This is a genomic window from Cellulomonas sp. ES6 (assembly GCF_030053835.1).
Classification (GTDB): Bacteria; Actinomycetota; Actinomycetes; order Actinomycetales; family Cellulomonadaceae; genus Cellulomonas.
This window is the reverse complement of the sequence record NZ_CP125655.1, coordinates 2,161,257-2,274,015: the sequence shown is the minus strand read 5'-3', so window position 1 is coordinate 2,274,015 and position 112,759 is coordinate 2,161,257. Positions and strand designations below refer to the sequence as shown.

The 112,759-nt window shown below is 76.4% G+C and carries 104 protein-coding genes and 2 riboswitches (2 of these 106 only partly in view); of the genes, 55 read left to right on the top strand and 49 right to left on the bottom strand.

The annotated features are described in order from the left end of the window. Positions 1-194: the 3' end of an endo alpha-1,4 polygalactosaminidase gene (locus P9841_RS10745; protein WP_283318687.1), read on the top strand. Its footprint begins 754 nt before the window's first position; 194 of the gene's 948 nt are visible here — the last part of the coding sequence; its start codon lies off the left edge, out of view; its stop codon occupies positions 192-194. 69 nt (positions 195-263) lie between these two features. Here P9841_RS10745 and P9841_RS10740 read toward each other — a convergent pair whose 3' ends face one another. Further along, the gene (locus tag P9841_RS10740) at positions 264-2,531 is read right to left on the bottom strand and encodes an Ig-like domain repeat protein (protein ID WP_283318686.1); all 2,268 of its coding nucleotides are present in this window, start codon (positions 2,529-2,531) and stop codon (positions 264-266) included. A gap of 177 nt (positions 2,532-2,708) precedes the next feature. On the opposite strand from P9841_RS10740, the gene P9841_RS10735 reads away from it, so the two are divergent. After that, a complete protein-coding gene (locus P9841_RS10735; protein WP_283318685.1) occupies positions 2,709-3,104 on the top strand; it encodes a winged helix-turn-helix domain-containing protein in 396 nt (131 codons plus the stop codon). A gap of 40 nt (positions 3,105-3,144) precedes the next feature. On the opposite strand, the gene P9841_RS10730 is transcribed toward P9841_RS10735, so the two are convergent. Further along, positions 3,145-3,780: an NADPH-dependent F420 reductase gene (locus tag P9841_RS10730; RefSeq protein ID WP_283318684.1), complete on the bottom strand. Its 636-nt coding sequence runs from the start codon at positions 3,778-3,780 to the stop codon at positions 3,145-3,147. A 341-nt stretch (positions 3,781-4,121) separates the two neighbouring features. Continuing rightward, the gene (locus P9841_RS10725; protein WP_283318683.1) at positions 4,122-4,703 is read right to left on the bottom strand and encodes a GNAT family N-acetyltransferase; all 582 of its coding nucleotides are present in this window, start codon (positions 4,701-4,703) and stop codon (positions 4,122-4,124) included. Positions 4,704-4,764: 61 nt separating this feature from the next. Here P9841_RS10725 and P9841_RS10720 point away from each other — a divergent pair, with 61 nt between their 5' ends. From P9841_RS10720 to map, 3 genes are read left to right on the top strand one after another with little or no spacing between them, the layout of a single operon-like run. Continuing rightward, the gene (locus P9841_RS10720; protein WP_283318682.1) at positions 4,765-5,634 is read left to right on the top strand and encodes an alpha/beta fold hydrolase; all 870 of its coding nucleotides are present in this window, start codon (positions 4,765-4,767) and stop codon (positions 5,632-5,634) included. Next, a complete protein-coding gene (locus tag P9841_RS10715) occupies positions 5,627-6,214 on the top strand; it encodes a WHG domain-containing protein (RefSeq protein ID WP_283318681.1) in 588 nt (195 codons plus the stop codon). The genes P9841_RS10720 and P9841_RS10715 overlap by 8 nt, the downstream gene beginning before the upstream one ends. A gap of 9 nt (positions 6,215-6,223) precedes the next feature. Then, positions 6,224-6,997 carry a type I methionyl aminopeptidase gene (gene map, locus P9841_RS10710; protein ID WP_283318680.1) on the top strand — a complete coding sequence of 258 codons (774 nt, stop codon included), beginning with the start codon at positions 6,224-6,226 and terminating at the stop codon, positions 6,995-6,997. A 378-nt stretch (positions 6,998-7,375) separates the two neighbouring features. Here map and P9841_RS10705 read toward each other — a convergent pair whose 3' ends face one another. The 3 genes from P9841_RS10705 to P9841_RS10695 form a co-directional block, all read right to left on the bottom strand. Then, a complete protein-coding gene (locus P9841_RS10705; protein WP_283318679.1) occupies positions 7,376-8,260 on the bottom strand; it encodes an SDR family oxidoreductase in 885 nt (294 codons plus the stop codon). A gap of 124 nt (positions 8,261-8,384) precedes the next feature. Beyond that, entirely contained in the window at positions 8,385-9,149 is a 765-nt protein-coding gene (locus P9841_RS10700) for a cation efflux transmembrane domain-containing protein (RefSeq protein WP_283318678.1), read from the bottom strand. Then, a complete protein-coding gene (locus tag P9841_RS10695; RefSeq protein ID WP_222170932.1) occupies positions 9,146-9,475 on the bottom strand; it encodes an ArsR/SmtB family transcription factor in 330 nt (109 codons plus the stop codon). Before P9841_RS10695 ends, P9841_RS10700 begins: the two co-directional genes overlap by 4 nt. Positions 9,476-9,533: 58 nt before the next feature. On the opposite strand from P9841_RS10695, the gene P9841_RS10690 reads away from it, so the two are divergent. Together P9841_RS10690 and P9841_RS10685 are read left to right on the top strand one after the other, a co-directional pair. Further along, entirely contained in the window at positions 9,534-10,052 is a 519-nt protein-coding gene (locus P9841_RS10690; RefSeq protein WP_283318677.1) for a GNAT family N-acetyltransferase, read from the top strand. Between the two features lie 23 nt (positions 10,053-10,075). Continuing rightward, positions 10,076-10,588 carry a low molecular weight protein-tyrosine-phosphatase gene (locus P9841_RS10685; protein ID WP_283321920.1) on the top strand — a complete coding sequence of 171 codons (513 nt, stop codon included), beginning with the start codon at positions 10,076-10,078 and terminating at the stop codon, positions 10,586-10,588. Positions 10,589-10,670: 82 nt separating this feature from the next. On the opposite strand, the gene P9841_RS10680 is transcribed toward P9841_RS10685, so the two are convergent. Then, entirely contained in the window at positions 10,671-11,483 is an 813-nt protein-coding gene (locus P9841_RS10680) for an alpha/beta fold hydrolase (protein ID WP_283318676.1), read from the bottom strand. A 51-nt stretch (positions 11,484-11,534) separates the two neighbouring features. Between P9841_RS10680 and P9841_RS10675 the strand changes: the two genes are divergently transcribed. The 7 genes from P9841_RS10675 (at position 11,535) to P9841_RS10645 (ending at position 20,232) form a co-directional block, all read left to right on the top strand. Continuing rightward, a complete protein-coding gene (locus P9841_RS10675) occupies positions 11,535-12,719 on the top strand; it encodes a pyridoxal phosphate-dependent aminotransferase (protein WP_283318675.1) in 1,185 nt (394 codons plus the stop codon). Between the two features lie 84 nt (positions 12,720-12,803). Then, on the top strand, positions 12,804-13,205 hold the full coding sequence (locus P9841_RS10670; RefSeq protein WP_283318674.1) for a TFIIB-type zinc ribbon-containing protein: 402 nt from the start codon (positions 12,804-12,806) through the stop codon (positions 13,203-13,205). 56 nt (positions 13,206-13,261) lie between these two features. Further along, positions 13,262-14,701, top strand: a complete 1,440-nt coding sequence (locus P9841_RS10665) for a lactate/malate family dehydrogenase (RefSeq protein WP_283318673.1) — start codon at positions 13,262-13,264, stop codon at positions 14,699-14,701. Between the two features lie 75 nt (positions 14,702-14,776). Then, positions 14,777-14,892: riboswitch (glycine riboswitch) on the top strand. A 211-nt stretch (positions 14,893-15,103) separates the two neighbouring features. Beyond that, positions 15,104-18,097, top strand: coding sequence for an aminomethyl-transferring glycine dehydrogenase (gene gcvP / locus P9841_RS10660; protein ID WP_283318672.1), 2,994 nt, complete (start codon positions 15,104-15,106; stop codon positions 18,095-18,097). Then, positions 18,094-19,296, top strand: coding sequence for a glycine cleavage system aminomethyltransferase GcvT (gcvT, locus tag P9841_RS10655; RefSeq protein ID WP_502847477.1), 1,203 nt, complete (start codon positions 18,094-18,096; stop codon positions 19,294-19,296). The genes gcvP and gcvT overlap by 4 nt, the downstream gene beginning before the upstream one ends. Positions 19,297-19,374: 78 nt before the next feature. Then, positions 19,375-19,746 carry a glycine cleavage system protein GcvH gene (gene gcvH, locus P9841_RS10650; protein WP_283318671.1) on the top strand — a complete coding sequence of 124 codons (372 nt, stop codon included), beginning with the start codon at positions 19,375-19,377 and terminating at the stop codon, positions 19,744-19,746. A gap of 246 nt (positions 19,747-19,992) precedes the next feature. Further along, a complete protein-coding gene (locus P9841_RS10645; RefSeq protein ID WP_283318670.1) occupies positions 19,993-20,232 on the top strand; it encodes a helix-turn-helix domain-containing protein in 240 nt (79 codons plus the stop codon). 96 nt (positions 20,233-20,328) lie between these two features. Here P9841_RS10645 and P9841_RS10640 read toward each other — a convergent pair whose 3' ends face one another. Continuing rightward, positions 20,329-21,258, bottom strand: coding sequence for a LysR family transcriptional regulator (locus tag P9841_RS10640; protein ID WP_283318669.1), 930 nt, complete (start codon positions 21,256-21,258; stop codon positions 20,329-20,331). A 69-nt stretch (positions 21,259-21,327) separates the two neighbouring features. On the opposite strand from P9841_RS10640, the gene P9841_RS10635 reads away from it, so the two are divergent. Continuing rightward, positions 21,328-22,431, top strand: a complete 1,104-nt coding sequence (locus tag P9841_RS10635) for a YeiH family protein (RefSeq protein ID WP_283318668.1) — start codon at positions 21,328-21,330, stop codon at positions 22,429-22,431. Here P9841_RS10635 and P9841_RS10630 read toward each other — a convergent pair. After that, positions 22,400-23,110, bottom strand: a complete 711-nt coding sequence (locus tag P9841_RS10630) for a nucleotidyl transferase AbiEii/AbiGii toxin family protein (RefSeq protein WP_283318667.1) — start codon at positions 23,108-23,110, stop codon at positions 22,400-22,402. The two genes, P9841_RS10635 and P9841_RS10630, sit on opposite strands and share 32 nt — an antisense overlap. Continuing rightward, positions 23,107-23,442: a hypothetical protein gene (locus tag P9841_RS10625; protein WP_283318666.1), complete on the bottom strand. Its 336-nt coding sequence runs from the start codon at positions 23,440-23,442 to the stop codon at positions 23,107-23,109. Before P9841_RS10625 ends, P9841_RS10630 begins: the two co-directional genes overlap by 4 nt. Before the next feature lie 67 nt (positions 23,443-23,509). Between P9841_RS10625 and P9841_RS10620 the strand changes: the two genes are divergently transcribed. Both P9841_RS10620 and P9841_RS10615 read left to right on the top strand, forming a co-directional pair. Further along, positions 23,510-23,953 (top strand): (deoxy)nucleoside triphosphate pyrophosphohydrolase, encoded by a 444-nt coding sequence (locus P9841_RS10620; RefSeq protein ID WP_283318665.1) that lies wholly within the window; start codon positions 23,510-23,512, stop codon positions 23,951-23,953. A gap of 166 nt (positions 23,954-24,119) precedes the next feature. Continuing rightward, a complete protein-coding gene (locus tag P9841_RS10615) occupies positions 24,120-24,569 on the top strand; it encodes an Hsp20/alpha crystallin family protein (protein ID WP_283318664.1) in 450 nt (149 codons plus the stop codon). Between the two features lie 79 nt (positions 24,570-24,648). Here the strand turns inward: P9841_RS10615 and metE are convergent, their stop codons facing one another. Beyond that, positions 24,649-27,000 carry a 5-methyltetrahydropteroyltriglutamate--homocysteine S-methyltransferase gene (gene metE, locus P9841_RS10610; RefSeq protein ID WP_283318663.1) on the bottom strand — a complete coding sequence of 784 codons (2,352 nt, stop codon included), beginning with the start codon at positions 26,998-27,000 and terminating at the stop codon, positions 24,649-24,651. Positions 27,001-27,008: 8 nt separating this feature from the next. Beyond that, a complete protein-coding gene (locus P9841_RS10605; RefSeq protein ID WP_283318662.1) occupies positions 27,009-28,064 on the bottom strand; it encodes a methylenetetrahydrofolate reductase in 1,056 nt (351 codons plus the stop codon). A 5-nt stretch (positions 28,065-28,069) separates the two neighbouring features. Beyond that, positions 28,070-28,166, bottom strand: a riboswitch (SAM riboswitch). Positions 28,167-28,405: 239 nt separating this feature from the next. On the opposite strand from P9841_RS10605, the gene P9841_RS10600 reads away from it, so the two are divergent. After that, complete coding sequence (locus P9841_RS10600) at positions 28,406-30,640, top strand: putative phage tail protein (protein WP_283318661.1); 2,235 nt, start codon at positions 28,406-28,408, stop codon at positions 30,638-30,640. Between the two features lie 247 nt (positions 30,641-30,887). Here the strand turns inward: P9841_RS10600 and P9841_RS10595 are convergent, their stop codons facing one another. Continuing rightward, entirely contained in the window at positions 30,888-31,778 is an 891-nt protein-coding gene (locus tag P9841_RS10595) for a Gfo/Idh/MocA family oxidoreductase (RefSeq protein WP_283318660.1), read from the bottom strand. 179 nt (positions 31,779-31,957) lie between these two features. On the opposite strand from P9841_RS10595, the gene P9841_RS10590 reads away from it, so the two are divergent. From P9841_RS10590 to P9841_RS10525, 14 genes are all read left to right on the top strand, one after another. Further along, the gene (locus P9841_RS10590) at positions 31,958-32,824 is read left to right on the top strand and encodes an IclR family transcriptional regulator (protein ID WP_283318659.1); all 867 of its coding nucleotides are present in this window, start codon (positions 31,958-31,960) and stop codon (positions 32,822-32,824) included. Positions 32,825-32,981: 157 nt separating this feature from the next. Beyond that, positions 32,982-34,409, top strand: coding sequence for a Gfo/Idh/MocA family protein (locus P9841_RS10585; RefSeq protein WP_283318658.1), 1,428 nt, complete (start codon positions 32,982-32,984; stop codon positions 34,407-34,409). A gap of 91 nt (positions 34,410-34,500) precedes the next feature. Next, positions 34,501-35,763 (top strand): ABC transporter substrate-binding protein, encoded by a 1,263-nt coding sequence (locus P9841_RS10580; protein ID WP_283318657.1) that lies wholly within the window; start codon positions 34,501-34,503, stop codon positions 35,761-35,763. 8 nt (positions 35,764-35,771) lie between these two features. Continuing rightward, positions 35,772-36,707 carry a carbohydrate ABC transporter permease gene (locus P9841_RS10575; RefSeq protein ID WP_283318656.1) on the top strand — a complete coding sequence of 312 codons (936 nt, stop codon included), beginning with the start codon at positions 35,772-35,774 and terminating at the stop codon, positions 36,705-36,707. Then, the gene (locus P9841_RS10570; RefSeq protein WP_283318655.1) at positions 36,704-37,603 is read left to right on the top strand and encodes a carbohydrate ABC transporter permease; all 900 of its coding nucleotides are present in this window, start codon (positions 36,704-36,706) and stop codon (positions 37,601-37,603) included. The genes P9841_RS10575 and P9841_RS10570 overlap by 4 nt, the downstream gene beginning before the upstream one ends. 47 nt (positions 37,604-37,650) lie before the next feature. Continuing rightward, positions 37,651-38,673, top strand: coding sequence for an NAD-dependent epimerase/dehydratase family protein (locus P9841_RS10565; protein ID WP_283318654.1), 1,023 nt, complete (start codon positions 37,651-37,653; stop codon positions 38,671-38,673). Beyond that, positions 38,673-39,794: a dihydrodipicolinate synthase family protein gene (locus P9841_RS10560; protein WP_283318653.1), complete on the top strand. Its 1,122-nt coding sequence runs from the start codon at positions 38,673-38,675 to the stop codon at positions 39,792-39,794. The genes P9841_RS10565 and P9841_RS10560 overlap by 1 nt, the downstream gene beginning before the upstream one ends. Beyond that, positions 39,791-40,801, top strand: coding sequence for a hydroxyacid dehydrogenase (locus P9841_RS10555; protein ID WP_283318652.1), 1,011 nt, complete (start codon positions 39,791-39,793; stop codon positions 40,799-40,801). Before P9841_RS10560 ends, P9841_RS10555 begins: the two co-directional genes overlap by 4 nt. Beyond that, a complete protein-coding gene (locus P9841_RS10550; RefSeq protein ID WP_283318651.1) occupies positions 40,798-41,583 on the top strand; it encodes an HpcH/HpaI aldolase family protein in 786 nt (261 codons plus the stop codon). The genes P9841_RS10555 and P9841_RS10550 overlap by 4 nt, the downstream gene beginning before the upstream one ends. Next, entirely contained in the window at positions 41,580-43,004 is a 1,425-nt protein-coding gene (locus P9841_RS10545; protein ID WP_283318650.1) for a hypothetical protein, read from the top strand. Before P9841_RS10550 ends, P9841_RS10545 begins: the two co-directional genes overlap by 4 nt. Beyond that, positions 43,001-43,867, top strand: coding sequence for an SDR family NAD(P)-dependent oxidoreductase (locus tag P9841_RS10540; RefSeq protein ID WP_283318649.1), 867 nt, complete (start codon positions 43,001-43,003; stop codon positions 43,865-43,867). The genes P9841_RS10545 and P9841_RS10540 overlap by 4 nt, the downstream gene beginning before the upstream one ends. After that, the gene (locus P9841_RS10535; protein WP_283318648.1) at positions 43,864-45,603 is read left to right on the top strand and encodes a dihydroxy-acid dehydratase; all 1,740 of its coding nucleotides are present in this window, start codon (positions 43,864-43,866) and stop codon (positions 45,601-45,603) included. Before P9841_RS10540 ends, P9841_RS10535 begins: the two co-directional genes overlap by 4 nt. 53 nt (positions 45,604-45,656) lie before the next feature. After that, positions 45,657-46,580, top strand: a complete 924-nt coding sequence (locus tag P9841_RS10530) for a dihydrodipicolinate synthase family protein (protein ID WP_283318647.1) — start codon at positions 45,657-45,659, stop codon at positions 46,578-46,580. A gap of 67 nt (positions 46,581-46,647) precedes the next feature. Continuing rightward, entirely contained in the window at positions 46,648-47,577 is a 930-nt protein-coding gene (locus P9841_RS10525; RefSeq protein WP_283318646.1) for an SMP-30/gluconolactonase/LRE family protein, read from the top strand. 26 nt (positions 47,578-47,603) lie between these two features. Here P9841_RS10525 and P9841_RS10520 read toward each other — a convergent pair whose 3' ends face one another. The 3 genes from P9841_RS10520 to P9841_RS10510 form a co-directional block, all read right to left on the bottom strand. Then, the gene (locus tag P9841_RS10520; protein WP_283318645.1) at positions 47,604-47,981 is read right to left on the bottom strand and encodes a hypothetical protein; all 378 of its coding nucleotides are present in this window, start codon (positions 47,979-47,981) and stop codon (positions 47,604-47,606) included. After that, positions 47,978-48,187, bottom strand: a complete 210-nt coding sequence (locus P9841_RS10515; protein ID WP_283318644.1) for a ribonuclease PH — start codon at positions 48,185-48,187, stop codon at positions 47,978-47,980. The genes P9841_RS10520 and P9841_RS10515 overlap by 4 nt, the downstream gene beginning before the upstream one ends. A 98-nt stretch (positions 48,188-48,285) precedes the next feature. Continuing rightward, positions 48,286-48,903 carry a DNA-3-methyladenine glycosylase I gene (locus tag P9841_RS10510; RefSeq protein ID WP_283318643.1) on the bottom strand — a complete coding sequence of 206 codons (618 nt, stop codon included), beginning with the start codon at positions 48,901-48,903 and terminating at the stop codon, positions 48,286-48,288. Between the two features lie 241 nt (positions 48,904-49,144). On the opposite strand from P9841_RS10510, the gene P9841_RS10505 reads away from it, so the two are divergent. Then, entirely contained in the window at positions 49,145-50,533 is a 1,389-nt protein-coding gene (locus P9841_RS10505) for an MFS transporter (RefSeq protein ID WP_283318642.1), read from the top strand. Between the two features lie 153 nt (positions 50,534-50,686). Here P9841_RS10505 and P9841_RS10500 read toward each other — a convergent pair whose 3' ends face one another. Together P9841_RS10500 and hrpA are read right to left on the bottom strand one after the other, a co-directional pair. Continuing rightward, on the bottom strand, positions 50,687-51,424 hold the full coding sequence (locus tag P9841_RS10500) for an NYN domain-containing protein (RefSeq protein WP_283318641.1): 738 nt from the start codon (positions 51,422-51,424) through the stop codon (positions 50,687-50,689). A gap of 68 nt (positions 51,425-51,492) precedes the next feature. Beyond that, positions 51,493-55,944, bottom strand: a complete 4,452-nt coding sequence (hrpA, locus tag P9841_RS10495) for an ATP-dependent RNA helicase HrpA (protein ID WP_283318640.1) — start codon at positions 55,942-55,944, stop codon at positions 51,493-51,495. Between the two features lie 209 nt (positions 55,945-56,153). Here hrpA and P9841_RS10490 point away from each other — a divergent pair, with 209 nt between their 5' ends. From P9841_RS10490 to P9841_RS10470, 5 genes are all read left to right on the top strand, one after another. Beyond that, complete coding sequence (locus tag P9841_RS10490; RefSeq protein WP_283318639.1) at positions 56,154-57,830, top strand: ABC-F family ATP-binding cassette domain-containing protein; 1,677 nt, start codon at positions 56,154-56,156, stop codon at positions 57,828-57,830. 10 nt (positions 57,831-57,840) lie between these two features. Further along, complete coding sequence (locus P9841_RS10485) at positions 57,841-58,374, top strand: aminoacyl-tRNA deacylase (protein WP_283318638.1); 534 nt, start codon at positions 57,841-57,843, stop codon at positions 58,372-58,374. A gap of 195 nt (positions 58,375-58,569) precedes the next feature. After that, the gene (locus P9841_RS10480; RefSeq protein ID WP_283318637.1) at positions 58,570-58,920 is read left to right on the top strand and encodes an STAS domain-containing protein; all 351 of its coding nucleotides are present in this window, start codon (positions 58,570-58,572) and stop codon (positions 58,918-58,920) included. A 102-nt stretch (positions 58,921-59,022) separates the two neighbouring features. Next, positions 59,023-60,210: an exonuclease SbcCD subunit D gene (locus P9841_RS10475; protein WP_283318636.1), complete on the top strand. Its 1,188-nt coding sequence runs from the start codon at positions 59,023-59,025 to the stop codon at positions 60,208-60,210. Next, positions 60,210-63,359: an AAA family ATPase gene (locus P9841_RS10470; protein ID WP_283318635.1), complete on the top strand. Its 3,150-nt coding sequence runs from the start codon at positions 60,210-60,212 to the stop codon at positions 63,357-63,359. The genes P9841_RS10475 and P9841_RS10470 overlap by 1 nt, the downstream gene beginning before the upstream one ends. Before the next feature lie 98 nt (positions 63,360-63,457). Here P9841_RS10470 and P9841_RS10465 read toward each other — a convergent pair whose 3' ends face one another. Then, positions 63,458-63,895: a hypothetical protein gene (locus P9841_RS10465; protein WP_283318634.1), complete on the bottom strand. Its 438-nt coding sequence runs from the start codon at positions 63,893-63,895 to the stop codon at positions 63,458-63,460. 271 nt (positions 63,896-64,166) lie between these two features. Between P9841_RS10465 and P9841_RS10460 the strand changes: the two genes are divergently transcribed. Both P9841_RS10460 and P9841_RS10455 read left to right on the top strand, forming a co-directional pair. Continuing rightward, a complete protein-coding gene (locus P9841_RS10460; RefSeq protein ID WP_283318633.1) occupies positions 64,167-64,943 on the top strand; it encodes an ABC transporter ATP-binding protein in 777 nt (258 codons plus the stop codon). Continuing rightward, positions 64,943-67,489: an ABC transporter permease gene (locus P9841_RS10455; protein WP_283318632.1), complete on the top strand. Its 2,547-nt coding sequence runs from the start codon at positions 64,943-64,945 to the stop codon at positions 67,487-67,489. Before P9841_RS10460 ends, P9841_RS10455 begins: the two co-directional genes overlap by 1 nt. Here P9841_RS10455 and P9841_RS10450 read toward each other — a convergent pair. Then, positions 67,476-68,873 carry a glucose-6-phosphate dehydrogenase gene (locus P9841_RS10450; RefSeq protein WP_283318631.1) on the bottom strand — a complete coding sequence of 466 codons (1,398 nt, stop codon included), beginning with the start codon at positions 68,871-68,873 and terminating at the stop codon, positions 67,476-67,478. The two genes, P9841_RS10455 and P9841_RS10450, sit on opposite strands and share 14 nt — an antisense overlap. A 10-nt stretch (positions 68,874-68,883) precedes the next feature. Further along, positions 68,884-69,123, bottom strand: coding sequence for an antitoxin (locus tag P9841_RS10445; protein ID WP_283318630.1), 240 nt, complete (start codon positions 69,121-69,123; stop codon positions 68,884-68,886). Positions 69,124-69,242: 119 nt separating this feature from the next. Between P9841_RS10445 and P9841_RS10440 the strand changes: the two genes are divergently transcribed. After that, positions 69,243-69,953, top strand: coding sequence for an LmeA family phospholipid-binding protein (locus P9841_RS10440; protein WP_283318629.1), 711 nt, complete (start codon positions 69,243-69,245; stop codon positions 69,951-69,953). Further along, on the top strand, positions 69,950-70,693 hold the full coding sequence (locus P9841_RS10435; RefSeq protein WP_283318628.1) for a M50 family metallopeptidase: 744 nt from the start codon (positions 69,950-69,952) through the stop codon (positions 70,691-70,693). The genes P9841_RS10440 and P9841_RS10435 overlap by 4 nt, the downstream gene beginning before the upstream one ends. Positions 70,694-70,700: 7 nt before the next feature. Here P9841_RS10435 and P9841_RS10430 read toward each other — a convergent pair whose 3' ends face one another. Beyond that, positions 70,701-71,363, bottom strand: a complete 663-nt coding sequence (locus P9841_RS10430; RefSeq protein WP_283318627.1) for an HNH endonuclease family protein — start codon at positions 71,361-71,363, stop codon at positions 70,701-70,703. A 474-nt stretch (positions 71,364-71,837) separates the two neighbouring features. Here P9841_RS10430 and P9841_RS10425 point away from each other — a divergent pair, with 474 nt between their 5' ends. Next, the gene (locus P9841_RS10425) at positions 71,838-72,188 is read left to right on the top strand and encodes a DUF2809 domain-containing protein (protein ID WP_283318626.1); all 351 of its coding nucleotides are present in this window, start codon (positions 71,838-71,840) and stop codon (positions 72,186-72,188) included. A gap of 126 nt (positions 72,189-72,314) precedes the next feature. On the opposite strand, the gene P9841_RS10420 is transcribed toward P9841_RS10425, so the two are convergent. Further along, the gene (locus P9841_RS10420) at positions 72,315-72,908 is read right to left on the bottom strand and encodes a GNAT family N-acetyltransferase (RefSeq protein ID WP_283318625.1); all 594 of its coding nucleotides are present in this window, start codon (positions 72,906-72,908) and stop codon (positions 72,315-72,317) included. 43 nt (positions 72,909-72,951) lie between these two features. Then, positions 72,952-74,007, bottom strand: a complete 1,056-nt coding sequence (locus tag P9841_RS10415; protein WP_283318624.1) for a phosphotransferase enzyme family protein — start codon at positions 74,005-74,007, stop codon at positions 72,952-72,954. Positions 74,008-74,209: 202 nt separating this feature from the next. Between P9841_RS10415 and P9841_RS10410 the strand changes: the two genes are divergently transcribed. Then, a complete protein-coding gene (locus P9841_RS10410; protein ID WP_283318623.1) occupies positions 74,210-75,553 on the top strand; it encodes an alpha/beta fold hydrolase in 1,344 nt (447 codons plus the stop codon). Between the two features lie 16 nt (positions 75,554-75,569). Here the strand turns inward: P9841_RS10410 and P9841_RS10405 are convergent, their stop codons facing one another. The 5 genes from P9841_RS10405 to P9841_RS10385 all read right to left on the bottom strand — a co-directional run bounded on the left by P9841_RS10405 (position 75,570) and on the right by P9841_RS10385 (position 80,879). Then, positions 75,570-77,330, bottom strand: a complete 1,761-nt coding sequence (locus P9841_RS10405; RefSeq protein WP_283318622.1) for an alpha-amylase family protein — start codon at positions 77,328-77,330, stop codon at positions 75,570-75,572. Continuing rightward, positions 77,327-78,379, bottom strand: a complete 1,053-nt coding sequence (locus tag P9841_RS10400; protein WP_283318621.1) for a TIGR03885 family FMN-dependent LLM class oxidoreductase — start codon at positions 78,377-78,379, stop codon at positions 77,327-77,329. Before P9841_RS10400 ends, P9841_RS10405 begins: the two co-directional genes overlap by 4 nt. A 69-nt stretch (positions 78,380-78,448) precedes the next feature. Next, positions 78,449-79,138, bottom strand: a complete 690-nt coding sequence (locus P9841_RS10395; protein WP_283318620.1) for an Lrp/AsnC family transcriptional regulator — start codon at positions 79,136-79,138, stop codon at positions 78,449-78,451. Beyond that, entirely contained in the window at positions 79,135-79,908 is a 774-nt protein-coding gene (locus P9841_RS10390) for an LLM class flavin-dependent oxidoreductase (protein WP_283318619.1), read from the bottom strand. Before P9841_RS10390 ends, P9841_RS10395 begins: the two co-directional genes overlap by 4 nt. Continuing rightward, a complete protein-coding gene (locus P9841_RS10385; RefSeq protein ID WP_283318618.1) occupies positions 79,905-80,879 on the bottom strand; it encodes an LLM class flavin-dependent oxidoreductase in 975 nt (324 codons plus the stop codon). Before P9841_RS10385 ends, P9841_RS10390 begins: the two co-directional genes overlap by 4 nt. A gap of 116 nt (positions 80,880-80,995) precedes the next feature. On the opposite strand from P9841_RS10385, the gene P9841_RS10380 reads away from it, so the two are divergent. From P9841_RS10380 to P9841_RS10370, 3 genes are read left to right on the top strand one after another with little or no spacing between them, the layout of a single operon-like run. Further along, entirely contained in the window at positions 80,996-81,751 is a 756-nt protein-coding gene (locus P9841_RS10380) for an SDR family NAD(P)-dependent oxidoreductase (RefSeq protein ID WP_283318617.1), read from the top strand. Further along, a complete protein-coding gene (locus P9841_RS10375; RefSeq protein WP_283318616.1) occupies positions 81,739-82,479 on the top strand; it encodes an SDR family NAD(P)-dependent oxidoreductase in 741 nt (246 codons plus the stop codon). The genes P9841_RS10380 and P9841_RS10375 overlap by 13 nt, the downstream gene beginning before the upstream one ends. After that, entirely contained in the window at positions 82,476-83,432 is a 957-nt protein-coding gene (locus P9841_RS10370) for a TIGR03619 family F420-dependent LLM class oxidoreductase (RefSeq protein WP_283318615.1), read from the top strand. The genes P9841_RS10375 and P9841_RS10370 overlap by 4 nt, the downstream gene beginning before the upstream one ends. 67 nt (positions 83,433-83,499) lie before the next feature. Here P9841_RS10370 and P9841_RS10365 read toward each other — a convergent pair whose 3' ends face one another. Then, complete coding sequence (locus P9841_RS10365) at positions 83,500-84,267, bottom strand: HpcH/HpaI aldolase family protein (RefSeq protein ID WP_283318614.1); 768 nt, start codon at positions 84,265-84,267, stop codon at positions 83,500-83,502. Positions 84,268-84,460: 193 nt separating this feature from the next. Here P9841_RS10365 and P9841_RS10360 point away from each other — a divergent pair, with 193 nt between their 5' ends. Genes P9841_RS10360 through P9841_RS10345 form a run of 4 tightly spaced genes read left to right on the top strand, consistent with a single transcriptional unit; the run spans position 84,461 to position 88,135 of the window. Then, positions 84,461-85,657 carry a pyridoxal phosphate-dependent aminotransferase gene (locus tag P9841_RS10360; protein ID WP_283318613.1) on the top strand — a complete coding sequence of 399 codons (1,197 nt, stop codon included), beginning with the start codon at positions 84,461-84,463 and terminating at the stop codon, positions 85,655-85,657. Between the two features lie 14 nt (positions 85,658-85,671). Next, positions 85,672-86,469 (top strand): amino acid ABC transporter ATP-binding protein, encoded by a 798-nt coding sequence (locus P9841_RS10355; RefSeq protein ID WP_283318612.1) that lies wholly within the window; start codon positions 85,672-85,674, stop codon positions 86,467-86,469. Beyond that, positions 86,469-87,215, top strand: a complete 747-nt coding sequence (locus tag P9841_RS10350) for an amino acid ABC transporter permease (RefSeq protein WP_283318611.1) — start codon at positions 86,469-86,471, stop codon at positions 87,213-87,215. Before P9841_RS10355 ends, P9841_RS10350 begins: the two co-directional genes overlap by 1 nt. Before the next feature lie 56 nt (positions 87,216-87,271). Then, positions 87,272-88,135 carry a substrate-binding periplasmic protein gene (locus tag P9841_RS10345; RefSeq protein ID WP_283318610.1) on the top strand — a complete coding sequence of 288 codons (864 nt, stop codon included), beginning with the start codon at positions 87,272-87,274 and terminating at the stop codon, positions 88,133-88,135. A 64-nt stretch (positions 88,136-88,199) separates the two neighbouring features. Here P9841_RS10345 and P9841_RS10340 read toward each other — a convergent pair whose 3' ends face one another. The 13 genes from P9841_RS10340 to P9841_RS10280 form a co-directional block, all read right to left on the bottom strand. Next, positions 88,200-89,528, bottom strand: coding sequence for a glycosyltransferase (locus P9841_RS10340; protein ID WP_283318609.1), 1,329 nt, complete (start codon positions 89,526-89,528; stop codon positions 88,200-88,202). 171 nt (positions 89,529-89,699) lie between these two features. Then, entirely contained in the window at positions 89,700-91,919 is a 2,220-nt protein-coding gene (locus P9841_RS10335; protein WP_283318608.1) for a glycoside hydrolase domain-containing protein, read from the bottom strand. A 169-nt stretch (positions 91,920-92,088) separates the two neighbouring features. After that, positions 92,089-92,640, bottom strand: coding sequence for an LppA family lipoprotein (locus P9841_RS10330; RefSeq protein WP_283318607.1), 552 nt, complete (start codon positions 92,638-92,640; stop codon positions 92,089-92,091). Between the two features lie 56 nt (positions 92,641-92,696). Next, positions 92,697-94,358 (bottom strand): alpha/beta hydrolase, encoded by a 1,662-nt coding sequence (locus P9841_RS10325; protein WP_283318606.1) that lies wholly within the window; start codon positions 94,356-94,358, stop codon positions 92,697-92,699. Further along, positions 94,355-94,675: a hypothetical protein gene (locus P9841_RS10320; protein ID WP_283318605.1), complete on the bottom strand. Its 321-nt coding sequence runs from the start codon at positions 94,673-94,675 to the stop codon at positions 94,355-94,357. Before P9841_RS10320 ends, P9841_RS10325 begins: the two co-directional genes overlap by 4 nt. Before the next feature lie 175 nt (positions 94,676-94,850). Beyond that, complete coding sequence (locus P9841_RS10315) at positions 94,851-95,963, bottom strand: NADH:flavin oxidoreductase/NADH oxidase (RefSeq protein ID WP_283318604.1); 1,113 nt, start codon at positions 95,961-95,963, stop codon at positions 94,851-94,853. Between the two features lie 90 nt (positions 95,964-96,053). Next, on the bottom strand, positions 96,054-97,193 hold the full coding sequence (locus P9841_RS10310) for a nuclease-related domain-containing protein (protein WP_283318603.1): 1,140 nt from the start codon (positions 97,191-97,193) through the stop codon (positions 96,054-96,056). 97 nt (positions 97,194-97,290) lie between these two features. Beyond that, positions 97,291-98,418, bottom strand: a complete 1,128-nt coding sequence (fni, locus tag P9841_RS10305) for a type 2 isopentenyl-diphosphate Delta-isomerase (RefSeq protein ID WP_283318602.1) — start codon at positions 98,416-98,418, stop codon at positions 97,291-97,293. Continuing rightward, complete coding sequence (locus P9841_RS10300) at positions 98,408-99,556, bottom strand: phosphomevalonate kinase (protein WP_283318601.1); 1,149 nt, start codon at positions 99,554-99,556, stop codon at positions 98,408-98,410. Before P9841_RS10300 ends, fni begins: the two co-directional genes overlap by 11 nt. Further along, positions 99,553-100,548, bottom strand: a complete 996-nt coding sequence (mvaD, locus tag P9841_RS10295; protein WP_283318600.1) for a diphosphomevalonate decarboxylase — start codon at positions 100,546-100,548, stop codon at positions 99,553-99,555. The genes P9841_RS10300 and mvaD overlap by 4 nt, the downstream gene beginning before the upstream one ends. Beyond that, a complete protein-coding gene (gene mvk, locus P9841_RS10290; protein ID WP_283318599.1) occupies positions 100,545-101,537 on the bottom strand; it encodes a mevalonate kinase in 993 nt (330 codons plus the stop codon). The genes mvaD and mvk overlap by 4 nt, the downstream gene beginning before the upstream one ends. Then, positions 101,534-102,886, bottom strand: coding sequence for a tripartite tricarboxylate transporter permease (locus P9841_RS10285; RefSeq protein WP_283318598.1), 1,353 nt, complete (start codon positions 102,884-102,886; stop codon positions 101,534-101,536). The genes mvk and P9841_RS10285 overlap by 4 nt, the downstream gene beginning before the upstream one ends. Positions 102,887-102,896: 10 nt before the next feature. After that, positions 102,897-103,193, bottom strand: a complete 297-nt coding sequence (locus tag P9841_RS10280; RefSeq protein ID WP_283318597.1) for a hypothetical protein — start codon at positions 103,191-103,193, stop codon at positions 102,897-102,899. 188 nt (positions 103,194-103,381) lie between these two features. On the opposite strand from P9841_RS10280, the gene P9841_RS10275 reads away from it, so the two are divergent. Continuing rightward, the gene (locus P9841_RS10275; RefSeq protein ID WP_283318596.1) at positions 103,382-104,275 is read left to right on the top strand and encodes an SDR family oxidoreductase; all 894 of its coding nucleotides are present in this window, start codon (positions 103,382-103,384) and stop codon (positions 104,273-104,275) included. 104 nt (positions 104,276-104,379) lie between these two features. Here P9841_RS10275 and P9841_RS10270 read toward each other — a convergent pair whose 3' ends face one another. The 3 genes from P9841_RS10270 to P9841_RS10260 all read right to left on the bottom strand — a co-directional run bounded on the left by P9841_RS10270 (position 104,380) and on the right by P9841_RS10260 (position 106,712). Next, positions 104,380-105,132 (bottom strand): uracil-DNA glycosylase, encoded by a 753-nt coding sequence (locus P9841_RS10270; RefSeq protein ID WP_283318595.1) that lies wholly within the window; start codon positions 105,130-105,132, stop codon positions 104,380-104,382. Positions 105,133-105,271: 139 nt separating this feature from the next. Next, positions 105,272-105,892: an L-threonylcarbamoyladenylate synthase gene (locus P9841_RS10265; protein ID WP_283318594.1), complete on the bottom strand. Its 621-nt coding sequence runs from the start codon at positions 105,890-105,892 to the stop codon at positions 105,272-105,274. 220 nt (positions 105,893-106,112) lie between these two features. Next, the gene (locus P9841_RS10260; RefSeq protein WP_283318593.1) at positions 106,113-106,712 is read right to left on the bottom strand and encodes a class I SAM-dependent methyltransferase; all 600 of its coding nucleotides are present in this window, start codon (positions 106,710-106,712) and stop codon (positions 106,113-106,115) included. 96 nt (positions 106,713-106,808) lie between these two features. Here P9841_RS10260 and P9841_RS10255 point away from each other — a divergent pair, with 96 nt between their 5' ends. Then, positions 106,809-107,237: a MerR family transcriptional regulator gene (locus P9841_RS10255; protein WP_283318592.1), complete on the top strand. Its 429-nt coding sequence runs from the start codon at positions 106,809-106,811 to the stop codon at positions 107,235-107,237. Between the two features lie 42 nt (positions 107,238-107,279). On the opposite strand, the gene P9841_RS10250 is transcribed toward P9841_RS10255, so the two are convergent. The 3 genes from P9841_RS10250 to P9841_RS10240 all read right to left on the bottom strand — a co-directional run bounded on the left by P9841_RS10250 (position 107,280) and on the right by P9841_RS10240 (position 110,958). After that, on the bottom strand, positions 107,280-109,367 hold the full coding sequence (locus P9841_RS10250) for an elongation factor G (RefSeq protein ID WP_283318591.1): 2,088 nt from the start codon (positions 109,365-109,367) through the stop codon (positions 107,280-107,282). Between the two features lie 117 nt (positions 109,368-109,484). Then, positions 109,485-110,420 (bottom strand): FKBP-type peptidyl-prolyl cis-trans isomerase, encoded by a 936-nt coding sequence (locus P9841_RS10245; protein WP_283318590.1) that lies wholly within the window; start codon positions 110,418-110,420, stop codon positions 109,485-109,487. A gap of 121 nt (positions 110,421-110,541) precedes the next feature. Then, positions 110,542-110,958 (bottom strand): winged helix-turn-helix transcriptional regulator, encoded by a 417-nt coding sequence (locus P9841_RS10240; protein WP_283318589.1) that lies wholly within the window; start codon positions 110,956-110,958, stop codon positions 110,542-110,544. 126 nt (positions 110,959-111,084) lie between these two features. Here P9841_RS10240 and P9841_RS10235 point away from each other — a divergent pair, with 126 nt between their 5' ends. Beyond that, positions 111,085-111,948, top strand: a complete 864-nt coding sequence (locus P9841_RS10235; RefSeq protein WP_283318588.1) for an SDR family oxidoreductase — start codon at positions 111,085-111,087, stop codon at positions 111,946-111,948. Between the two features lie 152 nt (positions 111,949-112,100). After that, a protein-coding gene (locus P9841_RS10230) for a TIGR03557 family F420-dependent LLM class oxidoreductase (protein WP_283318587.1) crosses the window boundary here: on the top strand, positions 112,101-112,759 show its 5' portion. The gene runs 352 nt beyond the window's last position; only the first 659 of its 1,011 coding nucleotides appear in the window; it begins with the start codon at positions 112,101-112,103; its stop codon lies off the right edge, out of view.

Below are 112,759 nucleotides of genomic sequence, written 5' to 3'. Positions count from 1 at the left end.
TGCAGTTCGACGAGTGCGCCGCGTACACGGACGTCTACGGCGACGCGGTGGTCGACGTCGAGTACGCGGGGTCCGACCCCGCGGCGGACTGGGACGGGGCGTGCGCCGACCCGCAGCGTCCGGTGAGCACGGTGCTGCGCGACGTCGACCTGCGCACCCCGGACGACGAGGGCTACGTGTTCGCGACCTGCTGACGCCCGCTCCTGCGGACGCGGGACGGCCCCCCGACCCGGTGCGGGTCGGGGGGCCGTCGTGGTGCGGTGTCAGCGCGCGGTGCGCACCCGACGGGCGACGACCACCAGGGCGCCGCCGGCCAGCAGCAGCGTCCAGGCGCCCGCCATGAGCAGGCCGGCCTGGGCGCCGGTGGCGGCCAGGTCCCCGCTCGGGGCGGCGGCAGCCACCGGGGCGGCGGCCGCCGGGACGGCCAGCTCCACCGCGAGGGTGGCCCAGCGGCCCGAGGTGCCGCCGGTGGCGATCACGGTGTGCGCGCCGGCCGGGACGTCCGCGGGGATGTCGGCCAGCAGGCGGGCGACGCCGTTCTCGTCCGCGACGGCGGTGCCGAGGAACACCGGGTCGGAGTGCAGGTAGAACGCGACGGTCTCACCGGGCTCGAAGCCCTCGGCGACCAGCTCCATCTGCTGCCCCGGAGCGGTGGCGGCCTCCGGCGTGTCCAGCACGGCCGTCGGGAGCGCCCCGACGCGGGCCGGCTCGCCGCCGACCGTCACGGTGAACGTGGCGCTGGCGGCGCGGGTGCTCGCGGTCTCCGGGAGCTCCAGGACCACGGTGTGCGTGCCCGGGGCGAGCACGCCCAGCGACGCCGGGATGACCCCGTCCGTCGCGAGCTGGCCCTGGCCGATCACGGTCGCGCCCTCGCGGAACACGAAGGTGCTCGGCAGCACCGCCCCGCCGACGCGCGCCTCGAGCGTCACCTCGGTGGCGACCGGGACGGCGACCGTCGCCGGCACCGTGACGGTCGGGGTGACCTTCGTGACGGTGACCGTGCCGGAGCCGGTCGCGCCGGTGTACGGGTTGGTCTCGACCGCGATCGAGGCGACGGCGAACACCGGCATGGAGCCCGGGGTCGGCACGTACGTCACGGAGACCGTGTAGCTGCCGACGGCGAGGCCGGTCAGCGGCACGGACGCGCGGCCCTTGCCGTCCAGCACCACCGCGTCGAGCGGCTGGCCCGTGGCCGAGCCCTTCGGCGTCAGCGTGACCTCGACCGAGCCCTTCGGCGTCGGCCCGCCCTGCGGACCGGCGACGGTCACGGGGACGACCACGTCGCGGCCGACGGTGACGGTCTGCGAGCCCACGGCGACGGTCGGCGTGGTGACGGCGGGCCAGGCGTACGCCCAGTCGCCGGTCGGCTGCTTGCCGGGGGCGGTGACGGTCATCCGCACCTGGATCAGCTTGCCCAGGTCGGCGGCGGTCGGCGTGTACGTCGGGGCGGTGACGGTGCGCTCGTGGTCCCCGATGACCCACTCGTAGGAGAACTGCGCGTCCTGGCCGTAGCCGACCGGGCGCGGCGTGAGCGTCTGCCCGAGCACCGCGTTGTTGCCGTCCCGGCCGTCGAGCTCGAGGTAGCCGTTCTCGATCGTGCCGAGCTCGACGGTCTTCGGCGCGCTGGTCTGCGGCACGGCGGTCAGCGGGGCGCGGGTGCCGGTGACGACGACGCGCAGCGCCTTGCCCTGGTCCGCGGCGGTCGGCGTGTACGTGGGCTGGGTGCCGACCTGGTGGCCGTCGACGGTCCACGAGTACGACAGCGTGACGCCCTCGGGGGCCCAGGTGCCGACGCTGGCCGACTGCTCGACGCCCACGGCGGGGTTCGTGGCGATGGCGACGGTGCCGGGCGTGATCGCGGAGACCACCTCGACCGACGTCGGGGCGGAGGTCGACGTCGCGGCCGTCTCCGTGCCCTCGAACCGGGCGGTGAACGTCTGCGCCTCGTCGACCTGGTAGGTCAGCGACGCGGTGCCGCCCTGCAGCGCCCGCGTGCCGATGGGCGCGCCGCCGGCGAGGAACGTGACGTCACCGGACTCGGCGCCGTCGACCGTGGCGGTCAGCGTGACCGTGTCGCCGGTGACGACGGTGGTGGCGGACACGCCGAGCGACGTGGAGGTCTCGGCCTGGGTGGACCCGAGGGTGAAGTTCCGCGTCACGCCGTTGTCGGGGAGGCCGCCGCACTGCACCAGCAGGCTGTACGAGCCGGTCGCGTAGTCGTCGTACGCGATCGTGAAGATCCCGGAGGTCGTCGAGCCCTGATGCACGTAGTCGTCGATGACGACGTAGTGGTAGAGGTTGTTCGGGCCCCAGAGCCGGTAGATCGGCGGCAGCGGATCGCCCTGGTTGTCGCAGTCGAAGTCGTAGGTGACGGTCGTGTCGACCGCCTCCTCGACGCCGTCGACCGTGGAGATGCCAGACGCGGCCGCGACGGCCTGGCCGACGGGGACGAGCGTCCCCAGGATGGCGAGGACTGCTGCGGCCGCTGCGGAGCGCCGGACGCGGCCCCGCCTCTCTCGAGCTGTGTGCACGGGTCTCCCCCGGGTGTCGCCGGGGGTGTCCCCGGTCCGATGTGTGAACGGGGGCCTGATCGACGTGGACGCCGGATGTGTCAGGGAAACTGAGCCACGAGATCCAGGATGTAGGTCCTACCACCCCCGTGGGCGCATCCCTGGCAGCCTCCGGACGCCGGACGTACCGTGGTGAAGGTGTCGAGCCCTGACCCGACCCGGCCGGTCGACGACCGGGTCCTGCGCCGTGGGGACCTCGTGGTCGAGGTGCCCTCCCGGTGCGTGCGCGTCGGGGACCGCACGGTCCCGCTGACCCGGAGCGAGTTCGAGATCCTCGTGGCCCTCGCCGAGCGCGCGGGCACCCCGGTGTCGAAGGACGAGCTGGTGCACGCGGTCGCCGTCCACGGCCCGCACGCGGTGCCCGTGCCGACGGACGCGGACCGCCGCAGCATCGAGGTCCACATGGCGAACCTGCGCCGCAAGCTGGCGGAGCGGACCGGCGACCGGTCGGTGATCGGGACGGTCCGCGGGCTCGGCTACCGGCTCGCGCCCGAGGTGCGGGTGCCGGAGCAGCGGGACGGCACCACCGGCTGACCCGGCGGCGCCGTCCCCTCCCGGCGGCGCGACCCGGCGGTCAGCGCTGCGCGGCCGCCAGCGCGGCGCGCAGGCCGTCCGCGTCCAGGTCCGGACCGTAGGCGGGCATGTCGCGCTGGTACCGCCAGCCCTCCGCGAGCGGGCCCGCGTCCACGACGTCGAAGCCCCACCGGTCGACGAGCGACGTGACGAGCGCCTTGGCGTCCGCGTCGTCGCCGGCGATCGCCAGCGCGCGCCGTCCGGGCGTCCCGGAGGGCGTGCCGCGCGACCCGAGGTCGGCCGAGGTGATGTGGTTGAACGCCTTGACGACGCGGGCGCCCCCCAGGTGCCCGGCGAGCAGCTCGGAGCTCGTGGTGGTGCCGTCGTCGAGCTCGGCGACGTGGCCGTCCCGCTCCCAGTAGTAGTTGTTCGTGTCGATGACGACCTTGCCGGCGAGCGCGGCGGCCGGCACGGAGCGGTAGGCGTGGAACGGGACCGACACGACGACGACCTCGCCGTCCGTGGCGGCCTCCTCGGCGGTGCCGGCGCGCGCCCCGTCCCCGAGGTCCGCCACCAGGTCGACGAGCGTGTGCGGTCCGCGGGAGTTGCTGACGACGGCCGCGTGGCCGTGCTCGACGGCGAGGCGTGCGAGCGTGCCGCCGATGTTGCCGGAGCCGATGAATCCGATCGTGGTCATGACCGCCGCAACCCGGCAGGCCCCGGCGATGTTCCGCGCCGCACGCCGTGGGCGAAAAACCCTGGCAGTCGTCGGAGGGCGGACGTACGGTCGAGGCACACGGGAAGGAGGTGGTCCGAGACATGAAGTCTTCCAGGACGCGTGAGGTGGCTGTCCGCTAGTCGCCCGAGCACATCGGACGGATTGCTCGATCCGTTCGCTGCTCCGCCGGCCCGAGCCGGCAGGGCGACGAGCGAATTTCCGGCAGTCACCGCAGCCCGTGGGAGCCGCGACCTCGTCCTTCGCGGCAGGGCCTCGCACCGAGGCCCGGCCCACGGGCTGTTCCCTGCCCGGGGGCGGGTTCAGCGGCCCGCGCCCCCCAGGCGGGCGAGCAGCCCGTCGCGCACCACCGGCCACTCGCCTGCGAGCACCGAGAAGTACGCCGTGTCGCCGCGGCTGCCGTCGGGCGCGAGGCGGTGCGAGCGCAGGACGCCCTCCGGCACGGCGCCGAGGCGCGTGATCGCGCCGACCGACCGGGTGTTGCGGGTGTCGGCGCGCAGCGCGACGCGGACGCACCCCCACTCCTCGAACGCGTGCCGCAGCATGAGGTGCTTGCATGCGGGGTTGGTCGCGCCGCCCCACCAGCGCGGCGCGTAGAACGTGTGCCCGACCTCGACCCGCCCGACGCGCAGGTCGAGGTCGTAGAACGACGTGCTGCCGCGGACCTCGCCGGTGCCCGCGTCGAGCACGGCGAGGGCGATCCGGCCGGGCGCGCGGCGGGCCTGCTCGACCTCCGCCTCCCAGCCGGCGACGCCGACCGGCAGCGGCGAGGACATCCCGGCCCACACCCGGTCGTCGACGAACGCGGCCAGCCCGGGCGCGTGCTCCGGGGCCAGCGGGACGAGGTGGACGCCGTGGCCGGCGAGCGTGAGGTCGTGCTGCACGGGAGGAGCATCCCAGGGACGCGCTTGCCACCGCTAGGCTAATGGCATTAGCCTTCACGCTATGGACAGCACCCGCGAGACCCGGTTCCTCGACCGCCCCGACGGCGCGAGCCGGACGTGCACCGTCGCGTACGACGACACCGGCGCCGGCCCGCTCGTCGTGGCCGTGCCCGGGATGGGCGACCTGCGCCAGACGTACGACGAGCTGCGCACCGCCCTGCTCGCGGCCGGCTACCGCGTGGTCACCACCGACCTGCGCGGCCACGGCGACTCCTCGCCCGACGTCACCGAGCTCGGCGACGAGGCCACGGCCGCCGACGTCGCCGCCCTCGTCGAGCACCTGGGCGCCGGCCCCGCCGTCGTCGTCGGCAGCTCGATGGGTGCGTCCGCCGCCGCGGTGCTCGCCGCGGACCGGCCGGAGCTCGTGCGGGCGCTCGTGCTGCTCGGCCCGTTCCTCCGGGACCCGGCGTCCGGCCGCGCGGCCCGGGCGCTGCTCGGCGTCGTCTACCGGGTCCTGCTCGCCCGTCCCTGGGGCGCGGCCGCGTGGGCCCGGTACTACCGCACGCTGAACCGCGGGCGGCGGTCGGACCGGCTCGCCGCGCACACCGCCGCCATCCGCGCGAGCCTGCGCCGGCCCGGGTACCTCGCGGCGTTCCGGCGCCTCACGCTCGTGCTCACGCACGCCGTCGTCGAGCCCCGACTGCCGCGTGTGCAGGCGCCGGCGCTCGCGGTCGTCGGCGCGCTCGACCCGGACTGGCGGGACCCGGCCGCCGAGCTCGCGTGGATCGGCACCGCGGTGCCCGGCGCCCGCACGCTCCTCGTCCCCGACGCCGGCCACTACCCCCAGCACCAGACGCCCGACGTCGTCGCGGCCGCCGTGCTCGACCTGCTGCGCGACGCCGCACCCGTGCCGGAGGTGCCGGGTGCCTAGGGCCGGGCTCTCCGCGGCCGCGGTCAGCAGGGTCGCCCTCGGGGTCGTCGACGCGGGCGGGCCCGGCGGGTTCGCCGACCTCACGCTCGCCCGGGTGGCCGCCGAGGCCGGCGTCGCGACCCCCAGCCTCTACAAGCACGTCGGCTCGCTGGCCGCGCTGCGCCGGGAGGTGGCCGTGCTCGCGGTGCGCGACCTGACCGAGCAGCTCGTCCGGGCCACGCTCGGCCGCTCCGGGCCGGACGCCGTGCGCGCGCTCTGCCACGCCATGCGGGACTACGCCCACGCGCACCCCGGGCGGTACGCCGCCGTGCAGGTGGCGGCCGACCCCGCGGACCCCGACGACGCCGGGCTCGCCGCCGCCGGGGCCGAGGTCGTCGGCGTGATCACCGCCGTGCTGCGCGGGTTCGAGCTGCCCGAGGAGCGTGCGGTCGACGCGGTGCGCGCCGTCCGCGCCGCGGTGCACGGCTACGTCACGCTCGAGCTCGGCGGCGGGTTCCGGCTGCCGCAGGACCTGGACCGCAGCTTCGCCGTGCTGGTCGACCTCGTGGTCGCGGGGATCGAGGCTCTCGCCGCCGCCTAGGGTGGGGGAGTGGTCCAGCTGAAGACACCCCGGGAGATCGAGGCCATGCGGCCCGCGGGCGCGTTCGTCGCGCGCGTGCTGAGCAGCCTGCAGGACGTGGCCCGCGTCGGCATGACCCTCCGGGAGCTCGACGCGCACGCGCACCGCCTGATCGACGAGGCGGGCGCGCACTCCGTCTACCTCGGGTACCACCCGTCGTTCGGCGCCATGCCCTACCCGGGCGTGCTGTGCACCAGCGTCAACGACGCCGCCCTGCACGGGCTGCCGTCCGACCAGGTGCTCGCCGACGGCGACGTGCTGAGCATCGACTTCGCCGCGCAGGTCCAGGGCTGGGTGGCCGACTCCGCGGTGACGTTCCAGCTCGGCACGCCCGACCCGGACGCGCAGCGGCTCATCGACGTCACCGAGCAGGCGCTCGCGGCCGGCATCGCGCAGGCACGGCCCGGCAACCGGATGGGGGACATCTCCGCCGCCATCGGGGAGATCGGGCGCGCCGCGGGGTTCGGCATCAACGCCGACTTCGGCGGACACGGGGTCGGGCGGACGATGCACGAGGACCCGCACGTGCCGAACCTCGGCCGGCGCCGGTCCGGGCTCAAGCTCCGCGCCGGGCTCGTCATCGCGATCGAGCCCTGGTTCATGGCCGGCGGGGACGGGTACGTCATCGACGACGACGGCTGGACGATCCGCACGGCCGACGGCTCACGGGCCGCGCACGCCGAGCACACGGTCGCGATCACGCCGGACGGGCCGCTCGTGCTGACGGCGCGCCGCCCCGGCTGACGCCCGCCGCCCGCCCCGCGTCGAGGCGCCCGCGCCTCGCATCGACCCGCCCGCGCCTCGCGTCGACTCGGCCGCCCCTCGCGCCGCCCCGCCCGCGCCGACCCGCCCGTGCCGCGCGTCGAGCCGCCCGTGCCGCGCGTCGAGAGGCCAGCACGTGGGGGTCGTGGTGCGTCCGGAGCCCCGGCGAGTGGCCGCTCGCGGCCGGCGCGCCGCGGTCGTGCGCGGCGCCGACGCGCGGCGGACGGGCGCCGTTCATGCACCGGTCGCGCGGACGACACCCGCGGCCCCGATGCTGGGACCCGGCCCCGGCCGGACCGGTGGGGGCGGCGGGCGCTCGGGGGAGGTCGCGCGCCGCCCCCACCCCTCGGGTCGCGGCGGTCAGGCGCGCAGGTGCTCCCAGGCGGCCGGGTTGAGGGTCAGCCACTCGGAGAACGACTGCGCCGGCCGGCCCGCCAGGCGCCTCACGGTGGGGGACGTCGGCTCCAGCTCGCCGGTCGCGATCGCCTCGTAGGACGTCACCCAGCCCTCGACCTCCCACGGCTCAGCCCCGTACCCGGCGCGCGAGGCGTAGGCCTGCTCGACGGTCTCGGGCTCGTACCGGATCGCGCGGCCGGTCGCGGAGCTCAGCGACTGGGCCGCCTCCGCCAGCGGGTACGCCGTGGGGCCGGTCACGTCGTACGCCTGGCCGTCGTGCGCGTGGTCGCGCTCGTCGAGCAGCACGGCCGTCGCGACGTCCGCCACGTCGTCGTGCGCCACGGCGGCCACCCGGCCTTGCCCGGCCGGCCCGCGGATCACGCCGTCCTCGCCGACGAACCGGACGATCGCGTCGTGGTACAGGCAGTCGCGCAGGAACGTGTACCGCAGGCCGGACGCCCGGATGTGCTCCTCGGTCGCCCAGTGGTCGCGGGCGAACGTGAACGTCGCGTCCGGCGCGGCGCCCATGAACGACAGGTAGACCACCCGCTCGACGCCGGCGTCGACCGCGGCGTCCACGGCCGCGCGGTGCTCGGTGACCCGGTCGGCGGACTCGCGGCCCGAGACGAGGAACACGGTGCGGGCGCCGGCGAACGCGGCCCGCATGGACCCGACGTCCAGGTAGCCGGGGCTCAGCGCGATCTCCGTCTCGGTCCCCGGCAGCTGCGGCGCGCGGTCGGGCGACCGGACCACCAGGCGCTGCTGCGCGCCCTCCGCCGCCAGCCGGACGGCGAGCCGCCGGCCGATCCTCCCGGAGGCGCCCGTCACCACGATCAGCCCGTCGTCCATACCCCGCTCCCTGGTGCCGGCCGGTGCGCCGGCGTCCGCCGGCTGGCAGCGACGGTAGCCGTCGCCACCGACGTCGGCAGGGCGACCCGGCGGCACCGGGGAGCCACGGCCGTCCGCGGGGTGGTCAGCGACCGGGGGCGCCGGGTGCCCGCTCCCCGCCGACGAGCTCCGCGAGCGGCGTCCCGCACGCGTCGCCGTGCCAGGCCTCGACCCCCTCCCGGACCGCGAACGCCGCGATGACCAGCGCCGCGACCGGGTCGGCCCACCACCAGCCGAGCGCGGTGTGCAGCAGCAGCCCGGCGAGCAGGGCGGCCGAGAGGTACGAGCAGATGAGCGTCTGGTGGGAGTCGGCGACCGCGGACGCCGAGCCGAGCTCCCGGCCCGTGCGGCGCTCGAACCAGGACAGGCCCGGCATCACGGCGAGGCTGACCGCGGCGAGCGCCAGGCCGACGGCGGAGCGCTCCGGCTCCGCGCCGCCGAGCAGCGTCCGCAGGGCGTCGACCGTCACGAACGCGGCCAGCCCGAGGAACGACAGGGCGATGAGCCGCATCGCGGTCCGTTCGCGCACCTCCGGGTCGGGTGCGGCGAACTGCCAGGCCACCGCGGCGGCCGACAGCACCTCGACGACGGAGTCGAGCCCGAACGCCACGAGGGCGGACGACGACGCGACGCTGCCCGCGGTCAGCGCGACGACCGCCTCGACGACGTTGTAGGCGATCGTCACGGCGACGACGAGGCGGATCCGGCGGCGCAGCACGGCCGCGCGGGCGGGTCCGGGGGCGCGGCCGTGCGCGGCGGGTGCGCCGTTCGCGTCGAGCGCGTCAGGTGCGTCGAGCGCGCCGGGTGCGGCCGGCCGCGCGGCGTCGTCGGGGAGGGGTGCGGTGCTCATGCGCACGCGCAGTCGGGGCCGCAGCAGGCCGGGTCCACGGCGAGCACCAGCGTGAGCAGGTCGCCGAGCGCGGGCCCCAGGCCGGCGTCCGCGAGCCGGTACCAGGTGCGGCGGCCGTCGCGGACGGCGTCGACGAGGCCGCACCCCCGCAGGCAGGCGAGCTGGTTGGACATGACCTGCCGGGAGACGCCGAGGGCCTCCGCGAGGTCCGACGGGCAGGCGGGTGCCTCCCGCAGGGCGAGCAGGACCCGCGTCCGGGTCTCGTCCGACAGGGCGTGCCCCAGCCGGGCGAGCGCAGCGGTGTGCGTGAGGGTGACCGTCTCCACGAGGCCGACAGTACACGGATCCCTGTATCGTCGACGCCGGGGGTGCGACGATGGCGGCGTGCCCCTGTTCGCCGTCGCCGCGCCCGACGCCCACGGCCGCCCGGACCCGGCCGTCGCCGTGCGCGCCGCCCGGGCCGCCGACGCCCGGGGGATCGCCCTCGTGGCCGCCACCCGCGGGCCGCTGCCCGACGGCTTCGCGGCGCGGGTCGTCGGCTGGTCCGCCGACCCGACGCGGCACCTGCTCCTCGCCGAGCGGGAGGGAGCCGTCGTGGGCTGGGCGATGCTGGCACGGTGGGACGGGCACGACGACGTCCCGGACGGCCTCTACGTCTCGGCGCTCACCGTGCACCCGGACCGCCGGCGCACCGGCGCGGGCACCCGGCTGCTCGCGGCGCTGCTCGAGCGCGCCGACGGCGACGTCCGCAGCGTGGTGAACGCGCGCAACACCCCGTCGCTGGCGCTGCACGCCCGGCACGGGTTCACCGAGGCGGGCCGGGCCGCGACGTACGCGGGCATCGAGTTCGAGGGCGGCACGGGCGTGCTGCTGCACCGGCGACGACAGGAGGACGTGACGTGACGGACGGCGGGCGCTACCGCGTGATGACCGTGTGCACCGGCAACATCTGCCGGTCGCCGATGGCCGAGGTGGTGCTGCGCGACCGGCTCGAGTCCGCCGGGCTGGGCGACCGGGTGGTGGTCGACTCCACGGGCGTGAGCGACGAGGAGCACGGCAACCCGATCGACCGCCGAGCGCGCGCCGCGCTCGCGGCCCGGGGGTACCCGGTCCCGGCGCGGCAGGCGCGGCAGGTGCGCGGCTCCGACCTGGCCGAGCGCGACCTGGTGCTCGCCATGACGGCGTCGCACGCGCGGGCGCTGCGGCGGCTCGCCCCGGACGACGAGGTCGCGTCGCGCGTGGTGATGTTCCGGACGTTCGACCCGGCGGCCCCGGCGGTCCGGGACGTGCGCGACGAGCACGTCCTGGACGTCGACGACCCCTGGTACGGCGGGCCGCAGGAGTTCGAGGTCTGCCTCGACGAGATCGAGGCGGCGGCCGACGGCGTGGTGGAGGCGGTCCGGGCGGCGCTGGACGAGCGGGACGCGACCCGGGCCTGACGCGCGGCCGACCCGGCCGGCGTCCCGGTGCCGTCCGGGCGGCCCCCGGGCGCCGGCCCCGCCCCGCGCCCGCCCCGCGGCGTCAGCCCGCCAGGAACCGCGCGATCCGGGCGTCCCACCCCCGGATCGCCTCGGGCGTCTCCGCGACCTCCAGGGTCGCGGCGGGCAGCAGCTCCGCGAGCCGCTCGGCCGTGCTGACCGGGTGCCCGGGGTCGGTCGCCCAGGGGAGCAGCAGCGTGGGGTGCGCCAGGGCGGCCAGCGCGTCCGGGTCGGGCAGGTCGGACAGCACCGCGCCCCGCATCGCGGACGGCAGCAGGTGCTCGGGGACGGCCGGCTCGCCGTCGGAGGGCCAGCCGCCCGCCGCCAGCACGGGCACGGGCGGCTCCGCGGCGACGGCCCGCAGCCAGGGCGCCAGGCCGTGCCGCTCGATCGCCTGCGCCGCGGCCTCGTACCCGGCGGTGTGCGGGGCCCGGGTCTCCCAGGCCGTCGGCGGGATCGTCAGGACGAGCCGCCGGAACCGCTCCGGGCGCCGGGTCGCGGCCCACAGGACGGCCGCGGTGCCCATCGAGGCGCCCACGGCGTCGACGGGCTCGCCGGGCGACACCGCGTCGAGCAGCGCCAGCAGGTCCCCCGCGAGCGCCGGCCAGGTGTACGACGCCGGGTCCGGCTCGCCGGTCGAGGCTCCGTGCCCGCGGGCGTCGTACCGCACGAGGCGGCGGCCGGGCAGCGCGGCGGCGAGCGCCGACCGGTCGAGCGCGCCGTGCGCGGCGTCGGCGGCACGGCTGGCGGTGAGCCCGTGGGCGACGACGACGGCGCGCCCCTCCGTGCCGGTCACGTCGTACGCCAGCCGGGCGCCGGGCAGGTCCAGGTGCAGGTCGGGGTGCTGGTCCGTCACGCCCTCACGCTAGACGGGCGCACCGACACGCGCCCGGGGCAGGATGGCGGGGTGAAGGTCTCGTCCCGCTCCCACGTGCCCCCGTTCGCCGTGATGGACATCGTCGCGGCCGCGAACGCCCGCCGCGCCGCCGGCCAGTCCGTGCTGAACCTCTGCGTGGGCGAGCCGTCGGCGGGCGCCTCGGACGTGGTGCGGGAGCGGGCCGTGCAGCTGCTCGCCGGCGGGGACCTCGGCTACACGGAGGCCCTGGGCTCGCCCGCTCTGCGCGCGGCGATCGCCGGCCACTACCGCTCCTGGTACGACGTCGAGGTCGACCCGGCGCGCGTGGCCGTCACGACCGGGTCGTCCGGCGGGTTCCTGCTGGCCTTCCTCGCCGCGTTCGACGTCGGTGACCGCGTGGCCCTCGCGCGCCCGGGCTACCCGGCGTACAGCAACATCCTCGCCTCGCTGGGCTGCGAGGTGGTCGAGCTGCCGTGCGGGCCGGAGACCCGGTACCAGCCGACGATCGAGCAGCTCGAGGCGCTGCCGCAGCCGGTCGACGGCCTCGTGGTCGCCGGGCCCGCGAACCCCACCGGCACCCTGGTCGACCGGGCGGCGCTCGACGCGCTGGCCGGCTGGTGCGCGGACCACGGCGTCCGGCTGGTGTCCGACGAGATCTACCACGGCATCACCTACCCGGACGCGGCGGCCGCCGAGCCCGGGCCCGCGGGCGCCCCGACGGCGGCCACCGCCCTGGGGTCCGGCGCGGTGGTGGTCAACTCGTTCTCGAAGTTCTGGGCCATGACGGGCTGGCGGCTCGGGTGGCTGCTGCTCCCGGACGACCTGGTGCAGCCGGTCGACGCGCTCGCGGGCAACGTCGCGCTGTGCCCGCCGGCGCTGGCGCAGCACGCGGGCGTCGCCGCGTTCACGCCCGAGGGGTACGCCGCGGCGACCGCGAACGTCGCGCAGTACGCCGCGTCCCGCCGCACCGTCCTGGACCGCCTGCCCGAGCTCGGCTGGGCCCGCGTCGCCCCGGCGGACGGAGCGTTCTACGTGTACGCCGACATCTCCCCGTCGGGGCTCGACTCCCGCGAGTGGTGCCGGCGGCTGCTGGACGAGGCGGGCGTGGCGCTCACGCCCGGCACCGACTTCGACCGCGTCGACGGCCACGACTGGGTGCGGCTGTCGTTCGCGTCCGCGCCCGAGGTCGTCGCGGAGGCGGTGGACCGGGTCGTCGCCTGGCAGGCCCGGCTGTAGGGGGGCCGCCGCCGGAACCGGCCGCGGGCGCCGCTCGTTGCCCCGGCAGGACGTGCGCCCACGGGCGCGGACGAGGAGGTCGGCATGAGGTGTCCCACCGACGGGGCCGAGCTGGTGATGGCGGAGCGGCAGGGGGTCGAGATCGACTACTGCCCGTCGTGCCGCGGCATCTGGCTGGACCGCGGCGAGCTCGACAAGATCCTCGACCGCGCCGCCGGCGTCCCCGCCGGTGCCCCGCCGGCCCCTGCCGTCCCGCTGCCGCCCGAGCCGGGCTACGGCGGGTACCCGCCCGCCCCCGCGGCGCCGGGCCACGGCGACGACCGGCGGTACGACGACCGCGGGGACCGGCGGTACGGCGACCGGTACGGCGACGACCGGCGCGGCGCGCGCGACGACGACCGGCGCGACCCCCGCGACCCCCGCTACCCGTACGGCCGCAAGAAGCGCCGCGAGTCGTGGCTGGGCGACCTGCTCGACTTCGACTGACCGGCCGCCCGGGCCGCGCAACGCGCCGGACACGTGGCTGACCTACCCTCGGCCGCGTGGACGTGGCGGTGCTGGGGGCGACGGGGGACGTGGGGCGGCAGGTCTGCGCCCAGCTCATCGAGCGGCGGGTGCTGCCGACGACCTCGCGGCTGCAGCTCGTGGGCCGTCACGGCGGAGCCTCCGGGCGCGCGACGTACGGGCTGCGCGCCGACCTCGTGGACGCGTACGACGAGCACGCCCCGCTGATCGACGTGGCGCTGGACCCCGAGGACGTGGTCGCGGACGTCGTCGTGCTCACGGCGGGCCGCACCGCGCCGGCGCGCGCGGGGGCGAGCACCGACCGGGCGGCGCTCGCGGCCGGGAACCTCGCGGTCTTCGAGTCGTACGCGCGCGCCATCGCGCGGTACGGGTCCGGTCACGAGGTCGTCGTGGTGGTGTCGAACCCGGTCGAGCTCGCGGTCGCCGTCGTCGCGCGCGAGCTCGGGCGCCACCGCGTCATCGGCATGGGTGCGTGGCTGGACACCCTGCGGTTCCGGCGGGAGACGGCCGTGTCGCTGGGCGTGCGGCGGCACCGCGTCGGCGGGTTCGTGGCCGGGCAGCACGGGGACGACCTGGTGCCGCTGTGGTCGACCGTGCGGATCAGCGGCCTCGACGTCGAGGAGCGCCGCCGGGCGGTGGCGCGGTTGCGGGGCGGGCGCACGCTCGACGGGTTCGGCGCCGAGATCGAGGCGGCGAAGCAGGAGCTCGCGGAGGTCGGCGCGCACGACGCGGGGCGCGCGTTCGCCCTGGTGGACACCTGGCCGGCCGACCTGCGCGTCGTCGCCCGGCCGTGGCTGACGCACCAGAGCGGGGCGAAGACGGCCTCGGCCACCGCGGCGGCGACCGTCGACCTGGTCGACACGATCCTCGACGGCCGCGAGACGGTGGTGGCCGGGCAGGTGGACCTGGCGGGCGAGGTGAGCGTGGCCGGCCGGCCGGTGCACGGCGTGCTGGGCGTGCCGGTGGTGCTCGGTCCGGAGGGCTGGACGCGCGTGCTGCTGGACGAGCTCCCGCCCGACGAGGAGCGGCGGCTCGCGGTCGTCGCCGGGCGGATCGGTGCGGCGGTGGCGGGCTGGCGGGCGGAGGCGGCGCGCGCCGCGACGTCAGCGGGACCGGACGGCGCCGGGCCGGCGGAGACCGGGGCCGCGGACGTCGTCCCCGGCACCACGCCCGCCGGGGTAGCAGCCGGCGCCTCCGACCCGGACGAGACGCCGTGGACCGCCCACGTCGTCGCCGACCACCGCACCGGGACCATCGCCGCCCTGTCGGCGGTGTTCGCGACGCGGGGGGTGAACTTCGACGCGCTCAGCACGACGTACTCGGCCGGGGACGCCGGCACCGTCGTGATCCGGTTCCGGGCGGACGCGCGGCGGTGCCGGGCCCTGGAGCGTGCGATCGCCCGCCTCGCGGTGGTGCGGTCGGTCGGCGTGGCCCCCGCCGGTGACGAGCCGCGCTGACCCCGGTCGTCGGACCAGGGGGGCGACGCCGGCGCGCCACGCGGTTAGGCTGACCCCACAACTCAACACGCTGCTCGAACCGCGGCGGGAGAGCCCTCCCGCAGGCACCGGGTCCGCCCGGGTGCCGCGCGAGGCGCCGAAGGAGCAACCCTCCCCGGGAATCTCTCAGGCCCCCGTACCGCCGTGGCGAGGCAACTCTGGAAAGCGACCGCCCCCGCGCGTCCCCGACGCGCGACCGGTCCACCGACGGTGCAAGTCGGCGCGCCCCGGCCCTCACGGGCACGGCGGACCGGCAAAACTCTCAGGTCGCCCGACCCCGCCGCGCGCGGGACGGCGGATGACAGAGCGGGGAGGCCGCGCCACCCGCACGTCCGTCCCCGCCCGCCGACCCGGAGCAGCCGCGTGACCCCTCTCGAGTCCCTCCCGACCGACGTCCGCACCGCCCCCCGGGACGCGGCGCCCGCCGTCACCGACGCCGCCCGCGGCTTCGCGGACCGGCACGTCGGCCCGCGCCCCACCGACACCGACGCCATGCTCCGGCACGTCGGCGACGGGTGGCCGAGCCTCGACGCGCTGGTCGACGCCGCGGTCCCGGCGAGCATCCGCACCGGGCGGCCGCTCGCGCTGCCGGAGGCCCGCGGCGAGTCCGAGGTGCTGGCCGCCCTGCGGACGATCGCGGACAAGAACACCGTCCTGACGCAGATGATCGGCCTCGGCTACCACGACACGGTGACGCCGCCCGTGATCCGCCGGAACGTGCTGGAGTCCCCCGCCTGGTACACCGCGTACACGCCGTACCAGCCGGAGATCTCCCAGGGCCGGCTGGAGGCGCTGCTGAACTTCCAGACGGTCGTCTCGGACCTCACCGCGCTGCCGGTCGCGAACGCGTCGCTGCTGGACGAGGCGACGGCGGTGGCCGAGGCCGTCGCGCTCATGCACCGCGCGGCGAGGGGCCGCGCGGGCGTCGTCCTCCTGGACGCCGACTGCCTGCCGCAGACCCTCGCCGTGACGCTGGGCCGGGCGCAGGCCGCCGGGCTGGCGGTGCGGGTCGCCGACCTGACCGCGGGCCTGCCGGACCTGGGCGACGAGGCGCTGGTCGGCCTGGTGCTGCAGGCCCCGGGCGCGTCGGGCGCCGTGCGCGACCTCGCCCCGCTGGTCGCCGCCGCCAAGGACGCGGGCGCGCTCGTGACCGTCGCCGCGGACCTGCTGTCCCTGACCCTGCTGACGCCGCCCGGGGAGCTCGGCGCGGACATCGCGGTCGGGTCGGCGCAGCGGTTCGGCGTCCCGCTGTTCTACGGCGGCCCGCACGCGGCGTACATGGCGGTGCGCACCGGCCTGGAGCGGTCGCTGCCGGGCCGCCTGGTGGGGGTGTCGGTCGACGCCGACGGCGCGCCCGCCTACCGGCTCGCGCTCCAGACCCGCGAGCAGCACATCCGCCGCGAGAAGGCGACGAGCAACATCTGCACCGCGCAGGCGCTGCTGGCGATCGTCGCGTCGATGTACGCCGTCCACCACGGCCCGGACGGGCTGCGGGAGATCGCGGAGCGGGTGCACGCCCGCGCCTCGTCGCTGGCCGCGGGCCTGCGCGCGGGCGGCGTCGAGGTGGCGCACGCCGCGTTCTTCGACACGGTGCGCGCCGTCGTCCCGGGCCGCGCCCGCGCCGTCGTCGCGGCCGCCGCCGCGCGCGGCATCAACGTGTGGGCCGCGGACGACGACCACGTGCAGGTGGCCTGCGACGAGGTGACGACCGAGCGGCACGTCGCGGAGGTGCTCGCGGCGTTCGCCGACGCGGGCCTGCTCGCGCCCGGCGCCCCCGCGGCCCCGGACACCGCCCCCGCGATCCCGGCGGCGCTGCGCCGCACCTCCGCCTACCTCACGCACCCGGTCTTCCACCGGTACCGCTCCGAGACGGCGATGCTCCGGTACCTGCGCGCGCTGTCCGACAAGGACCTGGCCCTGGACCGGACGATGATCCCGCTGGGCTCCTGCACGATGAAGCTCAACGCGACGGTCGAGATGGAGGCCATCTCCTGGCCCGGGTTCGCGGGCCTGCACCCGTTCGTCCCGGCCGAGCAGGCCGCCGGCTACGCGGAGCTCATCGGGGACCTGGCCGGCTGGCTCGCGGAGATCACCGGGTACGCGGCGGTGTCCGTGCAGCCGAACGCCGGGTCGCAGGGGGAGTTCGCCGGGCTGCTGGCCATCCGCGGGTACCACGAGGGCCGGCGCGGCGAGGCGCTGGCCGCCGGCGCCGCGCCCGAGGACGTCCCGGTCCGCGACGTCTGCCTCATCCCGGCGTCCGCGCACGGCACGAACGCCGCCTCCGCCGCGCTGGCCGGCATGCGCGTGGTCGTGGTGGCGACCGCCGAGGACGGCTCGGTGCAGCTCGACGACCTGCGGGCGAAGCTCGAGCAGCACGGCCCGCGCGTCGCCGCGATCATGATCACGTACCCCTCGACGCACGGCGTGTACGAGGAGGACGTGCGCGAGGTCTGCGACCTGGTGCACGAGGCCGGCGGCCAGGTCTACATCGACGGGGCGAACCTCAACGCGCTCGTCGGGCTGGCCCGGCCGGGCGAGTTCGGCGGCGACGTGTCGCACCTCAACCTGCACAAGACGTTCTGCATCCCGCACGGCGGCGGCGGCCCGGGTGTCGGCCCGATCGGCGTCGCGGCGCACCTGGTGCCGTACCTCCCGGCCACCGACGTGGTGCTGGGGGAGGGCGCGGCGCTCGCGGGCGGGTCGGCGCCCGCGGTGTCGGCCGCCCCGTTCGGGTCGGCGGGCATCCTGCCGATCTCGTGGGCGTACGTCGCGCTGATGGGCGGCGACGGCCTCCGCCGGGCGACCGAGACCGCGGTGCTGTCCGCGAACTACCTCGCCTCCCGCCTCGACCCGCACTTCCCCGTGCTCTACACCGGTCCCGCGGGCCTGGTCGCGCACGAGTGCATCCTCGACCTGCGCGGCATCACGAAGCAGACCGGCGTGACCGCCGAGGACGTCGCGAAGCGGCTCATGGACTACGGGTTCCACGCCCCGACCCTGTCGTTCCCGGTCGCGGGGACCCTCATGGTCGAGCCCACCGAGAGCGAGGACCTGGCCGAGCTCGACCGGTTCGTCGACGCCCTGGTCGCGATCCGCGGGGAGATCGACGCGGTCGCCGCGGGGCGCTGGCCGGTGGCGGACTCCCCGCTGCGGAACGCGCCGCACACCGCCGCGGCCGTCACCGCCGACGAGTGGGAGCACCCGTACGGCCGCGAGCTCGCCGCCTACCCGGTCGCGAGCCTGCGCGCCGGCAAGTACTGGCCGCCGGTCCGGCGGATCGACGGCGCCCACGGGGACCGCAACCTCGTGTGCTCCTGCCCGCCCGTCGAGGCCTACGCCGAGGGAGAGACCCTGTGACCGACCCGACCACCCCGCCCGTCACGCCCGCCGCGCCCGCCCCGGCCACGGACGCCGCCGGCGACGTCGTGCTGTCGCCGCTGCACGCGGAGCACGAGGCCCTCGGCGCGACCATGACCCCGTTCGCCGGCTGGCTGATGCCGCTGCGCTACGCGGGCGACCTGGCCGAGCACCAGGCGGTGCGCACCGCGGCCGGGCTGTTCGACCTGTCGCACATGGGCGAGCTCCACGTCGACGGCCCGGGGGCGGGCGCCGGGCTGGACCGCGCGCTCGTCGGGAACATCTCCGGGCTCGCGGTCGGTCGGGCGCGCTACACGATGATCGTGGCGGAGGACGGCGGCATCCTCGACGACCTCATCGTCTACCGGCTCGCGGACGCGTCGTTCCTCGTCGTCGCCAACGCCGCCAACGTCGCCGTCGTGCGCGACGCGCTGGCCGAGCGGCTCGCCGGGGCGGACGCCTCGCTGACGGACCGCACCCTCGAGACCGCGCTGGTCGCGGTGCAGGGCCCGCGCGCGGCGGAGGTCGTCACCGGGCTGGTGGCCGACCCGGACGAGGCCGCGGCGGTGCGCGACGTGCGGTACTACGCGGCGGTCCGGGCCACCGTCGCCGGCGTGCCCGCGCTGGTCGCCCGCACGGGCTACACCGGCGAGGACGGGTTCGAGCTGTTCGTCCCCGCGGACGCCGCGCCCGGCCTGTGGCGGGACCTGCTCGAGGCGGGTCGCCCCGTCGGCCTGGTGCCCGCCGGCCTCTCGGCCCGCGACAGCCTGCGGCTCGAGGCCGGCATGCCCCTGTACGGCAACGAGCTGGACCGCACGACCGCCCCGCACGACGCCGGGCTGGGGCGCGTGGTGCGGCTCGACAAGACCACGCCCGACGGCGAGCCGCTGCCGTTCGTCGGGCGCGAGGCGCTCGCCGCCCGCGCGCACGCGACGCCGTCCCGGGTGCTCGTCGGGCTCGTCGGCCTCGGCCGCCGCGCCGCCCGTCACGGCCACGAGGTCCTCACCGGGACCGCCGCCGACGCGGCGACCGTCGGCCGGGTGACGTCCGGCGCGCCGTCGCCGACCCTCGGCACGCCGATCGCGATGGCGTACGTGACCCCGGAGGTCTCGGCGCCCGGCACCGAGCTCGCGGTCGACGTCCGCGGCCGCCGCGAGCCCGTCCGCGTGGTGGAGCTGCCGTTCTACCGTCGGTCCTGACCGGCGGAGCACGCCCGGCCCGCCCGCACGTCCCGACCCGTCCCCGACGCCCGACCCCACGACCCCCGGAGATCACCCATGAGCGACGTCCCCGCCCACCTGCAGTACACCGCCGAGCACGAGTGGATCGACGGTGAGGCGCCGGCCACCGTCGGCATCACGAAGAACGCCGCGGACGCCCTCGGCGACATCGTGTACCTGGAGCTGCCGACGGTCGGCAGCGAGATCGCGGCCGGCGCCGTCGTGGGCGAGGTCGAGTCCACCAAGTCGGTGTCGGAGCTGTTCTCCCCCGTGTCCGGGACCGTGGTGGAGGTGAACCAGTCGGCGGTGGACGAGCCCTCGGTCGTCAACGCCGACCCGTACGGTGAGGGGTGGCTGTTCCGGGTGGACGTCACGGGCACCGGGGCGCTGCTGTCGGCCGAGGAGTACGCCGCCTCGATCACGGACTGAGACGGGCCCGGAGGGGCGCTAGGCCGTTCGGGTGGTTCTGGTCCGACCGGGTGGGAATCGTTTCCCGGCCGAGTGACCTGGGACTTCGGTCCTATCACATGACCCGTTCGTACGTACCTCGCCGACGCGCCGGGCCGTCGGGTGAGAACCGAACTGCGATCGCGACCGCCACACTTGCCGATCAACCGGGAGTCGGCAGCCGGGAACCCCCAGCAGCCGGTACTCGTCCCTCACCCGGAGGTCATCATGGCCACTCTCGAGCTCGCCCCCACCACGGCGACCAGCATCCTCGGCGAGCCGCTCACCACCCGTGAGCGCGTCGTCCTCGCGGAGCTCAGCGAGGACGTGACCCTCGAGGACATCGCGCGGCGGCTCTTCGTCACCCGGAACACCGTGAAGTCCCAGGTGCGGTCGGTCTACCGCAAGATCGGCGTCTCCACGCGCGCCGAGGCGGTCGCCTGGGCGCACGCCGCCGGGATCCGCTGACCTCCGGGCCGGGCCCCGCGGGGCCGGCACCCTCGCGACGCAGGGCCGCGTCCGCCTGAGCCGGCGGCCGGGGCCCTGCGGCGTCGCGCGGGCGGCTCAGGCGCCGGACCGGCGGCGGGCCTCCCGGAGCACGTGCTCGGCGAGGTCCCGGGCCGCGGTCGACGGCCGACGGCTGCGGGCCCACACGACGCGCAGCGTCCGCCGCAGGTCGACCCCCTCGACCGGGACGGCCCGCAGGTCGCCGCGCGCGATCTCGTCGGCGACGGTCAGCCGGGACAGCACCGCCGCGGGTCCGCCGCCGCGGACGACGTTCTTCACGGCCGACGTCGACCCGAGCTGCGCGGGCGCCCCGGCGAGAGGATGACCCGCGGCGGTCAGCGCCCGCTCCAGCACCGCGCGCGTGCCGGAGCCGGACTCCCGCACGGCCAGCGGGGCGGTCGCGAGCTCCGCCGCGGTCAGCGGCCGGCGCCGGCGGGCCCACGAGTGCCCCGGCGCGACGACGACCACCAGCTCGTCCTCGCCCAGCGACCGCGCCTCCAGGCCGTCCTCGACGTCCGGCCCCTCCACGAACCCGAGGTCCGCGCGGCCGTGCAGCACCGCGTCCATGACGTCCCGCGAGTTCGCCACCACGAGGTCCACGACGGGTGAGCCCACGGGCCGCGACGCCAGCCAGCCGGGCACCAGGTACTCCGCGACGCTCAGGCTCGCCGCCACCCGCACGCGACCCTGCTGCGCCGTCCGCAGGGCCACCACCTCGCGCTCGAGGGCGTCCGAGGCGGCGAGCACGTCGCGGGCGCGCGCGAGCAGCGCCACCCCCGCGGGCGTCAGCCGGGTGCCGGAGGCGGAGCGGGTGAGCAGCGTCAGGCCCGTCTGCCGCTCGAGCCGGCGCAGTCCCGTGCTGACGGACGGCTGGGCGAGGCCCAGGGCGCGGGCGGCGGCGGACAGCGAGCCGTGCGCGTCGACCGCGTCGAGCAGCTCGAGCGCGCCCAGCGGCACGCGGCGACCGGCCGGGGAGGTCTCGTCCATAGCCTCAGGCTAGAGGGCGCGAGCGAACCCGGCGTTCCGGCGGCCGACCGCACGGCGCACCGTGGAGGCGTGACCAGGACGCAGCCCCACGACCACCCCGCCCCCGCTGGCGGCCCGGACGCCGCCACGCCCGCGGGGGCTGCCGTGCCCGCGGTGCCCGGCGAGGGCACCGCGCGCGGCTCCCGCCTCGCCGGCGTCCGCCGCGTCGCCCCGGGGACCGCCGCCGCCGTGGCGGTCGCCGCGCTCTGCGTCGGCCTGACCACCGCGGTCCCCGTCCTGCCGGGGCTGCTCGTCGCGATCGCCCTCGGTGCCGCCGCCCGCTCGGTGGGTGCCGTCCCGGCGGTCCTCGAGCCCGGTCTCGCCTGGACGAGCAGGCACCTGCTGCGGGCGGGCGTCGTGCTGCTCGGTCTCCAGCTGTCCCTCGGCGACCTGCTCGGTCTGGGCGCGCGCGAGGTCGCGGTCCTGCTCGTCACCGTCGCGGCGACGTTCTCGGCGACGCTCTGGCTCGGGCCCCGGCTCGGCGTCGGGCGCGCGCTGACCCTGCTCGTGGCCACCGGCTTCTCGATCTGCGGCGCCGCGGCCGTCGCGGGCATGAGCCCCGTCGCGGACGCCGACGAGGAGGACGTCGCGACCGCCGTCGCGCTGGTCACCGTCTACGGGAGCCTGGCGATCGTCGCGCTGCCGCTGGCCGCGGGCGTGCTGGGGCTCACCGACCGCACCGCCGGGCTCTGGGCCGGGATGTCCGTGCACGAGGTCGCCCAGGTCGTCGCCGCCGCGGGCACCGTGTCCGCCGCCGCGCTCACGGTCGCCGTGGTCGCGAAGCTCGCGCGCGTCCTGCTGCTCGCGCCGCTCGTCGCCGGTGTCGGCGTCGTCCGCCGCCGGGCCGGGGGCGCCGTCGCGGGACCCGGCCGCCGCACGCCGCTCGTCCCGCTGTTCGTCGCGGGGTTCGTCGTCGCCGTGCTGGTGCGGTCCGCCGGCCTCGTCCCCGACGCGGTCCTGCCGGCGGTGAAGCCCGTGACGACCCTCGCGCTCGGCGCCGCGATGACCGCCCTCGGCACGCAGATCCACGTCGGGCGCCTGGTCCGCACCGGCGGCCGGCCCCTCGCGCTCGGCGCGGCGTCGACCGTCGTCGCCGCGGCCGTCAGCCTCGGCGGCCTGCTGCTGGTGGGGTGACCGAGGACGACGGTCCGGGACCGGACGTCGTCCGGCCCGTGCTCAGCTCGCTCGCCCAGCGCTCGAACCACGAGCGCAGGGACGCCGACGCATCCTCGGTGAGGTACGCCGCGAGCTCGCGGTCGGGTATCCGCGTGGCCGCAGCCAGCCGCTCCACGAGGACGGCGCGGTCGAGCGGCTCGACCTCCCGCTCGTCGGCGAGGGCGAGCACCTCGTCCCGCCCGTAGTGTCCGGACACGACGGTCTCGTGGATGTCGACGTAGTCGCGGACCTCTCCCCGTCCGTAGAGCGCGCACATCTTCGAGCCGACGGCGTCCGCGACGTCGAGGACCGGCCCGAGGTCGGCGACGGCGACCGGTGGCCTGGCGCGATAGTCCACTGCCAGGTCGAGCTCGTACCGCTCGGCAGGCGAGATCCCGACGACCAGGCGGGCGTAGAGCGGTCCGCGGCGGTGCTCGCTCACGTCCCACCCGGTGCGGACGAACGCGTCCTCCACGGCGTCGACTGCGGCGGCGAACGCCTCCGGGTCGGTGTTCGCGGTGAACAGGTCGATGTCGTCCGACGGTCGCGCCCCGACACCGTGCGCCGCGAGCGCCAGACCGCCCGCGAGCGCGAACCCGTGCTCACCGACGACGGCGAGGGCGGCCGCGGCGAGTCGGCGTTGCCGTGCGTCGATCACGTGGCGGCACGCAGCTGCGGGAATGCAGCCTCCCAGGCCAGCACGTGCGTGGCGGGGAGCCGCAGCTCCGACCACAGGCGCACCACCGTAGGCCCGTCCAGGACGCTCCGCAGATCCTCCTGCGTCGAGGCCTCGCGGATGACCCGGCTGTAGAGCCAGACCACGTCGGTGTCGTCCGACAGGTCGTAGTCACGCCGTCCCGACCACTGCAGGTGCAGGGGGAGCCGTACGTGTCCGGCGACCGGACCGCGGAGCTCGTCGAGGGAGTCGGGGACGACCACGGCGGGTCGGTGGCGCGCCCAGGCGCCGCGCGTGGCGGGTGCGAACACCATCTGGACCACCTCCCTCACCTTCCACGATAGCGAGGACCGCCAGACCCGGGCCTGGCAGGATCGGCGCATGGCCTCGCCCGTCCTCGTCGTCGCCGCGGCGCTCGTCGACGACCTCGACGTCCCGCGCGCGCTGCTGGCCGCCCGGCGCCGGTCGCCCGTGAGCCTGGCGGGGCGCTGGGAGTTCCCGGGCGGCAAGGTGGAGCCGGGCGAGGAGCCCGAGGCGGCGCTGCACCGGGAGCTGCGCGAGGAGCTCGGCGTCGAGGTCGAGCTCGGTGCGGAGCTGGCCGGGCCGGACGACGGGTGCTGGCGGCTGACCGACCGGTACACGATGCGGCTGTGGCTGGCGCGGGTGGCGGCGGGTGAGCCGGAGCCGCTCGTGGAGCACGACGAGCTGCGGTGGCTGCCGCGCGGCGAGTGGCTGACGGTGCCGTGGTTGGACGCAGACGTGCGGATCGTGTCGGCGCTGGCGGCCGCCACCGAGGGCGGCGACCGCCTCCCCACGGCCTTCTGACCTGCGCGTTCATCTCTCGGCGAACAGCCCGCGACAGGGTTAGCACTCTCGGTGCCCGAGTGCTAGAACAGGTCCTGTAGCCCCTTCCGGCGGGGTCCGTCCCGCCGGAGCAGCGCGATGGCCCCGGACAGGCCGGGGCCCGTCGGAGTCGAGGAGGTGACGGGCTGTGGCTACGCGATTCGACCCGTTCCAGGAGATGGACCGGCTCATGAGCCAGGTGCTCGGCTCGCAGCGCGCGGCGGCGTCCATGCCGATGGACCTGTACCGCGCCGGCGACCACTACGTCCTGCACGTCGACCTGCCGGGTGCCGACCCGGGGTCGATCGACGTCAACGTGGACGACCGCACCCTGACCATCCGCGCCCAGCGCACGGCGCGCACGGAGGACGGCGTGCAGTGGCTCGCCAAGGAGCGCCCGGTCGGCACCTACGCCCGCCAGCTGACGGTGGGCCGCGGGCTCGACCTGGACGCCATCCACGCGTCGTACGCCGACGGCGTCCTGACGCTGACGATCCCGGTGGCCGAGGAGGCCAAGCCGCGGCGCATCGAGGTCCGGACCGGTGAGACGCCGGCGACCATCGAGGCCCCGGCCGACGCCCAGCACGCGGACGCCTGACGTCCGCACACCGGCGCCCCGGTCCCGCGACGGGACCGGGGCGCCGTGCTGCGCGGCGGGTGTCGGCCCGCGCCGCGGATCAGACGGTGGTCGCCACCGGCAGCGTGGCGCGCACCGCGCGGGTCGCGGCCAGTACGTGCTCGAGCGACGGCGTGACCTCGGCGTAGCCGCGGGTCTTGAGGCCGCAGTCGGGGTTCACCCAGAGCTGCGCGGGGTCGATCACCCGGACGGCCTCGGTGAGCAGCTCGGTGACCTCGGCCTCGCTCGGCACGCGCGGGGAGTGGATGTCCCAGACGCCCGGGCCGATCCCGCGGGGGTAGCCCGCCGAGGCGATGTCCCCGAGGATCTCCATCTTCGAGCGCGCGGCCTCGATGGACGTCACGTCCGCGTCGAGCCCGTCGATCGCCCCGATGACCTCGCCGAACTCCGAGTAGCACAGGTGGGTGTGGATCTGGGTGTCCGGGCGGACGCCCGACGTGGCGAGGCGGAAGGACCGCACCGACCAGTCGAGGTAGGCCGCGTGGTCCGCCGCCCGCAGCGGGAGCAGCTCGCGCAGCGCGGGCTCGTCGACCTGCACGATCGCGGTGCCGGCGGCCTCCAGGTCGGCGATCTCGTCGCGCAGCGCCAGCGCCACCTGGTTCGCGGTGTCGGCGAGCGGCTGGTCGTCCCGCACGAACGACCACGCGAGGATCGTGACCGGCCCGGTGAGCATGCCCTTGACGGGCTTCGCGGTGAGGGACTGGGTGTACGTCGTCCACGGCACCGTGATGGGCGCCGGGCGCGCGACGTCGCCCCACAGGATCGACGGGCGGGTGCAGCGCGAGCCGTAGGACTGCACCCAGCCGTTCTGCGTGACGGCGAACCCGTCGAGGTTCTCGGCGAAGTACTGCACCATGTCGTTCCGCTCGGCCTCGCCGTGCACGAGGACGTCCAGGCCGATCTGCTCCTGGAGCTCGACGACGCGCCGGATCTCCGCCCGCATCGCGTCCTCGTACTCGGCGGCGGTGAGCTCCCCGCGGGCGGACGCGGCGCGCGCCACCCGGATCTCGGAGGTCTGCGGGAAGGAGCCGATGGTGGTCGTCGGCAGCACGGGCAGGCGCAGGCGCGCGGCCTGGGCGGCCTGCCGCTCCGCGAAGTCGCCCCGGTGGAACGCGTCCTGCGGCAGCGCGGCCAGTCGGTCCCGCACGTCGGGGCGGACCACGCCGGGCGCCTGGGCGCGGCTGCGGCGGGCGTCCGCGGCGGCGAGCAGCTCGGCGTGCACGGCCTCGCGCCCCTCGCGCAGCCCGGTCGCCAGCGTGACGACCTCGCCGACCTTCTGGTCCGCGAACGCCAGCCAGGACCGCAGCGTCGGGTCGAGCGCCGGCTCGTCGTCGACGTCGTGCGGCACGTGGAACAGCGAGGTGGACGTCGCCACGGACACCTGCGCGGCGCCGAGCGTCTCGAGTCCCTCCAGGGTCGCCAGCGCGGCGTCGAGGTCCGCGCGCCAGATGTTGTGGCCGTCCACCACGCCCCCGACCAGCAGCTTCGACGCGAGTCCGGGGACGTCGCCCGCCGGGGCCGCGCCGCGCACCAGGTCCAGCGCGAGGCCGTCGACGTCGGACGCGGCGAGCACGGGCAGCGCGTCGCCGAGGTCGCCGTAGGGCGCCGCCACGAGCAGGGCGGGGCGCTCGGCCACGGGCAGGTCCGTGGCGAGGGCGCGGTACGCCTCCGCCGCGGCGGCGAGCAGCCGGTCCGCCGGCACGCCCGTGGAGTCCGACACCAGTGCCGGCTCGTCGAGCTGCACCCACGTGGCCCCCGCGGCGGCGAGGTCCCGCAGCAGCGCCGCGTAGACGGGCAGCACGTCGGGCAGCCGGTCGATCGGCAGGAAGTCCTCCGGGGAGCCCTCCGCGGGCTTCGACAGCGCGAGGAACGTCACCGGCCCGACGAGGACCGGCCGGGTCAGCACGCCCTCGGCGAGGCCCTCCGCGAGCTCGCGGACCGGACGGTCGCCCGCGTAGCGGAACGGCGTCGTCGGACCGATCTCGGGCACCAGGTAGTGGTAGTTGGAGTCGAACCACTTGGTCATCTCGAGCGGCAGGTCGCCGCCCCGGCCGCGGGCGACGGTGGAGTACCCGGCGAGGTCGAGGCCGCCGTCGGCGGTGAGCAGGTCGGCGAACCGCTCCGGCACCGCGCCGAGCACCGCGGCGGTGTCGAGCACGTGGTCGTAGAACGAGAACGCGCTCGGGATGGCCGGCAGCCGGGTGTCGAGCCCGAGCCCCGCCAGCCGCTCGCGGGTGCGGCGGCGCAGACCGGCGGCGGTCGCCTCCAGCTCGGCGGCGGTGGTGCGGCCGGCCCAGAACGCCTCGATGGCCTTCTTGAGCTCGCGGCGCGGCCCGATCCGGGGGTAGCCCAGGACGGTGCCGGCGGGGAACGGGTGGGTCAGGTGGGTCATCTCTCGCCTCAGGTGGTCGGGACGGGGGTCGGGGTGGTCGCGGGGGCCGCGGGTGCGCGGGGCGGGTCGACCCGCAGGTGCGCGCTCGGGGCGTCGCCGCCCAGGCCGGCGCCCTCCAGCAGGTCGAGCGCCGGTCCGTGCTGGTTGAACGTGTAGAGGTGGACGCCGGGCGCGCCGCCGTCGAGCACCGCGTTCACCAGGTCGACGCCCAGCCGCGTGCCGAGGCGGTGCCGGGCGGCCACGTCCGCGGGGTCGCCGGGGTCGAAGACGTCGAGCCGCTCCAGCAGCGACGCCGGGACGGGCACGCCGGTCAGCTCGGCCACGCGCCGCAGCCGCGCCGGGTCGGTGGTGGGGATGATGCCGGGCAGGATCGGGATGGTGACGCCGGCGTCACGCGCCAGGGCGACGAGCTCGGCGTACGAGCCGGCGTCGTAGAACACCTGGGTGATCGCGAAGTCCGCGCCGGCCCGCTGCTTCGCGAGCAGCGCCGCGACGTCCTGCTCCCGGGTGCTGCCGGCGCCGGCGTTGCCGCGGGGGAACGCGGCGACGGCGACCGAGAGGGGCCGGGTGGCCGCCCGCACCGCCTGCGCCGGGCTGCTCGCGCACCGGCGGCGCTCGACGTCCCGCAGCAGCTCGACGAGGGCGCTCGCCGTCGGCAGCCCCTCGGGGTGCGGCTCCCAGGACCGGTCGGCCGGCGGGTCGCCCCGCAGCGCCAGGAACGACCGCACGCCCTCGTCGAGGAACTCCTCGATGGTCGCCGTGAGGTCCGCGCGCGAGCTCGCGACGCAGGTCAGGTGCGCGATCGGGGTCAGCGACGTCTCGCGCAGCAGCCGCCGGACGAGCTGCCGCGTGGTGGTGCGCGTGCTGCCGGAGGCGCCGTACGTGACGGACACGAAGTCGGGCCGGGCGGCGGCGAGCCGCTGCACGGTGGACCACAGCCGCGGCGCGGCGTCCGGGTTCCGCGGCGGGAACAGCTCGAACGACACGGTCGGGCGGTCCACGGCTCCGAGGCCGTCGGGCACGGCGTGCTCCGTGGGGTGCGCGGGTGCGTCGGGACCGGTCATCGTCAGCTCCATCGGTCCTGGCGGAAGCACCCGCACCCTCGGTCACGAGGGGGGTTGCTGCGACGTCGACGAGCCAGGTCTCTCGGTCGCTCTGGATGGGTGCGGCCACACTAGGCCGCGCCGGGTCAGCCGTCCACTGCCCCTGACACGTCACCGACCGGGGCGGGTCGGGGTCCGGACCGTTGACACCCCCGCGGGACGGTCCTACGTTCGGCACGTCGCGGCGCCCACCGGCGCGAAGCCGCGGCGGCGCCGCACCGGCGCTCCGCCACCGCACCACCCGCACGCCTCCCGGCACCTCCCACGGACGGTCCGCACCGACTCGTCCTGGAGGTCCTCGCATGCGCACCACCCCCGACGACACCGTCGCACCCGACCCGTCCGGCTCCGCCCCCGGCCGCGCGTCCCGTCGCGCGCTGCTGCGCACGGGGGGCGCCGGCCTCCTGGCGTCGGCCGTCGCGCTCGGCGCGGCCCGCACGGCGTCCGCCGCGTCCCCCGCCGTCCCGGCCGCCGCGCCCGCGCCCGCCGGCGGACCCGCCGCCGCCCGGGCCACGGGCGCCGTCGCCACCGTCGCCGAGCTCCGCCGCCTGCAGCCCACCGCCGGCGCCGTCGTGCTGGTCGCGGGGTACGCCGCGGCGGGCGACGGCGGCGGCATGGTGACCCGCTGGGACCCCGCGGCCACCGCGGACCCGAACGGTGGCACGGTGATCGCCTCCGAGCGGCGCTCGCGCGGCCGGTGGCTGCTCGTCCACGACGGCGTGCTCGACTTCCGGCAGTTCGGCGTCCTGGACGCGAGCACGCCGGCGGACGACGCGCTGGACGCGATGGTCGGCGACCCGGCGGTGCACCGCATCGAGGCCCGCACGGACCTCAGCTTCACCCGCCGGCACCGGTTCACGCGGTCGGACCTGGTGCTCGACTTCGGCGGCCGGCTGGTGACCACCGAGGGCATCGAGCCCGCCGCCGCCAACGACCCGTTCGCGGCGGTGCTGTTCTTCCGCGGGACCGTGACCGACCACGTCGTGACGTCGACGCTGCCGGACGCGCTGCCGGAGCTGGTCGACATCGTGCCCGTGCCGGACTCGGCGGCGTTCGCGGTGGGGGACTGGTACGCCGTGCAGACGGATACCCGCCCGGGCGGCGGCAGCGCCGAGCGGGAGCTCATGTACCTGGTGCAGATCACGCAGGTCGTCGACGCCACGCACGTGCGGCTCGGCTACAAGACCGGCTGGCCGCTCGCGGCCGGGCGGGTGCTGACGTTCACCCGGGTCGAGCCGGTCCAGCGGGTGACCGTGCAGCGGATGCGGTTCCGCGGGACCGGGACGGACCAGGTGACGGGCTCGCACCCGGTGGCCTTCGAGTACGCGACGCACTGCGACGTGCACCAGGTGGACGCGGAGCGCACGTTCTGGCCGGTGGTGATGCGGCGGTGGAACACGTCGTACGTGACCTCGCAGTGCTCGCTGGCCAACCCGGTGAGCGTGACGCTGGGCGGCGCGGGCTACCTGACCCAGCAGATCTCCTGCCTGTACGCGCACGTGGTGGACTGCCGGACGTCCAACGCCCGGCACCTCAACGACTTCACCTGCGCGGCGTACTCGACGGTGGAGAGCTGCCACGGCGACGGCGACGTGCAGGGCCCGTTCGTCACGCACGGCCAGTACGAGCACGACCTGACCTACATCGGGAACTCCGGCCTCATGACGTTCGCCAACTCGGGGGCCACCTGGGGCGGGCGGGCCAAGCGGATCACCGTGCGGCAGCAGGTGGCGGCGCTGTTCTTCGCCCGGGTCGGCGTGGTGGACCTGACGCTGGAGGACTGCCAGGTGGTGCGCGACCCGAGCATGCCGGACTACCCGTCGTGGATGTGGGTGAACGCGGACGGCCTCCAGATGCGCGGGTGCCGGGTGGACGGGCGGTTCCAGCTCTCGCAGGCCACGGACCTGTCCGCGCGCCCGACCGTGATCGAGGACTGCGTGATCGGCCTGACGGACCAGCTGGCGTCGATGCCCTTCGTCGCGGCGAACGTGACCACCCCCGTGCACCTGGTGCGGACGACGGTCACCGGCCTCGACGGCGGCACGGCCCTGTTCCCCGGGACCGGCCCGCTGACCCTGACGGGGTGCACGCTCCAGGGCGCGGAGGGCGGCGCGGCGCTCACGGTGGCGTCGTCCCGTCTGGTGCTGGACGGGACGGAGCTGGCCGGCACGGGGGTCCTGCTGGCCGGGACCTCGGACCAGGCGCTCGAGGTGACCGGCGGGACGCGGGCGACGGGGGCCCCGGCGTCGGGCGTGGTGTTCGGGCGGGCCGCGGACGGCGGGACGCTCTCGTGGTCGTTCGACGGGTACACGGGCGTCGCCGGGGACGGCGTCGCGCACGTCGTGCTGACGGGCGGGACCAACCACTACCGCGCGACCGGCTCGACGTTCGAGGGCGGCCGGCTGGAGCTCGCGGACGCGGCGTTCGGCCCGGGCTCGTCGCTGCTGCACACGGCCAACGTGGAGCGCGGCGTGACCCGGACGGCCCTCCCGGCGACGGGGGACCGCGTCCTCTCGGAGGGCAACCTGGTCGCCTGATCCCAAACGTTCGGCTATACCGAACAGCGGCAGGCTTTACAGAACCGTAACGCCCAGCCCTTGCCGCTCGCCCGGACGCGCGCTTCAATGAAGTGTCCGTTCGGTTGTGCCGAATGGCGTTTGGAAAGTGCTCTTGGCGGAGCGCAAGGCAGCACGTGGGGCCGCGGCCGGGCTGGACCGCACCCCTGGAGGGCAGCACCCCGACCGGGTGCTGCCCTCCGCCGCGTCCGGGCCGCCGAGCGGGAGGTCACGCGCACAGCGCGGCGAGCACGCGTACGGCGTCGACCAGGGCGGCGCCCGACGGCGCCACGGTGCCGCCGCGCACGCCCGCGAGGAACCGGGACAGCACCGGCAGCAGGTAGTCGGCGCCCAGCTCGACGCGCACGTCCTCCCGCCCGTCCGCCCCGGTCACGCCCACCTGGTACGGCGTGCCCGTGCCGCCCGTGCCGCCCGTGCCGCCCGTGCCGGCCCCGGGCGTCGCGACCGTCACCACCCCGACGTCCCGCCCGGCGGGGACCAGCGCCGTCCGGGTGCCGGCGCCGGCGACCACCGCGACCGGCCCGGACACCGGGTCGCGCAGCACCCCGAGGGCGGCCTCGACCACGTGCACGGCGGCGAACGCCAGGCCGCCGTGCGGGGACGCGGGGTCGGCCGGGCCGGAGGCCGTGACGGTCAGGCCGGACGGCGACGGGCGCCAGCGCGCGGCGAGGGCGCGGACGTCCGGGTGCAGCCGCAGGGCGGAGGCGCTGGTCAGCGGGACCCCGCGCGCCGCGGCCAGCTCCACCAGCCGCGCCGCGTCCTCCGGGTCGGTGGTGAACGGCTTGTCGACGAGCAGCGGCAGGCCCGCCCGCAGCACCGGCTCGGCGAGCGCGCGGTGCCCGCGGCCGTCGCGGGTGGCGAGCAGCACGGCGTCCACGCCCGAGCGCGCGAGCAGGGCCGCCGTGCGCTCCGGCGTCCCCGACCGGGTGGCTGCGGTGCCCGCGCGGCGGAGCGCGGCGAGCCGGTCGTCCCCTGCCGGCTCGGCGTCCGGGACGGCGACGACCGCGACGGCCACGCCCGGACCGAGCGCGCCCGTCCGGGCCAGCCGCAGCACCTGGTCGACGTGCGTCGACTCCGCCCCGACGATCCCCAGCCGCATCCGGTCCTCCCTGTGTTCGGGACGACCGAACACCCGCGCGACGAGCCGCGGTCGGCGCGGGCCCGAGCCCGACGGGCGCGCGCGGTCGTCCGCCTCGGACACTAGTCGGCAGTACCGAACAGCGGCTAGCCTGGCAGCACGGCGCCGGCGCGGCGCCCCCGGCCTGCAGGGGAGACCAGATGGAGCCGAGCCCGCCCGAGCCCGAGGACTCCCGGTACTGGGTCCGCTCCGTGGCCCGCGCCGTCGACGTGCTGGAGCTGCTCGCGGCCCGGCCGCCCGGCGAGGGCATGTCCGTGACCGAGATCGGCCAGGCGCTCGGCCTGTCCAAGAGCGCGGCCTTCGCGACGCTGTACACGCTCACGCGCCGCGGGCTGGTGGCCGACGACGGCGCGGGCATGTCCCGGCGCTACCGGCTCGGCATGGCGCTCGCGCGGCTGGGCTCGCAGGCCCTCGCGCAGACGTCCCTGCGCGACGTCGCGCGGCCGCACCTCGTGGCCCTGGCCCGCGCCACCGCGGCGACGGCCCGGCTCGCGACGCTGGTCCAGGACCAGGCGGTCGTCATCGACCAGGTCGGCGGCAACGAGCGCGTCCGCCTCGACCTGCGGATGGGCAGCCACGAGCTGCCGCACTCCACCGGCCTGGGCAAGGCGATCCTGTCGTGGCTGCCGCCCGACCAGGTGCGCGAGCTGGTCGGGCGGGTGGGCCTCATGCGCCGCACGTCGCGCACCATCACGGACGTCGACACGCTGGTCGCGCACCTGGCCGAGAGCCGCGCGCAGGGCTACGCGATCGACGACGAGGAGGACGCCGAGGGGGTGTTCTGCATCGGCTCGCCGCTGCTCGGGCACGACGGCGCGTGCGTCGGCGCGATCTCCATCACGGGCCTCAAGCTCGACCAGCCGGCGTGGCACTACCAGGAGCTCGGCCGCACCGTGCGCGACGCCGCCCGGCGCATCTCCCGGGACCTGGGGTTCGACCCGGACGCCCCGGCGGTGACGACGGTCGGCGGCCCCGAGGTGGTTGACGGGGCGGCGACCCCGGGCTAGCGTCCCGTCCCACTGCACGACCCGCCCCCAGCCCGGGAGGGTCGTCGCGACGCAGGCCAGCCCCCTGCGCTCCGCCAGACGGTCGCCCTCGACGGGGAGGACGACCGCCAGCACGGCCCCGACGCCACGACGCGCACCGCGCGGACGAGTCCACGACGTGACGAGTCCCCAGGCGGTCCGCATGGCAACGAGCAGCGAGACGTCCCCGCGCACGACGGGCGCGCCCACCGGCGTCCCGGCGGGTGCGGCGACGCGGTCGCCGACGGCACCGGCCGCCCCCGCCGCGCGGCCGTGGGAGCGTGCGCCGCGCCGCAGCACCGCCGACGCCGTCGCCGGGCTGCCCCCGGTCACCGTCGCCCTGGTCGGCGCGGGCAACCGCGGCCAGACCTACCTGGCGTGGGCGCGGGCGAACCCGGGGCGCGCCCGGCTCGTCGCCGTCGCCGACCCGCAGCCGCACCGGCGCGACCTCGTCGCCGCGGGCGACCCGGGCGTCGCGCACTACGACGACTGGCGGGACCTCGCCGCGCAGGGCCGGGTGGCGGACATGGTCGTGATCTCCACCCAGGACCGCGACCACGCCGAGCCGGCGGAGGCGTTCGCGGCGCTCGGCTACGCGGTGCTCCTGGAGAAGCCGATCGCCCCGACCGAGGCGGAGTGCCGCCGGATCGTCGCGGCCGTCGAGCGGGCGGGCGTGCTGTTCGGCGTCTGCCACGTCCTGCGGTACACGCCGTACACCGACCTGGTGAAGGAGGTCGTCGACTCCGGCGTCCTCGGCCGGGTGGTCGACGTGCAGCACCTGGAGCCGGTCGGCTGGTGGCACATGGCGCACTCCTACGTGCGCGGGCCCTGGCGGCGCGAGGACGAGTCGGCGCCGATGCTGCTGGCCAAGTCCTGCCACGACGTGGACTGGATCCGGTACGTGACCGGCCTGCGGGTCGAGAGCGTGTCGTCGTTCGGCTCGCTCACCGAGTTCCGCCCCGAGCACCGGCCCGCCGGCGCCGCCGACCGGTGCCTCGACTGCGCCCTCGAGCCCGGCTGCCCGTACTCCGCCCCGCGGCTGTACCTCGGCACGCTCCGCGCCGACGGGCCCGTCTGGCCGGTCACCGTCATCACGTCGCGCACCGACGAGCAGGGGGTCGTCGACGCGCTGCGCACCGGCCCGTACGGCCGCTGCGTGTGGGCCTGCGACAACGACGTGGTCGACCACCAGGTCGTCGCGATGCGCCTCGAGGGCGGCGCGGCGGCGACGTTCACCATGACGGCGTTCTCGGAGCAGACCCACCGGCAGACGCGGGTGTTCGGCACCCACGGCTCGCTCGAGGGCGACGGCGAGCGGGTCCGCGTCGTCGACTTCCGGGACAACACCGTGCGCGTCCTCGACACCGGCGCGGCCGGGTCCAACGCCGCGGACGGCCACGGCGGCGGCGACGCCGGCCTCATGGACGCCTTCACCGCCGCGGTCGCCACCGGCGACCGCACCTGGGTCCGGTCCGGAGCGGCCGAGTCCCTCGACAGCCACCTCGTCGTGTTCGCCGCCGAGCAGGCGCGCCGGACCGGCCAGGTCCGGGAGGTGGGCGCCGCATGACGGCCGCCGCCCGGGGCACCACGCACCACCCGCACGTCCCCCAGCAGTCCCTGCCTTCCCCCGACCCCAGGGTCCTGATCAAGGAGATGCGATGAGACTCGCGACGAAGTCGCTGGTGGCGGCCGGAGCCGCCTGCACGGTCCTGCTCGCCGGCTGTTCCTCCTCGTCCGACGGCGCCCCCGCCGGCGACGGCGAGGACGGAGCCCTGTCCGGCGAGGTCACGATGTGGATCTACCCGATCATCGCGGACGAGACCGCGCACCAGGACTTCTGGGACGCGCAGGTCGAGGCGTTCACGGCGGAGAACCCCGACGTCGACGTCACCGTCCAGGTGTACCCGTGGGCGGGCCGCGACGAGTCGCTGACCACGGCCATCGCGTCCGGCACCGGCCCGGACGTCGTGTACCTGATCCCCGACCAGCTCGCGACGTACCAGTCGTCGATCGAGCCGGTGGACGGCTACCTGTCCGAGGAGCACGTCGCCGACATCCTCCCGAACGTCGCGGAGTCGATCACGGTCGACGGGCAGATGCTCGGCGCGCCGCTGCTCACCAGCTCCAACCCGCTGGTGTGCGACAAGGCGGCGTTCGACGCGATCGGCGCCACCGAGTACCCGGAGACCTGGGACGACCTGCTGGACATCGCCCCGGACCTGGCCGAGCAGGGCATCTACGCCACGAACTACTGGGGCTCGCCCGAGGTCACGCTCAACATGACGTTCTACCCGCTGCTGTGGCAGGCGGGCGGCGACGTGTTCAGCGAGGACGGCACGTCGGTGGCGTTCAACTCGGACGCGGGCGTCGAGGCGCTCGAGTTCCTGGTCGAGCTGAACGAGGGCGGCTACCTGGAGCCCGACCTCATCACCACCACGCCGAGCATCGAGCAGACGGCGCTCGCGCAGAACAAGGTCGCGTGCACCTGGCAGTCCGGTCCCGCGGACGTCGAGGCGTACTGGGGCACCGAGAACATCGTCATCCAGCCGCCGCTGACCCAGGAGGAGACGATCGGCTACGGCACCGTCGGCTCGCTGTCGATGCTGAAGGGCTCGGAGAACAAGGACGCCGCCGGCGCGTGGATCGACTTCGTGACCTCGGCGGACCCGGTCACCGAGTTCGTCACCACCGCGAAGATGTTCTCCCCGCTGTCCTCGACCGGTGAGCTCTACGCGGACGACCCGGTGTACGGCGCGATCGAGAAGACGATCCCCGACACCACGGTCGGCCCGGTCAACGAGCACGCCCGCGAGGTGATGGGCGTCCTCGCCCCGGAGATCCAGGCCGCGCTGCTCGGGCAGAAGTCCGCGCAGCAGGCGCTCGACGACGCCGCGGCCTCGGCCGACGCGATGCTGGGCTGACGAAGGCGATGACCTCTGCACTCCGCGAGCCCGCCGCGGCGCCCACGCGCCGCGGCGGGCCCGGCCGGGCCGGTGGCCGGTCGGTGATGGCGCGCTGGGACGCGCGCACCGGCCTGCTGTTCGCCCTGCCGACGTTCCTGCTGTTCCTGGCGTTCCGGTTCGGTCCGGCGATCGCCGGCGTCGGGCTGTCGTTCTTCGACTACGACATCTCCGGCAGCCTCGAGTGGGAGGGCCTGGCGAACTTCGAGCGCATGGTCGGCGACCCGGTGTTCTGGCAGGCCCTGCGCGTGACCGTGCTCTACACGCTGCTGGCCGTGCCGCTGTCGCTCGGGCTGTCCCTGGTGATGGCGCTCGCGGTGCGGCGCCGGTTCCGCGGGGTGGGGTTCTTCCGGTCGGTGTTCTTCCTGCCGGTCATCACCTCGCTGGTGCTGGCGGGCACGGTGTTCGTCTGGGTGTTCTCGACCGACGGCCCGGTGTCGACGGTCTCGCAGTGGCTCGGCGGCAGCGGGCAGTCGTGGCTGTCCTCGTCGCTGCTGGTGGTCCCGGCGCTCGTGCTCGTGGGCGTCTGGTCGCGGTTCGGCTACGGGATGCTCATCCTGCTGGCCGGCCTGCAGGAGGTCCCGCGCGAGCTGGAGGAGGCGGCGCTGACCGACGGCGCCGGCCCCGTCGCGCGGTTCCGGTACATCGTGCTGCCGCACCTGAGGCCGTCGCTGTTCTTCCTCGCGGTCATCGAGACCACGGCCTCGTTCCAGGTGTTCGACCTGATCTTCGTGATGACCCAGGGCGGCCCCGCCCGCGGCAGCTACACCCTCGTCTACATGCTGTACGACCAGGGCTTCAAGTACGTCGACTACGGCTACGCCGCGGCGATCGGCGTCGCGCTGTTCGCCATGACGCTCGTCGTCGCCGTGGTCCAGCGACGCTTCCTCGGGAGGGAATCGTGAGCGCCCCCACCGCACAGGTCGCGGCCCCGCCCGCCGTCCCGCCGCCCGCCGCCGCGCGCCGCCGCCCGTACCGCGCCCTCGAGCCGACCCGGCGGGGCAAGGTCCTGCGCGGGCTGCTGCTGGCCGCCGGCTCGCTGCTGACGATCTTCCCGTTCTACGCGATGGTCGTCATCGCGCTGCGGCCCGAGACGGCCATCGACTTCCCGTCGTCGCTGCTGCCGTGGAACCTCGACACCTCGGCGTTCCGGGAGGTGCTGGCCGGGCAGGACATGCTGCGCTGGACGCTGAACAGCGTCATCTACTCCGTGGTGTCCGTGGTGGCGGTGCTCGTGATGGCCTCGATGGCCGGCTACGCGTTCGCCAAGAAGCGGTTCCCCGGGCGGGAGGCCATGTTCTGGTCGTTCCTCGCGATGGTGATGGTGCCGTACCACGTCACCCTCATCCCGACCTTCATCGTCATGGCGAAGCTCGGCGGCGTCGACACGTACTGGGGCCTGATCCTGCCCTCGCTGGCGAACGCCCAGGCGGTGTTCCTCATGCGGCAGTTCATCAAGGGGCTGCCGGACGAGCTGTTCGAGGCCGCGAAGATCGACGGCGCCGGCGAGTGGCGCACGTTCGCGACGATCGTGCTGCCGCTGTGCAAGCCGGTGCTCGCGACGCTCGGCACGTTCGTGTTCCTGTGGCACTGGAACGACTTCCTGTGGCCGCTCATCATCGGCAAGAGCGCGGACATGTGGACGCTCACCGTCGGCATCGCGTCGCTGCGCCAGCAGCAGGTGCCGCTCTCGGTGGTGCTGGCCGGGTCCGTCGTCGCCCTCGTCCCGATCTTCGCGGCGTACGCCGTCGCGCAGCGCTCGTTCCAGGAGGGCGTCGCGCAGACCGGCATCAAGGGCTGAGCCGCCGCCGCGACCCCCGACCCCGCAGACCCCACGGAAGGACCCGCATGTTCACCTCCGAGCAGGAGCTCGAGGACCGCCTCACCACCCCGTCGCCGGCGCTGGTCGCCGACCTCGCGCGCGGCGCCGGCGACCTGGTGGTCCTCGGCGCCGGCGGCAAGATGGGCCCGACGCTCGCCGTGCTGGCGCGGCGGGCGCTGGACGCCGCGGGCCGCGACGGCGACGCGGTGCACGCCGTGTCCCGGTGGTCCGACGCCGCGCAGGCCGACCGGCTGCGCGCGGCGGGGGTCCGTGTCGTGACGGCCGACCTGCTCGGCGACGACGACCTGGCGGGGCTGCCCGACGGCGCGGACGTACTGTTCATGGTGGGCGCGAAGTTCGGCTCCGCGTCGGCCCCGTCGTGGGCCTGGGCGGTGAACGCCGCGCTGCCGGACCGGGTCGCGCGGCGGTACCGGGACAGCCGGATCACGGCGTTCTCGACCGGCAACGTCTACCCGCTGGTGCCCGTCAGCAGCCAGGGCGCCGCCGAGGACCACCCCCTCGGGCCGGTCGGGGAGTACGCGATGTCCTGCCTCGGCCGGGAGCGGGTGTTCGCGCACGGCGCGCTGACCCGCGGCACGCCGGTGTCGCTGATCCGGCTGAACTACGCCGTCGACCTGCGGTACGGGGTGCTGTACGACATCGCCTCGACGATCCTCGCGGGCGAGCCGGTCGACCTCACCACCGGCCACGTCAACGTGGTGTGGCAGGGGTACGCGAACGAGGTCACGCTCCGCGCCACGGCCCACGCCTCGCCCGACGTCTTCACGCTCAACCTCACCGGGCCCGAGGTGCTGCCCGTCGAGCGGGTCGCCCGGCGCCTGGCCGCGGGTCTCGGCCGCGACGTCGCGTTCACGGGCACGCCGTCGGGCACCGCGCTGCTCAACGACGCGACCCGGTGCCTCGACCTGTTCGGCTACCCCGACGTCACCGCGGGCACGCTCGTGGACTGGCAGGCGGCGTGGCTGGCGGCCGGGCTGCCGACCAGCGGGAAGCCCACCAAGTGGGCCGTCCGGGACGGGCGGTTCTGATGGCCGCCCCCGCCGCGCCCGCCACCCCCGCCCTGCCGCGCGAGGTCGGCGAGCTGCTGCGCGCCGGCACCGTCATCCCCGCGCACCCGCTCGCGCTCACGGAGGACCGCCGCCTCGACGAGCGGCACCAGCGCGCGCTCACCCGGTACTACGCCGCCGCCGGTGCCGGGGGCGTCGCGGTCGGGGTGCACACCACGCAGTTCGAGATCCGGGACGTCGGCCTGTACGAGCCGGTGCTGGCGCTCGCGGCCGACACCCTCGACGACGCGCTGGGGGCCGGGCCCGCCGCCCGCCCGTTCGTGCGGGTCGCCGGGGTGGCCGGGCCGACGGCGCAGGCCGTGGCGGAGGCCGAGGTCGCCGCGGGCCTCGGGTACCACGCGGTGCTGCTCAGCCCGCCGCGCCCGGCGCCCGGGGACCCGCTGCTCGCCGACCCCGCCCGGCTCGAGGACCACGCGATCGAGCGCGCGGCCGCCGTCGGGGAGGTGCTGCCGGTCATCGGGTTCTACCTGCAGGCCGCGATCCGCGGGCCGCGGTTGTCGCTCGACTTCTGGCGGCGGTTCGCGGAGCTCGAGGCGGTCGTGGCGGTCAAGGCCGCGCCGTTCGACCGGTACCGGACCCTCGACGTCGCGCGCGCCGTGGCCGGGTCGTCCCGCGGCGCCGACATCGCGCTGTACACGGGCAACGACGACGCGATCGTGGCGGACCTGCTGTCCGACCTGGTGTTCGACGGCCCGGACGGCGAGCCGGTCACGCGCCGCGTGGTGGGCGGGCTGCTCGGCCACTGGTCGGTCTGGACCCGGCGCGCGGTCGAGCTGCACGCGCAGGTGGGCCGGGCCCGCGCGGGCGACCGGGAGGCGCTGGCCGACCTGGTCGCGCGGTCCGCGGCGGTGACCGACGCCAACGCCGCGCTGTTCGACCCGCAGCACGGGTTCGCCGGCTGCATCGCCGGGGTGCACGAGGTGCTGCGCCGGCAGGGCCTGCTCGCGGGCACGTGGTGCCTCGACCCGGACGAGACGCTGTCGCCCGGCCAGGCCGAGGAGATCGACCGCGTGCTCCGGCTGCACCCGTGGCTGTCCGACGACGACTTCGTCGCGGAGCACCTCGACGGGTGGCTGGCGTGACGGCGGTGCTGGTCGCGGTGCCGGCGGCGCTGCGCGGGGAGTTCTTCGACGCCGCGGCCGAGCGGGCGCTGGGCGACGCCGCCGCGGCGCTGGGCGGCGGGGTGGCGTGGCTCGAGGGCGGTCCCGCGCTGCTCGCGCCGGGTGCCGCCTGGCCCCGTGCGCGCGTGCTGGTCACCACCTGGGGACAGCCGCCGCTCGACGCCGGCCTGCTCGACCGGCTGCCCGCGCTCGGGCTGGTGGCGCACACCGGCGCGACCGTGCGGCCGTTCCTCACGCCCGAGGTCGCGGCGCGCGGCGTCGCCGTCACCCAGGCCGGTCAGGGCATGGCCCGGTCGGTCGCCGAGGTGGCGCTCGCGTTCACGCTGGCGCTGCTGCACCGGGTGCCGCGGTTCGACCACGCGCTGCACGCCGGCGCGCCCTGGGCCGAGGCGGAGGCGGCCCCCGCGCGGCACGAGGTGCTCGGCGCGACGATCGGCGTGGTCGGCGCCTCCCGGACCGGCCGGGCGAACATCGCGCTGCTCCGGGCGCTCGGCGCGCACGTGCTGGTCAGCGACCCGTACCTCACCGCCGAGGACGCCGGGGCGCTCGGGGTGGAGCGGGCCGAGCTGGACGACCTGCTGCGGCGCTCGCGGGTCGTCGTGCTGCACGCGCCGTCGCTGCCGGAGACCCGGCACCTGGTCGACGCGCGGCGGCTGGCGCTGCTGCCGGACGGCGCCGGGCTCGTGAACACCGCGCGGTCCTGGCTCGTCGACGAGGCGGCGCTGGTCGCCGAGCTCCGGACCGGGCGCATCGACGCGGCGCTGGACGTGTTCGACGAGGAGCCGCTGCCCGCCGGCCACCCGCTGCGGTCGCTGCCGAACGTGCTGCTGACACCGCACCACGCGGCGGGCACGGTGGAGGGGCGGCTCCGGCAGGGCGGCATCGTGGTGGACGAGGTGGCGCGGTACGCGCGCGGGGACGCGCTGCGGCACGCGGTGACGGCGGAGGACCTGGAGCGGATGGCATGAGCGGGGACGGCGACGGGGTGCGGTCGGCGCGGATTCGCGGGCGGTGGGCCGCGGGGGAGCCGGTGCGCGGGGTGTGGAGCACCCTGCCGGACCCGGTGGTGGCGGAGCTGCTCGGCGGCGCGGGCTACGACTACGTGTGCGTCGACCTGCAGCACGGCATGACGGGCCCCGGCACGGTGCTGCCCGTCCTGCAGGCGCTGCGGCACACTCCGGCGGCCACGCTGGTCCGGGTGCCGGGGCCGGACCCCGAGCTCATGATGCGCGCGCTCGACCTGGGCGCCGACGGCGTCGTCGTCCCGATGGTCGACACGCCCGCGCAGGCGGCGGCCGCCGTGGCGGCGTGCACCTACCCGCCCGGCGGCGTCCGGTCGTGGGGGCCGGTGTGGGGCGACGTGGACGGCGCGGCGCCCGCCCCCGCGGAGGCCGACGCGGCGCGGCTGGTCGTCGTCATGGTGGAGACCGCCGCGGGCCTGCGGAACGCCGCGGCGATCGCGGCGGTGCCGGGCGTCGACGCCGTGTACGTCGGGCCGAACGACCTCGCGCTCTCCCTCGGGCACGGGCGGGCCACGTACGCGACGTCCCCCGAGGTGCACGCCGCCCTGGACGGGCTGGTCGCCGCCACGTCCGGCGCCGGCACCGTGATGGGCCTGCACTGCGGGACGCCGGAGATGGCGGCGTACTGGCAGGCCCGCGGGGTGCGGATGCTGACGGTCGCGACCGACACCACGCTGCTGCGCACCGGGTCGGCCGACGCGCTCGCACGGGCAGGGGGTGCGTCGTGAGCGAGGCCCCCGTGCTGCGCGACGCCGCGCCGGCCGTCACCACCTGGACCCCCCGGGAGTCGTGGGTGCGCGCCGGCGTCGGCCGGGCGGACATCACGCCGCCCGTCGGCGTCCGCGCCCACAACTGGGGCGCGTCCCGCACCGAGGTCGCCACCGGCGTGCACCGGCCGCTGACGGCGACGGCGCTCGCGTTCCACGACGCCGGCGCCGGCCGGTGGCGGTACCTGCTCACGCTCGACCTCGGCTGGTGGCGGGACGCGGCGTCGTTCGCCCGGCTCCGGGACCCGCTGCTGAGCGCCCTGGGCGCCGGGCCGGACGACCTGCTGCTGCACCTCGTGCACACCCACGCGGGCCCGTCGGTCTCGGACCTGGGCCTCGACCTACCCGGGGCGGACCTGCTCGACGACTACCACCGCACGCTCGAGGCCGGGGCGCGGGCCGCGTGCGAGAAGGCGCGCGACGCGGCGGTCGACGCCGTCGTCACCTGGGGGACCGGTTGGTCCGACCTGGCCGTCACCCGGAACCTGCCGTGCGGGGACCGGGACGTCGTGGCGTTCGACCCGGGCACGCCCGCCGACGGCACGCTCCTGGTCGGGCGGGTGTCGCCGGCGGGGGGAGGCGCACCGCTGGGCGTGCTGCTCAACTACGCGTGCCACCCGACGACGCTCGCGCACCACAACAGCCTGCTGTCGCCCGACCTCGTCGGGGCCGCCCGCGAGGTGGTCGAGGCCGCCGCGGGCGCGCCGTGCCTGTTCCTGCAGGGCGCGTCCGGCGAGCTGTCGCCGCGCGAGCAGTACGGGCCCGGCACCGAGCAGGCCGACCGCAACGGGCGCGCCCTCGGTCACGCGGCGGTGGCGGTGCTGGAGCAGCTCGGGGAGCCGGGGACGCGCCTGCGGTTCGACGGCGTCGTCGAGTCCGGCGCACCGCTGGGCCTCTGGGTCCGGGAGCCCGCGCCCGCCCCCGCCGGCGTGCGGTGCACGGCGCAGACCGTCCCGCTCGCCGCCCGACCGGTGCCGACCGCCGAGCAGGTCGCGGAGCAGTGGGCCGGGATCGACCCCGTGGCCGCCGCCGAGCGCCTGCGCCGGGCGACCCGGCTCGCGGACGGCTACGTCACCGACGGCGTCGCCGGGCACCCGCTGTGGGTGTGGGGCCTCGGTGACGCCGTGCTCGTCGCGCACCCCGGCGAGGCGTTCTCGGCCCTGCAGACCGAGCTGCGCCGCCGGCACCCCGACCGCGCGGTGCTCGTGCTCAACCTCACCAACGGCCCGGGCTTCGTCTACCTGCCGGACCGCGCCTCCTACGACCGCGACCGGTACCAGGTGTGGCAGACGCTCCTGGCCCCGGGTGGCCTGGAGGACCTGACCGCCGCGGCGGACGCCGCGGTCGCCGCCCTGCCCCGACCCCGCGAGGTGACCGCATGACCGCCCCCGCCGACCCGTCCGACGTGCCCGCCCCGACGGCCCCGACGGCACCGCCCCGCCCCGGACGCTCCGTGGTCGTCACGGGCTCGTCCTCCGGCATCGGCCGGTCCATCGCGCTCCGGCTGGCCGCGGACGGCTGGGCCGTCGTGGTCGTCGGCCGGGACGCCGGGCGGGTGGACGCGGTCGTGGCCGAGGTCCGCGCGGCCGGAGGGACCGCCGCCGGCTGCGTGGGCGACGTGGCCGACCGCGACCTGCACGCGCGGCTGCTCGCGGCGGCGCTCGACCTGGCGCCGCTCGCGGGCTGGGTGAACTGCGCGGGCACCACGGTCCGCAACGGCCTGACCGAGCTGTCCGAGCAGGTGACGCTCGACATGGTCCGCGGGAACCAGCTCGGCTCGCTGTGGGGCTGCGAGACCGCCGTCGCGCACTGGGTCGGTGCCGGCGCCGGCGGCGCCGTGGTGAACATGTCCTCCGTGCACGGCCGTGCCGCGTACCCGGAGCACACGGTCTACGAGATGACCAAGGCCGCGGTCGAGGCGCTGACCCGGTCGGTGGCCGTGACGTACGCGGCGCGCGGCATCCGGGCCAACGCCGTCGCGCCGGGCGCCGTCCGGTCGCCGGCCCTGGAGGCCTCGTTCGACCGGGCCCCCGACCCGGCGGCCGCGCGGGAGTTCCTCGCCCGGCGGTCCCCCGCGCTGCGCATCGCCGAGCCGGAGGAGGTCGCGGCGGTCGTCGCGTTCCTGCTGTCCGACGACGCGTCGTACGTGTCCGGCCAGACGGTCGCGATCGACGGCGGCTGGACCGCGGCGCTGGGCGCCGACCCGGAGGAGCCGGGCGCGCGCCGGGTGGGGGTGGGCGCGTGACGCTGCGCAGCGCCGGCTGGTTCGCCGGGGACGACGAGGTGGCGGTGCTGCACCGCGTCGCCCTGCGGCTCGGGCCCGAGGACGCCGGACGTCCCGTCATCGGCATCGCGGACACCGCGTCGGACCTCAACCCCTGCAACGCCGGGTTCACCGCGCTCGCCGAGCACGTGGCCGCCGGGGTGCGCGCCGCGGGCGGCGTCCCGGTGCGGTTCCCGGTGATGTCGCTGGGCGAGGACCTCATGAAGCCGTCCGCGATGCTCTACCGCAACCTCGTCGCGATGGAGCTCGAGGAGACCGTCCGGGCCTACCCGCTGGACGGCGTGGTGCACCTGGCGAACTGCGACAAGACCGTCCCCGCCGCCCTCATGGCCGCCGCCAGCGCCGACGTCCCGGCCCTGCTGCTGCTCGGCGGCGCGCGGTCGGCGCCCGAGTTCCGCGGCCGGCCGCTCGGCGCGGGCACCGACCTGTGGCGGGCGCTCGACGACCGGCGCGCGGGCGTGCTGGACGACGCCGGCTGGCGCGGGTTGGAGCAGTGCCTCGCGTGCGCCGGGCCGGGCGCGTGCAACGTCATGGGCACCGCCTCGACGCTCGCGATGCTGACCGAGGCGATGGGCATGGCCCTGCCCGGCACCGCCCTGCTGGACGCCGTCGGACCCGCGATCGAGGCCGCCGCGCGCGCCACCGGCGAGCGGGTGGTCGCGATGGTCCGCGCGCAGGAGCGCCCCTCCGCCCGCCTGACGCAGGCGGCGCTCGACACCGCGACGCGCGTGCTCGCGGCGGTGGGCGGGTCGACGAACGCGGTGATCCACCTCGCGGCCGTGGCCGGGCGGCTCGGGCTCGACGCCTCGCTCGCCCGGTTCGACGCGCTGTGGCGGGACGTCCCGCTGCTCGCCGACGTCGAGCCCTGCGGGTCCGGCCTGGTGCACCGCCTGCGCCGGGACGGCGGGCTGCCGACGGTGCTGGCCGCGCTCGCGGCGGGCGGGCTCGTGGACCTCGACGCCGCGGCCGGCGACGGGCGGCCGTGGCGGGACGTGCTGCCCGCGTACCCCGAGCCGGGCGCCCCGGGCTCGCTGGTGCGCACGCCCGACGACCCCGTCCTGCCCGCGCCGACGCTCGCCGCCGTCTCCGGGTCCCTCGCGCCGTCCGGGGCCGTCATCAAGGTGGCCGCGGCGAGCCCGGAGCTGCTCGCCCACACGGGCCGCGCGGTCGTCTTCGACTCGTACGACGACATGCGCACGCGGCTGGACGACCCCGCGCTGGAGGTCGACCCCGGCGACGTCCTCGTGGTGCGCGGCTGCGGCCCCGTCGGCGTGCCCGGCATGCCGGAGTGGGGCATGGCGCCGATCCCGCAGCGGCTCGTCGAGCGGGGGGTGCGCGACATGGTCCGCGTCAGCGACGGCCGGATGAGCGGCACGTCGTTCGGCACCGTCGTGCTGCACGTCGCCCCCGAGGCCGCCGTGGGCGGTCCCCTCGGGCTGGTCGAGGACGGCGACCCCGTGCGGCTCGACGTGCCGGCGCGCCGGCTCGACCTGCTCGTGCCCGAGGCGGAGCTGGACCGCAGACGGGCGGCGCGTGGCGGGGCGGCGCCGCGGGCCGGGGCGACGCACCTGCGCGGCTGGCCGCGGCTGTACGCCGACCACGTGCTCCAGGCCGACCGGGGCGCCGACCTCGACTTCCTGACCGCGCCGACCCCGGCGCACCGCACCTTCGTCGAACCCGTCGTGGGCCGCTCGTGACCGCGCCCCGCGACCCCCACCCGACCGCACGACCCACTCACCGAGGAGACCCGATGTCCGCACCGCGGCCCCTGGCCGGCGTCCTGCCGGTCGTCCAGACACCGTTCGCCGCCGACGGGACCGTCGACGAGGCCGCGCTGCGCCGCGAGGTCGACTGGGTGGTCGACCAGGGCGCCCACGGCGTCACGACCGGGATGGTCAGCGAGATCCTGCGCATGACGTCCACCGAGTGCGCGCGGCTCGCCGAGGTCGTGGCCGAGCAGGCGCGCGCCCGCGGGGCGCTGTCCGTGGTGAGCTGCGGCGCCGAGTCGACGTTCGGCGCGGTGGCCGCCGCGCGGCACGCCGAGTCGGTCGGCGCCGACGCCGTCATGGCCATCCCGCCGATCACCGTGCAGCTCGGCGACGACGCGCTGTTCGGGTACTACTCGGCGATCGTCGAGGCCACCGGGCTGGGCGTCGTGGTGCAGGACGCGTCCGGGTACGTGGGCCGGTCGCTGTCGATCGAGCTGCAGATGCGGCTGCTCGACCGGTACGGCGACCGCGTGTACTTCAAGCCCGAGGCCGCACCGATCGGCCAGCGGCTGACGCTGCTGCGGGAGGCGACGGGTGGGCGCGCCCGGGTGTTCGAGGGCACCGGCGGCGCCGCCCTGGTCGACTCCTACCGCCGCGGGATCGTCGGCACCATGCCGGGGTCCGAGGTGACGTGGGCGATCGTCCGCCTCTGGGACCTCGTCGAGGCCGGCCGCTGGGACGCCGCGTACGAGATCAGCGGGCCCCTGTCCGCCCTCGTCGCGCTGCAGACCTCCATCGACGTGTTCGTGGCGGTCGAGAAGCACCTCCTGGTGCGGCAGGGCGTGCTCGAGCGCACCGACGCGCGGGCGCCGCACGGGTTCGTGCTCGACCCCGAGACCCGCGACGAGGTGGACCGGCTGTTCGACCTGCTGCGCACCCGGACGCTGTCGGGCCGCGCGGCGTGACGCGCGCGGCTGCGACACGGCCCGCCGGGACGCGCGGGCGTTCCCGCGTCGTGCGAGGCTGCGTGAGGTGACCGACCTGCGCACCGTGCCCCTGCCCGACCGCCGGATCGACGCCGCGGAGCTGGTCCCCCCGGACGCGCCGGAGGCGGTGGTGCTCGGCGAGGTCCGCGCCCGGCTCGGCGAGCGCCCCCTGCTGGACGCGCGCGACGGCTCCCTGGTCTGGGTCGACATCGACGCGCGGAGCGTGCACCGCTGGGCCGGCGGCGACCACGCGCGCGACGAGGTGGTCAGCGTGCCCTCGCAGGTCTCGGTCGCGTGGCCGGCCCGGGGCGGCCTGCTGCTCGCGACGGCCGACGGCGTCGGCGTGCACGACGGGACGACGCTCGGCCCGCTCACCCGGCCGGGGACCATGCCGGGGGACTACCGGTTCAACGACGGCGCGTGCGACGGCGCGGGGCGGCTGTGGGTCGCCACGATGCCGCGCGACGGCTCCACGGGCGAGGGGACGGTCTACCGCGTCGCGGCGCGCGCCGACGGGGCGCTCGACGTCACCGCGGTCGTCACCGGCGTCGGGTGCGGCAACGGCGTCGCGTGGAGCCCCGACGGCTCGACGCTGTACCTCACGGACTCGGCGACCCGGACCGTCTTCCGGGCCCCGTTCGACGTGGCGGCGGGCACGGTCGGCGCGTGGGAGCCGTTCCTGGCGTTCGCGTCGGACGGCCCGATGCCGGACGGCACCACCGTCGACGCGGACGGGTGCCTGTGGGTGGCGCTGTACGGCGGTAGCGCGGTGCTGCGGTTCGGGCCGGACGGCACGCCCCGCGGGGCGGTGCGGGTGCCGACGGCGCGGGTGACGTGCCTCGGCTTCGGGGCGCCGGGCACGGGGCGGGCGTACGTGACGACCGCGCACGCGGACGGCGACCCGCTCGCGGGGGCGGTGTTCGGCGTCGACGTGGCGGTGGACGGGCTCCCGGTGCGGGAGTTCGGGGAGGGCTGAGGCGGCTGCTCGGCCGGCCGAGCGGGTCAGCCCGCCAGGAGCTGGTGGGCGCGCTGGTGCGACACCCCGAGCACGGTCCCGACGTCGCGGACGGAGAGCCCGGCGTCCCGCAGGACGCGGGCGGCGGCGCGTGACTCCGCGGCTGCCTCCCGGTTCGCCCTGTGCGCCACCTCCCGCAGGTGTGCCGCGGCGCGGACGTGCGTGCCGACCTCGGCGGGGACTGCCGGCCGGACGTCGACCTCGACGTCCGCCGGATCGACCTGGGCGACGAACGCGATGGCCTCCTGCATCGCGTCGGCGGCCTGGTCGAGGCGCGCCACCTCCGACACGGCACCGGGGTGCTCGACGCACTGGAGGACCCACCAGCGTCGTCCCCGCTCCGCCGTGACCGTGTAGCGGGTCACCGCCACCACCCCTTCCCGAGGACTGCCGCGTACTGGTCGAAGAACTTCCGTGCCGTCACGTCGTCGATCTCGGTGTGACGGGCGAGCGTCGAGCGCACACCGCCGACGACGACGCCCGTGTGGTTGGTCAGCTCGACGACCTCGAACGACAGGTCGGCCTCGCGAGCTGCCCGTCGCAGCCTGCGCAGCACCGCTGTGCGCTTCATCAGTCTAGTCCTGTCCGGGGTAGACACTCAAGGCAATTGCTCTCTAGACGCAGATCGCGAGGAGGGGCTCCGCGCCGCCGGCGCCCCGGGACACGTCCTCACCCCACGGTGCGGGCGAGCGCGACGGGGCAGTCGGCCAGGTGGTCGTCGACGATCCCGCAGGCCTGCATGGCGGCGTAGGCCGTCGTCGGCCCGATGAACCGGAACCCCTGCCGCTTGAGCTCCTTGGCCAGCGCGGCGGACTCCGCGGTGGACGCCGGCACGTCGGCGAACGTGCGCGGGCGGGGCCGGGTGCCGGCGAGCGGAGCCGCGGACCAGAACAGCTCGTCGAGCCCCAGCCCGCGGTCGTGCAGGTCCAGCAGCGCCTGGGCGTTGGCGACGGCCGCCGTGATCTTCGCGCGGTTCCGGATGATGCCGGTGTCGGTCATGAGCCGCTCGACGTCGTGCTCGTCGTAGCCCGCGACGACGGCCGGGTCGAACCCCGCGAACGCCTCCCGGAACCCCTCGCGCCGGCGCAGGATCGTGATCCACGACAGACCCGACTGGAACGCCTCGAGCGTCATCCGCTCGAACAGCTCGCGCTCGCCGTGCACGGGGACGCCCCACTCCTCGTCGTGGTAGCGCTCGTACAGGGGGTCGCCGTCGCCGAAGCAGCGGCGGCCGACGGGGCCGCTGGTCGTGGTGGTGGGGGCGTCGGAGGCGTCGCTGCTCGTCATGCCGACACTCTGCCGCAACGGCCCGACACCCGGCGGTGGTGGTCCCCAGCCCGCACCTCCGCGGGGCCTGTGGACGGTCGGACGACCTCCCACCACGATGTGGACACGGCTTGTCTGACACGTGAGACGGCGTAAGGTCGCTCGGGCGCTGGAGCACCGACCGTCCCGCGAGCCGACCCCGGAGCGCCCCGACGACCGCCGGTGGTCCGCGCCACCCGGACCGTCGAGGAGTCGTCACCGCATGTCTGCCACCACCGCCGCCACCAGCACGCCGCCGGGTGCGTCCCGGCCGCTCAACTCGCCCTCCCGCGTCATCGCGGCGAGCCTCGTGGGCACCACGATCGAGTTCTACGACTTCTACGTCTACGCGACGGCCGCCGTCCTCGTGTTCCCGAAGCTGTTCTTCCCGACCGGCAACGACACCACCGCGCTGCTCGCGTCGTTCGCGGTGTTCGGCGCCGCGATGGTCGCCCGCCCGGTCGGCGCCGTGTTCTTCGGCCACCTCGGGGACCGCCGCGGGCGCAAGACCACGCTGGTCTACTCGCTGCTGACGATGGGCATCGCGACCTTCCTCATCGGCGTGCTCCCCACGTTCGGCCACATCGGCATCGGCGCCACCGTCGCGCTGCTGGTGCTGCGGCTCGCCCAGGGCTTCGCGCTCGGCGGCGAGTGGTCCGGCGCCGCCCTGGTCGCCACCGAGAACGCGCCCGCCGGCAAGCGCGCCTGGTACGGGACGTTCCCGCAGCTCGGGGCGCCGCTCGGCTTCATCATCGCGAACGGCCTGTTCCTCGCGATCAACGGCCTGCTGGGCGAGGGGTCCGAGGCGTTCATGGCCTGGGGCTGGCGGATCCCGTTCCTGTTCTCGGCCGTCATGGTCGTCATCGGCCTGTGGGTGCGGCTGCGCCTGGTGGAGTCCGAGGCGTTCACGACCGCCGAGAAGAAGGGCCGGCTGACCAAGCTGCCCCTCGGCACGACGCTGCGGTTCCACTGGCGCGAGACCCTGCTCGGCACGTTCATCATGCTGGCGACCTACGTGCTGTTCTACCTGATGACGAACTTCACGCTGACCTACGGCACCCGCGCCGTCGCCCCGGAGGACGGCGAGCCCGGCGGCCTGGGCATCCCGTACGTGCACTTCGTGCTCATGCAGATCCTCGGGGTCGTGTTCTTCGGCGTCTTCACGCTGCTCTCCGGGCCGCTGGCCGACCGCATCGGACGCCGGCGGCTGCTCATCTGGGTGACCTCCGGGATCATCGGGTTCGGGCTGACGTTCGCGCTGTTCCTGCCGCTGCGCGAGGACCAGGTCTTCACCGGGGCGCTCGTGCAGGCGTTCCTCGTCCTCGGCTTCACGCTGATGGGCGCGACGTTCGGGCCGATGGGCGCGCTGCTGCCCGAGCTGTTCCCCACGAACGTCCGGTACACCGGCTCGGCGGTGGCCTACAACGTGTCGTCGATCCTCGGCGCCGCGCTCGCGCCGATCGTCGCGCTCGCCCTGTGGGGCCTGGCGGACGGCGGCACGTGGCTGGTCGGCCTGTACCTGTCGGGCGCCGCGGTGCTGACGCTCGTGGCGCTGCTCCTCACGCGGGAGACGAAGGACCAGGACTACACGCGGGCGTCGCACGAGGGCTGACGCGGGCGGCCACGGCTACGTCCCACCCGCGAGGAGGACTCCGTGGCCGGCAGAGAAAAACCCGGCCCACGAGGGACCGGGTGAGTTATGGCTCCACCTTAGCAAGGGAGCACACCTCGGCGGGAGCTCGACAGCGTCCACGCGCGCGCGGGGTCACCATGACGGCGGGCGCGTGTGGCCGCCGGCGCTCTCCGGCAGCTGATGGTCCGTGAAGTCCGCGGCACCGAGACCGCGCCACCAGTGCCGGCCCACACCGTCGTCGGGGTGCCCCCGGAGGTCGCCGGCGACGTGCCCGCCGCGAGGATTCACCAAGCCGACGGGTACGCGCGATCGAGCCAGCTGCACCGGGAACCGGAGGTCGGAGTCGTTGCTGACGACGACGGCCGCGTCGACGGCTTCCGTGAGCGCGTCCACCAGGAGGTGGGAGGCCACGTTCACGTCGCTGCCCTTCTCCTCCTGGTGGAGCGTCGAGACCATGAACAGCGCGTCTCGCTGGGGCGATCCCAGCTCGGACTGCACCATCACGGGCCACCCCGAGCGGACGAGTGTCGGTGCCGCGCCAGGAGTCGCGCCCTTCACGGCCAGAGGTCGCTGGCGGACACCGGTGACGTACTTGCCGTACTCGATGTGGTCGACGCTGCCCGACGCCAGGAGCGCCTTCAGGTAGACGTCCTGCTCCGCATGGCCTTCCGGGTTGGCGCGGGCGTCGATGCGCGCCGTGCAGTAGACGATCCGATCGATCGACGCGGCGGGCCAGCTCCGTTGCGCCGCGACGATGTCGGAGACGAGGCCGCGGACGTCCAGCCACTTCCAGCGGTCCGGACCACTCCCTGCCAGGTGGCGCCCCCCGTAGTAGAGGTTGTACCCGTCGACGTAGACGCCTGCACGCATGCAGCGGACCGTATCTGAGCGGCCTCCGGTCGGGTGGTGGTCCTCCCACACGAGTGCGTTCGACAGGCTCAGCCCAGCGCCGCGAGGGCCTTCCGGATCCGCTTCTCGCTCACCGGCACCGGCGTGCCGAGCTGCTGCGCGAACAGGCTGACCCGCAGCTCCTCGACCAGCCACCGGGCGTCCTCCAGCGCGGCGAGGTCCGCGGGCACCGGGGTCCGGGAGGTCACGCGGGCGCGGGTCTGGCCGAGCAGCTGCTCGAGGTCGCGCACCTGCCAGGCGAGCTGCTCGTCGCGGGCCGGGTTGGCGCCCGCCTTGTCGAGCCGGTGGGCGGCGGCACGCAGGTAGCGGGTGAGGTGGGGCAGCCGGTCGGCGCCGGTCTCGGCGACGAACCCGTCGTGCACGAGCGTCTCGGCCTGGGCCTGCACGTCGCGCACGGTGCCGAGCAGGGCGAGCGACCGGGTGCCGCGGACCGCCGCGTCGAGGTCCCGTGCAGCGCCGAGCACGGCGACGACGTCCCCGACGACGCGGTGGGCGGCGTCCTCCAGACGGTCCCGGACGACCGCGCGGGCCTCGGCGTACGCCGCCGCGGTGCGGACGGACGTGGCGGGCCGGCCGGCGAGGTGCTCGGTGAGCAGGCGGTCGACGGCGGCGAGCTGCACGTCGGTGACGAGGGCCTCGGTGCTCGGGTAGGGGCTGGCGGCGAGCGCGAGCGCCTGCGCGCCGGTCCACCGGCTGGTGATCCGCGCGGTCGCGAGGCCGACGTCGCGCAGCAGCAGGCGGCGCAGCCCGGCGCGGTGCCGCAGTTCCTGCTCGCCGGCGTCGGCGAGCACCTCGACGCGGACCGTGGCGGCGGGGCCGCGGCCGTGCTCGACGAGCGCCGGGTAGCCGCGGACGGTGAGGCCGCTGGGGTCGGTGGTCTCGACGCGCTCGGGCAGCTCGCCGCCGGGCAGGCCGTCCGGCCACGTGGACAGGTCCCCGGCGTCGAACCCGGGCAGCGCGGCGGGGGCGGGGCGTCCGGCGGGGGTCGCTCCGGGTGCGGGCGCGGCCGGCCGGGGTGCCGTCCGCCCGCGGTCGCGCCCGCCGCGGTCGCCGTCGCCGCGCGCCGCGTCGGCCATCGCGTCGCGCACCGCCGACCGCACCGCCGTGCTGACGGCGTCCTGCGTCCGGGCCGCGAGCCGGCGCTGCAGCACCGCGAGGTCCTTGCCCTCGTCGACGACCCGCCCCCGGTCGTCGACCACGCGGAACGTCATGCGCAGGTGCGGCGGCAGCCGGTCCTCGTCGACGGCGTCCTCGGGCACCTCCACGTCCCGCAGCGCCCGGACGGCCTGCCGGAACGTGGCACGGAACGAGGGCGCCGCGTCGCCGGCGCGCACGGTGTCCGCCCAGGACGCGGTGTGCGCGTCGAACCACGCGACGACGTCCCGCGCCACGTCCGGGGCGGGGACCAGCTGGACGCGCACCGGCTTGGGCAGCGCGCGGATCGTGGCGGTCACCAGCTCCTCGCGCAGGCCGGGCACCATCCAGTCGAACCCGTCGGGCTGCACGCGGGCGAGCGCCACGAGCGGCACGTGGACGGTCACGCCGTCCGCGTCGGTCCCGGGCTGGAACTGGTAGGTCAGCGGCAGCTCCAGGTCGCCCTGCGGCCACGTGGACGGGAACGACCCCTCGATGCCGGCGTCGGCGTCCTCGGTGACGAGCAGCTCGCGCGTGAACGTCAGCAGGTCGGGGTCCTGACGCCGGGCGCCCTTCCACCACTGGTCGAAGTGCCGCGCGGACACCACGTCGTCGGGGATCCGCTCGTCGTAGAAGTCGAACAGCGCGTCGTCGTCCACCACGAGCCCGCGCCGCCGCGACCGCGCCTCCAGGTCCTCCGCCTCGTCGAGCAGGCGGCGGTTCTCCGCGAAGAACGCGTGGTGCGTCGTCCAGTCGCCCTCGACCAGGGCGTGCCGGATGAACAGCTCGCGCGCGTGCTCGGCGTCCACCTTCCCGAACAGCACCCGCCGCCCGGTGACGATCGGGACGCCGTAGAGCATGACGCGCTCCAGGGCCATGGCGGCGCCCTGCTTGGAGGACCACGACGGCTCCGAGTACGACCGCTTCACCAGGTGCCCGGCGAGCTCCTCCGCCCACTCGGGCTGGATCCGCGCGGCGTCCCGCGCCCACAGCCGCGAGGTCTCGACGAGCTCGCCGGCCATCACCCACGCCGGCGGCTTCTTGGCGAGCGCCGAGCCGGGGAAGATCGCGAACCGCGCCCCCCGCGCGCCGAGGTACTCGTTGCGGCCGCGCCGGTCGGGTGCGCGCCCGCCGTCCCGGCCCCGGCCGCGCTGCGGGGCGCCGCCCGACAGGTCGGACGCCTCCTGCATCCCGATCTGCGACAGCAGGCCGGACAGCAGCGCCACGTGGATGCGGTCCGCGTCCCACTCCAGGCGCAGCGAGCCGCGCGCGGCGGTCGCCGGGTCCTCGTGGTCGGCCGACCCGGCGGACAGGTCGCGGTCGGTGCGGCGCGGGGGGTTCACGGTGATGCCGAGCGGCTTCGCGAGCTCCTTGAGCTGCGTCACCACGTCCTGCCACTCGCGCAGCCGCAGCCAGTTGAGGTACTCCGACCGGCACAGCCGCCGGAACGCCGAGCCCGACAGGTCGCGCTGCGCGTCGCGGACGTACTGCCACAGGTTGAGGTAGGTGAGGAAGTCCGAGGTCGGGTCGGCGAACCGGGCGTGGGCCTGGTCGGCCTGGGCGCGCTGCTCGACGGGGCGCTCGCGCGGGTCCTGGATCGACAGCGCGGCGGCCACGACCATCACCTCGCGCGCGACGCCCCGCCGGCCGCCCTCGACGATCATGCGCGCCAGCCGCGGGTCCATCGGGAGCTGGGCGAGCGCCCGCCCGGTGTCCGTGAGGCGGGTGCCCGACGGCCCGGCCTCGAGCGCGCCGAGCTCCGTGAGCAGCTGCACGCCGTCGCGGACGGCCCGCACGTCCGGCGGGTCGACGAACGGGAACGACGCCACGTCGTCCGGCCCGGCGGCCACGCCGACCGCGATCATCTGCAGGATCACGGACGCCAGCGACGTCCGCAGGATCTCCGGCTCCGTGAAGCGCGGGCGGGAGGCGTAGTCCTCCTCGGAGTACAGCCGGATCGCGATGCCGTCGGCGACGCGCCCGCAGCGCCCGGACCGCTGGTTCGCGGACGCCTGCGAGATCGGCTCGATGGGCAGCCGCTGCACCTTCGTGGCCTTGGAGTACCGCGAGATGCGGGCGGTCCCCGGGTCGACGACGTAGCGGATGCCGGGCACGGTCAGCGACGTCTCGGCGACGTTGGTGGCCAGGACGACGCGGCGGGTGCCGTGCGCCTGGAACACCCGGTGCTGCTCGGCGGCGGACAGCCGGCCGTACAGCGGCAGCAGCTCGACCGCGTCGGGGCGCCGCGCGTCCTGCACCCGCGGGCCGAGGTGCCCCCGCAGCGCCTCCTCGGCGTCGCGGATCTCGCGCTCGCCGGACAGGAACACCAGCACGTCGCCAGGCCCCTCGGCGGCGAGCTCGTCGACGGCCTCGCAGATCGCCGTCATGAGGTCGCGGTCCTCGTCCCTGGCGGCGTCCTTGGCCGCCGGCGCGGTACGCCGGGCCGGGGCGTCGTCCGGGTCGTCGGTGGGCCGGTCGGGGGACAGCGGCCGGTACCGGACCTCCACGGGGTAGGTGCGCCCGGTGACCTCGACGACCGGCGCGGGCGCGCCCTCGGGGTGCTCCGGCGTCGCCGGGCCGGCGAAGTGGGCCGCGAACCGCGCCGAGTCGATCGTCGCGGAGGTGATGACCACCTTGAGGTCCGGGCGCCGCGGCAGCAGCTGCGCGAGGTACCCGAGGACGAAGTCGATGTTCAGCGAGCGCTCGTGCGCCTCGTCGATGATGAGCGTGTCGTACTGGCGCAGCTCCGGGTCCCGCTGGATCTGCGCCAGCAGGATGCCGTCCGTCATCACCTTGACGAGCGTCCGGTCCGACGACTCGTCGGTGAACCGCACCTGGTAGCCGACCAGCTCGCCGATGGTCGTCCCCAGCTCGTCGGCGATGCGCTCCGCGACCGTGCGGGCGGCGATCCGCCGGGGCTGCGTGTGCCCGATCTGCCCGTCCCGGCCGCGCCCGAGCTCCAGCGCGATCTTCGGGAGCTGGGTGGTCTTCCCGGACCCGGTCTCGCCCGCGACGATCACGACCTGGTGGTCCCGGATCGCGGCGGCGATCTCGGAGCGCCGCGCGGAGACGGGGAGCTGCTCCGGGTAGGTGACCGGCGGCAGGACGACGGCGCGGCGAGCGTCCGCGAGGGCGGCGAGACGCCGTCCGCGGCCCGCACCGCCCCGGCGCCCGTGCGCGCCCGCGCCCCGGGGCCCGCCCGCCGGCTGCCCCTGGTCGGGACCCGCGGGCGCGCCGGCCGCCGCGGGTGCTCCGGCCGCCGGGCGGTTCCCGCCGCGCCCCCGCCCGGGTCGCCGACCGCGCCGCCGGGGGGCGGGTGCGGGGGAGGCGGGGTCGGCGTCAGTCACGGCGCACCATTGTCACCGCTCGCGGCGGCCGGGCGCGATCCGATTCGCGCAGGGCGATCGGCGGGCGCGGCGGACGGAAAAGGCCTCGACCCCGGGCGGTGCACCCGCCTAGGGTCGTCGCCATGTGGATCTGAGCGGCCCCGAGTCCCGTCCCTCGACTCGCGTCGGCCCGCGCCCGTCCGCGCGGCCGCGCCGCTGGTGGTGATCCCGTGCCGGTACCCGGCAGCTCCGTCCCCGCGTCCCCTGCGTCGTCCCGCACGCCCGTGCTGCGCGCCGTCGGCGTCTCCCGCGTGCTCGGCGACCGCCGCGTCCTCACGGACGTGAGCCTCTCGGTGGACCCCGGCCACCGCCTGGCCGTCGTCGGCGAGAACGGCGCGGGCAAGTCCACGCTGCTGCGGCTGCTCGCCGGCGCGGACCGCCCCGACGCCGGCACCGTGTCCCGGCCCGCCGACCTGGCGTACCTGCACCAGGAGCCGCCGTTCGGGCCGGGGGCGACCGTCCGCGACGTGGTCGAGGACGCGCTCGCGGCGGTCCGCGCGCTCGGGGCCGACCTCGAGCGGACGGCGGCGGCGCTCGGCGACCCCGGCGCCGGCCCGGCGGCGGAGGCGGCGTACGACCTGGCGCTCGCCCGGGCGCAGGCCGCCGACGTCTGGGACGCCGACGCCCGGGCGCAGCGCGTGCTCGCGGGTCTCGGGCTCGGCGGCGTCGACCCGGACCGGCCCAGCGGCACGCTGTCCGGCGGCGAGCGGAGCCGGCTGGCGCTCGCGGCGGTGCTGGTCCGCCGCCCGGGCGCCGTGCTGCTGGACGAGCCGACGAACCACCTGGACGACGCGGCGGCCGAGTTCCTCGCGGCGGCCCTGGTGGAGCTGCCGGGCGCCGTGGTGCTCGCGAGCCACGACCGGGTGTTCCTCGACGAGGTCGGCACCGAGGTGCTCGACCTCGACCCGGTGCCCGGCGGCCCGCGCGTGGTCGGCGGGCGGTTCTCGGACTACCGGGAGGCCCAGCGGGTCGCCCGCCGGCAGTGGCAGGAGCGCTGGGAGGCCGAGCGCGAGGAGGTCGCGGCGCTGCGGGCGTCCCTCGCGGGTGACGGCTCGGCCCGCGCGGTCGCGCCCGGCCGGGCGATGACGGACCGGAACAAGATGGCCTACGGGCGCTACGGCGACCGGGTCGCGCACCAGGTGTCCCGCCGGGTGCGGGACGCCCGCCGCCGGCTGGACGAGATCGAGGCGGCGCCGGTGCGGCGGCCGCCGCGCGGGCTGGCGTTCCGGGGGACGCTCACGGCCGCGGCCCGCCAGGACGGGACGGTGCTGGCGGTGCGGGACGCCGAGGTGCCCGGGCGGCTGTCCGTCGGGTCGCTCGACGTGCACCGGGACACCGCGCTGCTCGTCACCGGCCCGAACGGCTCCGGCAAGTCGACCCTGCTCCACCTGCTCGCGGGCGACCTCGTGCCGGAGCGCGGCTCGGTGCACCGCGCCCGCGGGGCCCGCGTGGCGCTGCTCGAGCAGGACGTGGGCCTCGCGGACGACCCGCGCACGCCCCGGGACGTCTACGGCCTGGTGGCGGAGGGCGTCGCCGGGGCCGTGCCGCTCGTCGAGCTCGGGCTGGTGGCGCCCCGGGACGCGGACCGTCCGCTGCGCGAGCTGTCGGTGGGGCAGCGGCGGCGGGTCGTGCTCGCGCTGCTCGTCGCGCAGGCCCCCGACGTGCTGCTGCTCGACGAGCCGACCAACCACATCTCCCTGGCGCTCGCGGACGAGCTGGCCGACGCCCTGCGGTCCGCGCCCGGGGCCGTGGTCGTGGCGTCCCACGACCGGTGGCTGCGCCGGACGTGGCACGGCACGACGGTGGGCGTCGAGGACGGCGGGCTCCGTGTCGGAGGACCCTCGTAGGGTGGCGGGCATGACGCAGAGCGACACCCCGGCCGGCGACGGCGCGGACGCGGCCCCCGCGACGGAGGGCGAGCGCCGCGCGGCGCAGGCGCTGGCCGACGCGGGCGTCCCGCACACCCTCGTGCGGCACGGGCGCGTCGGGTCGCTGGCCGAGGCGGCCGCGGCCCGCGGCGTGGAGCCGGCGGGGATCGTCAAGACGCTCGTCGTCCGCCGCGGCGACGACGACTTCCTGTTCGTCCTGGTGCCCGGCGACCGCGCGATCTCCTGGCCGAAGCTCCGGGCGCTGCTCGGCATCAGCCGGATGTCGATGCCGGACGCGGCGACGGCGCGGGACGTCACGGGCTACGAGCGCGGGACGATCACGCCGTTCGGGTCCCTGCGTGCCTGGCCGGTGGTCGCGGACGCGCGCGTGGCCGGCCGCACGGTCTCGATCGGCGGGGGCGGCCACGGGGTGGGCGCGACGCTCGACGGCGACGACCTGGTGCGGGTGCTCGGCGCAACCGTGGCGGACGTCACGGATCCTGCGCCCGAGGACCGCGGCTGACGGATCCGCGGCGGCCCGGTCAAGTCCGGGTCAACCGTTGCCCCAGGGCGGGGAACTTTCCGCGCCCGTACGTGCGTTCACCTGGGCGTGGCCGCACGCGGAGCGGCCGGGACGGCCGCGTGGCGCCAGCGGGTGCGCCACCGGCCCCGCCGGTGAATGATCTCCGCGGCCCCGACGACGAGAAGACGAGGACAGATGGACCTGACCGAGGATCCCACCGGCCCCCTGGGGGGCATCGGGGTGACAGCCGCGCACGGGCGCACGGTGGTCCGGCTGTGGGGGGAGGTCGACGGCGCCCTGCGCGCGGAGGCCAGCGCGTCGATGGCGCAGGCGCTGGCGAGCACCGCGCCCATCGTCGTCGACGCCTCCGGGGTGACGTTCATCGACTCGTCCGGCCTGGCGTTCGTGCTGCAGCTCCACCTGGCCGCCTCCGAGACGGGTCAGCGGCTCACGCTGCGCGACCCGGGGCGCGAGGTGCTGGAGAAGCTGGAGCTGCTCGGCATGTCGGGTGAGCTCGAGATCGAGGACCAGCCCGCCGTCGCCTGACGGGGAGGCGGCGACTCCTCCCCACCCCGCCGCCACGCCGTCCCTCCACAGGCGACGGGGTGCCTGGCGACCGGTGTGGGTGCCCGCGGCTACGTTCGACGCATGCGCCTGCTCCACACCTCCGACTGGCACCTCGGGCGGACCCTGCACGGGGTCGACCTGACGGCGCACCAGCAGGTGTTCCTCGACCACCTGGTCGAGGTGGTGCGCGACGAGCAGGTCGACGCCGTGCTCGTGGCGGGCGACGTCTACGACCGGGCGATCCCCCCGGTCGAGTCGGTCGCACAGCTCTCCGCGGCGCTGGCCCGGCTCGCGGAGCACGCGGTCGTCGTGCTGACCCCGGGCAACCACGACTCCGCCGTCCGCCTGGGCTTCGGCGCGGACCTGCTGACCGAGCGCGTCCGCGTGGTGGCGCGCGCCGACCAGGTCGGTCGGCCCGTCGTGCTCCCGTCGCCGGACGGCGACGTGCTCGTCTACGGCCTGCCGTACCTCGACCCCGACGCCGCCCGCCGCACGCTCGCGCCCGGGGACGAGCCGCTCGCGCGGTCGCACGCGGCGGTGCTCGGCGCGGCGATGGACCGGGTGCGGGCCGACCTGGCCGCGCGCACCGCCGACGCCCAGGCCGCGGGCCGCACCGCGCCGCGCTCGGTGGTGCTGGCGCACGCCTTCGTCGTCGGGGGTGCCGCCAGCGAGTCCGAGCGGGACATCCGCGTCGGGGGCGTCGACCACGCGCCCACGGCGGTGTTCGACGGCGTCGACTACGTCGCGCTCGGGCACCTGCACGGCCCGCAGCGGGTGGGGGACGCGGACGCCCGCACGGTGCTGCGGTACGCCGGGTCGCCGCTGGCGTACTCGTTCTCGGAGGCGCGCCACACCAAGTCCACCGCGCTGGTGGACCTCGCGCCCGAGGGGCCGGTGCGGGTGCGCCTGGTCCCGGCCCCGGTGCCGCGCCGGCTCGCGGACGTCACCGGCACGCTCGCGGACCTGCTCGGCGAGGCGGGCGAGCCCCACGTGGACGACTGGGTGCGCGTCACGGTCACGGACGACCACCGGCCGGCCGACCTCTACGCCCGCGTGCGCGGCCGGTTCCCGCACGCCCTCGTCGTGCAGCACCGTCCGCCCGCGCGCGCCGCGGCGGGCACGGCGGGCGAGGTGACGGCGGCCAGGGACCCGCTCGAGGTCGCAGCCGAGTTCGTGGCGCACGTGACGGGCGCGCCGCCGACCGGCGCCGAGGCTGCCGTGCTGCGGCGCGCGTACGAGGACGCGGTCGCGGCGGAGCGGAGCGCCTGATGCGGCTGCACACCCTCACGCTGCAGGCCGTCGGACCGTTCGCCGGTCGGCACACGGTTGACTTCGCCGCCCTGTCCGCGGGCGGGCTGTTCCTGCTGGAGGGCCCCACCGGCGCCGGCAAGTCGACCGTCATCGACGCCGTCGTGTTCGCGCTGTACGGCAAGGTCGCCTCCGCCGCCGCGAGCGAGGACCGGCTCCGCTCCGCGTTCGCGGCGGAGGACGTCGAGACGGTGGTCGACCTGGTGCTCGAGACCGGGGCGGGCGTCTACCGCGTGCGGCGCACTCCCGCGTACGACCGGCCGAAGCGCCGCGGCTCCGGCACCGTGCGCCAGCAGGCGACGGTCAAGCTCTGGCGGCTGACGGCGGTGCCGGCCTCGGGCGTGCCGGACGACGCGGACGGGGAGCTCCTGTCGACCCGGCTGGACGAGGCCGGGGCCGAGCTCGCGCGGGTGGTCGGCCTCGACCGCGCGCAGTTCGTCCAGACCATGGTGCTGCCGCAGGGCGAGTTCGCGGCGTTCCTGCGGGCCGACCCCGAGCAGCGCCGCGGCCTCCTGCAGCGGATCTTCGGCACGGAGGTCTACGACCGCCTGCAGCAGCGCCTCCAGGAGCTCGGGCGCGAGGCCTCCCGGGCCGTCGCGGACGCGCGCGCCCGGGTCCAGGAGTCCGCCGCCCGGTTCGCGGGTGCGTCCGGCGCGGACGACGAGGGCGTCGCCGACCTGCGCACCGCGGCCGCGGAGGACCCGGCGGCGGTGTCCGCGCTGGTGGCGGAGCGGCTGGACGTGCTCCGCGCGGGAGCCGCGGCCGCGGAGGAGGCCGCCCGGTCCGCCGGCAGGCGCGCGGCGACCGTCCGTGCCGCCACCGACGAGGCGGCGCGGCGGCTGCGGCTCGTCCGGCGCCGTACCTCGCTGGAGGTCGAGCAGGAGCGGCTCGCCGCCGCGGCCGGCCGGCACGCGGAGGACCTGCAGCGGCTCGACCGGGCCCGCCGCGCGGCGGTCGTGCGGCCGGCGCTGCGCGGGCTCGACGAGGCCCGGGCGGCGTCCGCGGGCGCCGAGAAGGAGCTGCGCGCCGCGCTCGACGCCGCACCGGAGGGGCTGGCGCCCGCGGACACCGATGTCGCCCTGGCCGACGCCACGCTGCCGGACTCCCTCGCCACGGAGCGCGACGCCGGGGCCGCGGTCGTCGCGACGCTGCGGCGGGTCGTCGCCCTGGAGGACGGGCTGCCGGCCCGCCGCCGGGAGCTCGACCGCCTGCGCGAGCGCCAGGCGGCGCGCGAGCAGGCGATCGCCGATGCCGACGACGTGCTCGCCGCCCGTCCGGCCGAACGGGAGGCGCTGCTCGTCGAGCTGGACGACGCGACCGCGCTCGCCGCGACCGAGCCCGCGCGCGCCCGTGACGTCGCGGACGCCGAGGCGGTGCTCGCCGCCGTGCGCGACCTGCGGGCGGCCGAGGGGGAGCTCGCGGAGGCGACCCGGCAGCGCGCGGGCGCAGCCGCCGTGGCCGGGGTCGCGGTCCAGGAGGAGGCGCGCCTGCGGACCGCCCGGCTCGAGGGCTTCGCCGGCGAGCTCGCCGCCGGGCTCACGGACGGCGAGCCGTGCCCGGTGTGCGGCGCGGCGGAGCACCCCCGACCCGCGCCGCTCGGCGCGGACCACGTGCGCGAGGAGGACGTCGCCGCCGCGGAGGAGCGCCGCCGGGCCGCGGAGGCGGATGTGCGGGAGCGCGACGCGGCCGTCGTCGCGCTGACCGAGCGCTGCGCGGCGCTGCGGGAGCGGGTCGGCGCCACGACCTCCCTGCGGGACCTCGCGGCGCTGCAGCGGCACGCGGAGGACGAGGTCGGGCGCCGTCGGACCCTCCTCGCGGAGGCGCGCGCCGCCGCCGGGACGCGCGACCGGCTCCGGGATGCCCTGGCCGACCACGACCGTGTCACCGAGGAGCTGCGCGCGGGCCGGTCCCGCCTCGCCGACGAGCTCGCGGAGGCGGCGCACGCGCTCACCCGTGCGCAGGAGGAGCTCGACCGGGACACCGCCGAGGTCGCGGAGGCCCGCGCCGGCCACCCGACGGTCGTCGCGCGGCAGGGAGCGGAGCAGGCGCGCGTCGACGCCGCGGACGCCGTGCGCGACGCCCTGGCACGGCACGCCCAGGCGCGCCGGGTCGCGGCGGACCGCGAGGCGGAGCTCCGCCTGCTGCTCGCGGAGCACGGGTTCGTGGCCGCCGCGGGGTCGGCTGCGAGGCCGGGTTCGGGTGCGGGGCCGGGTTCCGCTGTCGGGGCGACCGCGGAGGACGTGGCCCGCGCGGCCGTCGCGGCCTCGGGGGACGTCGCGGCCGTCGAGCGGGCCGTCGAGGCGCACCGCACCGCCGTCGCGCTCGTCGAGGAGGGGCTGCGCGACCCCGAGCTCGCCGACCTCGGGGACGAGGGGCCGGACGCGCTGGCGATCCGGTTGGCGGAGCTCGAGTCCGCCCTCGCGGAGGCGCTCGCGACGGCCGACGCGGCCGGTGCCGCCCACGGGTCGGTCCGCGACCGCCTCGACCGCGCCACCGAGGCGGCCGACCGTGTCACCGAGGGGGTCGCGTCCCTGTCGGCCGCGGAGCGCGACGCCGCTCCCGTGCTGCGGATGGCCCGTCTCGCCGGTGGCACCGACGCCGACAACGCCGCCGCCCTCTCCCTCGCCACGTACGTGCTGGTCCGCCGGTTCGAGGACGTCGTGGCCGCGGCCAACGAGCGGCTCCGCGAGATGTCCGACGGTCGCTACGAGCTGGAGCGGTCCGACGAGCGGGAGGACGTCCGCAGCCGCCGCACCGGCCTCGCGATGCGCGTCGTCGACCACACCACGGGGTCGGCCCGGGACCCGCGGACGCTGTCGGGCGGCGAGACGTTCTACGTCTCGCTGTGCCTCGCGCTCGGCATGGCGGACGTCGTCACGGCCGAGGCCGGGGGGGTCGAGCTCGGCACCCTGTTCATCGACGAGGGCTTCGGCACCCTCGACCCGCACACGCTCGACGCCGTCCTCGCCGAGCTCGGCAGGCTGCGTGCCGGCGGCCGGGTCGTCGGCGTCGTGTCGCACGTGGAGACCCTCAAGCAGGCGGTGGCCGAGCGGATCGAGGTGCGCCGCCGACCCGACGGCTCGAGCACGCTCACGGTCGTCGCCGGCTGAGCCGCCCGGCCGTGCCGTCGGTGGCCGGGGCGGTCCCCGGGGCGGCGCCCGCGACGGTGCGGCGGGGCTGTCCACGGCCCCGCCGCACCGGTCGTCGGTCACCACGTCCAGCCGCGGGCCGCCAGCTCGACCTCCTCGCGCATCCGCTCCCACGGGTCGCCCTTCGCGCGCGGGAGCACCTCGACCCCCGCCAGCCGGCACGCGTCCGCGAGCAGGGCGTCGTACGCGAGCTGGCTCGCGATGATCCGCTCCGCGCGGGCCCAGGCGTGCGGGTCGGCCTCCAGCCGCTGCAGGTGCTGCGTCACGATGCCCAGCCGCAGCTGCACGTGCAGCGCGTCGAAGGGGTCCGGCTCCGGCACCGCGCGCCCGTGCCGGACCCGCGCGGCGACCCGGTCGAGCTGTCCGGCGATGCCCGCCCGCAGGCGCGCCTGCACCGCCCGCCGCCGGGGCGACGGCTCGCCGCCGGGCACGAGCGCGAGCACGACGACGAACGCCAGCGACGGCGCGAGCAACCAGAACAGCAGGGACCACGGCATCGGAGCACCCCGCCCACCAGCCTAGGCGTCCGCTGTGACGTGCGCCACACTGTATCCGGGGTCGGTCACGCCCGCGGGGCGGGCCACCGCGGCACGCGGCGCGGGCCCTCCGACCCAGTCCCCGCACCCTCCTGACCTGCACACTCAGGGTCGCGGCCCCGATCTCCCGGGGGTCGGTCAGGGGTGGACCAGGGTGGTCCCGGATGCCCCCCGCACCACCACCCGGGCCACGATCGTCCTGCTGACATCCGACACACAGGAACTGGAGATCATGACTTCCACCGACGCCACGCCGATCGCGAGTGCCCGCGGTCTGGTGAAGACCTACGGATCGGGCGACACCGCCGTGCACGCCCTCGCGGGCGTCGACGTGGACTTCGCCCGGGGCGAGCTCACGGCGATCATGGGGCCGTCCGGCTCCGGCAAGTCCACCCTCATGCACTGCATGGCCGGCCTGGACCGCGCGAACGCGGGCTCGGTCGTCGTCGACGGCCTCGAGGTCAGCGCGATGAACGAGCGCCAGCTCACCCGCCTGCGCCGCGACCGGCTCGGGTTCGTGTTCCAGGCGTTCAACCTGGTGCCGACGCTCACGGCCCTCGAGAACATCACGCTGCCGCTCGACATCGCCCGCCGCCCGGTCGACCGTGCGCACCTCGACGCGGTCGTGCAGGCCGTGGGTCTCGCGGACCGCCTGGACCACAAGCCCACCGAGCTCTCCGGCGGCCAGCAGCAGCGCGTGGCCTGCGCGCGCGCCCTGGTCTCCCGCCCGGCGGTGGTGTTCGCGGACGAGCCGACCGGCAACCTCGACTCCACGTCCTCCGGCGAGGTCCTCGGGTTCCTGCGCCGCTCGGTCGACGGCCTCGGGCAGTCCGTCGTCATGGTCACGCACGACCCGACGGCCGCGTCCTACGCGCACCGGGTGCTGTTCCTCGCGGACGGCCGGCTCGTCGGGGAGCTCACCGACCCGACGCCGGAGTCCGTCCTCGCCACGCTCACGTCGCTGCGGCCGGCCCCCGCCGCCGCGGGTGTCGCCGACGGGGTGCGCTGATGGGCCGGGTCGCGCTGAGAGGCATCCGCGCGCACCTCGTCCGGTTCCTGCTGTCCCTGCTCGCGGTCGCGCTGGGCGTGGCCTTCGTGGCCGGGACCTTCTCGCTGCGCGAGATGATGTCCTCCACCTTCGACGGGATCGTGGACGCCGCCGCGCCGGGCGACGCGTACGTGCGGGTCCCGCCCGCCGAGGGCGCGTCGGTGACGGACGGCTCGTCCGTCGGCGCCGGGGTGCCCCGCGAGCTCGCGACCGAGATCGCGGACCTGGACGGCGTCGCGCACGCGATCCCGGAGATCCAGGGCTCGATCGTCCTGGTCGGCTCCGACGGCACCGCCGTGCAGAGCACGCAGGCGCCGAGCTTCGCGTTCCCCTACGTCACCGACGACCCGTCGATCGACATGGTCGAGGGTCGCGGGCCGGAGCGGGCCGGCGAGGTCGCCCTGGAGACCAACACCCTGGAGTCCTCGGGCTTCGACGTGGGCGACTCGACGACCGCGGTGATCGCCGGGCAGGTCACCGACGTGACGATCGTCGGCTCGTTCGACCTCGGCGGCCCGATGGCCGGCGCGACGATCGTCGTGGTGGACCCCGACACCGGCTACGGGCTGTTCGCCCCGGACGGCAACGTCAACGACATCGCCGTCTACGCGGCGGACGGCACCACGCCTGAGGACCTCGTCGCCGAGGTGCGGCAGGTCGTCCCGTCGGACCTCGAGGCCGTGTCCGGCCAGCAGCTGCGCGACGAGAACAAGGCCGAGATCGGGGAGATGCTCGGCTTCATCACGACGTTCCTGCTCGTGTTCGCCGGCATCGCGCTGTTCGTCGGCGCGTTCATCATCTCCAACACGTTCGCGATGTCCGTCCGCCAGCGCATGCGGGAGTTCGCGCTGCTGCGCGCGGTCGGCGCCTCGCCCCTGCAGGTGTTCGCGTCGATCCTCGTGCAGGCGGCCGTCGTCGGCCTGCTCGGGTCGGCGGTCGGCGTCGCCGGCGGCCTGGGGCTCGTGCAGGTGCTCAAGGTCGGCCTCGAGGCGGTCGGCATGGACCTCGCGGGGGAGATCCCGGTCGACGGCGCCACCATCGGCGTCTCGCTGGTGGTCGGCACCGTGGTCAGCGTGCTGGCCGCGGCGGTGCCGGCCCGGCGCGCGGCGCTCGTGCCGCCCGTCGAGGCGATGCGTGACGACGTGACGGTGCCCGAGCGCTCCATGCGGGTCCGCGCCGTGATCGGCACCGTGCTCACGGCGCTCGGTGTGGCCGGTGTCGTCACCGCCATGGTGCGGCCGGAGTCCGACGCCGCGGGCACCGTGCTCGGGGTCGGCGCCGCCGCGGTGCTCCTCGGGGTGCTCATGCTCGCGCCGTCCCTCGCCCGGTGGGTCGTCGGCGCACTGGCCTGGCCGTTCGTCCGCCTGCTGCGCCCCGTGGGCCGGCTCGCCCGCGGGAACGTCGTCCGCAACCCGCGGCGCACCGCCAACACCGCGGGTGCGCTCATGGTCGGCATGGCGCTCGTCGGCGGGGTGTCGGTGATCGCGGTGTCGACGCAGGAGTCCGTCGCGGGCGTGGTCGAGTCGCAGCTCCACGGCGACCTGGTGCTGCAGTCGGCGACGCGTGAGGTGCCCGCGGGCGCGGTCGCGGACGTCGAGGCGCTGCCGGAGGTCGGGACCGCCGACCCGTTCGCGTTCGCCCCGCTGCCCGTCGGGGAGCAGGGCGGCGACGACCAGGCCGTCGTGTACGTCGCGGGCCTCGCGGCCGACCTGTTCGACCGCGCCATCGACGTCGAGACCGTGGACGGGGACGTCTCCGCCGCGCTCGCGGACGGCGGCGCGATCGTCAAGGAGTCCGACGCCGAGACGCACGGCTGGCAGGTGGGCGACACGCTCACGGTGCAGGGTCTCACCGGCGACCACGACGTCCGCGTCGGGGCCGTTTTCTCGAGCAACGTCGTCGGCGCCCCGGTGGTGGTGCCCACGGCCGTGCTCGACGACCTCGTGCCGGCGGAGCAGCAGAGCATCGACACGGTGCTCGTCGACGCGGCGCCGGGCGTCGGCGTCGCCGAGCTGCAGGACGCGGTCGCGGCCGCCGTCTCGCCCTACGTGGTCGTCTCGGTGATGACGCAGGACGAGTTCGTGTCGACCCTCGCCGACCAGGTGAACCAGGTGCTGGTCATCCTGTACGCGCTGCTCGGCCTGTCGGTCGTGATCGCGGTACTCGGCATCGTCAACACGCTCGCCCTGTCGGTCATCGAGCGGACGCGGGAGATCGGGCTGCTCCGCGCGGTCGGGCTCGGGCGGCTGCAGCTCGCCGGGACCGTGACCGTCGAGTCGGTGCTCACGGCGGTGTTCGGGACGGTCGTCGGGCTCGGGGTCGGGGTCGCCCTGGCCTCCGCGCTGCCGACCGTCTACGCGAGCGACGGGCTCTCCGAGCTCGTCATCCCGTGGGGCAACCTGCTGGGGATGCTCGCGCTGGCCGTGGTGGTCGGGGTGCTGGCCGCGCTGTGGCCCGCGACCCGGGCCGCCCGCATGAAGGTGCTGGACGCCGTCAGCTACGAGTGAGGACCCACCCGTCCGGGCCGGCCAGCGCGTCGGCCCGGGCGGGCCCCCACGTGCCCGGGGCGTACGGCTCCGGCTCCGGCCGGTCCGGGCCCAGCAGCGGCGCGAACGCCTCCCACGCCGCGCGCAGCCCCTGCGGCGTCGTGAACAGCGTGCGGTCCCCGGCCAGCACGTCGTGCAGCAGCGACGCGTACGGCGGCAGCGGCTCGCCCGGCGAGACGTCGTCCAGCGACAGCGACGCGGTGCCGGTCGCGAGCCGGAGCTCGGCGCCGGGCTGCTTCACCGTCGTCGTGACGTCGATCGCCCCGTCCCCCGACAGCGACAGGCTGATGCGGCCGGGGCCCGTCGGCTCGCCGAACAGCTCGTCCGGGGTCCGGAGCACGAGGGTGACGCGTTGCGCCGACACCGCCATCCGCTTGCCCGTGCGCAGCAGGAACGGCACCCCGCGCCAGCGGTCGTTGTCGACCCACAGCCGCGCGGCCACGAACGTGTCGGTCCGGGAGCCCTCCGCCACGCCGTCGACGTCGCGGTAGCCCTCGAACTGCCCGAGCACGACGTCCCGGACCGGGTCGAGCGGCCGGAAGCAGCCGATGACGTGCTCGCGCGCCGTCGCGAGGTGCGCGGCGTCCATCCGCGCGGGCGGCTCCATCGCGACCTCGGCGGCGACCTGGAACAGGTGCGTCACGACCATGTCGAGGGCCGCGCCGGTCTCGTCGTAGAAGTCCACGCGGTCGGTGACGTCCAGCGTCTCCGGCACGTCGACCTGCACCTCGGCGACGTGCTGCCGGTTCCAGACGCCCCCGAACAGCTCGTTCGCGAACCGCAGCACGTGCAGGTTCTGCGTCGCCTCCTTGCCGAGGAAGTGGTCGATCCGGAACACCTGGTCCTCGTCGAGCACCTCGTGCACCAGGGCGTCCAGCTCGTCGAACGACTCCGGCGACGTGCCGTACGGCTTCTCGTAGACCACGCGGGCGCCGTCGGCGAGGTCGTGCTGCCGCAGCCCGCGCGTGATCGGCGCGAACGACGACGGCGGGACCGCCAGGTAGTGCACGACGACCACCTCGCCGTCGTCCCCGGCGAGCTCGCGGCGGGCCTCGCCGATGGCGTCCACCAGGTCGCCCGGGTCGTCCTCGTCGAACGTGGTGGCGTACCGCACGTGGTCGTCGAGCAGCCCGGCGTGGTCGTCGTCGCCGTGCTCCGCGAGAGACTCGTGCACCAGGGCGGGCAGGTCCACCTCGTCGGTCGGGCGGCGACCGGTGCCGAGCAGCAGCCACCGCTCCGGGAGCAGGCCGCGCTGCGCGAGCTCGGCCAGGCCGGGGTAGACCATGCGGCGCGCGAGATCGCCCCGTGCGCCGTGGAGGACCAGGAGGACGGGTCGCGACGTCACCGGCGCCGCCTCAGAGCGCCGGCGGGTCGGGACGCTCCGTGTGGTGCCGGGGCGGTTCCTCCCCGGTGTCGCGCTTCTGCTTCTCGAGCAGCTCCCGCGCCTTCCCGGCCGCGCGGTCGACCTTCGCGTCGGTCGAGTCCGACGTGCGCGACTTCACCGCGTCGGCGGCCTTGTCGATGGCGCCCGCGATCTTGTCCTCGTTGCCGGCCACGGCCCGCTTGGCCTTGTCGACGAAGTCCCCGATGCCCATGCGTCCGCTCCCGTCGCTCCGCTGCCCCTGCCCCACCGAGTCAAGGCGGAGGCACGGGACCCCGCAACCGGACGCGGGATCCCCGCGCGCACGCAGGGCGGCCTCGTAGGCTCGGGGCCGTGCAGACCACCCCCGTCCGGCGTCGCCGGCGCATCGGCTGCGTCGTCGGCCTCGTCCTGGCCCTGGCGCTGCTGGTCGGCGGCACGCTGCTCGCGGACCGCGTGACGCGCGGCGTCGCGGAGGACGTGGCGGCCGACGCGGTGCGGCAGAAGACCTCCGCCACCGACGTGCACGTCACCGTCGAGGGCTTCCCGTTCCTCACGCAGCTGGCCCGCGGTGCGCTCGACGACGTGCGCGTGCGAGCGGCCACCGCGACGCTGCGCGGGCTCGACGTGACCGACCTGCGGATCACGGCCACGGGCGTGGCCGTGCGGGAGCCGCGGGGCGCCGAGCACGTGCGCGCCACCGCCACCGTCCCGACCGCGGCGCTCGCGGAGCTGCTGCGCGAGCGCACCGGCTGGGACCTGGCGCTGCGCGTCGACGGCGACCGGCTCGTCGCGGAGGGCGAGGCGGCGGGCGTCCCCGCGGCGGTCACGTTGACGCTCGCCGCCGCGGGGGCCGACGGGGTCACCGCTGCGATCGAGTCGGCGACGCTCGGCGGGCTGACGATCGACGCGGGCGTGCTGCCCGACGGGCTGGCCTCCCGGATCACCGAGCTCCGCCTCACGGACCAGCTCCCGGCCGGCGCCCGGGTCACCGCCGCGACCGTGCAGGCCGACGGCGTGCACCTCGCCGTCGAGCTGGACGACCTCACGCTCGACGAGCTGTGACCGCCGTGCTCGACGACCTGGGGGGGCTGCCCGGCGAGATCTGGGACCGTGCGACCACCGTGCAGCCGGCGCCCGGCCTGCCGGTGCTGCTCGGCACGCTGGGCGTGGCGCTGCTGTGCCTGGCGGTGCCGACCCTGTGGCACCTGTCGCGGCACCTGCTGACGATCGTGCACGAGGCCGCGCACGCCCTGGTCGCCGTCCTGTTCGGGCGCCGGCTCTCCGGGATGCGCGTGCACTCCGACACCTCCGGGCTGACCGTCTCCGTGGGGCGCCCCCGCGGCCCGGGGATGGTCGCGACCGCCTTCGCCGGGTACGTCGGGCCCGCCGTGCTCGGGCTGGCCGCCTCGTGGGTGCTCGGGCGCGGCTACGCCGTCGGGCTGCTGTGGGGCCTGGTGGTGGCCCTCGCCCTCGTGCTCGTGCAGATCCGCAACTGGTACGGCCTGTGGGCGGTGCTGGTCACGGGCGTGGCCCTGGTCGGCGTGACGTGGTGGGGGACGCCGGCGGTGCAGGTCGCCGTCGCGTACGCCGTGACGTGGTTCCTGCTGCTCGGGGCGCCGCGGGCGGTGCTGGAGATGCAGGCGCAGCGGCGGCGCGGTCGCGGGCGGGGGACCTCCGACGCGGACGCGCTGGCCCGGCTGACGCCGCTGCCGGGCGGGTTCTGGGTGGGCGCGTTCCTGGTGGTGTGCGTCGGCGCCCTCGTGCTCGGGGGGTCCTGGATCCTGCAGCGGCCGCTGCTCTGAGCCCCGCTCAGTCCGCGACCACGCAGCCGTCGAGGGTGCGGTCGATCGCGTCGTGCTCGGCGCGCGTGACCCACAGCCCGTACGCCGCCTTCACCCGGACCTGCCGGGCCACGTACGCGCAGCGGTAACCGGTGCTCGGCGGCAGCCACGTGGCGGCGTCGCCGTCCCCCTTGGCCCCGTTGGTGGGGCCGTCCACGGCGAGCAGGTTGGCGGGGTCGTTCGCGAACTGCCGGCGCCGCTCGGCGTCCCACTGCTGGGCGCCCTTCTGCCAGGCGTCCGAGAGGGCGACGACGTGGTCGATCTGCACGTCCGCGCTCCGGGGCCCGCGCTCGAACGCGACCGTGGCCCCGCTGTACGGGTCGGCCAGCGTCCCGGACAGCACCACGCAGTCGTGCGTCCCGGGCTCGAACGTCACGTCCGTCAGGTCCCGTGCGAGCACGTCGTTGCGGGTGTCGCACCCGTTGCGGTCCACGTCCGCCCACGCGGGGCCGAACCGGTCCCGGTCGTAGCCGGTGCGGGGCGCTCGGCCCTTCACCGGCAGCGCGTCGAGCTCCGCCCGGGCACGCTCCAGGTCCTGCTGCGTGACCGGGAACCGGCCGGCGTCCTGCGCCTGCGACCACGCCGGGACGCCCGCGCCGAGGGCCACCGCGACGACGAGGACGAGCCACACCCAGCCCAGGTGCCTCCCGCCTCGAGGTCCGTGTCCGCGTCGTGCGCGCGGGGCGCGCCGCGCCGGGGGTCGTGGAGGCCGGGTGGGGGAGGGTGTCACGGCGGAACGGTCGCACACCGCACCCACACGGCACCCGCCCGCGACCTGCCCGTCCGCGACGCCCGCCACGACGGAGGGTTCCCTAGCGTGACCCGCGGAGGTGCCATGACCCGCCCCGCTGCACCCGACACACGGGCGACGCCCGACACACGGGGGACGCCCGACACACGGGGGACGCCCGACACACGGGCGACACCCGCTGCCCCCGCAGCGCCGGCCACGCCCGCTGCGCCGGCCACCCGCGCCGCGCCGACCACCCGCACCGCGCCGGTCACCCCCGCCGCACCCGAGGCGCCCGGTGGACCCGCCGCACCCCCGGCCCCGCACGCCGCCGGTCGCTGTGGCCGGCGCCGCCCCGCGCTCGCCGTCGGGCCCGTGGTCGCCGCGGGTCTCGTGACGGCTCGGGTGGGCTCCGGCGCCGCGGCCGACGTGCTGGGCGACGCCCTGTACGCGGTGCTCGTGCTGCTGCTGGTGTCGGTCGCCGCTCCCCGGTGGGCGCTGCGGCGCCGTGCGGTCGCGGCGGTCGTGCTCTGCTGGGTCGTCGAGGCGGCGCAGGCGACGGGTGGCCCGGCGCTGCTCGTCGACCGGTGCCCGCCGGCGGCGTTCGTCCTGGGGACCACGTTCGCGTGGCGGGACCTGGCCGCGTACGCCGCGGGCGTGGGGCTGGCGGTGCTCGTCATGGCGGTGTCCTCCAGGGGTGGTCGGGCCGCGGCACGCCGATCCTGACCCTCACGGCGTGCCGTCGGCGCGGCGCGGCCGCCCGGACGGGGGACCGTGCACCGCCCCGACACCTGGGGAGGAGTCGGCGACCGCTGCGCGACCTGCGCGCCGTGGCGTCCACCGGCCCGGGGCTCACCGCCCCGGCGCGCCGTCACCGTGCGGGGGACGGCCCGCTCCACCCGCGACCCCGGGCCGGAGCGGCAGCGGTTCGACCTCCGGCCGCGGGTCGGTCGCCAGCCGCGCGTGCGTCTCCACGTCGAAGCGCTCGCTGCCGTAGCGCAGCTTCGCCCGCTCCACCCCCTCGGCGACGAACCCGGCCCGGGTCGCCACCCGGCAGGACGCCGGGTTGTTCGTGCGGTGGCCCAGCTCGAGGCGGAACAGCCCCAGGTCGTCCAGGGCCCACCGTGCCACCGCCTCCAGCGCCCGGGTGGCGAGGCCGCGGCCGCGGTGCTCCGGGGCGAGCCAGTACGACACCCACGCGGTGTCGTGGACGCGGTCGAGGGCGCTGAGACCGATGTCGCCGACCGCGACGTCGTCCACGGTCACCGCGAGGTGGTGGCCCCCGGGGCCGGTGGCGGCCAGGCGCGTCGCGATGAGGTCGGCGCAGTCCGCGACGTCGGGCAGCTCCGCGCCGCCGAGCTGGCGGCTGAGCGACGGGTCGGCTGCCACCGCGTCGTGCAGCGCGGACGCGTCGGTCGGGCGCCAGGCGCGCAGCAGGGGGGTCACCGCCCCCATGGTTCCACCCCGGTGGCGCCCGCCCCCCTCCGCGTCAGCGCAGCAGCCAGGTCGGCGACCGCAGGTACCGCTCCGCGACGAGCACCGACCCCGCGGGCTGCTCGGCCCGCAGCGCGCCGGACGGCCCGCCCCGGGGGTCGGTGGCGGTGCGGCCGAGCACCTGGAGCCGGCGCAGCATGGACAGCGCGCACGCCGTCCGCTCGTCCGCGCTGGTCAGCGGGCGGACCTCCTGGTAGCCCGCGGCCCACGCCTGGGCGCGCTCGGGGGCGTCGGGCAGGTGCTCGACGCCGGTGAGGGCGGCGGCGAGGTCGAGCACGAACCAGGAGAAGCCGGAGTCGTCGAAGTCGATGACGGTCAGGTCGTCCCCGTCGAGCAGGACGTTGCCGGGGCGCAGGTCGGCGTGGACCAGCCCCCAGGCGTCGGGCGCGCGCGAGGCGTCGTGGAGCGCGTCGAGCGCCGCGTCGCGGGCCCGGGCCAGCAGGGCGAGGTCGGCGGGGGGCAGGCAGGCGGCCTCCCAGGCACCCCACCGGCTCCCGGGCCCGACCAGGTCCGCCGGCTCCCACGCCGGGCGCACGAAGCCGCGCGGTCGGGCGAAGCCGAGGGCGTGCTCGTGGAGCACCGCGGCGGTCGTGCCCAGCCGGTGGTGCAGCTCGACCGGTGCGGTCGCGTCGTCCGCCACGGTCCCCCGGACCCACGTCGCGCTGTGGCAGACCCAGTGCCGGTCGAGCTCGTCGGCCACGAGGGCGACGGTCCGCCCGTCGAGCGGGGCGATGGTCGTGGGCACGCGCACGGCGCCCGTGCCGGCGATCGACGCGACCCACGCGACCTCCGACTCCACCACCGCGGTGTCGTCCATGTACGGGGGCGCAGCGACGCGGGTGACGGCCACGGGGACACCCCGCACGCGGACGCCGAACGTCGCGTTGTGCGACAGCCCGAGCAGGGCCACCTCGGTCTCGGCGGGGTCCCAGCCCCACGCCGCCGTCAGCGCCTCGTGCAGCCACGCCGGTGCGGGCGCGCCCACGGTCAGGCGCCCCGGCGGACCCGGGTCGGCCAGTCCGGTGCTGCCCGGTGCGTCGTCCGTCGTCATGCCCAGCCCCCCGCTCCGCCGGGGCAACCCGCCCCGGCGTCCGAGCCGAGTGTCGGCAGGGGCGCGAGCCGGCGACAAGGCGGCGCGGACGAAGTTCACGCAGGTGTTACGCCCGCCCGGCCCGGCTGACGCGGCGGAAACACGGCCGTCCCCGGACCGTCCCGCGGCCGGTCGGGCGGCGGGGGCGCCTAGGGTGCTGGACGTGACCGAGCCGCGCGCCACCACCGAGCCCACCGCTGATCCCACCGGCACGCCCGGCACCCTCCTCGTGCCTCCCGTGCTGGTCCGCGACCACCGCGTCGAGGTGCCCGTGGACCGCGCGGACCCGGGCCGGTTCCCCGCGATCGAGGTGTTCGCGCGGGAGCTCGTCGACCCCGCGCGGGACGCCGAGGACCTCCCGCTGCTGCTGTTCCTCCAGGGCGGTCCGGGCGGCATGGGGCCGCGTCCGCTCGGCGGCGGGTGGTGGTCGACGGCCCTGCGCACCCACCGCGTCGTGCTGCTGGACCAGCGGGGGACGGGCCGGTCGTCGCGGGTGGACGGCCGGACCGCCGCCCGCTTCGCGACGGGGGAGCAGCTCGCCGACTACCTCGCGTGCTTCCGCGCCGACGCGATCGTCGAGGACGCGGAGGCCGTGCGGCACCACGTGTTCGGCGGGCGGCGCTGGGCGACGCTCGGGCAGTCGTACGGCGGGTTCCTCACGCTGACCTACCTGTCGCGGCACCCGGAGGCGCTCACCGCCTGCTACGTCACCGGCGGGCTGCCGGGGATCACCGCGACCGCCGAGGACGTGTACGCCCGGACGTTCCCGCGGCAGCAGGCCCGGGTCGCGGCGTTCGCGCGGCGCTACCCGGACGACGTCGCGCGGCTCGGGGCGCTCGCGGACCGGCTCGCCGCCGGGGACGTCCGGCTGCCCGACGGCGACCGGTTCACGGTCCGCCGGCTCCAGACGCTCGGCATGCCGCTGGGCATGAGCACCGGGGTCGACGCCCTGCACTGGCTGCTGGACACCCTGGACGTCGACGACGACGGCGTGCCGGACGACGCGACCGCGCTCGCGGTGCAGGCGCAGACCGGGTTCGACGCGAACCCGCTGTACGCGGTGCTCCAGGAGGTCATCTACCACCAGGGGGAGCGCGCCGGCGGCTGGGCGGCGCAGGCGGAGCTGGAGCGGCAGCCCGGGATGGACGCCGCCGCGCGCCCGCTCGGGCTCACGGGGGAGGCCGTGTTCCCGTGGATGTTCGCTGAGGTGCGGGCCCTGCGGCCGTTCCAGGGGGCCGCGGAGGCGCTCGCGGCGCGCACGTCGTGGCCCGCGCTGTACGACCCCGCCCGGCTCGCCGCGAACGAGGTGCCGCTCGCGGCGGTGCAGTACGTCGACGACCCGTACGTGGACCTCGACTTCGCGCTCGGCACCGCGGGCCGGGTCGGCAACGCGCAGGTCTGGGTGACCAACGAGTACCTGCACGACGGCCTGCGCGCCGCGGGCGACGTCATCCTGCCGCGGCTCGTCGACCTCGCCGCGGGCCGGTGGTCGGTGACCCGGCGCTGACCGCCCGGGCGGCGCGTCACAGCAGCCGGCGCGACCCCGGCTGCACCACCCGCAGCCACCGGTACCCGTACGCCGGCAGCTCCAGCTCCACCCGGCCGTCCGGCCCGACCTCGCACGCCCCGTCCTCCAGCAGGTCGACGAGCCGCACCGGGCGGTCGTCCGCGTCGCCGCTCGCCCGTGAGGCGGTGTCGTCCGCCGGCCCCGCCTCACCGGCCGGGCGCGTGAGGTCCCGCAGCCGCAGCGGCACGGTCACCGCCTCGGGCCCGAGGTTGTGCAGCGCGACCATCGACGCGTCCTGCCACGTGCACCGGTGCGCGAGCACCGCGGCGTGCGGCTGGTCCAGGATCTCCGCCCGCTCCGCCCACCCGAGCTCGGGGCACTCCCGGTACCGGCGCGCGAGCAGCTGCACGAACGCCAGCAGCGAGTCCGGGTCGCGCCGCTGGTCCGCGACGTTCACGTGCTCGGGCGCGAAGCCGCCCTCCACGACCGGTCCCGCCAGCCGCCGGGGCGCCGCGGCCGAGAACCCGCCGTTCGGGCCGGACGTCCACTGCATCGGCGTCCGCACGGCGAGGCGGCCGTCGGCGGCGAGGTTCTCGCCCATGCCGATCTCCTCGCCGTAGAACAGCACCGGCGTGCCCGGCAGCGTGAACAGCAGGGAGTAGACCATCCGCACGCGGCGGGGGTCGCCGTCCAGCATCGGGGGCAGCCGGCGCCGCAGGCCGCGGCCGTAGAGCTGCATGTCCTCGTCCGGCCCGAACGCCGCGAACACCTCGGCCCGCTCGTCGTCGCTGAGCTTGTCGAGCGTCAGCTCGTCGTGGTTCCGCACGAACGTCGCCCACTGCGCGTCGTGCGGGATCTCGGGCCGGTCCCGCAGCGCCTGCGCGAGCGGCCCCGCGTCCTGCCGGGCGAGCGCCAGGTACATCTGCTGCATGAGGACGAAGTCGAACTGCAGCGTCAGCTCGTCGCCCTCCGCGTCGCCGTCGCCGTCCTGGTCGCCGAAGAACAGCCGCTGCTCCTCGTACGGGAGGTTGACCTCGCCCATGAGGATCGAGTCGCCGGTGCGGCGGGACAGGAACGAGCGCAGCGCCTTGAGGAACTCGTGCGGGTGCTCGATGTCGTCGCCGGGGGCGTTCGCGGTGTCCGCGAGCATGAACGGCACGGCGTCCACCCGGAACCCCGACAGGCCGATCTGCGCCCAGTACCCGACGACCTTCGCGATGGCGTCCCGCACGGCGGGGTTGGCCGTGTTGAGGTCCGGCTGGTGCCGGTAGAACCGGTGCCGGTACCAGGCCTCCGCCCGCTCGTCGTACGTCCAGATGCCCGTCTCCTGGTCGGGGAACACCACCTGGTCCCCGGTGGGCGGCGGCTCGTCGGTCCGCCACACGTAGAAGTCCCGGTACGGGCTGTCGGGGCTGCTGCGCGCCGAGCGGAACCAGGGGTGCCGGTCGGACGTGTGGTTGACCACGAGGTCGGCGATCACGCGGATCCCGCGGTCGCGGGCCGTGCGGATCAGCTCGACGAGGTCGCCGGCGTCACCGAGGCGGGGGTCGACGCCGTAGAAGTCGGTGATGTCGTAGCCGTCGTCCCGGTCGGCCGTCGGGTAGAACGGCATGAGCCACAGGCACGTGACGCCGAGGTCGGCCAGGTGGTCGAGCCGCTGCACCAGGCCGGGCAGGTCCCCGGTGCCGTCGTCGTCCCAGTCCATGTACGTCTCGACGTCGAGGCAGTACACGACCGCGCTCTTCCACCAGAGGTCGCCCGTGTCGCGGATCCTCATGCCGCGTCCTCCCCGGTGCCGGCCCCGACGGCGTGCAGCGCGGGCAGCAGGTGCTCCGCGGCCAGGTCGATGAACGCGTCCAGCGACGACGGCGGGCGGGTCACGGTCGGCGTCGCGTCGTCGTGCTTGCCGTGGTCGGGCCGGACGTCGGTCGCGACCTGGTGCAGGTACACCTCGTCGAACCCGACCTCGACCAGCTCGACCAGCCGGTCCCGCAGCCGCTCGGGGTCGTGCTCGACGACCACGGCGGTGCCGAGCGTCTCGTCGTCCACCGTCGCCGCGAGCTCGTCGAACGCCTCCGGGGTCGCGAGGTCCCAGGCGGCGGGCGGCCCCGCGGCGTTGCCGGCCCACTGCTCGCGCGCCAGCCGCCACGCCTCGTCCGGGTCGGTCGCGTACGACACGTGCACCTGCAGCGCGACCGGCCCGCGCCCGCCGGCGTCCCGGTACTCCCCGACCACGCGGCGCAGCGTGTCGAGGTCCTGGTTGACCGTGACCAGCCCGTCCGCCCAGTCGGCGTGCGCCCTGGCGGTCTCCGCGGTCACGGCCGGGCCGACGAGGCGCGGCTGCACCTCCGGCAGGGTCCACAGCTGCGCGCGGTCCACCGTGACGAGGCCGTGGTGCGTGACCTCCTCGCCCGCGAGCAGCGCCCGGATCACCTGCACGCACTCGCGCAGCCGCGCGTCGCGCTCCGGCTTGGGGGGCCACGGGTCGCCGGTGATGTGCTCGTTCATGTTCTCGCCCGACCCGAGGGCCACCCAGAACCGCCCCGGGTACATCGCGGCGAGGGTCGCCGCGGCCTGGGCGACGACCGCCGGGTGGTACCGCTGCCCCGGCGCGTTCACCACCCCGAACGGCAGCCGCGTCGTGGCGAGCGCCGACCCGAGCCACGTCCAGGCGAAGCCGGAGTGGCCCTGGTGCACGCTCCACGGCGCCCAGTGGTCGGAGCACATCGCCGCGTCGAAGCCCGCCTGCTCGGCGTGCTGCGTGGCGGCGAGGAGCGCGCTCGGGTGGACCTGCTCGTGCGAGTTGTGGAAGCCGACGCGGGTCATGCCCTCTGTTCCTACCGGTTCGGCGGCGGTTCCGCCCTCCGAGCGCGGTGCCGGGCCGGCCCGGGTCCGTCAGGCTCCGGCGTCCGGGGGCCCGTCCGCGTGCCCGTCGCCGCCGGCCTCGTCGCGGGTCTCGTCACCGGCCTCGTCGCGGTCCTCGAGCAGCCGCTGCAGCAGGCTCGCGCCGCGGACCTCGCCGAGGCTGAGGAACGTCTCGATCCGCTGGAGCCCGTCGATCTGCCACAGCTGCTCCAGCAGCAGCGCCTGCAGGTGGGCGTGGTCGCGCAGCCGGAACCGGGCGATGAGGTCGTACGTGCCGGTGACGGCGACGAGCTCCTCGAGCTCGGGGACGTCGTGCAGGTCCGTGAGGATCTGGGCGAGGTCGGCCCCCGGGGCGATGCTGATCGGGATGTACGCGAGCACGGGGAAGCCCAGCGCGGCCCAGTCGACGGAGACGGTGTACCCGCGGATCACGCCGGCGCGCTCCAGGCGGGCGATGCGCTCGCCGACCGCCGGCCCGGACATGCTGATCTCCCGCGCGAGCTGGCGCTGCGACGCCCGCGGGTCCGCGGCCAGGCGGCGCACCAGCTCCCGGTCGATGTCGTCGAGCGGGACGGGCGGCCCCTGCCGCTCGACGAACCCGGCGAGGCCGGACATGGAGCTGCGGCGCGACGGCGCGGGTGCGGTGGTCCTGCGGCGTGCCCGCCGCGGGGCGCCGTCGGCCCCGGGCGCGCCGTCGCCGTCGCGCGGTGCGGGCGTCACGGCGTCCACGCGGCGGGCAGGTCGGCCTCCGCCATGATCCGCGGGAAGCCCGGCATGGACACCTCCGGTTGCAGGTAGCGCGCGACGTACAGCCCGAAGAATGTCGCACCGGGCGCCCCCGACGCCTCCCGACCCGCCGGGGCGGGCGGACGGACCAGCAGGTGCGTCGCTCCCGCGGCGGACCACGCGGTGACCAGGGCGCGGTCGTGCTCGAGGTCGCCCGTGAGGTCGGCGGTCCCGGGCTGCACCTGCACGTCGGCGCGGGCCGCGGCGGGCTCGGTCGCCAGCACGGGCAGCCCGGTGCCGGGCACCGCCCGTGTCAGCCACACGGGGACGTCGACCTGGGCGGGGACGGGCGTGACCGCGACGTGCGTCGGCATGTCCGGTCCCATCACGCCGCTCGGCACCGACCAGCGTGCACCGCGGTGCCGCACGGGGCGGCCGGACCAGCACGCGCGGAGCAGGCCGACGTCCTCGGCCGCCGCGGTGTCGTCCAGGTCGCCCGGGTCGACGACCGCGACGACGCGCCCGCCGCTGAGGTGGTCGAGGACGGCGACCTCCTCGGCGAGCGTCACCGGGTTCTCCGTGCCGAGCCGCACGGGCACCAGGACGCGGGTGTCCCGCGTGGTGGTCGCGACCTCCGCGGCCGCCGCGCTGCCGGCGTCGTCCGCCCCGCCGTCGGCCGCCGGCCCCAGCAGGACGCCGAACAGGCCGGCCCGCGCCGCGGGGACGACGTCCGCGGCGTCCGTGAGCAGGGCGCCGATCCTCATGCCGCCTCCAGGTTCTCCAGGCCGGGCAGCACCTCGTCGGCCATCCGCCCGAGCATGCGCCGCACCGCGGTCGCGGGGGCGCCTTCGATGATCACGCGCAGCACCACGTCGTCCACGCCGGCGGCGTGCACCTCCGCCAGGCCGTCGGCGACCAGGCCGGGCGGTCCGACGATCGACGTCGCGACCGCCTGGCCCACGGCCTTGTCGAGGTCGGCCCGGAAGTCCATCGCCTCCGTCGAGGCCTGCTGCGCGACGCTCCAGCCCAGCCCCGCGTAGAGCACGTAGCTCGCGCGCTGCCAGTCCAGGACGGCGGCGGCCTCGTGCGGGTCGTCGGTCAGCCAGACGTTGCGCAGGGCGGACACCCGGGGCCGCACCCCGCCGGGACGCCCGGCCTGCTCCCAGCCCTCGCGGTGGGCGGCGGCCAGCTCGGCGACCAGCGGCAGCGGGTTCGCGCCCGACAGCAGGACGCCCTGCCCCCGTGCGCCGGCCCGCGCGACGCCCTGCGGCGTGGCGGAGCCGTTCCAGACGGTCGCGCCCGCGGGCACCGCGACCCGCTGCAGCTCGGCGAGGCCCGCGCGGTGCGCCGCCACCCGGTCCTGGCGGCGGACGCCCTTGCCGTCGAACTCCACGTCGCGGTACCCGAGGCCGACGCCGACGTCGAGCCGGCCGCCGGAGCGCCGCGCGATGTCCGCGGACAGCCGCGCGGCGCGGCCCGGGTCCTGCAGCGGCAGCAGCATCATCCCGGTCCCGACGCGCAGCCGGGTCGTCGCCGCGAGGATGCCGGCCGCCACGGGGAGCAGCGCGGGGCAGTAGCCGTCGTAGAAGAAGTGGTGCTCGGACAGCCACATGCCCTCGTAGCCGAGGCCCTCCAGCAGCCGCGCGTCCTCGAGGAGCTCGCGGTAGGGGGTGGTGGGATGCCGGGGCGTGCTCGCGGTGGCCTGCAGGCAGTACAGACCGACGCCGACCTTCACGGTGCCTCCTGGGGTCTCGGTGCGATCGCCAGCGTACGGGCGTCGTGTTTCATCTGTGAGTCCGGGAGCCGGTTCGGCTTTACATGTGCGTAGCGTGAGGCTGCTCCAATGGGCAGGTGACATCTTCCACCTCCACCGACGCCGCGTTCGTCACCGGCGGGGCGAGCGGGCTCGGCCGCGCGGTCTGCCGGCGGCTGGCGGACCGCGGCGACCTCGTGACCGTGGCCGACCGGGACGCCGACGGCGTCGCGGCGACCGTCGACCTGGTGCGCGCGGCGGGCGGGTCGGCGCGGGGCGTCGTGCTCGACGTGACCGACGCGACGGCGGTGCGGGCGGCGGTGCTCGAGGCCGACGCCGTCGGCGCGCTCACCACGGTGGTGGCGTGCGCGGGCGTCGCGCGGCCGACCTCCGCGCTGGACGACGACCTGACGGCCTTCGACGCGACGATGGCCGTCAACGTGCGCGGGACGTACGCGACCGTCCAGGCCGCCGCCGCCGTCATGGTGCCCCGCGGGGCGGGCAGCATCGTCACGGTCGGGTCGACCTCGTCGTTCACGGCGTCGTCCACGCCGATGCTCGCGTACGACATGTCGAAGGCGGCGGTGAAGCTGCTGACCCAGGCCGCCGCGCGCGAGCTCGGCCCCCACGGCCTGCGGGTGAACGGCGTCGCCCCCGGGACCATGGACACGCCGCTGATGCGCGGGCTCGGGGCGGACGACGACGGCCTGGCGGCGCTCGCCGCGGCCCGGATCCCGCTCGGCCGCCTGGGCCTGACCGCCGAGGTCGCCGAGGCGGTGGCGTGGGTCTCGTCGCCCGAGGCCTCGTACGTCACCGGGCACGTCCTCGTGGTGGACGGCGGGTGGCTCGCGTGACGCGGGTCGCGCTCGTCACGGGCGCGGGCGCCGGCATCGGCGCCGCGGTGGCGCGCCGGCTGGCGGCCCGCGGCGACGACGTGGTGTGCGTCGACCGGGACCCCGCGGCGGCGCAGGCCGTCGCCGCGCAGGTCGGCGGCCTGGCGGTGACCGCCGACGTCGCGGCCGCGGGGGCGGGGGACGAGGTGGTCGAGCGCGCCGTCGAGCGGTACGGGCGGCTGGACGTCGTGGTCACCAGCGCGGGGATCGAGCGGACGGGGGCGGCGGCGACGTTGCCGACCGACGTGGTCCGGGAGTCCCTCGCCGTCAACGTCCTCGGCTCGTACGACGTCGCCACGGCGGCGGCCCGCCGGTTCCTCACCCAGGGCGAGGGCGGGCGCGTGGTGCTCGTCGGCTCGGTGAACTCCCTGCGGGCGCTGCCCGGCCAGGCCGCGTACGCGACGTCGAAGGGGGCGGTGCTCATGCTGGCCCGGGCCCTCGCCGTCGACTGGGCGCTCGACGGGATCACCGTCAACGTCGTCGCCCCCGGCGTCACGGACACCGCGATGTCCGCGGGCTCGCTCGGCGACCCCGGGCGCCGGGACGCGCTGCTCGCGCGGGTGCCGATGCGGCGGCCCGCGCGATCGGAGGAGGTGGCGGAGGCGGTCGCGTTCCTGTCCGCGCCGGAGAGCGGGTACGTCACCGGCGTGGTGCTCCCGGTCGACGGCGGCTGGTCGGCGGCGGGATGAGCGGCGAGACGCCCGGGACGGCGCCCCGCCCGGCGGGTCCCGCGCCCTCGGGTGCCGGGTCCGGCTGGGCGGTCGGTGCGAAGCTCCCGCACACGGGCGCCGCCGCCACCGGGCCGGCCGTCCGCGCGGCGGCCGTCGCGCTGGAGGCCGCCGGCTTCGACTCCCTCTGGGTGAGCGACCACGTGGTGCTGCCCGGCAGGGTCGCGTCGGCCTACCCGTTCGCCTCCGACGGGGTCGCCCGGTGGCCGACCGACGTCGCGTACCTGGAGGCGCTGGTCACGCTCACCACGGCGGCGGCCGTCACCGAGCGGGTGCGGCTGGGGACGGCCGTGCTGGTGCTGCCGCAGCGGCAGCCCGTGCTGCTGGCCAAGCAGGCCGCGAGCCTCGACGCGCTGTCCGGCGGCCGGCTCGTGCTCGGCGTCGGCACCGGCTGGCTGCGGGAGGAGTTCGCGGCGCTCGGCGTGCCGTTCGACCGGCGCGGGCGGCTCGCCACCGCGGCGATCGAGCTGCTGCGCGACTGCTGGACCGGGCGCCCCGCCGGGCGCCCCGACGGCTGGGCGCCCGGAGCGCACCCCCTGCCGGACGACCTGCTGGTGCTGCCCGCGCCCGTCCGCCCGGTCCCGCTGCTGGTCGGCGGGCACTCGCCGGCCGCGCTGCGCCGCGCCGGCACGCTCGGCGACGGGTGGCTCGCGCAGCAGGCCGCACCCGACCTCGACGCCGCCGCCCTGGCACGCGAGGTCGCCGAGGTGCGCCGGCACGCCGAGCAGGCGGGCCGTGACCCGGCGGCGCTCCACGTCGTGCTGCGCGTCGCGGACTCCGCCGGCCGCTGCGCCGACGTCGCGGCCCGGGTCCCGGAGCTGCGTGCCGCGGGCGTCGCGGAGGTGGTCGTCGACACCGACCCCGCGGGCGACCCGGCGGCGGACCACGCGCTGCTGCGCGCGGCCGGCGCCTGACGGCCCCGCGCCGGACGACCCTGCGCCGGACGACCTGCCCGGCGTGACCCCGGCCGGGTGCGGCGGCTCAGTACCCGCGGTGCGGGGCCCCGCCCGGCACGTGGCCCGCCCAGCGGGCGACCGTCTGCTCCGCCGCCCCGCTGAGCAGCCCGGCGTCGGTGGCCGCGACCACGTCGGTGAACCCGAGCGCGACCAGCCGGGCGGCGCGGTCGGGGTCCCCGCCGAACGCACCGGCCCGCACCCCGGCCGCGCGGCAGGCGGCGACGACCGCCGGCAGCGGGGCCCCGGCGTCCTCGTCGGCCAGCAGGTCGTCCACGGTGCGTCCCAGCGCGAGCGCCAGGTCGAAGGGCCCGACGAAGACCATGTCGAGCCCCGGTGTCGCGGCGATGGCGTCCACCGCGGCGAGCGCCTCGGCCGTCTCGACCATCACCGCGCACCGCACCCGGGCGTCCGCCGCCGCCGGGGACGGCACCGGGCGGCCGACGAGCGCGGCGGCGGGACCCCAGCTCCGCGCGCCGTGCGGGGGGTAGCGGCACGCGCGCACGGCCGCGGCCGCCTGCGCCGGGGAGTCGACCATCGGCACGACCACGCCGTCCGCGCCCGCGTCCAGCGCCCGCCCGATGCTCGCGTGCCGGCCGTCGGCGACGCGCACCCAGGTGGGCACCGGAGTGTCCAGCAGCGGCAGCACCGCCACGAGCTCGCCGTCCCCCCAGGTGCCGTGCTGCGCGTCGAGGACCAGCCAGTCCGGCGCGGCAGCGGCCAGCAGCCGGAGCGTGGCGGGGTGGGCGAGCGAGCTCCACAGCCCGACGGCGGGGGAGGTGCTGTGCAAGACCATGCCGCGACCCTAACTTGCGGACGACAGGTGAGGCGCGATTTCTCTGAGCACTTAGCAGGTCTGTAACAGTCGACAACTTCCGTTGTAACGCAGCGCGGTTACGTTCGGCTCCAGCGACGCAGCGTGACGCCACCGGCACCGGCCGGCCCGGTGCACGCCGAGGAGAACCGATGAGCACCCCCGGAGCGCGGGCATGACCGCGCCGACCACCCCCGCCACCGCGGCCCGGTCCGACCGTGCGCGGTCGCTCGCCGCGACCGCCGCCGCCGTCCCCGGCTCCGGCATCCGCGAGATCGTCATGCTCGCGTACGGGCGGACCGACGTGGTGCACCTGGAGATCGGCGAGCCCGACTTCGCGACCCCGCCGCACGTGGTGGCCGCCGGGGACGAGGCGCTCGCCACCGCGAACCGCTACACGCCCAGCGCCGGGGTGCCGCTGCTGCGCGCCGCGATCGCCGAGCGGCTGCACGCGCGCTACGGCCTGACCGACGACCCCGAGCGGGTGATCGTCAGCCAGGGGGCGGTGCAGGGGCTCGCCGCCGTGCTCGCCGTCCTGGTCGAGCCCGGCGACGAGGTGCTGGTGCCCGACCCCGCCTGGCCGAACTACGAGATGCAGACCCTGCTGCTCGGCGGGGTGCCCGTGCACTACCCGCTGCGGCCCGAGAACGGGTTCCGGCCGGACCCGGCCGAGGTCGCCTCGCTCATCACCCCGCGCACGCGGGCGCTCGTGCTCAACACCCCGTCCAACCCGACCGGCGCCGTGCTGCCGGCCGAGCTGGTGCGCGCGGTGGTCGAGGCCGCCGTGGAGCACGGCGTCACGGTCGTCGCGGACGAGGTCTACGACGAGATCGTCTTCGACGGCGAGCACGCGGACGTCGCGGCCATGGCGCCCGACGACGTGGTCAGCGTGTTCAGCTTCTCCAAGACCTACGCGATGACCGGGTCCCGCGTCGGCTACCTCGCCGCGCCCGCCTGGCTCGCGCCCACCCTGGCGCGCGTCCAGGAGCCCCTGCTGTCCTCCGTCTCGGCGGCCTCGCAGGCCTCGGCGCTCGCGGCGCTGCGCGGCCCCCAGGACGCGGTCGCCCGCATGGTCGCCACGTACCGCGACCGGCGCGACCTCGTCGTCGGCCGGCTGGCCGCCGCGGGGATCGACGTCGAGCCGCCCGCCGGCGCCTTCTACCTGATGCTGCCGCTCGCCCCGGGCGCCGACTCCCGGGCCGCCGCGATCGACCTGGTGGGCCACGGCGTCGCGCTGGCGCCGGGCACCGCGTTCGGCAGCACCGCCCGCAGCCACCTGCGGCTGTCGCTCGCGTCCTCCGCCGCGGACCTGACCGACGGGATCGACCGGTTCACCGCCTGGTACGCGGCGACCGACGGAGGCCGGCGATGACCCAGGGAGGCACCGTGACCGAGACCCGACCCGCACCCGCCGACCCCGCCCCGGACGAGGTCCGCGCCCCCGTGGTGTCGGTGCGCGGGCTGCGCAAGTCCTTCGGGCCGCTCGAGGTGCTCAGCGACATCGACCTCGACGTCCACAAGGGCGAGCACGTCGTGCTGCTGGGCCCGTCCGGGTCCGGCAAGTCGACCCTGCTGCGCAGCATCAACCTGCTCGAGCGGCCGACGGGCGGCTCCCTGGTCGTCGACGGCCGGGAGTACGGGACCGCGCTGCCGGGCGCCGCGCACCCCCGCGGCACCGCCCTCCAGCTGCGCCGCACGGTCGGCATGGTGTTCCAGCAGTTCAACCTGTTCCCCCACCTCACCGCGCTCGACAACGTGGCGCTGCCGCTGCGGTCCGTCCTCGGCATGCGGCGACGCGAGGCCGACGAGCGGGCGGCGCGCGACCTCGACCGCGTCGGGCTGCTCGCCCGCGCCGGGCACTACCCGTCCCAGCTGTCCGGGGGTCAGCAGCAGCGCGTCGCGATCGCGCGGGCCCTGGCCCTCGACCCCCAGGTCATGCTGTTCGACGAGCCGACCTCGGCGCTGGACCCCGAGCTCGTCGGCGAGGTGCTGCGCACCATCCGGGAGGTCGCCGAGTCGGGCATGACGATGGTCGTCGTCACCCACGAGATCGGCTTCGCCCGCGAGATCGGCGACCTCACGGTCTTCCTCGAGCACGGCCGCGTGGTCGAGACCGGCGGCCGGGAGTTCTACACCGAGTGCCGCAGCCAGCGGGCACGTGACTTCCTCCAGGCGGTGAAGTGATGGACTGGTCGCTGATCTGGGAGCACCGGCAGCAGCTCCTCGACGGGTTGGTCGTGGCCCTGCGGGTGTCCGCCACCGCCCTCGTGGTGTCCGTGGTGCTCGGCATGCTCCTCGCCCTGCTGCGCATGGCGCGCGCACCGTTCTCGTGGATCGCCGCCGGGTACGTCAACGTGTTCCGGGGCATCCCCGCCCTCGTCAGCGTCATCTGGGTGTACTTCGGCATCTCGCTGGCGTTCGACATCTCGTTCAGCGTCTACCAGGCGGGCGTCATCGCGCTCTCGCTGCTGTACTCGGCGTTCCTCGCGGAGATCTTCCGGTCCGCGCTCACCGCCGTCCCGCCCGGGATGCGCGAGGCCGGGCAGGCGCTGGGCCTGCGCCCCAGCCGGATCTTCTTCTCCGTGGTGCTGCCCCAGGCCGCGAAGATCGCCCTGCCCAACATCGGCAGCATGTTCATCGGGATGGTGAAGGACACCTCGACCTTCACCGTCATCGGCCTGCTCGAGGTCGTCCGGGTCACCCAGAACCTGGTCAGCACGACGTTCCAGCCGTTCGTGCTCTACACCGCGGCCGCCGGCATCTACGTCGTCGCCGCGTTCGTCATCGACTTCCTGTTCCGCCTCGTCGAGAAGCTGCTGTCCAGCCCGCCCCAGGGCCGGCTCGCCCGCGCCCTGCGCGCCCGCCGCCGCGCCCGCATCGACGAGCTCGTCGCCACCACCTCCGCCCGCCGCGAGCCCGCTGCGGTCTGAACCCCCGGAGCCTCCCCCCGGCACCGGCCCGAGAAGGGACCCACCCCGTGCACCTGATGACCTCACGCCCTGCCCGACGTGCCGGTGTCGCCGGCGTCGCCCTCGCCCTCGTCGCCGTGCTCGCCGCGTGCGGCGGCGGCTCGTCCGCCGGCTCGGACGGCACCGAGCCGGCAGCCGCCGGGGACGACCTCGGCCTGCTGACCGACGGCACCCTCACCGTCGGGATGAACCTGCAGTTCCCGCCCGAGATGTACCTGGACGAGGACGACGAGCCCGCCGGGTACGACGTCGACCTGCTCAACGCGCTGGCCGACGAGCTCGGCCTGGAGCTCGAGATCCAGAACCTCGACTTCAACGGCCTCATCCCGGGCCTCCAGAGCAAGCAGTTCGACATGGTGTCGGTCGGGCTCACGGCGACCGACGAGCGCAAGGAGGTCGTCGACTTCTCCCGCGCGTACGTGCCCTACACGACGGTGCTCGCCGTGCCGGACGGCGACGACGCGGACGCGACCGTCGAGGACTTCGACACCAGCGGCACCGTCATCACCGCCCTCCAGGGCAGCTCCGGTGAGCAGCTCGCGACGGACACGTTCCCCCAGGCGACGATCTCCGGGTTCCCCGACCAGAACGCCGCGCTGCTCGAGGTCGCCACCGGCCGGGCCCAGGGCTCCGTCGTCGAGGACTACATCCTCGCCCAGTACATCAAGGCGAACCCCGGGCAGGTCCAGAAGGCGGAGCTGCCCGAGCCGCTCGCGCTCGGGTACGGCTCCTGGGCCGTGCAGAAGGGCAACACGGGCCTGGTGACGGTGCTCGACACCTTCCTGTGCGAGCAGCAGAGCAGCGGCGGGCTGGCGTCGTTCTACGAGAAGAACTTCGAGGTCCCGGCGGCTGACTTCCCCGAGATGCCGTCCGGCTGCTGACCGTCCCGCCGACGCCCGCACCGACCCGGACCCCGGGGCGGTGCGGGCGCCGGCGCGCCCCGGCTCACGCCCGCGCCGGCACCCCGCCGACCTGCTCGACCGCCTCGAGGATCGCGTCCAGCACCACGGCCCGGTCGAACCGCAGGGCGAACTCCCGCGCCGCGTCGGCGCGCTGCTCCCGCTCCGCGGCGCCGAGGGCGAGCGCCTCGTCCAGCGCCGCCGCGATCGCGGCCGGGTCCTCGACGGGCACGATCGTCGCCGTGTCGCCGACCGCCTCGGGGATGCCGCCGGTCTCCGTGGTGATGACGGGGCCGCCGCCCGACAGCATCTTCTCGACCAGGGCGATGCCGAACGTCTCGACGAACTCGGGCCGCGGCTTGCTCGGCAGCACGTAGGCGGCGGACCCGGCCATGAGGTGCGGCTTCTCGTCGTCCGACACGTCGTCGAGGAACAGGACGCGGTCCGCGACGGGCGACGCCGCCGCGTGCGCGCGCAGCCGTGCCGCGTCGGGGCCGTTGCCGGCGACCACCAGGCGGTGCGTGCCGGGCGCGCTGCTCGCCGCGTAGCCGTCGATGAGGTCGTCGACGCCCTTCGCCGCCGCCAGCCGGGACAGGTACAGCACGTAGCCGTCGCGGTCGAGGCCCCGGGCGGCGAGCACGGCGTCCGTCTCGGCGTCGTCCCGGGCGAGGTACCGCGCGACGTCCACCGCCGGGTAGGAGATGCGCACGCGCTCGCGGCACTGCTGCGCGAACGTGGTGCCGTGCTTCGCGTCCACCGCCTGCGCCTCCGCGACGATGAGCTCCCGGGTGTACTCCGACACGGCCAGGCAGACGTCGTGCTCCAGGTAGGACGACAGGACGTGCGCCGCCGCGCCGAACCGGTCGGCCTCGACGCACGCGCGGACCACGTTCGTCACGTCGGACCCGACCGCCTCGGCGACCGTCGTCACCCGCACGGGCAGCCCGGTGCGGCGGGCGACGTGCACCGCGTCCGCGACGGCCGTCGCGTGCGGGCTCAGGTACAGGGAGAGCGCGACGGTCGGCACGCCGTCGGTGAACAGCTCGACCAGCCGGCCGATCAGGCCCGCGACCCAGCGGCCGTCCGGCACCTTGTAGTCGCCGACGGGGTCGGGCCGCTCGACGACCACGCCCTCCCGGTACGGCAGCACCCGGTCCAGCGGCTTGAGCGGCAGCCCGGCGGCCTGCAGCCGGTCGATCGGCCACGTGACGATGCGGACCTCGTCGAACCCGCGGTCGAGCGCGGCCTCCGCGAGGTTGCGGGCCTCGCCGGAGTGCCCGCAGATCACCGGGTCGGCGCGCACGACGATCACCAGGCGGCGGTCCACGCGGCGCGGCGGGGTGTCGGACGCGGGGGTCAGGACGGTGTCGGTCACGGGAACCTCCGGGGTGGGGCGCGGCTGGTGCGGGGGTGACGGTCGGGGTGCTGCGGGGGTGGCGGGACCGGGGGCCGGGGCGGGTGCGTCCCGGTCGGGGTCGGTGCGGGTGGGCGCCGGGTCGGTGCCGGTTGGGCGCCGGGTGGGTGCCGGGTCGGCGCCCGGTCGCGCTCAGGCGGGGGAGCCGGCGGGTCTGCCCGGGTGCGACGGCGGCCGGGCGGCACCGGTCCAGGGACCGGGTTCCGGCCCGAGGTCGACCCGCAGGTGGCCGCCGGCGTGCAGCTCGCTGCCGGTCAGCCACGTGCGGTCCAGCTCCGCGCCGTCCAGCAGCACGCGCTGCACGTACTGCGCGGGGCCGCCGGGCTCCGGCTCGACGAACCCGCGGGTGTCGATCATGAACGGCCGCCCGCCGACGTCGACCCGGGCCTCCCGCCAGGCGGGGGCGTTGACGAGGAACAGGTTCTGCCCGGCGACCGGGAACAGGCCGAGGCTCGCCCACACGTACCAGGACGACAGCCCGCCGGAGTCGTCGTTGCCCGGCAGCCCGCCGCGCCCCGTGCCGAACTGCTGCTGCGTCACGGCGTGCACCACCTCGGCGGTCCGGTCCGGACGGCCGGCGTACTGGTACGCCCAGGGCGCCTCCATGTCCGGCTCGTTGTTCAGGCCCTCGAACCGGTGCAGCGCGTACCCGGCGAGCATCTCGTCCGCGTCCGGCGCGAGGCCGGGCTGCGTCACGGGGTCGGCGCCGTACCCGAAGAACCGGTCCAGCAGCGCCACGAACGCCGCGTCGCCGCCCGCCAGCTCGATGCGCGACGCCATGTCGTGCAGCAGCCGGAACGAGTAGTTCCACCGGCCGCCCTCGTAGAACGTCGAGTCCCGCAGCAGACCCGTCCCCGGGTCGAAGGCGTTGCGCCAGCGGTCCGCCAGCGGGGCGAACTGCGCCACGAGCGTCCGGTCGCCGACCTGCTGCGCGATCACCGCCGTGCAGAAGTACCCGAACGCCAGGTCGAGGGTGTGGCTGATGGGGTGCGCGCGGCCGTGCAGCAGGAACTCCTCGCCGTACGTGCGCCGCAGGTCGTTGTGCAGGTGCACCAGGGCCCAGTCCCAGTCCAGCGGCATGCCGAGGGCGCACAGGTCGGCGAAGAACGTGTGCGCCAGCGCGCTGCCCTGCCGGGAGAACCGGTCCGCGCCGCGCGCCATGCGGTAGCCGATCGGGAAGTTCCCCTCCTCCTCGGCGATGTGGAGGATCGCGGTCGCCAGCTCGACGGCCCGCTCCGGCACGAGGGCCGTGAGCAGCGGGAGCTGCGTGCGGTAGATGTCCCACATCGTCGCGATGTCGAACGCGAACGGCGTGTCCGTCGGCCAGAACGGGCTCTCGTCCGGTGCCAGGCACGGCTTCACCAGCGAGTGGTACAGCGCCGTGGCCATCACCGTGTGCTTGCCCGGGTCCGGCGTGTCGACCTGCACCCTGCCGAGGTGCTCCCGCCACGCCTGGGCCGTCCGGGCGCGCCGCGTGGCGAACGACGCCGGCCCCGGGCCGCACTCCCGCTCGAGGTTCTCCCGCGCCTGCTCCACGCCCCGCAGCGAGAACCCGAACCGCAGCTCCACCACCTGCCCCGGCTCGGCGCGGCCCGCCCACATCAACCCGAACGGGCGCAGCGTCGTCGGGCGGATCCGGTCGAAGTCCAGCCGTGTGCCGCCCGGCATGAGGCGCCGGTCGTACCAGAGCAGCTGCCGCCACTGCGCGGACGCCGGCGCGTCGCACTCCACGTGCACGGCCAGCGGCGCGCCCTCGACGGTGATCTCACCCTGCGCCACACCCGGGGCGAGGGCCTGCAGGTGCGCGCGCAGCGGCACGGTCCGGCCGTACGGGATGTCCAGCCCGCCGAGGCTCAGGTCGATGACCAGCCGCGCGTCCCGGTGCGCGGGGAACGTGTACCGGTGCACCGCGGACTTCGGGCCCACCGTCACCTCGCACCGGATGCCCGAGTCCAGGGTCGCGGCGTACCAGCCCGGCTCCGCCTCCTCCTCGACCACGTCGTACAGCAGGCCCAGGTCGTCCAGCGGCTGCAGCATCGGCGTGACCCGCACGTAGTTGTAGTACTTGCGGATCGCCCCCGTGCCGGACTGCTGGAAGTGCGTGAACCCCGACGCCCGCGTCCCCGCGTGCAGCTCCGGCGGCAGCCCCTCCGTCGACAGGTCGTACCGCCCGTACCCCGTCGGGTACGCGCCGGAGTACGCGCACGCGCTCACCATCCCCAGCGGGTACGTCGCCCCCGGGTGCGTGTTCCCGACCTGCGGCTTCGGCCACCACCAGGTCGCCGCCAGGCCGGTCTGCGGCGGCAGCACCGTGGCCTCCGTGCCGATGAACGGGTCGACGTGCTCGAACACGCGGCTCCCTCCCCCGACGGTCGCGATGGTCCATCCGGCGCGCCGCGGTGCGGCCGGTGGACGGACCGTACGCGGCGGAGGTGTCCGGCGGGTTACGGCGGGCGGGCGGGTTACGGCGGGCGGGCGGCTTCCAGCGGCTGCTGCGCCGAGACGCTGACGTCAGTCGCCCTCACCCCGTCGGCGCGGGCGTCGAGGACGGATCCCGCAGCGGCAAGGGCCACTCGTGATCCAGGCCCGGCCGGTCCTCCCAGAGGTGGCACCCGGTGCGGAGCGTGAGGATCGTGTTCACGGCCATGCCGTAGTGGAAGACGGCGCCGTACTCGTCGGCGCCCACGACCTCGAAGTCCCCGGGTCTGTCGACCACGGTCGCGGTGTCGTCGAAACCGAAGCGGCGGCCGACCTCGAGCACCAGCTCGGCCGACCGGTGCCAGTAGGCGCTCTCGTAGGTCCCCTCAGCCAGAAGGCCGATGGTCTCGACCTCCTGTGCCTCCGTGATGGCGCCCCCGGTACTGCATCCCGAACGGCTCGCGCCCATCTGCACCGGGTCCGCCACCCAGTGCAGCCCGCCGATCTCGGCGTCGAGAACCTGAACCATCTCGCGGCGCATGGCCTCGTAGTGGTCGAGCATCTGCTCCATCGACGGTCGAGCGGTCATCTCTGCCTCCAGCTCCTCGGTGCTCAAGCGGTCGGCGCAGCCGGACAGGGCCGCCACGGCGGCCATCAGTGCTGCAGCACGTAGACGGCACCGAACGGCAGGTGCGCGTCGGTCGCGCGCGCTCATGTGTTCGGGTTGAACATGCTGATGACGTCGCCCCACCCGCGACCGCTGTCCTGGACCGACCTGGAAGGGACGCCGGCAACGACCGCCGCGATGTTGTGCTGGCTGGTCGTGCGGTCCCGCAGGTACGCGCTGTGTCCGGTGGACTCCGCGTAACGCTGGCCGTCGATCGTCGTCTCGCGTGCGGACAAGCCGGTGAGTCCGACCACGTGGGACGGGTCCGAGCCGAAGTGCCCGAAGTCCGCGATCGGATCGTTGCGTGCCTCGATCCGGAAGACCCGATCCGCCGGGATGTCGAGGTCGCCCAGATCGGACGTACCCAGACCCGGCGAGCCGAAGAAGACCGCGGCGTCGACCCCGGTCTGATGCCGCAGCGCCAAGCCGGTGGCTGTCGAGCCGTACGAGTGGCCCAGAGCGGTGAGGTTCGGGTCGTCGTGCCGGGACGCGTCGATGCCGTGGAGGAACCGAGCAAGGCCCGCGCCTGCGGAGGCCGCGGGGGCCTCGCTGGTCACGAACCGCCGCGGCTCGTCCCAGTCCGCCCATTGCGGTGCCTCGTAGCCGAGCCACGCCACGACCGCGGTGGACCCTCCCGAGCCGAACCGTCCGCCTTCTCGATCAGCGCGTGCACGAAGCGCGTCGAGGCTGCCGACGTGGTCCTCCAGGCTCCCTGCGACCGTGGTCGTGAACCCCGGCGTGAACACCGCCACGTGGGCAGCCGTGTCGACGTCACCGACGGCGACGGCTGCCTTGAGCTGGTGCGTCCCCGTCACGTCGAGCAGCAGCAGGGACCGGGCGGGGTCCTCGGCGAGGACGCGTGTGATGGCCTCCAGACCGGCGAGCTTGCCCTCGACGACGGCGAGCCGCTCCGCGGTGTCGAGGTCCCAGTTGTCGGGGTCCCGCAGCGCCTCGCGCTGGGCGGTCAGCTCCTCGCGGTACCGGTCGAGCAGGACGCGGTTCGCCTGGTCCCGGACCGCGAACGGGATGCCGTCGAGGTTCCCGACCCACTCGGGGTGCCGGGCGAGGACGCGGGCCTGGTGCTCGGGTGTGAGGGACCGCCACCACGCGGCGGCGTCGGCGGGGGTCCCGCCCGGTGGACGCAGGAGGCGGTGGCGGCCCCTGGCCGCACCGGCGTGGCCGGCCGCGGCGAGGCCCGCGGCGGGGAGCGGGTCGTCGGTGGCGGCGGCACGGTGCAGGGCGTCGGCGAGGAGCGTGTCGGCGTGCTGGGCGGCGCGGAGGGCCTGCTGGACCCGGTCGGTGAGCTCGCGCGCGACGAGGGCCCGGTCGCGGGCCTCGTCGTCGTCGGCGACGCACCGGGCGTCGGTGGCACGGCCGGTGCCGTGGTCGACGTGGTAGCCGTGGGTGCGGGCCCAGGCGAGGGTGGCGTCGAGCTCCGCGCGGGCGGTGGTCAGCGACGCGGCGGCGTCGTCGGCCGAGACGGCGACGAGGGCGATCTCGGCGACGGTCGTCGCGAGGCGCCGGCGCAGAGCGTCGTGGGCGCGGAGCGCGGCCTCGCGCGAGGGGCCCGCCCACGTCGCGGGCGGTGCGGCCGCGTCGAGGTCGTCGTCGAGGGCCACGAGCAGGCGGCGGCACCCGGCGAGGTGGTCGGCGAGGCCCGCGACGGCGTCCGGGCGCCAGGCGAGCACGGTGTCCAGGGCGGTCACGGGTGCACCGCCCCGAGGTGGCCGGTGATCCGGGCGAACGACTCGGCGACCGCCTCGTCGGTGCGGACGGCCGCTCGGACGGAGGCGAGCACGCGGTCGCGCTGCGCGGCGGCGTCGGACGACCAGCGGCGGGCCTGCGCGGACCACACGCCTCGCAGCCGGAGGGCCGCCTCGGCGCTCTGCGAACCGGGCAGCGCCGGTGCGAGGGCGCCGACGTGCTCGGCGTGGTGGCTCGCGAGGACGGCCTCGGCGACGGTGCCGACGGCCGAGGCGGCGGCCTCGACGTCGGCGGTGGACATCTCGATCTGGACGGTCATGCCATCTCCCCTGCCGTGGAAGTGGCATGACCGTAGCCGTCAGGAACGCATTGCCGGGAACGACCTCACACGCCTGTGGAAAACCATCAGGCACATTCTCGACAAATCGCGCAGCGGCTGCGCGGATTTGTCCCCGATACGCATTCTGTCCCGGATGTCCGCGGTGGCGAGACGCTCAGCCCCACGCCCCGCGGGCGTACTGCACGGGCCATCCCGTGGCACCCGCGGGCACGACCGTCGCCGCCGGGTCGCCCGCGTGCTCCAGCACCGGCCGGTCGCCGTCGAGGGCCTGCGCCGCGCGCAGCGGCCAGTGCGGGTCGAACAGGGCCGGGCGCCCCAGCATCACGGCGTCCGCGGACCCGTCCGCGAGCACCTGCTCCGCGATCTCGGGGGTCGTGAGCAGGCCGACGGCCGACGTGGCGATCCCTGCCGTCTCGCGGACCTGCCGCGCGGCGGGCACCTGGTACGCCGGGCCGACGGGGATGCGGGCCAGGACGTTGCCGCCGGTGGAGACGTCCACCAGGTCGACGCCGTGCTCACGCAGCCACACCGCCACCTGGGCCGTGTCCTCGACCGTGAGGCCGCCCTCGGCCCAGTCGGTGGCGGAGACGCGCACCAGCAGCGGGCTGTCGTCGGGCAGCTCCGCCCGGACGGCGTCGACCGTGGCGAGCAGCAGCCGGGCGCGCCCCGCGAGGTCGCCGCCCCACATGTCGGTGCGCCGGTTGGACAGCGGCGAGAGGAACTGGTGGAGCAGGTAGCCGTGCGCGGCGTGCACCTCGACCACGTCGAACCCGGCGGCGAGGGACCGGCGGGTGGCCGCGGCGAACTGGCCGGGTACCGCGGCGACCTCGTCGGCGGTGAGCTCGCGCGGGGCGGCGAGCCCCTCGAACGCGAGGTCCGAGGGCGCGACCGTGGACCAGCCGCCCGACGCCTCGGGCACGGAACCGGAGCCGTCCCCGAACCCGCGGTAGGTCGACGCCTTGCGACCCGCGTGCGCGAGCTGCACGCCCGCGACGGCACCGCGGCTGCGGACGAAGTCGGTGACGCGACGCCAGGCCACCACGTGCTCGTCGCCCCAGATGCCGACGTCCTGCGGCGAGATGCGCCCCTCGGGGACGACGGCCGTCGCCTCGGTCATGACGAGCCCGAAGCCGCCGACGGCGCGGGCGCCCAGGTGGGCGAGGTGCCAGTCGGTGGGCAGGCCGTCCGGTCCGGCGGAGTACTGGCACATGGGCGCCAGCCAGACGCGGTTGCGGAACGTGGTCCCGCGCAGGGTCAGGGGCGACATCAGGAGGCTCACGTGCAGTGGGAACCCTTCTCGGCACGCCGGGCATTCCGTGCCGGCGCAGTGGTGCGGCTCACAGGGAGGGCGCAGGGGTCACCCTGCCGCGTCCAGCCAGGCGAGCAGGATGTTGCCGGCGGTCAGCAGCCCCAGGACCAGCATCCCGACGCGGAGGGCGCCGTCCCCGATCGCGCCGCGGGCCGGTGCGGGACGGAGGGTGTCCCCGCGCCCGTGCTCCGGCCACCCGCTGTCGTCGATCCGGTTGCCGATGTCCCCGTCGGAGCCTCCGACGGGGCCCGAGGAGCTGCCGGGCGTCGGGTCGGAGCCTCCGAAGGGACCCGGGGTGCTGCCGGGCGTCGCGTCGGGGCCTCCGACGGGCCACGCCTCGTCGCCGAGATCGCCGAGGTCGCTGAGATCCCCGGCATCGCGGGGCTCGTCGAGCGCGCCGACCTCGCCGTCGGAGCCTCCGACGGACTCCGGGGCCCGGCCGAGCTCGCCGTCGGAGCCTCCGACGGGCCCGTCGCCCGCGTCGGGCTGCCCGGGACGCTGCGCGGGGACGTCCGGCGCCGCCCAGACCTCCCGCGGCCGGAACACGTCGTCGACGGTGAGCAGCTCCGGGCTCGCCGGTCCGGTGAGCTCCGCGGCCAGGTAGTCGCGGACCAGGCGGGCGTCGGCGGGCGCCAGCACCGGCGGCAGCGCGGCCAGCCACCCGGCGAGCCGGTGCTCGCCCACCGCGACGGCGCCGCCGCGGACGGTCGCGGGCGGGAGGTCCTGGCCGGCGAGGCTGACCACGGCGCGGACGGTGCGGCGGTGCGTGGGTGCGAGCAGCGACGTCACCGCCCCGGCGGAGTCGGCGGCGGCCGCCACGTCCGGGGTCCGGCCGTAGCCGTGGAGCCGCAGGGTGCCGTCGACGACCGTCGCGGAGCCGTCCCAGTGCAGCGACTGGATGACGACGACGCCACCCGGGCCGATCGCGAGGCAGTCGAGCGTGCGGGAGGCGCTGCCCGGGCGTCGGAGGTCGTGCAGGGTCGTCCAGCCGTCGGGCGGGTCGAGCACCACGGCGTCCTCGTCGCCCGTCAGCCAGTCGTCGAACCAGGTGCTGGTCGGGGCCGCGTCACCGGGACCGGGGCGCCCGGCGCCGTCCGCGGTCGTGCGTGCGGGGTCGGCGACGCGTCTCCGGACCAGCCGCCGCGCTCGTCGCGCCGCCGGCCGGCCGGGCTCGTACCCGTGGACCATCCGCCTCACCCCGTAGGGACCTATCGGCCGCCACCACCCCGGACCTGAGCGGTCACCCGGCGCGCGGTGACCCCGGCGTGCCCGGTGCCGGCGCGGGTCAGAGGCCGCTGCGCCGCGCGTACGCCGCCGCGTCGACGCCGCGGAGCTCGCAGAACTCCCGCACCGGCCCGGTGATCAGCAGGTCCACCCGGCGCAGGTCGGCCACGGTGCGCGCCCCGAGCAGCGTCATGATGTCGCCGACCTGCTCGAGCCACGCCTGGATGCGCGCGACGAGGGCCGCCTCGCCCTCGGTGAGCAGCACCCGGAGGAACCCCCCGGCCACGCCCACGGCCGTCGCCCCGAGCGCGAGCGCGCGCACGACGTCGAGCGGGTGCCGCACCCCGCCGGAGGCCAGCAGGTCCACCCCGTCCACCGAGGAGGCGTCCAGCAGCCCCTCGACGGCCGACTGCCCCCACCCGGCCAGGTAGTCCATGCCGCCGTCGGTGCGGCGCGCGGACTCGATGGCCGTGAAGTCGGTGCCGCCGCGGCCGGACACGTCGACGGCCGCGACCCCGAGGTCCCGCAGCCGGGCGACGGTGCCGCGGCTCATCCCGGCGCCGACCTCCTTGACGACGACCGGCACGCCGACCTCCGCGACGATCGCGGCGATGGTGTCCGTCCACCGCGTGAAGTCCCGGTCGCCCTCCGGCATGACGATCTCCTGGGCCGGGTTCACGTGGACCTGGAGCGCGTCGGCCTCGAGGATCTCCACGGACCGGCGGGCCTGCGCGGGCGTGAGGTTCGGGTTGACGTTCGCCATGACGAACCCGTCGGGGTTCAGGTCGCGCAGCACCCGGAACGACGGGATCGCGGCGGGCTCGCGGTGCAGGATCCCCGTCGAGCCGGAGGCGATCGGCACGCCGGTCTCGCGGGCCGCCAGGGCGAGCGCGCGGTTGATCGTCGCGGTGTGGGCGGTGCCGCCGGTCATGCCGTTGATGAAGAGCGGCACGGGCCAGTCCAGCACCCGGCCGGTGGCGCGCAGGGAGACCTCGCTCCGGTTCCCGGCGGCGAGCGGGTGGTTCAGCGGCCGCACGTGGTCGAAGTCGTGGGCCTGCGGCTCGGCGTGCTGGGCGGACGCGAGGCGGACGTGGTCGTCCTTGCGGCGGGCGTCCTGGGCCGCGGCACCGGGCTCGTCCTGGGCGCCGAGCGGTGCGGTGGCGGGGCCGTCCGGGTCCTCAGCGGTCATCGGCGTGCTCCTCCCGGGGCGGCTGCACCCGCAGCGACAGGTGCCGCACGTCCGACAGCTCCCAGTCGCGGAGCATCGGCTCGAGGTCGGTGCCGGCGTCCACCAGCACGATGCCGCAGTCGCCGCCGCCCGCGCCGGAGGACTTGGCCGCCGCGCCGACGCTCTCCGCCGTCTCGCACAGCGTCCGCAGCGCGGGGGTCTCGATGTCGACGCCGGCGGCGCGTGCCAGCGACGTGAGCAGCCCGCGGGCGCGGTGGATCTGCGCCTTCGCGGCCGGGGCGTCGTCCCGCTCGATGGCGTCCGCGAGGGCGTCCACGCAGGCGCGGGACGCCGCGAGGAAGTCGGGGTAGTGGCTCTCGGCCACCTCCTTGCGGGACTGCATCGCCTCGACCAGGCGGGTCGTGGAGGCCGGCACGCCGGTCCACCCGACGACGAGGCGCATGGTCCGCGGCGTCGGCAGCCGCCGCACGGACAGGCCGGGCCAGTCGGCGTCGAGGAGGGCCGTCAGCGGGCGTTCGGCCCCCGACTCCTCGCCGGCGGCCAGCGACGCGCGCAGCCACTCGCGGTCCAGCGCCGCGTACCGGATCCAGCCGCCGTAGAGGCTCGCCGCGACGTCGCCGCCGGATCCCATCGGGTTGACGGCGACGGTCGCCAGCAGCGCGAGGCGCAGCAGCCGGTCGGTCGGCAGCCCGAGGTCGTAGAACCGGTCGAGCGCCCGCACCGTCGCCGCGGTGACCGCCGCCGACGACCCGAGGCCGAACTTGCGGCCCGACCGGTCGTCGAGCTCCGAGGTGATCGTGATGTCGTAGAACCCGAGCGTGCGGCCCTGCTCGGCCGCGAACCGCTCGACGACGTCGATCGCGGCGAGCACGTAGTCGAACGGGCGGCTGTCGTGGTCGAGCACCACCCGGTCGCCGCGACGGCGCCACACGACGGGCAGCCGGCCGTACTGGTCGGAGGCGATGGATCCCGCACCCTCGGCCGGGGCGAGCCGCACGGTGACGTGCCGGTCCACGGCGACGAGCACCGCCGGGTAGCCGGCCTCGACGACCGCGTACTCCCCGGCGACGAAGAGCTTGCCGGGTGCGCAGACCTCGATCGCGCCGCCGGGGACCCCGCCGGTCGTCCCGCCGCTCACGCCGCGCCCCCCGCGTCGACGCGCAGCCCCGGCCCCGGACGGGCCGTGACGACCCGGCGCGTGCCGCCCTCGGACAGCGCGTCGGCGAGCGCGGGCAGGTCGGGCGCGGCGCACAGCACCTTGACGTTCGGGCCGGCGTCGATGGTGGCCCAGCACGGCAGCCCGTCGGCCCGCAGCGCCTGCACCTGGTCGAGGACGGCGACGGTGTGGGCGGTCCAGTACCGCACCGGCGGGCGGGCGCCGAGCATCGTGGCGTGCATCCGCAGCGCGTTGGACTCGGCGAGCTCCCCGAGCGCCGCCAGGTCGCCCGCCCGCACGGCGTCGAGCATGAGCGCGACGTCGCGCTCCGTCGCGTCGGTCCAGGCGGGGAAGAACGGCGACGTCTCGACGGTGCGGCGCATGGCCTCGCGGCTGGAGACCGCCTTGCGGCCCGCGTCCAGCACGACGACGGCCATCGCCGGGTCGAGCGCGCCACCCGGCTCGGCGCCGGGGACGGGCTCGGCGTAGGACGACGCGTCGTCCGTGCCGGCGTGCCACACGACGAGCCCGCCGAACACGGAGCGGGACGCCGAGCCCGAGCCGCGCCGGGCCAGCCGCGACAGCCCGCGCGCGTCGAGGTCCAGGCCGTAGACCGCCGCGGCCGCCCCGGCGAGCGCCGCGAACCCGCTCGCCGACGACGCCAGCCCGGCGCCCGTCGGGACGGTGGAGACCGAGTCGACCACGGCGTGCGCGGACGACCCCGCGAGCGACCGGACGAGGTCGAGGAACCGGGAGACGCGCCCCAGCTCGCCGTCCGACATCGGCCGGCCGTCGAGGGAGGCGGTGTCCGCGTCGGCGTCCGGGTCGAGCGTCACCGTCGTGGTCGCGTGGAACGCGTCGAGGGTGAGCGACAGGCTGGACGTCGCGGGCAGCGCCAGGGCCTCGTCGCGCTTGCCCCAGTACTTGGCGAGGGCGATGTTGGCGTGCGCGACGGCGGTCGCGGAGTTCGTCATCCGAGGGACACCTGGGCGGAGGGAGCGGCGGGTCGCCGCGCGTCGGTCCGGTGCAGCCAGGTGCGCGCCGCGCCCGCGCGGCGCAGGGCAGCGGCGATCGTACCAGCGGAGGTCGCGTCGGCCGCGAGCGCCAGCAGGCATCCGCCCTGGCCACCGCCGGTGAGCTTCGCGCCGAGGGCGCCCGCCGCGAGGGCCGCCCCGACCAGCCGGTCGAGCTCCGGGGAGGACACGCCGAGCTCCGCCAGCACGCCGTGCGCGCGGGTCATCCGGGCGCCCAGCTCGCGGGGCCGGTCGCGGGCCAGGTCCAGCACGACGTCGCGGGTGATCTGCCCGAGCTCGGCGACCAGCTCGTCCCCGCGGGCGGGGTGGCGCTCGCGGAACGACCGCACGTCCGCGACGGCCACCCGGGTGCGGCCGTGCACGCCGGTGTCGGCGACCACCAGGTGCGCGCGCAGCCGCAGGTCGAGCGGGCGGATCTCGCCCGCCTGGAACCAGATCGGCTCGGTCGAGGCGGTCGTGCGGGCGTCGAGCCCGCTGGGGTTGCCGTGGGCGACCCGCTCGCCGACCTGCACCAGGTCGAAGTGCTCCTGCGGGGTGAGCGTGCGCCCGGCGAGGTCCGCGAGCGCGAGCGCCAGCGCGCCGGCCGTCGCGGCGCTCGACCCCAGCCCCCGGGCCGCCGGGATCGTCGACTCGGTCGACAGGACGATCCCGCGGTGCGGCAGGCCCAGGTGGTCGAGGGTCGCCTCGACGGCGGCGCGCGGGGCGGCGAGCTGCTCCGGGGCGTCCGCGAGCGGGCCGGAGTACAGCACCGACTCCAGCGTCAGCGGCCCGTCCTCGCGGCGCGCGGTGGCACGCATCGGCAGGCTCGCCAGCGGCAGGGCGATGGCCGGCTCGCCGTACACGACGGCGTGCTCGCCCACGAGGATCGCCTTGGCGCGGGTGTGCCCGGTGCCGGTGCTGCGGTCGGTGCGGATGGTCGGCTCCTTCACATGAGGTGGGCGACGAACCACGGGGCCGCGTACAGCGACATGAACTGCACCCCGAAGTTGACGCCCAGCCGGTTCAGCGTGCCGCAGGTCAGCCCGACGAGCAGCACGGCGAAGACGTTGACGAGGCCCGCGTCCAGGTACGCGAGCAGCAGCACGAACACGACGAACAGCGCCAGCACCGCCTCGTGCGGGACGTACCGGGTGACGAGCGCGGTCAGCCGGAACGAGTACCGCACCGCCAGCACGTACGACAGGACCAGCGCCACGACGGTGCCCACCACGATCGCCGCGACGAGCTGCGGCGTGGACAGCAGGTGGTGCAGGTTCCGGTCCAGGGTCAGCACGGGCGGGGCGTTGAACAGGGCGTTCGCCGGCCCGACGGCCACTGGTGACAGCGGCAGCCCGACCGCGACCAGCGGGATGATGACGCCCGCGAGGTACGTGGAGTGCGCGAGCGCCGCCATCGACGTCACGGCGCGGGACGCGCGGTCGCGCGCCTGCTTCGCGCGGGCCCCCGCGGCCTCGCCCATGAGCAGGGTCAGTGCGACGGGGCTGAGGAAGAACAGCGGCGTCGACGCGGCGGACACCGTCGCGCTCGCGCCGAGCTCCGCGCGGGTCAGCAGGCGCCGGGGGCTGAGCGGTGCGCCCCGGAGCTCGCCCCGGGTGATCCGCACCGGCGTGCGCGGGCCGCGGGGCAGCGCCTCCCGCAGCGTCGGGTTGAGCAGCGTGGCCAGGCTCAGCAGCAGCGGGCCGGCGGTGATCGACAGGAAGAACGAGACCGTGATCGTGCCGTCCTCGGGCAGGACGCCGGTCTGCCGGTACAGCGCCTGCACCCCTTGAAACAGCAGGCCCAGCGGGATGATCGCGAGCAGCGACAGCACCCGGTTGCGGCCGAGCAGGGCCAGCACGACCGCACCGCCGACGAACAGCAGGGAGCCGTACTCGCGCAGCTGCTCGGCCCACGGGGTGATGGCACCGGCGATCAGCAGCGCGAGCGGCACCGCGACGAGCGTCCCGACCACGGAGCCGGCCGCCATCTTGCGGATCGTCTCCGCGGCCCGGCCCTCCCGCTTCAGCGTCAGGGCGTGGTCGATCATCGGCGCGGACAGCACCCCGCCGGGCAGCCCGACCAGCGCCGTCGGGATCGAGTTCGTGAGGTTCAGCGTCACGACCGCCGCGATGAAGAACGCGAGCACGACCTGCGGGTCGGTGCCGGCCAGCACCAGCGCGAGCGTCACGGGCAGCAGCACCGACGTCTCGTCGGTCCCGGGGATGAAGCCGATCAGCGTGTACAGCAGCACGGCGGCCAGCGCGGCGCCGGCCATCGGCAGCAGGAGGGCGAGGTCCACGGTCGGCGGCTCAGGCGGCCGGGCCGGCGGGGGCGCCGGGCGCGGCGGAGGCCGCGTCCGCGTCGTCGGCGACGATCTGCACGTCGCGCTTCGGCCGCACCAGCAGCACGGCGACGCCGAACCCGACGACGGCCCCGCCCAGGCCCCAGAAGAACTCCGAGGACCCGAGCGCCCGCCCGGCGACGACGGCCAGGACGGTCGCCGCGGCGCACACCGCGAGCGCCACGACCAGGTCCCGCAGCGACACGCGGTCGCCCCAGATCTCGACGTACTGCTCGTCGTCGGTCACGTTCCTCCTGTCGGCCACGGTCCGCCACCCTAGATCCTGCGTGGGCGGACCCCGTGCGGCCGGTGTGCGCGCGGGGTGGACGTGCTGGTGGCGCGCGTGCCGGCCGGGGGCCACTGTGGGGTGACCCGGACCGGGGCGGCAACTCGGGCGCCCGCGGGTCCGTGCCCGGGTGGCGCTTCCCGCCAGGACCCGGACGATGGATGAGCATGAGCGACCAGACGACACCCCAGGACCCGAGCACCCAGCACCCCGCGCCGGAGCAGCCCGCGCAGCAGATCGCGCACCCCGGCCTGACGGACGACATGCGGCAGCAGCCCGACCACGGCGAGGACACCTACGTCGGCTCCGGACGCCTCGAGGGCAGGCGCGCGCTCATCACCGGCGGCGACTCCGGCATCGGCCGGGCGGTCGCGCTCGCGTTCGCGCGCGAGGGCGCCGACGTGGCGATCTCGTACCTGCCGGAGGAGGAGGACGACGCCCAGGAGACCGTCCGCCTGGTCGAGGCCGCGGGTCGGCGGGCCGTGACGTGCCCGGGCGACATCCGCGACGAGGCGTTCTGCGGCGAGCTCGTCGAGCGGGCCGTCCAGGAGCTCGGCGGGCTCGACGTCCTCGTCAACAACGCGGCGTACCAGATGGCCCAGGACGGCGGCCTGCTGGACCTCACGACCGAGCAGCTCGACCGGACGCTGAAGACGAACCTCTACGCGCTGTTCTGGATCACGAAGGCCGCGCTGGCCCACCTGGGCGAGGGCGCCAGCATCATCAACACGACGTCGGTCCAGGCGTTCCAGCCGAGCCCGGAGCTCATCGACTATGCCGCGACGAAGGCCGCGATCCTCAACTTCACCAAGGCCCTCGCCCAGCAGGTCGCCGAGCAGGGCATCCGGGTCAACGCCGTCGCGCCCGGGCCGATCTGGACGCCGCTGATCCCCGCGACGATGCCCGCCGAGAAGGTCGAGCAGTTCGGCGGCGACACCCCGCTCGGCCGCGCCGGGCAGCCCGCGGAGCTCGCCCCGGCGTACGTGTTCTTCGCGAGCCAGGAGTCCAGCTACATCACGGGCGACCGCATCGGCGTCACGGGCGGCCGCCCCCTGAGCTGACCCGCGCACCCACCCCTCCGCCGCGAGCTCGGCAGTCCCAGGCGAGGTCGGCAGTCCGAGCTGCCGACCTCGCCACGGACGTGCCGAACTCGGCGGGTGGGGCGTCAGGGGGGTGTCAGGGCGCGGGCGCGGCGGAGGACGGCGTCGAGCATGTCCGGCGTCAGGCGGCCCGTGAAGGTGTTCTGCTGGCTGACGTGGAAGCAGCCCAGCAGGGTCAGGCTGTCGCCGCGCGGGTGCTCGACGACGTGCTCGGCGCCGTGGGCGAACCGGGGCCGCGGGCGCGGGACGGCCCAGCCCTGCTCGTCGAGGGTGCGCAGCAGGGCGTCCCAGCCGAACCCCCCGAGCACCACCGCGACCCGCGGGCGGACGAGCTCGAGCTCCCGGGCCAGCCACGGTCCGCAGCGGTGGCGCTCCTCGGGCAGCGGCTTGTTGTCCGGCGGCGCGCAGTGCACCGGCGCGGTGATCCGCACGCCGGTCAGCGTGAGCCCGTCCCCGCGGTGCACCGACGTGGGCTGCGAGGCCATGCCGACGCGGTGCATCGCGGCGAACAGGAAGTCGCCCGACCGGTCGCCGGTGAACATCCGGCCGGTGCGGTTCGCGCCGTGCGCGGCGGGCGCCAGCCCGACGACCAGCACCTCCGCGTCCGGGTCCCCGAACCCCGGGGCCGGGCGGGCCCAGTACTCCTGGTCGCGGAACGCCGCCCGCTTCACGTCCGCGACGTGCTCCCGCCACGCCACCAGCCGCGGGCACGCCCGGCACTCGACGACGGCGCCGTCCAGCCCCGCGAGGTCGAGGGCGGCCGACGCGGCGGCGGCCGGGTAGCCGGGGTCGTCCGGGGTCCGGTCGTCAGGCAGCACGCCCCCATCCTCCGCCCCCGGCCGCTGCGGCGCGCTCGCTCCGGCGAGGTCGTCACGTCCGTCCGAGGTCGTCACGCCGACCTGACGACCTCGGCCCGACCTGACGACCTCGCGGGGTGCGGGGTGGGCGGGGCGGGGGTCAGGCGAAGCGGGTGGGGTCGCCGGCGCCGGCGCGGACGACCTCCGGGTAGCCCTCGGACCAGTCGACGACGGTGGTCGGCTCGGTGCCGCACTCGCCGGCGTCCACGACGGCGTCGACGACGTGGTCGAGCTCCTCCTTGACGGTCCACCCGTCGGTCTGCGGCTCGGTGTCCCCGGGCAGGATCAGCGTCGAGGACAGCAGCGGCTCACCGAGCTCGCGCAGCAGCGCCTGCACCACGCGGCTGTCGGGGATGCGCACGCCGACGGTCCGCTTCTTCGGGTGGGCGAGCCGGCGCGGCACGTCCTTCGTGGCCGGGAGGATGAACGTGTACGGCCCGGGCGTGGCGGCCTTGATCGCGCGGAACGGCGCGTTGTCCAGACGGACGAGCTGTCCGAGCTGCGCGAAGTCCAGGCACATGAGCGTGAAGTGGTGCCGGTCGTCGAGGTGCCGGATCGCGCGGATGCGGTCGGCACCCGTGTGGCTCTCCATGCGGCAGCCGAGCGCGTAGCCGGAGTCCGTCGGGTAGGCGATGAGCGCGTCGTCGCGGAGCAGCGCGACGAGCTGGCCGATCGAGCGGGCCTGCGGGTCGTGCGGGTGGACGTCGAAGTACCGGGCCATGGCGTCGAGCCTGGCACGCCACCCGCGCCCGGACCACCCGCGCCCGCCGCGCTCGGACCACCCGCGCCCGCCGCCCACGCGTCCACGCACGCCCCTTCAGGGGGCAGGACGGATCCGATCGCACCGGCACGCCCGGCGTGTCCGTTCGTTCGGATCCGAACGGTCGTGTGGTGAGGAGGGGACGGGAGGTGGGGTGGGGGACGGGAGGGAGCGAGGGTGGTCAGGTGAGGACGGCGACCAGGAAGTCGGACTCCGGGGTGAACGGCCGCAGGTCCCACGTCGCGAACCGGTGGTCGACGCGCAGGCCCGCGGCGGCGGCGTCCGCGTCGAGCGCCTCGAACGGGTAGCCCCGCCCGGCGCCGAACCCGACGACGAGCCGGCCACCGGGTGCGAGGTGCGCGCGGATGCGGCGCAGCACCTCGGCCTCCGTGCCCTCGGCGACGAAGGTCAGCACGTTGCCCGCCATCACGGCCACGTCGAACGGCTCGTGGATGCCGGCGGCGGGCAGGTCGAGCTCCGCGAGGTCGCCGACCAGCCAGGTGCCGCCGGGGTGGTCGGCGCGGGCGGCTTCGACGAGCACCGGGTCGACGTCGACGCCGACGACGGTGTGCCCCCGCCGCACGAGCTCGCCGCCCACGCGGCCGGGTCCGCAGCCGGCGTCGAGCACGCGGGCGCCGCGGGGCACCATCGCGTCGACCGTCCGCGCCTCGCCCGCCAGGTCGGCGCCGTCGGCGGCCATGCGGCGGAACCGCTCGACGTACCAGGCGGACCGGTCGGGGTTCTGCTGGCCGATCTGCTCCCAGCGGGTGGGTGGACGCACGGTGCTCCTTCGGGCGGGCGGGTGGACGCCCCGAGCCTAGGCGTGCCGGCCGCCGGCCCCGGGCCGCCGCTTGACCACCGGCGCATGCTGGTGTGCGTGACCGACGAGACCCGCACGTTCACCATCGCCGAGGCGTCCGCGGCGACCGGACTGTCCGCCCACACGCTGCGCTACTACGAGCGTGACGGCCTGCTGCTGGACGCCGTGGAGCGCGACGCCTCGGGTCACCGGCGCTACACCGAGCGCGACCTCGGCTGGCTGCACCTGCTGACGCGGCTGCGGGCGACCGGCATGCCGATCCGGGAGCTCCGCGAGTACGTGGCGCTGGTCCGCCGCGGGGACGGCACGGAGCCGGAGCGGCTGGCGCTGCTGGTCGCGCACCGGGACGCCGTGCGGGCGGAGCTCGCCGCGGCCGCCGAGCACCTGGCGATCATCGAGATGAAGATCGGGATGTACGAGGCGCGGCTCGGCACGGGCACGCCGGTCCCGGAGGCCGCGCCCGAGGCGCTGGCCGCCGGGCGCTAGCCACCCGCCGGCGCAGACCGCGTCGGCCGGCCCCCGTGGTCGTCAGGCCGGCGCGAGGTGCCCCGGCCTGACCTCGTACTCCCCGGGCGCGAGCACCAGCTCCCCGTGCCCGCCGGTGAGCGACCGCAGGTCGAGCGCGTAGCGGACGACCTCGGCCTCGGGGACGACGGCCTCGATCCGCACGCGCCCGTCGTCGGTGGTGCCGGTGGCGGTGATGCGCCCGCGGCGGCCGGACAGGTCGCCGAGCACGTCCCCCTGCGCGGCGGACGGGACGACGACGGTGACGTGCAGGGTCGGTTCCAGCAGGACGGTGCCGGCGGACGCGAGGGCGGCGCGCACCCCCGCGGCGGCGGCCGTGCGGAACGCCATGTCGGAGGAGTCGACGGCGTGCGCCTTGCCGTCGTGGACCTCCACCTGCACGTCGACGACGGGGTGGCCCAGCGGCCCGCCCGCGGCGAGCGCCTCCGCGGCCCCGCGCTCGACGGCCGGCAGGTACGCCCGGGGCACCGCGCCGCCCACCACGGAGTCGACGAACGCGAACCCGGTGCCGGGTGCCCGCGGGGTGAGCCGCAGCTGCACCACCGCGAACTGCCCGTGGCCGCCGGACTGCTTCTTCAACCGCCCCTCGGCCTCGGCCGGGCCGGCGAGCGTCTCCCGGTACGCGATGCGCACGGGCTCGGTGGTGACGTGCACGCCGAACACCCGGGCGAGCCGGTCGACGGCGACCGCGAGGTGCGCGTCCCCGAGCCCCCGGAGCACCGTCTGGTGGGGGGTGCGGTCGACCCGCAGCGTGGGGTCCTCCGCCGCGAGGCGTGTCAGCGCGGCCGACAGCTTGTCGTCGTCGGCCTGGCTGACCGGTGCGAGCGCGACGGCCAGCACGGGTTCCCGTGGTGGCAGCGTGACCGGCCGCACCGGCTGGGCCCGCGACGCGAGCAGCGTGCCGGCCGGCGCGCCGGCGAGCTTGGCGACCGCGCCGACGGACCCGGCGGGCAGCGCGTCGACGGGGAGGTGGTCGCGGCCGCGCAGCCGGAACAGCCCGTGCAGCCGCTCCTCCGCGCCCGTGCCCGCGGCGACCAGCCGGTCCCCGGAGCGGACGGTGCCGGACAGCACCTTGAACACGGACACCTGCCCGACGAACGGGTCGGCGACCGTCCGGAAGACGTGCAGCACGGTCTCGCCGTCCGGGTCGGCGGGGAGCTCCGTGACGGCACCGCCCTCCTCCTCCGAGCCGCTCCCGACCACGAGCCGCGCGGGCCTGTCCGCGGGCGACGGCCCGATCTCGCACACGAGGTCCGCGAGCCGGTCGATCCCCACGCCGGTGGCGGCGGAGGCGACGAGCACGGGCACGGCCCCGCCCGTCACGACCTCGCGCGCCAGCGTGCGCTCGAGGTCCGCGGCGCCGGGCTCCTCCCCGGACAGGTAGCGCTCGAGCTGCTCGTCGTCGTGGGCCACGATCTCCTCGGTGACCTCGCCGTGCAGCCGGTGCTCCTCGTCCGCCACGTCGGCGGGCAGGTCGCAGTCGTGGTGGCGGCCGTCGGTGCCGTAGTCCAGCCCGCGGTCGGACAGCACGTCCGCGACGCCGTGCAGCGCCTGCTCCTCGCCGAGCGGCAGCTCCAGGGGCACGACGCCCGACGGCTCCCGGCCGGTGCGGGCCGCGAGGTCGCGCACCTGGTCGAGCACCCGGTGGAAGTCCGCGCGCGCCCGGTCCTCCTGCGAAACGACGACGAGGCGGGGGATCCCCGCCTCGTCGCACCGCCGCCAGACCGCCTCGGTCCCGGACTGCACCCCGTCGACCGCGCTGACCACCACCACCGCGAGGTCGGCGACGGCCAGCGCCGCGTCCACGGCGCCGGCGAAGTCCGGCGACCCGGGTGTGTCCAGCAGGGTGATGCGGTGGGGGCAGCCCTGGCTGCACGTCCAGTCGAGGTCGGCGACGCCCAGGCTCACGGACGAGCCGCGCGCGACCTCCTCGGGCTCGTGGTCGCAGACCGTCGAGCCGTCCTCCACCCTGCCGGCCCGGGGGACAGCCCCGGACCGCAGCAGCAGGGCCTCAGCCAGTGTCGTCTTGCCGGAACCGCCGTGGCCGACGAGCGCCACGTTGCGGACCGACGGCGTCGTCGCCGTCTCCATCGCTGGTCTCCCGGGTGTGCAGGGCCGCAGGACGCCACAGTAGCCACGTCGGGTGCCACGACGACAGGGACCTCGGCCGCTGGTGCGACCGAGGTCCCTGTGCTGCGCTGCGTGCCGTCAGGAGGCGGCGAGGATGTCCACGACGAAGACCAGCGTGGACCCGGCCGGGATGCCGTCCTTCTCCTGGTCGCCGTAGCCGAGGTCCGGCGGGACGACCAGCAGCACCTGGCTGCCGACGGGCTGACCGGCGAGGCCCTGCTGCCAGCCCTCGATGACGCCGGTCAGGGCGAACGTGGAGGACGCGCCGCGCTCCCAGGAGGAGTCGAACGGCGTGCCGTCCCAGAGCCAGCCGCTGTACTGCACGGTGAGCGTCTGCCCCGCCTCGACCGCGGGGCCGGAGCCCTCGATGAGCGGCTGCGCGACGAGCTCGGTCGGGGCGTCGCCGTCGACCGGCTCGATGGAGGGCTGGCCGTCGTCGGCGAGCGTCACCGTCGGCAGGCCGTCCGGCAGCGGCGTGACGGCGGTGCCCTCGGCGCGCGTCGGCACGGACTGCGTGCTCATCAGCTCGACCGCGAGCAGCAGCGTGCCGGAGGTGCTGGGGTTCGCGAACAGCAGGCGCGCGCCGACCTTCTGGCCGAGCACCTGCTCGAGCAGAGCGGACGGGAGGTTCGCGTCGTCCGCGACGTACGACTGCGGGGTGCTGCCGTAGGTGCCGCCCTGGCTGCTGCCGTCCTCGCCGCTGACCGCCGCGATGTTGACGCCGATCAGCTGGCCCTCCTCGACGGTCTCGCCGGTGCCGGGCGTCACCACGCGCGCGACGGCGGCGGACACCGAGAACGGCTGCTCGAAGTCGAACGTGGGCTCCTCGCCGGGCTCGCCGGTCAGCGTGACGGCCTCGAGGGCGGCGACGTCCTCGGCGCCGGCCGTGGCGGCGGCGTCGGGCGACGCGGAGGCGGACGTGGAGGGGGAGGCGGAGTCGTCCGCGCCGTCGCTGCCGCAGCCGGCGAGCAGCAGCAGCGAGACGGCGAGGAGGGAGGCGGCCGTTCGGCGCACGAGCTCGTCCTTCGATCGGGGTCTGGCGGAGGGGTCATCGTAGGCGCCGGGCCTGTGCGTCCCCTGGGCGGGTGCGCACGACGGCGGTCCACCGCCCGGCCCGCGCCGCGGCCGACGCGCGTCAGTCGCGGCGCACGATGGCCTCCGCGTGCGCCGCGACCCAGGACACCAGGGGCAGCAGGTGCGTGGCGAGCTCCCGGCCGAGCGGCGTCAGCGAGTAGTCGACCCGCGGCGGGATCGACGGCGTGGCCTCGCGCAGCACCAGCCCGTCGGCCTCCAGGGTCCGCAGCGTGGAGGCGAGCATCTTCTCGCTGATGCCCTCGACCACCCGCCGCAGCTCGCCCCAGCGCCGGGTGCCCTCCGACAGCGCGACCAGCACCAGCACGCCCCACTTGCTCGTCACGTGGTCCAGGACGATCCGGCTGGGGCACGCCGCGGGCAGCACGCCGTCCGTCAGCAGCTCCTGCAGCGCGCTCGGCCTCGGTGCCGCACCGGGTGCGGACGACTGCAGCGGGCTGGCCTCGATGCTCACCGTCATGCCAGTACCTTACGCAGAAGTGGGTACCCGCGACCCGGAAGGTTCGCGCGGCGCCGCTGGTTGGGGCGGGTGCCGGGCGCGGGCCCGGTGGCGCCGTCACCCGGCGCGCTACGGAAGGGAACCCCCATGTCGATCGTCGTCACCGGTGCCACCGGCCACCTGGGCCGCCTCGTCGTCGAGCACCTGCTCGCGGACGGCGTGCCCGCCGAGCAGGTCGTCGCCACCGGACGCCGCACCGAGCGGCTGGCGGACCTCGCCGAGCGCGGCGTGCGCGTGGCGGCCGTCGACTACGACAGCCCGGAGACGCTGGCCGCCGCCCTCGAGGGCGCCGACGTCGTGCTGCTCGTGTCCGGCAGCGAGGTCGGCCGCCGGGTCCCGCAGCACCGCGCGGTCGTCGAGGCGGCGGTGGCGGCGGGCGCGCGCCGGCTGGTCTACACGTCGGCCCCGCACGCGGACGAGACGCCGCTCGTGCTCGCGCCGGAGCACAAGGCCACGGAGGAGATCATCCGGGCGTCCGGCCTGACCTTCACGCTGCTGCGCAACGGCTGGTACACGGAGAACTACCTCGGCGACGTCCAGCAGGCCCGCGAGTCCGGGGAGATCGTCGCCGCCGTCGGCGACGGCCGGGTCGCCAGCGCCCCCCGCGACGACTTCGCGGCCGCGGCCGCCGTCGTGCTGCGGACCGAGGGCCACGACGACGCGGTGTACGAGCTGGCCGGCGACGTCGCGTGGTCGTTCGACGAGCTCGCCGCCGCGGCGTCCGAGGTGCTGGGCCGCCCGGTCGTGTTCCGCGCGGTGACGTCCGAGCAGCGCCGGGCGGACCTGCTGGCCGCCGGGCTCGACGAGGGCACCGCGGGGTTCGTGGTCGCCCTGGACGAGAACACCCGCGACGGGCTGCTCGCCGGGGGCACGGACGACCTGTCGCGGCTCATCGGGCGGCCGACGACGCCGCTCGTGGACGGGCTGCGCGCGGCGCTCGCGGAGGGCTGAGCGGCCGGGGTGCTCGGGCGGGGCGCTCGGCGGGGCTGAGCGGGCGGGGCCGGGCGGGCGGGTGCGGACCGGACGCCGGTCGCGCCGCCCGCCGTGCCGCCCGCCGTCCCGCCCCGGATGCCGGGTCGTCCTCCCGGTGTGAGGCTCGGAGCATGACGCGATTCGGGTACACCCTCATGACCGAGCAGTCCGGCCCGAAGCAGCTCGTCGGCTACGGCGTCGACGCGGAGCGGCTCGGGTTCGACTTCCTCGTCTCCAGCGACCACGCGTTCCCGTGGCTCGACGAGCAGGGGCACGCGCCGTACGCCTGGACGCTGCTGGGCGCGGTCGCGCAGGCCACGTCCCGGGTCGGGCTGATGACGTACGTGACCTGCCCCACCGTGCGGTACCACCCGGCGATCGTCGCGCAGAAGGCCGCGACCGTCGGCGTGCTGTCGGACGGGCGCTTCACGCTGGGGCTCGGCGCGGGGGAGAACCTCAACGAGCACGTCGTGGGCGAGCGCTGGCCGGCGGTCGGCGAGCGGCACCACATGCTGGAGGAGGCCGTCGAGATCATCCGCGCGCTGCTGGACGGCGACCGGCTGACGTTCGACGGCGTGCACTTCCGCGTGGACTCCGCCCGGCTGTGGGACCTGCCGGACCAGCCGGTCGAGATCGGCGTGGCCGTGTCGGGCGCGCAGTCGATCTCCCGGTTCGCCCCGCTGGCCGACCACCTCATCACCACCGAGCCGGAGGCCGACCTGCTGCAGGGCTGGGACGACGCCCGCGCGCAGGCGGCGGCCGAGGTCGGCGCGGAGCCGCCCGCCCCGTC

Excerpts from the sequence above, each read along its gene's own strand:
- P9841_RS10730 (WP_283318684.1), bottom strand. The coding sequence starts at position 3,780 with ATGACCACGATCGGATTCATCGGCTCCGGCAACATCGGCGGCACGCTC.
- P9841_RS10720 (WP_283318682.1), top strand. The coding sequence starts at position 4,765 with ATGGACAGCACCCGCGAGACCCGGTTCCTCGACCGCCCCGACGGCGCG.
- P9841_RS10705 (WP_283318679.1), bottom strand. The coding sequence starts at position 8,260 with ATGGACGACGGGCTGATCGTGGTGACGGGCGCCTCCGGGAGGATCGGC.
- P9841_RS10700 (WP_283318678.1), bottom strand. The coding sequence starts at position 9,149 with ATGAGCACCGCACCCCTCCCCGACGACGCCGCGCGGCCGGCCGCACCC.
- P9841_RS10685 (WP_283321920.1), top strand. The coding sequence starts at position 10,076 with ATGACCGTGTGCACCGGCAACATCTGCCGGTCGCCGATGGCCGAGGTG.
- P9841_RS10670 (WP_283318674.1), top strand. The coding sequence starts at position 12,804 with ATGAGGTGTCCCACCGACGGGGCCGAGCTGGTGATGGCGGAGCGGCAG.
- gcvH (WP_283318671.1), top strand. The coding sequence starts at position 19,375 with ATGAGCGACGTCCCCGCCCACCTGCAGTACACCGCCGAGCACGAGTGG.
- P9841_RS10645 (WP_283318670.1), top strand. The coding sequence starts at position 19,993 with ATGGCCACTCTCGAGCTCGCCCCCACCACGGCGACCAGCATCCTCGGC.
- P9841_RS10640 (WP_283318669.1), bottom strand. The coding sequence starts at position 21,258 with ATGGACGAGACCTCCCCGGCCGGTCGCCGCGTGCCGCTGGGCGCGCTC.
- P9841_RS10625 (WP_283318666.1), bottom strand. The coding sequence starts at position 23,442 with ATGGTGTTCGCACCCGCCACGCGCGGCGCCTGGGCGCGCCACCGACCC.
- P9841_RS10620 (WP_283318665.1), top strand. The coding sequence starts at position 23,510 with ATGGCCTCGCCCGTCCTCGTCGTCGCCGCGGCGCTCGTCGACGACCTC.
- metE (WP_283318663.1), bottom strand. The coding sequence starts at position 27,000 with ATGACCCACCTGACCCACCCGTTCCCCGCCGGCACCGTCCTGGGCTAC.
- P9841_RS10605 (WP_283318662.1), bottom strand. The coding sequence starts at position 28,064 with ATGACCGGTCCCGACGCACCCGCGCACCCCACGGAGCACGCCGTGCCC.
- P9841_RS10600 (WP_283318661.1), top strand. The coding sequence starts at position 28,406 with ATGCGCACCACCCCCGACGACACCGTCGCACCCGACCCGTCCGGCTCC.
- P9841_RS10595 (WP_283318660.1), bottom strand. The coding sequence starts at position 31,778 with ATGCGGCTGGGGATCGTCGGGGCGGAGTCGACGCACGTCGACCAGGTG.
- P9841_RS10590 (WP_283318659.1), top strand. The coding sequence starts at position 31,958 with ATGGAGCCGAGCCCGCCCGAGCCCGAGGACTCCCGGTACTGGGTCCGC.
- P9841_RS10580 (WP_283318657.1), top strand. The coding sequence starts at position 34,501 with ATGAGACTCGCGACGAAGTCGCTGGTGGCGGCCGGAGCCGCCTGCACG.
- P9841_RS10575 (WP_283318656.1), top strand. The coding sequence starts at position 35,772 with ATGACCTCTGCACTCCGCGAGCCCGCCGCGGCGCCCACGCGCCGCGGC.
- P9841_RS10565 (WP_283318654.1), top strand. The coding sequence starts at position 37,651 with ATGTTCACCTCCGAGCAGGAGCTCGAGGACCGCCTCACCACCCCGTCG.
- P9841_RS10560 (WP_283318653.1), top strand. The coding sequence starts at position 38,673 with ATGGCCGCCCCCGCCGCGCCCGCCACCCCCGCCCTGCCGCGCGAGGTC.
- P9841_RS10550 (WP_283318651.1), top strand. The coding sequence starts at position 40,798 with ATGAGCGGGGACGGCGACGGGGTGCGGTCGGCGCGGATTCGCGGGCGG.
- P9841_RS10540 (WP_283318649.1), top strand. The coding sequence starts at position 43,001 with ATGACCGCCCCCGCCGACCCGTCCGACGTGCCCGCCCCGACGGCCCCG.
- P9841_RS10530 (WP_283318647.1), top strand. The coding sequence starts at position 45,657 with ATGTCCGCACCGCGGCCCCTGGCCGGCGTCCTGCCGGTCGTCCAGACA.
- P9841_RS10515 (WP_283318644.1), bottom strand. The coding sequence starts at position 48,187 with ATGAAGCGCACAGCGGTGCTGCGCAGGCTGCGACGGGCAGCTCGCGAG.
- P9841_RS10510 (WP_283318643.1), bottom strand. The coding sequence starts at position 48,903 with ATGACGAGCAGCGACGCCTCCGACGCCCCCACCACCACGACCAGCGGC.
- P9841_RS10505 (WP_283318642.1), top strand. The coding sequence starts at position 49,145 with ATGTCTGCCACCACCGCCGCCACCAGCACGCCGCCGGGTGCGTCCCGG.
- P9841_RS10500 (WP_283318641.1), bottom strand. The coding sequence starts at position 51,424 with ATGCGTGCAGGCGTCTACGTCGACGGGTACAACCTCTACTACGGGGGG.
- P9841_RS10485 (WP_283318638.1), top strand. The coding sequence starts at position 57,841 with ATGACGCAGAGCGACACCCCGGCCGGCGACGGCGCGGACGCGGCCCCC.
- P9841_RS10480 (WP_283318637.1), top strand. The coding sequence starts at position 58,570 with ATGGACCTGACCGAGGATCCCACCGGCCCCCTGGGGGGCATCGGGGTG.
- P9841_RS10475 (WP_283318636.1), top strand. The coding sequence starts at position 59,023 with ATGCGCCTGCTCCACACCTCCGACTGGCACCTCGGGCGGACCCTGCAC.
- P9841_RS10470 (WP_283318635.1), top strand. The coding sequence starts at position 60,210 with ATGCGGCTGCACACCCTCACGCTGCAGGCCGTCGGACCGTTCGCCGGT.
- P9841_RS10465 (WP_283318634.1), bottom strand. The coding sequence starts at position 63,895 with ATGCCGTGGTCCCTGCTGTTCTGGTTGCTCGCGCCGTCGCTGGCGTTC.
- P9841_RS10460 (WP_283318633.1), top strand. The coding sequence starts at position 64,167 with ATGACTTCCACCGACGCCACGCCGATCGCGAGTGCCCGCGGTCTGGTG.
- P9841_RS10455 (WP_283318632.1), top strand. The coding sequence starts at position 64,943 with ATGGGCCGGGTCGCGCTGAGAGGCATCCGCGCGCACCTCGTCCGGTTC.
- P9841_RS10445 (WP_283318630.1), bottom strand. The coding sequence starts at position 69,123 with ATGGGCATCGGGGACTTCGTCGACAAGGCCAAGCGGGCCGTGGCCGGC.
- P9841_RS10415 (WP_283318624.1), bottom strand. The coding sequence starts at position 74,007 with ATGACGACGGACGACGCACCGGGCAGCACCGGACTGGCCGACCCGGGT.
- P9841_RS10405 (WP_283318622.1), bottom strand. The coding sequence starts at position 77,330 with ATGAGGATCCGCGACACGGGCGACCTCTGGTGGAAGAGCGCGGTCGTG.
- P9841_RS10400 (WP_283318621.1), bottom strand. The coding sequence starts at position 78,379 with ATGACCCGCGTCGGCTTCCACAACTCGCACGAGCAGGTCCACCCGAGC.
- P9841_RS10390 (WP_283318619.1), bottom strand. The coding sequence starts at position 79,908 with ATGAGGATCGGCGCCCTGCTCACGGACGCCGCGGACGTCGTCCCCGCG.
- P9841_RS10370 (WP_283318615.1), top strand. The coding sequence starts at position 82,476 with ATGAGCGGCGAGACGCCCGGGACGGCGCCCCGCCCGGCGGGTCCCGCG.
- P9841_RS10365 (WP_283318614.1), bottom strand. The coding sequence starts at position 84,267 with ATGGTCTTGCACAGCACCTCCCCCGCCGTCGGGCTGTGGAGCTCGCTC.
- P9841_RS10360 (WP_283318613.1), top strand. The coding sequence starts at position 84,461 with ATGACCGCGCCGACCACCCCCGCCACCGCGGCCCGGTCCGACCGTGCG.
- P9841_RS10350 (WP_283318611.1), top strand. The coding sequence starts at position 86,469 with ATGGACTGGTCGCTGATCTGGGAGCACCGGCAGCAGCTCCTCGACGGG.
- P9841_RS10345 (WP_283318610.1), top strand. The coding sequence starts at position 87,272 with ATGACCTCACGCCCTGCCCGACGTGCCGGTGTCGCCGGCGTCGCCCTC.
- P9841_RS10330 (WP_283318607.1), bottom strand. The coding sequence starts at position 92,640 with ATGGCCGCCGTGGCGGCCCTGTCCGGCTGCGCCGACCGCTTGAGCACC.
- P9841_RS10320 (WP_283318605.1), bottom strand. The coding sequence starts at position 94,675 with ATGACCGTCCAGATCGAGATGTCCACCGCCGACGTCGAGGCCGCCGCC.
- P9841_RS10315 (WP_283318604.1), bottom strand. The coding sequence starts at position 95,963 with ATGTCGCCCCTGACCCTGCGCGGGACCACGTTCCGCAACCGCGTCTGG.
- P9841_RS10310 (WP_283318603.1), bottom strand. The coding sequence starts at position 97,193 with ATGGTCCACGGGTACGAGCCCGGCCGGCCGGCGGCGCGACGAGCGCGG.
- fni (WP_283318602.1), bottom strand. The coding sequence starts at position 98,418 with ATGACCGCTGAGGACCCGGACGGCCCCGCCACCGCACCGCTCGGCGCC.
- mvaD (WP_283318600.1), bottom strand. The coding sequence starts at position 100,548 with ATGACGAACTCCGCGACCGCCGTCGCGCACGCCAACATCGCCCTCGCC.
- P9841_RS10275 (WP_283318596.1), top strand. The coding sequence starts at position 103,382 with ATGAGCGACCAGACGACACCCCAGGACCCGAGCACCCAGCACCCCGCG.
- P9841_RS10265 (WP_283318594.1), bottom strand. The coding sequence starts at position 105,892 with ATGGCCCGGTACTTCGACGTCCACCCGCACGACCCGCAGGCCCGCTCG.
- P9841_RS10250 (WP_283318591.1), bottom strand. The coding sequence starts at position 109,367 with ATGGAGACGGCGACGACGCCGTCGGTCCGCAACGTGGCGCTCGTCGGC.
- P9841_RS10240 (WP_283318589.1), bottom strand. The coding sequence starts at position 110,958 with ATGACGGTGAGCATCGAGGCCAGCCCGCTGCAGTCGTCCGCACCCGGT.
- P9841_RS10235 (WP_283318588.1), top strand. The coding sequence starts at position 111,085 with ATGTCGATCGTCGTCACCGGTGCCACCGGCCACCTGGGCCGCCTCGTC.